This window comes from Acidimicrobiales bacterium (genome assembly GCA_035316325.1).
GTDB lineage: Bacteria > Actinomycetota > Acidimicrobiia > Acidimicrobiales > VFJN01 > DASXTK01.
This window is the reverse complement of the sequence record DATHJB010000011.1, coordinates 1-114515: the sequence shown is the minus strand read 5'-3', so window position 1 is coordinate 114515 and position 114515 is coordinate 1. Positions and strand designations below refer to the sequence as shown.

The following is a 114515-nucleotide window of genomic DNA, read 5'->3' as shown; positions in this document are numbered from 1 at the left end:
GAGCCCTCGTCCACGTCGTCCTCCGGCGCCGAGGGCTGACCACCAAGGCGGTCCCTCCCATCAGCCTCATCCTGGCCACACGGGCCGAGGACTACGTCGCCGGGCTCACGTCGTTCCGCTATCTCGGCTCACCCGACCAACCCGCCGCCGTCGACGGGGTGAACCACTGGATCTCCACCTTCGCGGCGGCGACCACCAGGGCCGCCGTCGACGCCGGCGATTTCGAGGAGCGCATCGACGCGCTCAAGGCGACCTGGCGCGACAGGCTCGGAGGCGTTCGGGCGGGGTCGGCCACGGCAGAGCTGGTCGAGCGACTTCCGGGCACGCCGATCGTCACCGTCCAGGGGGTCGCGGAGATGCTCGGCCGTTCGGTCACGTCCATCGGCGAGGCGATCGATCGGTTCGCCGAGGCCGGGATCCTGACGCAGATCACGACCGGGCGACGCAACCGTGCCTGGGAAGCCTCGGAGGTCGTCGACGCCTTCACCGACTTCGAACGAGCGCTGGCGTCGCCGACCGGTGGCACCTCCTCCGCCAAGCCCGCTCGTCCGGTTCCCGCTCGCCGCCAACGCAAGAAGCCGTGACCTACTGACCCACTGCACCCGTCGGGGCCGGGGCGGGGTGGGCGGTGCCGCGGAAGGTTTGGCGGTAGGCGCTGGGGGTGGTGTTGGTGACGCGGGTGAAGGCGCGGCGGAAGGAGGCGAGGGAGCCGAAACCCGTGGCGAAGGTGACCTCGGTGACCGTCAGGGTCGTCTCCTCGAGGAGGGCGCGGGCCCGGTCGACCCGGCGCTCGGTGAGCCAGTGGAGGGCGCCGTGGCCGGTCTCGGCCTCGAAGCGGCGCGACAGCGTCCGGGTGCTCAGGTGCGCCTTGGCCGCCAGCGCCGGCAGGGTCAGGTCCTCGTCGAGGTGCTCGACGGCCCAGTCCATGAGGGCGGCCAGCGTGCCGTCGCCCGACGTGGCCCGCCGGGTGCGGTACTGGGCCTGCCCGCCGGTGCGGTAGGGCGGGCTGACCAGCAGCCGGGCGACGTCGTTGGCGTACGACTGGCCGTGGTCCTGGCGCAGGATGTGCAGGCACAGGTCGGCCGCGGCGAGCATCCCTCCGGAGCTGAGGACCTGCCCGTCGTCGACGAAGAGCTCGTCGTCGCACAGCTCGACGTCGGGGAAGAGCCGACGGAACTCGTCGGCCAGCGCCCAGTGGGTGGTCGCCCGCCGCCCCGCCAGCACCCCGGCGTGCCCGAGCACGAACGTCCCCGCGCACAGCCCCACCAGCCGGGCGCCCCGCCCCGCCGCCACCCGGATCGCCTCCAGCGCCTCCGGATCCCGCCGGCGACCGGGCTCGTCGAGGCCCGGGACCACCACGGTGTCGGCCGCGGCGAGCCGGTCCCACGACTCGAGCGAGTCGGTCGCGAACCCGACCGTGCGGATCGTCGACTGCGGCCCGCCGCACAGCACGACCTCGTAGGGCGACTCGGCCTCGTCCCGGATGGCAGCGAACGCCGTCGGTCGGGGCCCGAAGGCCTGCGCGGCCACGGCGGTGTCGAGGGCCAGCGTCGTGTCGAGCACGACGACGGCGATCACATGCCGGCGACCGGGGCGACCGGGGCGACCGGGGCCGCCAACGTCACTCTTGCCTGGGCCGTCGGACCCCACCGTCCGTGCCACCGCCATGGCTCATTCTGGCGCAAGGCTGGCCCAGAGCGCGCCGACGGCCGCCTCGGCATGTCGGACACTGCACCCATGACCGACGACAACCCCTCCCCGGCCCCCGACACCATCGTCCTGATCCACGGCTTCTGGGTGACCCCTCGGAGCTGGGAGGAGTGGGCCGCCCGCTACGAGGCCCGCGGTTTCACCGTCCTCACCCCCGCTTACCCGGGATTCGAGGTCGAGGTCGAGGCCCTCAACGCCGACCCGTCTCCCGTCGAGGCCCTCACCGCGCCCGCGGTCATCGAGCACCTGGAGAGCGTCGTCGGCAGCCTGCCGTCGCCGCCGATCCTGATGGGCCACTCGGCGGGTGGCGCCTTCACCCAGGTCCTCCTCGACCACGGCTTCGGGGCAGCCGGGGTGGCGATCAACTCGGCTCCGACCGAGGGCGTCCGCGCCCTGCCGCTGGCGCAGGTCCGCTCGACGTTCCCGGTGCTGAAGAACCCCGCCAACCACCACCGTGCCGTCGGCTTCACCCACGATCAGTGGCACTACGCCTTCACCAACACCTTTACCGACGAGGAGTCCAAGCGGCTCTACGAGCGCTACCACGTCCCGGCGTCCGGGCGGATCCTGTTCAACAGCGTCCTGGCCAACTTCGAGCCCGGCCCGCAGGACATCTGGGTCGACTACAAGAACGACGACCGGGCCCCGCTCCTGTTCATCTCCGGCGGGGAGGACCACCTCATGCCGCCCAAGGTGCAGCAGTCCAACGCCAAGCACTACAAGTCGGCCACGATCACCGAGACCAGGGAGTACGAGGGCTACGCCCACCTGCTGCCCGCCCAGGACGGCTGGGAGGCGATCGCCGACTACGCGCTCGACTGGGCGCTGGCCAACGCCGGGCGGACGGCCGCGGACGGCGCGGTCGAGCCGGTGTGATCCGGCTCACCCACATCGGCCGGACCCTCGCACCACCGACAGCCTCACCAGCTGACCGACCAGCGTCGGTACGTGATCTAGTGGTCGAGGATCGCTTGGAGACGTTCGAGGCTCGTGGGGCCGGGGCCGCGTGAGGGGTGGCCGTCGAGTGCTCGCCGGGTGAAGTCCTCGGGCCGGTTGCCGCCGGTCAGGCGGCCGACGGCCTCGGCGTTCTCGGGAGCGACCGCCTGCAGGCGGTCGCCGAGGCTCGTGGAGAAGCGGGAGGCGAGGTCGACGCCGAGGCCCTCGGTGCCCACGAGCTCGCGGGTCACCACGAGCAGGCTGCCGGCGTCACGCGGGGTGACGAGCACGTCGATGTCCTGGAACGACGCCGGGCCCGACGCACGGTGGGACACGTGCTGCTTCCACGCCAGGCGGGCCGGGGGATCGATGGCGGTGACCTTGCAGGTGACCCGGAGCGGCGGGGAGAACATGCGCCGGAGGAGCCCAGGCGACCGCTCGCCGTAGGTCTTCACGTACTCGGCGCCGCTCTCGCCCGGTCGGCCGTGCGTGTGCCGGACCTCCTGCAGCTCGAGCTCCCACTCGCGGTGGCGCTCGAAGTCGACGAGATAGCGGAACACATCAGGTGCCGCCGCCCTGACCGTCACCGCCTGTTCCCACACCTGCGGTTTCAGCTGCCTGATCGCCACTGCCACGCCCGGATCCTAGGCCCGTCCGTCGATGCGGTAGGTGGCGTAGCCCCCTGAGCCGCCCGACGACAACACCCGCGAAATACCTGGCCTTTCCCGCGGACGACCTGGGTATGGGGTTGCTAGTGAAGTTGGGGAATGAATCGGTGTGTTCCGGCGTCATACCTCAACAGAGCGGCTCCTCCCCCTGAGCCGCTCGGTCACTGGTTGGTCGATCGGAAAGCGAGGAGCCCACCGTGTCCGAGATCGTGCTCATAAGTCTGGCAGTCATCTCCATCGCCATCCTCCTCGGTGCCTTCGTGCGCCGCCTCGGAGACCTCGACGACCTCACGGCCATGCGCGACATGGTCGAAGGGTCGTGATCCAGGACTCACCCGCACTTGGGCAGTCGTTCGAACTGCCCGACGATCACCCCGGAGTGTCCGACGTCGCCTACCGGACTCGGCGCGCCAAGATCGCCGAGACGGGGGCGGCGTACCGCAGTGGCGAGCCCATCCCCGACGTCGAGTACACCCCCGAAGAGGACGAGGTGTGGCGGGTGGTGTCGCAGGAGCTGGCCGCGAAGCACCGGCGCTACGCCTGCGGGGCCTACCTGTCGGGCGCCTCCCGCCTCCACCTGCCCAGCGAGCGGGTGCCGCAGCTGCGGGAGGTCGACGAACGGGTCCACGCCCTCACCGGCTTCCACATCGAGCCGGTCCCCGGCCTGGTGCCGACCATGGTGTTCTACGGAGCGCTGGCCCGGCGGACGTTCCTCTCGACCCAGTACATCCGCCACCACTCGGTGCCCTTCTACACCCCCGAGCCCGACGTGGTGCACGAGATCGTCGGGCACGCCAACATGCTGGCCAACCCCGTGCTGGCCGACCTGTACGAGGCCGCGGGCCACGCCTCGCTGCGGGCCTCGGCGGCCGGCGACGCGGCCCTGCAGGCGTTCTCGAAGGTCTTCTGGTTCACCCTCGAGTTCGGGGTGCTGCACGAGGACGGCGAGCTCAAGGCGTACGGCGCCGGCCTGCTGTCGTCGTACGGGGAGATCGACGTGTTCCGCGCCGCCGAGGTGCGGCCGTGGGACGTGGAGCAGATGTCGACGCTCGACTACGACATCACCCACTACCAACCGGTCCTCTTCGCGGCCGCCTCGTTCGACCAGATGGTGGACGACCTCACCGCCTACTTCACGTCGGTCGGTCACTGACCACGAAGGGTGGTTGACGTACTCTTCGGGGTAGTGAAGGGGCCGATGTGGAAGCAGATGCTCGGAGCTGTGGTGATGGTGACCGCGCTCGTCGGCCCGCTGGCCGTCGAGACGGGTAGCACCGGCACCGCCCAGCCCGGGCCGGAGCTCACCGCCACGCTCGCGCCCATGTACGTGAACCCGGGCGGCCAGGTGACGGTGACCGCCGTGCAGGGCTGCCCCCAGCCCATGCAGGTGTTCTGGAGCCTGGGGCCGGGTGCGCTGAGCGGCGCCGCGGCGACGGGCCCGGACGGCAGGTGGGTGGTGCGCTTCCCCGCCCCGGCCGGCCTCGGCGTGGTGCCGTTCTTCGCCCACTGCGCCTTCAGTCAGGGCGCCGCGGCCGCCGCCATGTACAAGCAGATCAACTTCACGGTCGTGGCGCCGGTGCGTCCCCGCTTCACCGGCTGAGACAGCGACGGCCCGACGGCGTGCGGTACCTGCGGTACGTGTGGTTCCTGCTGCTGCTGGGGGCGCTCGTCGGAGTGGGCACGGTGGTGCTGGCGATGCGGGAGGACGAGCCGGAACCGTGGTCGGGCAGCTGGGTGGCGACGGCGCGGGGCGTGGAGGTGGGCGTGTACCCCAGCCCGGGCGCGGTCGAGCCGTCGGTCCGCCTGAAGAGCCCCACGGCGAGCGGCGCGGCGCTGGTGTTCCTGGTGGAGGGGCGTTCGGTGAGCGGCGAGTGGCTGCCGGTCCACCTGCCGATCCGGCCCAACGGCAGCTCCGGGTGGGTGCGCAGGGCCGACGTCCGGCTGGCGGCGAACGACTACCGGATCACGGTCGACCTGCACGACCGGAAGCTGACGTTCTCGCAGTTCGGCGACGTGAGGTGGACCACCCCGATCGGGGTCGGCACCGAGGCCATGCCCACCCCGCCCGGGCGCTACTACGTGAAGGAGCTGCTCATGCCGGGGAAGGAGGACGCCCTGTACGGGCCGTTCGCGCTGGGCCTCTCCGGCTTCAGCGACAGCCCCGGCGCCGCCGACTTCAAGGGCGGCGAGGGCGTGCTGGCCATCCACGGCACCGACGACCCCGACTCCATCGGTGAGCAGGTCAGCCACGGCTGCATCCGGGTGCCCAACGACGTGATCTCCTACCTCGCCGCCACCGTCCCGATGGGAACCCCGGTGGAGATCGAGTGAACGAGGTTGTGATTCGGGCAACGAGCCGCCAGCTTCTGTGCCCATGGGAGCGATCGACGAGCTGTTGGCTCGCCACACGGCCGGACTCGCGGGTCCGACCTGTTGCGAGACCGGGTTGCCGACCAAGCCTCGCCTGCGGGCGACGGTGCTCACCTGCATGGACTCACGCATCGACCTGTTCCGGGTGCTGGGTCTGAAGCTGGGCGAGGCCCACGTGCTGCGCAACGCCGGCGGCCTGGCCACCGACGACGCGATCCGCTCGCTGGTGCTGTCGCAGCACAAGCTGGGCACGCAGGAGATCATGGTGATCCAGCACACGTCCTGCGGGCTCAAGGACCTGCACGACGCCGACCTGGCCGCGAGCCTCGAGGACCAGACCGGTGTGGCGCCCCCGTTCGACTTCGGCGGCTTCGACGACCTCGACGCGTCGGTCCGCGACGCGGTGCTGCGCCTGCGCGACTGCCCCTGGCTGGAACGCCGCGACGCGATCCGGGGCTTCGTCTACGACGTCGACAGCTTCAGGCTGCGCGAGGTCTACTGAGCCCGCAGGCGGCGGCGCGCCCGGACCGCGCCCACCGCCAGTGGGATCGCCAGCAGCAGCACGAGGACCACCAGCGGCCAGCGGCTCATCGCACTGGGCCCTCGGCGCTTGAAGGCCACCGGGTCGCTGTCCTGCCAGGAACCCGACCCGCCGCCGACGGCCTCCACCTCACCCGAGCGGGCGGCCGCCACCTCGTCGCCGCCCCCGTCCACGGTCGTGGTGGTGTCACCGCCACCAGCGCCGGACGGGTCGTCGCCACCGTCGTCGTCGCCGGTCGTGCCGGTGGTGTCGTCGCCGGCGGGTCGGGGGGCGTGGGTGGGCGGTAGTTCGGGTCGAAGCGCGGGTTCTTGCAGTTGTCCCAGTTGAGCTGCTTCGCCTGCGAGATCGGCCGGCCCCACATGCGCTGGACGGACTTGTACATCTCCTGCGACAGGATCGGCGGCAACGGCGAGTAGCCGATCTCGGCCATCTGGATCTGGCCGTCGCAGGCGATGTACTGCATCCAGGCGTCGAGCGTCTCGCTGATCCTCGTGTCGGCGTAGTTGCCCTTGCAGGTCGGCCGGTCGCCCGCCGGGGCGCACTGCGTCACGACGTAGCTGTACGCCGAGATCGGGTAGGCGCCGTTCTCGCGGCTGCGGTACACGCCCGACAGCTCCTGGCTCAGGTCCGGCCGCAGCTGGGCCGACTCCAGGGCCGCCGAGATGTTGCCGGCGTAGGGCTGCACCCACTGGCCCGACTCGTTCTGGATCCAGGCGGTGTTGACGTTGTAGCGCTTGGCGTAGGCGAACTCGTCGTAGGTGATCGTCCACGGTGTGCGGGCCGTGTGCTGCGCCATCAGGTCGGAGCCGGCCAGGCCCAGGCCACGGGGCACGAAGTTGGGCGACACGCCCGGGTCGATGATGCGCACGCCCTGCGGGTAGCGGTTCCTCGCCACCCAGGCGTCGAACTCGGCGGGCGCCATGTTCTGCACGAAGTCGTAGAAGAGGGCCGTGGTGCCGGACGGGCCCGAGCGGTAGACGACGGTGATCGGCTCGTCGGGCAGGACGACGCCGCCGCCGAGATCGTTGGTGATCCGGGCGTCGGACCAGTTGCTGATCTCGCCGAGGAAGATCAGCGCCACCGTCCGGCGCGACAGGCGCAGGTAGTCGACCTTGCGCCCGGCCCGGTCCGTGACGTTGTACATGACCGCCACGGCGCCGGCGACGTCGGGCACGTACTGGAAGCCGCGGCGCACCTGGTTGTCGTTGCCGAGGCCGAGCAGCGACGAGAACTCCGCCTCGGTGCCGGCGAAGTTGACCGTCGACTGCTGGAACTGCCCCAGCCCGTCGGGCGAGCTCGTGGGCAGGTAGTTGACGTTGAGGCCGCGGGTGTAGGCGTCGGCGGTCCATTGGGTCATCGCCGGGCCGACGTAGCTGGAGCCCCGGCCGGCGATGTTGGTGGGCGCCAGCGGTGCTGCGGGAGCGGCGGGTGCGGCGGCGACGTCGGCAGGCTCGACCCGGGCGCCCGCCGGCACCGTCACCGTCACCGTGCCGCCGAGGCAGGCCCCCGCGACCAGGGCCAGCAGCAGCCGCCGTCGGAGTCGACCGGGATGCCGCATGTCAGCCGAACCGACCCTCGACGTAGGCGAGCGTGCGCTCGTCGGCCGGGTCGGAGAAGATCGTCTCGGTCGTGTCGTGCTCGACGACCTGGCCCGGCTGGTTCTCGGTGGCCAGGAAGAAGGCGCAGTGGTCGGACACCCGCTGGGCCTGCTGCATGTTGTGCGTGACGATCACCACGGTGATGTGCTGGCGCAGCTCGGCGATGGTGTCCTCGATGCGGCGGGTCGACGTGGGGTCGAGCGCCGAGCAGGGTTCGTCCATCAGCAGCACGTTGGGCTGCACGGCCAGGGCGCGGGCGATGCACAGCCGCTGCTGCTGACCGCCGGAGAGGGCTCCGCCGGCGTCGCCGAGCCGGTCGCGCACCTCGCGCCACAGGCCCGCCCGCAGCAGCGCCTGCTCCACCAGCTCCTGCTTGTTCGAGCAGCGGATGCGGGCCAGCTTGAGCCCGGCGAGCACGTTGTCGCGGATGCTCATGGCGGGGAACGGGTTCGGCTTCTGGAACACCATGCCGATCCGCAGGCGCACCTCCTGGGCGCGGATGCCGGCCCGGTAGATGTCCTGGCCGTCGAGCAGCACCTCGCCCGCCAGCTGGGCGCCGGGCACCAGCTCGTGCATGCGGTTGAGCAGGCGCAGGAACGTCGACTTGCCGCAGCCCGACGGCCCGATCAGCGCCGTCACCTGGTTGGCCGGCATGTGCAGGTCGACGTTCTCCAGCACGAGGTGGTCGCCGAACCAGGCGCAGGCGCCGCGGGCGGTGAGGGTGGCGGCGCCGGGCGGCGGGCCGCCGACCAGGCGTATCGGCGGCCGGCCGGCGAGCGGATCGTCGATCGACCGCATCGGGCCGGCCGTCAGGTCGACCGCTTGCTCCGTCGCCTGCTCCGTTGGGATGCTCACCTTCGTCTCCCTCCCTTGCGTTCGCCGCCCACCATCCGGGTGATGGCGAAGAGCGTCAGCACGATCAGCATCAGCACGAGCGCGCCGGTGAAGCCGCGGTCGATCTGCGTGGGCAGCGGCGTGTTGCGGATGTTCCTGAACACGAAGAGCGGCAGGCTCTCCTGCGGCCCGTTGAACGGGTTCGAGTTGAAGAGGCTGGCGCCCACCGACGTGAACAGCAGTGGGGCGGTCTCGCCGACGGCCCGGGCGATGCCCAGCACGACGGCGGTGGTGATGCCGCTGCGGGCGGTCGGCAGCACCACCGACCAGACCGTGCGCGCCCGCGACGCGCCCAGGGCCAGGCTGGCCTCGCGCAGGCCGTCGGGCACCAGGCGCAGCACCACCTCCACCGTGCGGGTGATGGTGGGCACCATGATCATGCCCAGGGCGAGGCTGGCCATGAGGCCGTTGTTGCCGAACACGTCGGAGTCCTCGGCGTAGGGCAGGATGAGGACGGCGAAGATGAAGAGGCCGGCCACGATCGACGGCAGCCCGCTCATGGCGTCGACGAAGATCCGCACCGGCCGGCGGAGTCGCGAGCGGGTCTCGTTGAGGAACACCGCCGTCGCCAGGGCCAACGGCAGCGACAACGACAACGACAGCGCCACCTGCTGGAGGCTGCCGGCGATGGCGTGCGACCCGCCGCCCGCGTCGGCCGGCATCGACGGGGTGATGCCGCCCTGGTCCTCGCGGAAGAAGTCGGTGCTCAACGACGGCAGGCCCTTGAGCACCACGTAGCCGACCAGCCACACCAGCGGCGCCGCCAGCAGCACCGCGCCGGAGGTGATCGCCACGGTCGCCAGGCGGTCGACGGCGAGGAGCCGGCCCAGCCGGTCGGCCGAGACGAGGCCGTACAGCGCCAGGAAGCACAGGTAGACGACGAGCACGAAGCCGAACCAGCCGACGCCCTCGGTGAGCCGGGTGAACACCACCCAGCTGAGCGCCAGCGCGCTGACCGCGCAGCCGGCCATGGTGGCGTAGTCGATGCCCTCGAACTCCGACGGGCGCCGCCGGGGGCGGGGGACGGCGGTGGACGCGCTCGTCGCGGACGCCGCGGCCACGTCGGCGCGGCGGGGCGGGAGGCGCACGGGCGCCACCATCAGACGGTCTCCACGCCGACGCCCGAGCGGCTGCGGGACACGATCACCGACGCCGCCATGTTGGTGGCCAGGGTGCCCGCGAACAGGACGAGCCCGGCCGCCATCAGGCCCGAGGTGGTGAAGTCGTCGGCACCGGCCCGGGTGGCGATGAAGCCCGACACCGTGGCGCCGCCGCTCTCGAGCACCTGCCACGTGAGCAGCGGGAGCTGGGGGAGCAGCAGCGTCACCGCGATCGTCTCGCCCAGGGCCCGGCCGAGCCCGAGCATCGAGCCGCCGATGATGCCGGCGCGCCCGTAGGGCAGCACGACCATGCGGATCATGCCCCAGCGGGTGCCACCGAGCGCGAGGGCGGCCTCCTTCTCGCCCGGCGGGGTCTGCGCGAACACCTCGCGGGTGACCGAGGCGACGATCGGCAGCACCATGAGCGACACCACCACACCGGCGATGAACATCGACTGCACGAGCTCCGGGTCGTCGCCGGTGGCGAAGAAGGGGATCCAGCTGAGGTGCCGGGCCAGGAAGGCCGACAGTGGCGCCAGCTGCTCGCTGAGGAGCAGCCAGCCCCAGATGCCGTAGAGCAGGCTGGGGATGGCGGCGAGGAGGTCGATGAGCCCCGTGAGCACGCCGCGCCAGCGGGCCGACGCGTAGTCGGTGATGAACAGCGCGGCGCAGACGGCGAGCGGTATGGCGATCAGCACGGCGATGACGGCCACCTGGACGGTGCCGGCGACCAGGCCGAGCACGCCGATCTCGGGCGGGTCGACATCGGTGCGCCACTCGACGCGGGTGAAGAACGACCACCCGGCCACGTCGAAGGCGTCACGGCTCCGCAGCAGCAGGAACAGCCCGACGAGCGCCAAGAGGACCAGTACGACGAGCCCGGACGTGGTGGTGGTTCCACCGAAAATACGGTCCGATTTGGTCGGCTGATCTTCGACAATGCGCGGGGTGGTTGTCCCGATATGCAGCGTGTCGTCAGCCCGCTGATCGGTCAAGTCGATGCCCCCGTCCGCCTGTCCATCCGAGGCATCAAACCAGGAGATTCGGGGATCGGCAAGCACCCCCGGGCGAACTCGACTTGAACGTTAGCGGCCTCAGGATGAACGGCTGGTGTCCGGTTGATGTCCCGGCATTGAGTCGGCCGGATGACAAACACATTTCACCATTCGTTCGTTCCGATTGCCTTGTCCTGTTGGGATCCCTTTTGTCAGAACTGACCCATCCACAGCGCCCCAAGGCGGGGCACAGGGAGGGGAGAAGGATGAGCTTCCGCTCAGTCAAGCGGTACGCGCGCGCCACCGTAGGTGGGGCCGCCGTGCTGTCGGTCGTCGCCCTCGCGGCGTGCGACTACGGCCCCGACGGCGACCAGGACGTGATCACTCTGGCCGGCTCGGACACCACCCAGGACGTCTCGGCGGACATCGTTGCCGACTACAACCTGGACACCACCTACAACAACAACCCCGACACCCCGGCCGACGACCGCGACATCCTGCGGAACGTCCTGTCGGTCCAGACCGCGCCGATCGCCGTTCCGGCGGACGAGCACTGCGGTGCGATCAGCTACCGCACGCCTCCGGGCAGCGGTGAGATCGTCGCTCCCAACGGCTCCGGCGCCGGGCGCAACGCGCTGCGTGCCTCGGTGCTCGCGGACGACGGCTGCATCGACATCGCCCGCTCGTCGGCCGGCCCGCGGGCGATCAACCCGTCGACCGGTGACCTGGCGACGTTCGAGTACTACGCCTTCGCGCTCGACGCGGTCGGCTGGTCCTCGGCGTCGACGCTGGCTCCGGCGAACCTGACGCTGGCCCAGCTGCGGGGCATCTACAACTGCACCTTCACCAACTGGAACCAGGTCGGCGGTTCGGCCGGCGCCATCCAGCGCTACTGGCCGCAGTCCGCGTCCGGCACGATGCAGTTCTTCCGGGACGCGGTGCTCGGCTTCGACCCGGTGCCGATCAGCACCGGTTCCTGCCCGGCGCCGGTCATCACCCAGGAGAACACGGGTGAGCTGATCGACACCAACAACCACGAGCAGACGGCTCTGGTGCCCTACTCGGGCGCCAACTGGGTCGCCCAGGCTCGGGGCGCAGCTCCCGACCAGCGCCATGGTCAGCTCATCAAGAACCTCGACGGCCAGAACATCGTGCGCAGCGACGACGGGCAGTTCGAGCTGAACGCCGAGGACACCGAGTTCCCGGCGGCCCCGGTCCGTGAGTCGAACGTGGCGATGGTCGACCCGACCCCCGACTACCAGGGTGTCCGGTTCGTGTTCAACGTCATCGACAGCACGCACGTCTCCTACGACAGCGCCAAGCGCTACGTGGGCTTCGACAACGTCGACGCCGGTCCGACGAGCCCGCTGTGCAGCGGGACCCTCGGCACCACCGACAGCATCGCCAGCCTCGGCTTCGGCCGGCTGACCGGAGCGATCGGCCCCAACAACCTGGGCGGCTCGCTCTGCCGCCTGTACGTGCCCGTGTGACGGCACGCCCTGGCGTGTAGCTGGCAACCGTCTTGCAGCCCCCGGCATCGTCGCCGGGGGCTGCGGACTGTTCACCCTTCGTTGGCCCCGAGGGCCGGAGTTCGTTCACGTCCGTGTGCGATAACGGCCCTCATCGAGTCGAGCGGGCCTCGTCCGTCTGCTCGCGTCCCCAGACTGGAGAAGGCACAACATGTCCCGCCATCGAGAGGCACGCAGGTCTCGATCGCTGGTCGCGGTCGTTACGGCCGCCCTGCTCTTCGTCGTCGCCAACTTCTTGGCGGGGCCGGGGCCGACCAGCTCCGCCCAGACGCCGGAGCCGTTCACGGTCACGGTGTCGCGGACCGACGGCCTCGCCGACGCGCAGTTCGTCGACGTCGACGTCACCATGCGATCCGACCTCAGGGCCAGCGCCGTCAACGCGTACATCTGCCGCCCGGGCCAGGCGTACACGACGGTCTCCCACGTCGGGAAGAACGGTGGGAACTGTCCCGGCGACGTCCCCATGTCGGCCTCCGGCGCATCGTCGTTCTGGACCCTCCACAGGTTCACCGGCGACGCACGGGCGCGCGGGCGCATCGTCGCGGGCGTCGGCACCGCCGAGTGGGACAGCACGATCACGGGCGACCGCTTCGCCCTGACCTGCGGCCCGGACGACCCCTGCGTGCTCGTGGTGCGCGTGGGCGCCCGGCCGACCGCCGGTGGCGCCACGACGCAGTACTTCGACTCCTCGACCGTCCTGACCTACGTCGACGACGACCCCACCGCCAGCTGCGGTGGCGCCGCCCCGGGTGCGCTGCGCTCGGCCGGGTCCGACCGGATCGTCGGTGCCTGGCGGGAGTGGACCCGGGCGCAGTGCGGCCTGCCCGGCGGCACGGGCAGCGCGACGCTGGCGCCCATCCCGGACGAGGGTGCGGCCGTCACCGACTTCGCCGAGGGCGAGCGCGACATCGCCTACACGGCCGTCGGTGCCGGCGAGCTCGGGTTCACGCCGGAAGCCACCCGCGACACCGTGGCCACCCCGGTGGCCCTCAACGCGGTGGTGCTCGCCGCCGCCGGGGGGCACTTCACCGCCACCGACCCCAACGTCCCCCCGACCGAACCTCTGCCGTACGGCGAGCTGCGCCTCACGGCGGGAGAGGTCGCGACGATGTTGGGCCAGGGCCAGATCTTCCTGAACGGTCCCGAGGTGCTGGCCCGCAACCCGGTGCTCGGCGCCGTCTACTCCCAGGTCGAACCCCGGTCACCGATGGCGCTCGCGAGCAGCAGTGCGGTGACTCTCCACATGACCCACTACCTCGACGAGCTGGGTGGTGCGGCCTGGAACGCCGGCCCTGCGCAGGCCTCCGCCGACCGCGGCGTGACCGCCAACCTGGGTGTGCCCGACGATCCGGACGAGCCGACGTTCACGACGTCCCTCAGCATCGTCTCGGACCAGTCGGCGATCGACCGGGCCGTCTTCACGCGCCTGGTGAACGTGTCCCCGTCGCAGCTGGGCCCGCAGTGGGTGTGGACCGACCTGGCGACGGCGACGCGGCTCGGCATGACCCCGGTCAGCCTCCCGAACGCGGCCGGTGAGTGGGTGGCACCGACGCCGGCCTCGCTGGCCGCCGCCGTGCCCACCATGGCCCGCCAGGACAACGGCCTGCTGGCGCCCAACGTCGCCGCCACCGCCCCCGGCGCCTATCCGCTGACGATGGTGGAGTACGCGCTGGCGCCGGCGGAGCCGCTCTTCGACGTGGCCGGCGACGTGTGCGCCCCCCGCACCGACAGCCAGGAGTTGCTGGGCGACTGGCTCGGGTACATCACCGGCGACGGGCAGGCGGTGCTGCCGAACGGGCTCGTGCCGCTCACGCCGGGTCTGCGGACCGAGGCGACGGCGGCGATCCCACAGGTGGGCGCCACGCCGTCGACCACGTGTGTCCCGGGTCCGCCCACCACCCCGACGACCCAGCCGCCCGGGACCCGGCCCCCAGGGACGCAACCCCCACCGGGGTCCGTGCCGGGCGGTTTCGTCCCGGTGCCCGACGACGATTCCGACTTCGGTTCCGGGGGCCCGTCGTCGGACGACGACAGCAGCCCGCACGGGGGCACGCCTCCCCGGGAGTCCACCGCGGAGGACCGGGAGGAGGCCGCGGACGAGGTCGACGACGCCGAGATCGACATGCCGCCGTTCCTGGGCGTCCGGGGCCTCAACGAGGTGATGTCACCTCTGTCGCTCCTCCTGATCGTGGTGCTCACCTCCGGCGCTGCCTTCCTGACCTCCGGCCGTGAGCTGCCCGAGGGCGCCAGGGCCACCGGCCGAGCCGTCGCCCGGTCGGCCCGTTTCACCCGCCGCCGGCTGGCGGCGGTCCGCCTCCCCGTCCTCTCGGGCCGAGGTGCGCCATGACGTCTCCCGGCTCGCCGGTGCTCGTCGAGAAGGATCACGAGCTCGCCGTCCCGGCCCCGCTGCCGGCTGAGAAGCCGGGTGAGGGGGTCGAGGCGCGGCCGTGGTGGCAGAGCGAGCTGGCGCCGATCACGCCGCGGCGAGTCGCGGTGGCCGTGACCGCCTGGCTGCTGGTGACCGTGCTGGGCGTGGTGCTGGTGGTCTACGGGGTCGGGCCGATGCTGCAGCGGCGGTCGCAGCGCAACCTGCTCGCCGACATCCGGACCGAGATCCGCCAGGCCGCCGACGAGGAGCTCAGCTTCGACCCGAACGCCGAGGCCGGCCCCGACCTCGAGGCTCCGGACCCCGGGGCCCCGGTGGCGGTGCTCGAGATCGGCGACCTGGAGCTGCTCCAGGTGGTGGTCGAGGGTGTCGGCCCGCAGCAGACCCGCAGGGGCCCCGGCCACGTGCCGGGCACCGCCGGACTGGGCCAGCCGGGCAACAGCGGCGTCGTGGCCCGACGTACGGCCTTCGGGGCGCCCTTCGGCGACCTGGCGTCGCTGCGGCGGGGTGACGAGATCGTGGTGTCGACCCCGCAGGGCCAGTCGCTCTACGAGGTGCGGACCGTGTCGTCGGGCGAGGGCATGCCCGACGACGTCTACGGCCCCACCGAGGACGAGGACCGGCTCACGCTCGTGTCGTCCGACTCGAGCCTCCCGTGGGCGAAGGGCGACGCCGTGGTGGTGGTGGCCGAGATGGAGGGCCAGCCGTACGAGCCGACGTCCCAGGCCGGGCGCCGCTCCGAGGCCGACGGCCGGGAAGGTGACAGCAGCGGCGTCGCCCCGCTGGTGCTGGCGGGCTTGGCGTACCTGCTGACGGTCACCGTGGCCCTGGCGCTCTACCGCACGAGCCGCCCCCGCTCCGCCTACCTGCTCACCGCCCCACCGATGCTGGCCACCGTCGTCCTCCTCGCCGAGGCCGTCGCCCGCCTCCTCCCCGCCTGGTCCTGACGCATCGCCGGGGCTGACGTCAGTCGTCGCGGAACACGTCGGCGACATCGAGGTCGAAGCCGTCGAGCAACCGGCTGGCGAGCCGGTCACCGACCTTGAACTCGGTGTCGCCGAACCCGGCGTCGGCATCCTGGCGCTGGCACGCCACGATGCCGTAGCGATCGACGTCCTGCTCGACGAACCAGACCTCGCCGATGCCGATCGCCTCGTAGTCGCGTCGCTTGCGGACGAGGTCGTAGGCCCGTGTCGACGGCGACAGCACCTCGACCACCAACCCGGGGAGCCCGGAGAACTTCCTCTTCTCGCCCTTGGGGGCGCACAGCTCCTGCGGGTACCAGGCGAAGTCGGGCTGGTAGCCGCGGCGATCGTTGATCTTCACGGCTTGCTGGGTGGACACCTGGCCCCGGTCGGGCGCCGCCCGCGTCCAATCAGCGAAGACGAGGATGAGGTTGCGCACGATCCACTCGTGCTGGGCATTGGGCCGGTTCACGACAACTTCTCCGTCGACGAGCGATGCGTTGCGGAGCTCGTAGGGAAGTGCCAGGAACTCGTCCCAGGTCAGGTCCTTGGGGAAGCCGCCTGATGGATATTCGTAACCTGTGGGGTACTCAGCCACTGTGCTCACCTCACCGACTGTAGTTCTAGCACCACCGGCAAATCGCGAAATATCGGCCTATTTCGCGGACTTTCGCGGACTTCAGTGGCTTGCTGAGGTGACGACTCGGTAGGTGGGGTTCAGGAGGGCGAGGCGGCTGCGGTGGATGCCGATGGTGCCGACGAGCTCGACCTGGGTGCCCACGTTGACGGCCGCCAGCTCGCGGCGGCCGAGGAAGACGGCGATGACCGTGCCGGTGCCGTCGTCGACGACGCACTCGAAGACCGGTACGTCATGGCGCGGCGCCACCCGCACCGAGCGGACCTTCCCCTGCACGCGCACCCGGTCGCGCCAGCGGGCGTCGCCGATCGGGGTGACCCGCTCCGCGCTGGCCCGGGGCCCGCGCTCGGCTTTGGGGCCCTTCCCGACGCCGCCCGGCTTCACGGTGGCGGCCACCGCAGCCGGCTCGATCGGCAGCAGGGTGTCTTCGGCGGTGATGTTGTCGAACTGGAACGGCACCGTGGTGACGTTGGCGTGGGGCAGCCGCGACACCTCGGCGAGGATCTCGCCGGCCGTGCGGTCGTGGAGGATGCGGTGCCAGATGCCCTTGTACTTGCGGTCGGGCAGCAGCACCGACACCTCGGTGTCGCCGTCGGACAGCTCGTGGGCCACGGTCTCGACGGCGGCCCGGGTGATGCGCCGGTCGGAGCAGGCGACCAGCTCCAGCGGCACCCGCGACATGCCCAGGCGCCGCCACTCGTCGGCGAGCCGCGCCGCGGCGTCGTCGTCGACCGCGAAGTGGACCGCCCGCAGCTCGTCGGGCGTCAGCGTGCGGGCGTACTGGATGGCCCGGGCGGCGGCCAGGTCGAGCCGGTCGACGAACACCAGCACGACGTGCCGCCGCAGGATCGGCGCCGTCGCCGCCGCGGGCACGTCGTACTCCAGGGTCGCCCGCTCGTGCTCGTACTGCCGGTTGAGGCGCAGGAGCACCAGTACGAACAGCGGCATGATCGGCAGGATGATCCAGGCGTCGTCCCAGCGCGTCCAGATGACCGCCGTGACGATCGTGCCCGAGATGATCGCTCCGACGCCGTTGGCGGCGACGCCCCGCACCCAGCCCCGCTCCTTCTTGCGGATGTGGTGCATGGTCATGCCGGACTGCGACAGCGTGAAGCCGGTGAACACCGAGATGGCGTAGAGCGGGATCAGCCGGGTGACCTCAGCGCCGGTGATGACCACCAGGATCGCGGCCGAGCCCGCCAGGGCGAAGACGCCGTTGGAGAACACCAGGCGGTGGCCCCGCTGGGTGAGCTGGCGGGGCAGGAAGCTGTCGCCCGCCTGCAGGCTGGCCAACCGGGGGAAGTCGGCGAAGCCGGTGTTCGCGGCCAACACCAGGATGAGCATGGTGGCGACGTTGAGGACGGTCGACATCACGTGGCCGATGCCGCCCGCACCGAAGACCTGTTCACCGATCTGTGCCAGCACGGTGGGCGTGCCGTCCTCGAAGGGTGCGATCTTCGTCCTGGCGGCGAGGAGCGAGATCCCCAGGAACATCACGGCGAGGCCGCTGCCCATGACGACGAGGGTGGTGCGGGCGTTCTGCCAGGCCGGTTCTCGGAACGCCGGTACGCCGTTGGAGATCGCCTCGACGCCGGTGACCGCCGCGCCACCGGAGGCGAACGCCTTCACCAGGAAGAACAACGAGATGCCGTACAGCGCCCCGTCGGCCTGGTTGCCGAAGTGGACCGTGCCTTCCCCGTAGCTGTCGACCGCGTTCAGGTCGCCCTTCAGGAAGCTGACCAGGCCCCACCCCAGCAGCACCATCATCACGGCCATGAAGAAGAACGTGGGTGCGGCGAAGAGCTTCCCCGACTCGCGCACCCCACGCAGGTTGCCGTAGCCGATCAGCGCGATGAAGCCGAGCGACATAGGCACCCGGTAGGGCGCCAGCGCCTCGATCGAGGAGCTGATCGCCGCGCTGCCCGCGGCCACCGACACGGCGACGGTGAGGATGTAGCCGATCAGCAGCGCCGCCCCCGCGACCTGTGCCGGCACGATGCCGAAGTTGTCTCGGGTGACCAGGTAGGCGCCGCCCGCCGACGGATATTCCTTGATCGTCTCCCGGTAGGAGATGATCAGCAGCCCCAACACGACCAGCATCGCGATCGTCATGGGCACGACCAGCGAGAACGCCGCCAGGCCGATGGCCGCGACCAGGACGTGGAGGATCTCCTCGGTGGCGTAGGCCGACGACGAGAGGTTGTCGGAGGCGAACACGGCCAGCGCCGTGGGCTTCCCGAGCCGCTCGTGCTCGAGCTCCTCGGTGTGCATGGGCTTGCCCAGCAGCTTGCGCTTCAGCCGGTAGCCCAGGCGGTCGGGTGGCAGGGGGATCTTGGGCGCCGACGGGGTGGGCTCGGGAGCCTCGTAGTTCGCCGTCGGGACGGAGGTTGAAGTTGCGGCGTCGACCTCGGTGACCATCGAGAAGGAACTCTAAGCATTGAGTGAGACAGTCAAGGCATCGGGATCGAGGCCCGAGTCGTCACATCGCTAGCGTGGCCAGCGATGCTGTTGCAGACGGACCCGGCCGACGTCGCTGCCGCCTGTGGCGACGACGCCTCGTGGGTGTGCAAGCGCGTCCTCGACGTCACCGACAGCGAGAGCCTCGCCGAGGCGTCCGACCTGCTTTTCGGCACGATCGGCAAGATCGTCCTGGTCCTCCTGCTGGCCTGGATCGTCAGTCGCCTGCTGAGCCGGGCCATCGATCGCTTCACGGTGCGCGTCACCAACCCCTCGGCCGCCTCCGAGGCGCTGGGCAAGATCCGCCGGCGGGCGGGCTCGATGGTCGTCGACGCCACCGCCTTCTCCACCCGGGCCGCCGCCCGCGCCAAGACCCTGGCCCAGGTGCTGCGGTCGGTGACCACCGGGGTCATCTGGGCGATCGCCGCCATGACCATCCTCGGCGAGCTCGGCATCGACCTCGGCCCGCTCATCGCCAGCGCCGGCATCGCCGGTGTCGCCCTCGGCTTCGGCGCTCAGAGCCTGGTGAAGGACTTCCTCTCCGGCTTCTTCATGCTGGTCGAGGACCAGTACGGCGTGGGCGACATCGTCGACCTGGGCGAGGCCTCGGGCACCGTCGAGGAGGTCAGCCTGCGGGTCACCCGCCTGCGCGACGTCAACGGCACCGTGTGGCACGTGCCGAACGGTGCCATCACCCGGGTCGGCAACAAGTCGCAGCAGTGGGCCCGGGCGCTGCTCGACGTCAACGTGGCCTACGGCACCGATATCGACCTGGCCCAGCGGCTCATCAAGCAGACCGCCGACGAGCTGTGGCACGACCCCGAGTGGTCCGAGATGGTCCTCGAGGAGCCCGAGGTCTGGGGCGTGGAGCAGCTGGCGCTCGACGCCATCCACATCCGGCTGGTGGTGAAGACCAAGCCGGCGCAGCAGTTCACCATCACCCGCGAGCTGCGGCGACGCATCCTCCGCGTGTTCGAGGAGAACGACATCGAGGTGCCCAACGGCCAGCGGCTGATGATCCGCGAGGACCGGGAGGACCCGGATGACGCGGTCGCGCCGAACCCGGCCGCCGACCCGAAGCCCTAGCGCGCCGCCTCGGGGGCCAGCTCGGCGGTGACCGAGAGGGCGTCGCCCTCGGTGGTCGACAGATCCGAGACGACGCCGGCGGACCGCACGTCGTCGACGACCTGGGCGAGCAGCGCCAGCCGGTCGGCCGTGTCGCTGACGGTGGCCGACGTGACCTCGGTCTTCATCGACCGCCTGGCCTCGCTCTTGACCTTGCGCAGCTCACCGAGCACGTCGGCGGCGACGGCCAGGACCACCGGCGAGGCGTCGTCACCCGCGGCGGCCCGCAGGTTCGCAGCGGACGGCCACGGCGACCGGTGGATCGACCCCTCCTGCCACCACGACCACACCTCTTCGGTGACGAAGGGCAGGATCGGGGCGAACAGCTTGAGCAGGGTCTCCAGCGCCAGGCCCAGCGCGGCCTTCGCCGACGACTGCCCGGCCTCGTCGGAGGCGTCGTACGCCCGGTTCTTCACCAGCTCCAGGTAGTCGTCGCAGAACGACCAGAAGAACGTTTCGGTGCGCTCCACCGCCCGGGCGTAGTCGAAGCGGTCGAAGGCGCCCGTGGCCTCGTCGACCAGGGCCGCCAGCGACGCCAGCATCGCCTTGTCGAGCGGCTCCGTCACCGTGCCGTCGGCGGTCGACCCGAAGCCGAGCGTCAGCCGGGCGGCGTTGAGGAGCTTCATCGACAGCCGCCGCCCGATCTTCATCTGGCCCTCGTCGAAGGCGATGTCCATGCCCGGACGGCCGTTCGCGGCCCAGTAGCGGACGCCGTCGGAGCCGAACCGGCTGATCAGCAGGTTCGGGTCGTCGGGGGCGTTGCCGGCCGACTTCGACAGCTTCTTGCGGTCCGGGTCGAACACGAACCCCGAGATGGCGGCGTTGTAGAAGGGCAGCGAGTCGTGCTCGTAGTGCGCCCGGACCACCGTGTAGAAGAGCCAGGTGCGGATGATCTCGTGGGCCTGGGGGCGCAGGTCCATCGGGAAGGTGCGGGCGAACAGGTCGGGGTCGTCGCCCCAGCCCGAGGCGATCTGCGGCGACAGCGACGACGTGGCCCACGTGTCCATCACGTCGGGGTCGGCGGCGAAGCCCCCCGGCTGGTTGCGCTGGTCGGGGTTGTAGCCGGGGGGGACGTCGGTGGAGGGGTCGACCGGGAGCGACTCCTCGCTGGCCAGGATCGGCGACAGGTAGTCGATCGCCCCGTCGGCGTCGATCGGGTACCAGACGGGGAACGGGACGCCGAAGAACCGCTGGCGGGTGATGTTCCAGTCGCCCTGGAGGCCGTTGACCCAGTTCTCGTAGCGGACCCGCATGAAGTCGGGCCACCAGTTGAGCTCCTTGCCCCGGGCCAGCATCGACTCCTTGTCGGGGTAGCGGATGAACCACTGGTGGCTGGTGACGATCTCGAGCGGCCGGGTGCCGTTCTCCCAGAACTTGACCGGGTGGGTGATGGGCCGGGGCTCGCCCTCCAGCTCGCCCGACTCCGTCAGCAGCTCGGCGATGCGCTTCTGGGCCTGCTTGGCGTTCTTGCCGGCCAGCTCGTCGTAGGCGGCCTGGGCGGCGGCGACGTCGTGCGACTCCCAGCCCGGCTCGCCCCACGTGACCGGGCGGAGGCGACCGTCGCGCTGGACGACGGCCCGCAGGTCGAGGTCGAGCTCGCGCCACCAGGTGACGTCGGTGGTGTCGCCGAAGGTGCAGATCATGGCGGCGCCGGTGCCCTTCTCGGGGTCGGCCAGCTCGTGGGCGACGATCGGCACCTCGACGCCGAACAGCGGCGTGGTCGCGGTCCGCCCGAACAGGGGCTTGAACCGCTCGTCGTCGGGGTGGGCGACGACCGCGACACAGGCCGGCAGCAGCTCGGGCCGGGTGGTGTCGATCAGCAGGGGCTCGCCGTCGGGCCCGGTGAAGCGCAGCTTGAAGTAGGCGCCGGGCGTCTCGCGGTCGGCCAGCTCGGCCTGGGCGACCGCGGTGCGGAAGTCGACGTCCCACAGCGTGGGCGACTCGGAGCGGTAGGCCAGGTCACGGCCCAGCAGCCGCAGGAAGCCCCGCTGGCTGGTGCGGATGGCCTTGGGGCCGATGGTGCGGTAGGTCTGCGACCAGTCGACCGACAGGCCGATGTCGGACCACAGGTCGAAGTAGGTCTGCTCCAGCTGCTCCACGACCTCGCCACACAGCTCGGTGAAGTTGGGCCGGCTGATGTGGACGGGCTTCTTGGGCGGCTTCTCGGGGCGCTGGAACTCCGGGTCGTAGGGCAGCGACGGGTCGCACAGCGTGCCGGTGAGCAGCTGGACGCGCCGCTCGACGTTGAGCCCGTTGTCGTCCCACCCCATCGGGTAGAAGACCTCTTTGCCCCGCATGCGCTGGTAGCGGGCGACGGTGTCGGTGTGCGTGTAGGAGCACACGTGGCCCGGATGCAGCGTGCCCGACACGGTGGGCGGCGGCGTGTCGATCGAGAAGATCTCGGGCCGCGTCTTCGTGCGGTCGAAGCGGTAGGTGCCGTCGGCTTCCCACCGCTCACGCCACTTGGCTTCGAGCCCCTCCAGGCTCGGCTTCTCCGGGATGTTGGTCACCGACCCAGCGTAGTTGCGCGGTTCCGACCGGCCCGAACGGGATCGGGCGCCTAATGTCCCGGTCGTGACGACCACCGCACGGCGGACGGTGGCCTGATGGGCTCGATCGTCGATCTCCTGGGCAACGAGAGCTTCCACGTGGGGCTCGTGTGCGGCGCGCTCGCGGCGGCGATCGCGGGGTGGCTCCGGCGCGGGGTGGGGTTGGCGTTCACGGCGGCGGTGGTGCTCGCGCTCCAGAACCGGGACCTGCTCGACGGGCTGCCCGACGGCGGCCGGGCGTGGGTCCCGCCGGCGCTGGCCGTCGTGGTCGTCGGCGGGGGGAGGCTGGTCGCCGACTTCGGCCGGCGCGCCCGGGGTCAGGCGCTGGCGCTGCTGGCGGTGACGATGTTCGGGGTGTGGGTCACGGTGCCGGAGACGCAGCACGTGGTGGTGCCGATGGGAGCGGTGCTGCCGATCGGCGCTCTGGGCCTGCTGCGGCCGACGACGCGCCTGGGCGTTCCCGGGGCCCTGCTGGCGACGGCGGTGGTGGCCTGGGGCGTGGCGGTCGACGGCCAGGCCCGACCCGGTGCCGTGGTCGGCGGCTTCGCCTGCCTCGGCGTGATGGCCGTCGAGCCGCTGGTACGGCGGCGGACCAAGGTCGCGGCCGGCCCGACGACGGTGGCGGTGATCCACGTGGTCCTGGTCGCCTGGTGCTCCCGGGTCGCCGGCATGAGCGACTCGGCGTTCCTGGCCCTGATGCTGTGCGCGGTGGGCTACCTGGCGGCGAGCTTCGCTCTCACCCGAATACGCACCTGAGCGACACACCGCCAGGCGTAACCTGGCTAGCCATGTTGCAGCTCTTCGACACCGCTCGCGGTCAGGTCGTGCCGCTCGCGACCCGTGAAGACGGCAAGGTGTCGATCTACGTGTGCGGGCCCACGGTCTACGGGCCGCCGCACCTCGGGCACGGGCGCAGCACCCTGACCTACGACGTGCTGCGCCGCTACCTGACCTGGTCGGGCTACGAGGTGCGCCACGTCTCCAACGTCACCGACATCGACGACAAGATCATCGACCGCGCCGCCCGTGAGCAGCGCGACCCGGCCGACATCGCCCGCCGCTGCGAGCACGTGTGGTGGGACGCCATGGACGCGCTCGGCGTCGAGCGGCCGACCGACACGCCGCACGCCACCGAGTACGTCGAGGACATGGTCGACACCGTGGCCGAGCTCCTGCGCCGCGGCCTCGCCTACCAGACCAGCGACGGCGTCTACCTCGACACCGCCCAGGTCGACGGCTACGGCCTGCTCGCCCTGCAGTCGCTCGACTCGCTGCGGGCCGGAGCCCGGGTGGAGGCCAACGACGAGAAGCGCTCGCCGGTCGACTTCGCCCTGTGGAAGCTGGCCAAGCCCGGCGAGCCGTCCTGGCCGGCGCCGTTCGGCGAGGGGCGGCCCGGCTGGCACACCGAGTGCGTGGTCATGTCGCTCGACCTGCTGGGCGAGGGCTTCGACCTGCACACCGGGGGCCAGGACCTGCGCTTCCCGCACCATGAGAACGAGCGGGCCCAGGCGGTGGCGCTGGGCAAGCGCTTCGCCAACCACTGGATGCACCACGCCTTCGTCGAGAACGACGGCGAGAAGATGTCGAAGTCGCTGGGCAACGTCACCAACCTGGTCGACCTGGTCCAGCAGCACGATCCGCGGGCGTTCCGGCTGCTGATCCTGCGGTCGCACTACCGGTCGCCGATGGACGTGACGGCGGTGGCGCTGGCCGACGCCGAGACGGCCCTCGACCGGCTCGACACCTTCGCCCGCCGGGCCGCCGAGCACACCGAGGGCGGCACGCCGGACCCGGAGGCGCTGACCCGGTTCCGGGAGGCGATGGACGACGACCTCGACACCCCCCGGGCCACGGCGCTGCTGTTCGACCTCGTGCGCGGGGCCAACACGGCGCTCGACGCCCACGACCTGGCCACGGCGACGCCCCTGGCCGCGGCGGTGCGGGAGATCAGCGGCGCGCTGGGGCTGGTGCTGGAGGCGGGTGCCGCCGCGGTGCCGGACGAGATCCTGGCGCTGGCCCACGACCGCGACGCTGCCCGCTCGGCGAAGGACTGGGGTCGGGCCGATGCCCTGCGCGACCAGATCCAGGCGGCCGGCTACGTCGTCGAGGACTCGTCGACGGGCACCCAGGTCCGCCCGTCGTAGGCCGGCGTCAGGCGGCGGCGTCGTCGGAGTCGACGTGGAGCGTGCGGTGGGCGAGCCAGCCCACCACCGCGCCGACCATCGGGAAGACGACGAAGGCCCACAGCTGCTCGAGAGCGTCGCTCCCGGCGAACACCGCGACACCGAGGCTGCGGACCGGGTTCACCGAGGTCTTGTCGACCGGGATGCTCACGAGGTGGATGAGCGTGAGGGCGAGGCCCACGTGCACGCCGACCACGGTCGCCGAGTAGCCGCGCTGGGTCGTCGACAGCACCACGAACACCAGCAGGGCCGTCATCAGCACCTCCACGATCACCATGGCGCCGAAGCCGAACCCGCCGGGTGACAGCTCGTCCCAGCCGTTGGCGGCGAAGTTGTTCGCGCTGGGCTCGAAGCCGTCGATCGTGCCGGTGACGACCCAGAGCACCAGGCCGCCGGCGAGCGCGCCGACGACCTGGCCCAGCACGTAGACGGGCGCCAGCGCCGTGCTCACCTTGCCGCTCAGCCACATGCCGAAGGTGACCGCCGGGTTGATGTGACAGCCCGACACCGGCCCGACGGCGTAGGCCGCCACCAGCAGCGCCAGGCCGAAGGCCAGGGCGACGCCGAGGACGCCGATGGATCCGTCGGGGAAGAACTCACCGGTGGCGATGATGGCGCTGCCGGGCCCGCAGACGACGAGGATCAGGGTCCCTATCGCTTCGGCGATCGCGATGCGCATGGTCGGCATCGCCAAAGTCAACGGCGCGGGGTCGCCGGGGTCAACGACCCGTCCCGATTCCCGCTCGGAACGCGTGGGTAGCGTCGCGTTTGCCCTGGTGGGCACGTGTCCGTTGGTGCGGCCGATTACCGGAGGGTAACTTTTTGTGATCGACCGACTCGCCCCCGCACAGGAGCCAGCCAGATGAGCGAGTTCTCCCTCGAGCTCAACGAGGACCAGCAGCAGATCCAGAAGTGGGTCCACGACTTCGCCGAAACCGTCATCCGTCCAGCCGCCGAGGAGTGGGACGAGCGCGAGGAGTTCCCCTGGCCGATCGTGGAGGAGGCCGCCAAGATCGGCCTCTACGGCTTCGACTTCTTCGCCCAGGCGGCCACCGGCGACCCCAGCGGCCTGACCCTCCCGGTCGCCCTGGAGGAGATGTTCTGGGGCGACGCCGGCATCGGCCTGTCGATCTTCGGGTCCGGCCTCGCCGCCGCAGGGATCGCCGGCCAGGGCACCCCCGAGCAGCTGCTCGAGTGGGTGCCGCAGTGCTTCGGCACCCCCGACAAGGTGCAGCTCGGCGCCTTCTGCGTGTCCGAGCCCGACGCCGGGTCCGACGTGTCGAGCCTCAAGACCCGGGCCGTCTACGACGAGGCCGCCGACGAGTGGGTGCTCAACGGCACCAAGGCGTGGATCACCAACGGCGGCATCGCCGACGTGCACGTGGTGGTTGCCACCGTCGACCACACCCTGGGCAGTCGGGGCCAGGCGACGTTCATCATCCCGCCGGGCACCAAGGGCATCTCCCAGGGCCAGAAGTACAAGAAGCACGGCATCAAGGCGTCGCACACCGCCGAGGTGGTGCTCGACGACTGCCGGGTCCCCGGTCGCCTGCTGCTCGGCGGCAAGGAGAAGCTCGACGGGAAGCTGGCCCGGGCCCGCGAGGGCGCCAAGACGGGCGCCAGCCAGCCGGCGATGGCGACCTTCGAGGCCACCCGCCCGGCCGTCGGCGCCATGGCGATCGGCATCGCCCGGGGCGCCTACGAGTACTCGCTCGGCTATGCCAAGGAGCGGGTCGCCTTCGGCAAGGCGATCATCCAGAACCAGGCGATCGCCTTCATGCTGGCCGACATGGCCATGGAGATCGACGCCGCCCGCCTCCTCGTCCACCGGGCCGCCTGGCTGAGCCGCAACGGCGGCTACACCAACGCCGAGGGCTCGATGTCGAAGCTGAAGGCCGGCCGGGTGGCCGTGTGGGTCACCGAGCGGGCCATCCAGATCCTGGGTGGCTACGGCTACACCCGGGAGTACCCCGTGGAGCGGATGCACCGCGACGCCAAGATCTTCGACATCTTCGAGGGCACCGAGCAGATCCAGCAGCTGGTGATCGCCCGGGCCATCTCCGGGCTGCGGATCGAATAGGGCAACCCCGCGAGTCTGGGGCTCCGCATCGGCAGCGGCATGCAGAGCGGAAGCCCCAAGGAATCGGGTGGCTGGAGGCCGCTGGGGGGCCACCAGCCACCCGATTTCATCTGTCCGTCACCAGTCGATGGCGATGAACTGGGTGTTGGCACCGATCTCGACCAGTTCCCCGCCGGCCCGCCGCAGCAGGCTGTTGGGACCGGGGCTGTCCGGGGGCGGGCGGAGGAACAGCTGCTCCGTGCCCTCGGGGCCGGCCTCGGCGTCGAGCATCCGGCCCGGCAGGGCTACCCGGTCGAGCTCGGCGCCGCTGGCGGGGTCGACCACCAGGTACGACGCGCCGCCCTCGTGCGAGTTGGCGTCGAGATCGCAGCAGGTCTCGACCACGCCCAGCAGCCCGTCGGCGACCCGGAGCTCCGGGGACGACCAGCCGGTGCCGGGGGGAGCTGTGGACGGCGGGCCCAGCGCCTCGGCCTCGGACAGCTGGTCGCCGCTGCCGAGCAGCGACAGCGCCGCCACTCGCGGAGGCGCCTCCGGATCGGCGCTGGCGAACACGACGGTGTCGTCGTCGGCGAAGCCGGTGGCATAGATCCCGTGTTCCACCGAGGGGGCGACGAAGCGGCGCTCGCCGCCACCGTCGAGGTCGTGGACCACCAGGGCGCCGGGCGTGTCGCCCTCGTAGGGCGTCGTGTAGGCGAGCTTGGTGCCGTCGGGGCTGAGCGACGGGTTCGATCCGGCCACCATCTGGTCCGGCGTCGTGTCGTCGACGGCGACCCGCCAGATGGTGTCGGGCAGCATGCCCGACCCGTAGTCGCCGGCCGGCACCACGTAGTAGACGGCCTGCTCCTGGGGCGACCAGGCGACACAGCAGCTCATCGGCCGGTTGAGCAGGGGGAACTCGGCCAGCACCCGGTCGACCTCGCCGGTGGTGGCGCTGGCCAGCACCACCTGGGCGGTGTCGGCCGAGGGGTGCTTGATCACGGCGGCGAACGTGTCGCCGCCCTCCCCGGTGTCCGGGGGCGTCGGGGTCGAGTTGCCCGGCTGGCCCGCCGTGGTGGTGGTGGTCGTGGTCGACTCGGGGGTGGTCGACGTGCTGGGGGCCTCCGACGTCGTGGTGGTGGTGTCCGGCCCGACGGGGCCGATCGTGTCGACGTCGGAGCCGTCCTGGCCCGGGAGCCGGCCGGCGGCGGCGATGCCGGCGACCGCGAGGGTCGCGGCGGCCACGATCGCTCCGCCGGCGACGATGCGACGGCGGCGCAGGCGGTGTGCGCCCTCGGCGGCGATGCGGTCCACCAGCAGGGCGGACGGCTGGGGCGGGTTGGGATCGTCGAGGTGGTCGAACATCACAGGCCTCCTGTCGCCGGGTCGGTGGTGGCCTCGGACTCCATCGCCACCCGCAGGGCGGCGGCGGCCCGGGACGCGTGGCGCTTCACCGAGCCGATCGAGCACCCGAGCAGGTCGGCGACCTCGCGCACGGGGCGGTCCTCCAGGTAGCGCAGCACCGCGACCTGGCGCTGGCGACGGGGGAGCGCCGCCAGCAGCCGCTGCAGGTCGAGTCGCTGCGTCTGGTCGTCGTCGTGGGTGGCGTCGGCGGCGGCCGTGGCCAGCCGTGACGACCGGAACGCCTGCCAGCGCCGGTCCCTCCGGAACCCGTCGAGCACGACGTTGACCGCGGTCGTCACGACCCAGCCCTCCCGCCGCTCGTCCAACCTCGACCAGTGCACGTAGGTCCGGGTGAGCGCTTCCTGCGCCACGTCCTCGGCCGCCGCCCGGTCGCCCAGCAGGCGGAAGGCCGCCTGGTAGGCCCGAGCGTGCAGGCGGGGAAACGCCTCCCGGAACTCGGCGTCCCTTCGTGAACTGTCCATCAACGACTCATACGGGTGGGGACGGGGCGAGGTTGACCGGCTCGACGAGACGTCAGCTGCGGGCCGCTCGTGCGTCCAGTCTTACCGGGAAGGTCGCTGCTTCCCAGGTGCCGCTGCGGCCGGGCTCGCCGCTCTCGTCGACCGTGTACAGCTTGACGATGCCGTACTGCTCGGCGGAGGTCGGCAGGGTGCAGTCGATCTGGCCGTCGAAGGGGGCTGCCGGGCCGCCGCCCCCGGTCACGATGCCGCTGCCGACCGTCACCCGGTCGCCGTCGGGCTGGTAGGCGTCGATCTGGACCTGCACGGTGCCCTCGAAGGCGAGCGCGGTCCCTTGGAAGACCTGCGGGCACGAGAGCAGCCCACCGGTGGTGGGCGCCGTCACGGTGATGTTCGCCGTGTTCGACCCGATCACGTACCAGTTGCCGTCGCTGAGCTGGCGCACCAGCACGGTGGTCTCGGGGCCGTCGGCGAGGGGCTGCACCGGGACCTCGCCCGAGCGGTTGTCGCCCTGGCGGAAGGCGCCGATCACCGGGTTCGGGAAGCCGGCGTAGAAGCGGGCCCAGCTGCTGGCGGCGGCGACGGGGTCGTCGAAGCGGACGTCGCTCGAGGGCCGCGGCCACACCGCCCTCTCGACGACCTCGGCCGGGGGACCGGAGGGTGCCGGCGGCTCCGTCGTGGTGACGGTGGTGGAGGTGTCGGTGGTGGTGGTCGTGGTCGTGGACGGCGCCGAGGTGCTGGTCGTGGTGTCCTCGACCTCGGTGGTCGTGGTGCCGTCGGACTCGTCGGCGGTGTTGGTGGGGCCGTCGTCGTCGCCGGTGGCCAGCACGACGCCGCCGGCGATCATGGCCACCACCACGGCGGCCGCTGCCACCAGGTACCAGCGGTTGTTGGTCGGGAACTGCACGTCGCCTCCAGGGTCGCGGAGCCTCTCGTCGATCCGTCGGAGGCCGTCGTCGGACGGGTCGACCGAACGGGTGCGAGCAGCGATGGCCCGGCGGAGGCGGTCCTCGATGGTCATCGCTCGACTCCCTCGAAGCGGAGCGCCAGGGCGGCGAGGCCCCGGTGCGCGTGGGTCTTGACCGAACCGGTGCTGATGCCCAGCGTCGCGGCGATCTCGGCCTCGGAGAGGTCGAGGTAGTACCGCAGCGCCAGCACCTCGCGCTGACGTTCGGGCAAGGACCGGAGTGCGGTGAGGATCTCGGTCGACTCGGCGTCGAGCAGAGCGGCGCTGTCGGCGCCACGCAGGTCGACGGGCGGGTCGACGGATCGCAGCCAGCGCCGCCGAACCTGCTGCTTGCGGAGATGTGACCGCGCCCCGTTGAGCACGGCGGACCGCAGGTAGGCCGGTGCCTTGCCGGCCTCCGCCCAGCCGCCCGCCCGACGCAGCACGGCCACGAAGGCGTCCTGGACGAGCTCCTCACAGGTGGCGACGTCGTCGACCAGGATCGCTGCCAGCCGCACCAGCGAGCGGTAGTGCTCCCGGTACAGCCGGTCGAGGTCGTAGCCGTCCTCCACGGTGGTCATCATCGCCCCGACAGACGCCCACCTGCCCGAACGCGTTGACAGGAACGCCACGAACCCGCGGCAGTGGGTCCCGGCGCGAGGCGCGGGACCCACCGGCGGGGGTTGGGAACAGGGGCTACTCGGCGTCGATGGCGTCGAGCACCTTGAGCCGGCTGGCCCGCCACGCGGGCAGCAGCGCCGCCCCCATGCCGAGCACACCGGCCAGTACCCCGATCACGACCAGCGTCACGACCGGCACCTGGAACACCTCGAAGCCCTCGTCCTCGAAGGCCTTGACCATGCCCCAGCCGCCCAGCACGCCCACGGCCAGGCCGAGGGTGGTGCCGAACAGGGCGATGATCACCGACTCCCAGCGGATCGTCGCCCGCAGCTGACGCCGCGACATGCCGACGGCCCGCAGGAGGCCCAGCTCCCGCGTGCGCTCCAGCACCGACAGGGCGACGGTGTTGGCGATGCCCAGGAGGGCGATCACGATCGCCAGCACCACCATGCCGAGCAGCAGGTTGAGCACCACGTCGAGCTGGCTGCCGAGGGTCTCCTTGTAGTCGTCGACGCTCTGCACCTCGGCGGTGACGTACGGGTCGGTGATGGCTTCCAGCTTCGGCCGGGCCTCGGCAACGCTGACGCCGTCGGTCAGCCCGACCATCACCTGGACGTCGGTGTCGTCGGCGACGTGGCGGGCCAGCTCGTCGAGCCCGAGGACGCGGTCGCCCATCGCCGCCGCCGGCGGGCCGTCGTAGATGCCGGCCACGGTGAGCGTGGCGGGGCCCGTCTCGAGGAAGTCGAACGTGAGCGTGTCGCCCACGCCGAGGCCCTCGTCGTCGGCGTGCTCCTTCAGCAGCACGACCTCGCCGGGGCCGAGGGCGTCGGAGCCCTCCACCACGTCGAGCCCCATCAGCTCGAACGCCGCCGGCGACGTGCCCACCAGGTCGACGGTGTCGCCGTCGACGTCGGCCAGGCCGAACCGCATCGGTGCCACCGTCTCGACCTCGGGCAGCTCGCCGATCTGCTGCGCCACCACGTGGGGCAGCCCGATCATCCCGAACGAGCCGGAGTCGACGATGAAGTCGCCGGCGAAGTTGTCGTCGAGGATCTTGTCGAACGACGCCCGGATCGAGGTGTTGATCACCAGGAAGAAGGCGACGATGCCGACCCCGATCATCAGGGCCTGGGCGGTGGAGGCACTGCGCCGGGGGTTGCGGCCGGCGTTCTCCCGGGCGAGCGTGCCCGTGATGCCCCGCACCCGGCCCAGCGGCCAGCCGACCAGCGCGCTCACCGGGCGGGCCAGGCCCGGTCCGGCGAACAGCAGGCCCAGGAACGCCGCGGCGACGCCGAGGCCGACGGTGCCGACCGCGTGCCCGGCGGCCCCGGCGATCACGGCGACCACACCGAGGGCGCACAGGGTGAGTCCGGCGACGAAGCGGGGCACGGATCGACCCGAGGTGTCGACCGCGACGTGGCGCATCGCCGCCACCGGCGGCACCTTCGCGGCGCGACGAGCCGGGATCAGCGCCGAGGCCAGCGTCACGAGCAGCCCGCAGCCCATGGCGGTGACGACCGCGGTGGGCAGCACGGCGAGGCCCGAGTCGATGTCCATCAGCCCCTTCAGGGCCGTCGCCACCCCGAGGCCCAGCACGAACCCGGCGGCCGAGCCCAGCAGCCCGACCACCACCGCCTCGGCCAGGATCGCCCGGCGCACCTGCGCCCGGCTGGCTCCGATCGCCCGCAGCAGCGCCATCTCCCGGGTGCGCTGGGCCACGATGATCGAGAACGAGTTGTAGATCACGAACGAGCCGACCACCACCGCCAGCACGGCGAACGCCAGGAAGAAGGACGTGACGAACGACAGCTGGCTGCGCAGGTCGGACTGGGTCTCCTCCGTGACGGCGGTGCCGGTGAGCACCTCGACGTCGCCACCCGCTCCCTCGCCGGAGCCGCTCGAGTCGAGCGCGGCCTGCACGTCGTCGGCCAGCTGCTGCTCGCCGACGCCTTCGTCGGCCACCATCGAGATGCTGTCGAAGCGCCCGACCTCGCCCAGCAGCTCCTGGGCCTCGGCCTCGCCGAAGAACACGTAGCTGGCGCCACCGGGGCTGTCGGAGGTGCCGAACTTGGACACGCCGACCAGCTCGAAGTCCTGCGCGCCCTCCTGGGTGAGCACCGGCACCCGGTCGCCCAGCTCGTAGCCGGTGCTGCCGGCGCTGGCGGCGTCGATCACGATCTCGCCGGCGGCGTCCGGGGCGCGGCCGTCGCTGAGGTGGAAGGGGTTGAGGTCCTCGACCTCGGGCCAGTTGCCGCCCAACGTGGGCGCCCCGAAGTCGGGGTTGCCCACCGGCTCGCCGTCCTGGTCGACGATGCGGGCGTAGCCCTCCACCCCGCCCTCGGCGGCGGCGACCCCGTCGACGGACCGCACCTGGTCGACCAGAGCGGCGTCGACCCGGGCGCGGGTCTCGCCGAAGTCGCCCTCGATGGTGCGGTCCGAGCGGACGACGGCGTCGGTGCCCTCGTACACGTCGGCGAAGAGGTCGTCGAACGACCGGTTCATGGTGTCGGTCAGCGTGAGGACGCCGCCGATGAAGGCGACGCCCAGGGCGACCGCCAGGAACGTCGCGGCGAGGCGCCCCTTGTGCGCCATCAGCCCGCGGAGTGCGACCTGTCGCATGCCCTCAGGTCCCGAGCTGCTTGATGCGGTCGAGCACCCGTTCGGGCGTCGGGTCGTCCATCAGGTCGACGATCCGCCCGTCGGCCAGGAACAGCACGGCGTCGGCGTAGGACGCGGCCACCGGGTCGTGGGTGACCATGACCACGGTCTGGCCCATCTCCCGGACGGCCCGGCGCATGAAGTCGAGGATCTCGGCGCCGGTGCGGGAGTCGAGGTTGCCGGTGGGTTCGTCGGCGAAGATGATGGCCGGCCGACTGGCCAGCGCCCGGGCGACGGCGACGCGCTGCTGCTGGCCGCCCGACAGCTCGCTGGGGCGGTGACGTACGCGGTCGGCCAGGCCGGTGGCGGCGATCACCTCGTCGAGCCACCCCTTGTCGGGCGACCGGCCGGCGAGCGACATCGGCAGCGTGATGTTCTCGATGGCCGTGAGGGTCGGGATCAGGTTGAACGCCTGGAACACGAAGCCGATGCGGTCGCGCCGCAGCCGGGTGAGCTCCCGCTCCGAGAGCCGGTTGAGCTCCACGTCGCCGACGAACACCTGGCCGTGGGTGAGGTCGTCGAGGCCGGCGAGGCAATGCATCAGGGTGGACTTGCCGGAGCCCGAGGGGCCCATGACCGCGGTGAACCGGCCGGCGGGGAGGTCGACGGTCACGTCGTCGAGAGCGGTCACGGCCGTGGACCCGTGGCCGTAGACCTTGCTGGCCTGCACTGCCCGGGCGGCGACATCCGCCCGGGCCGTGCTGGCGGTGACAGGGGGACTTGTCATCGCTTGCATGGCGACGAACGTACGGACCAGGTGCCGCGGGCCGAGTCGTCCTCGGGGAGGATCGGGCCTACGTCCCGGGGGTGACGAGGCCGGACTCGTAGGCCAACACGACCGCCTGCACCCGGTCGCGCACGCCCAGCTTGGTGAGCACCCGGCCGACGTGGGTCTTCACCGTGGTCTCGCCGAGGATCAGCTGGGCGGCGATCTCGCCGTTCGACAGGCCCCCGGCCATCAGCTTGAGGACCTCGCGCTCGCGGTCGGTCAGCAGCGCCAGCTCGGCGGGCGGTTGCCGGGGGCCCGGGACCTGCGCCAGCTCGTCGATCAGCCGCCGGGTCACCGAGGGCGCCAGCAGCGCCTCGCCCGCGGCCACCAGCCGCAGGCCCCGCACCAGGTCCTCGGGCGGCGTGTCCTTCAGCAGGAAGCCACTGGCCCCGTTGCGCAGCGCCGCGTACACGTAGTCGTCCAGGTCGAACGTGGTGAGGATCAGCACCCGCAGCGGGTGGACGACGTCGGGGCCGGCCAGGCGGCGGGTGGCCTCGATGCCGTCCATGCGGGGCATGCGCACGTCCATCAGCACCACGTCGGGGGCGAGGCGGCGGCACACCTCGACCGCCTCCACGCCGTCGGACGCCTCGCCCACCACGTCGATGCCGTCCTCGGTGTCGAGGATCATGCGGAACCCGGTGCGGACGAGGTGCTGGTCGTCGGCCACGACCACTCGCAGCGGCGGAGGGACGCTCATGCTGCCCCGTTCGCGGCGAGCGGCAGCGCGGCGGACACCCGGAAGCCGCCTCCGGCCTGCGGTCCGACGCTGATCTTCCCGCCGTAGAGGGTCACCCGCTCGCGCATGCCGGCCAGCCCGTGGCCGGGCTCGGCGGGAGGCGACGTGGCGGCGCCCCGGCCGTCGTCGTGCACGCTGAGGCGCAGCTCGTCGGCGGCGTACTCGAGGCACACCTGCGCCTGGGCGGGGCCCGCGTGGCGGATCGTGTTGGTCAGCGCCTCCTGGGCGATGCGGTAGACCACCAGGCCGAGGCCCGACGGCAGCGGCCGCGGCTCGCCCTCCACCCGGAGCGACACGTCGAGGCCGGCTTCGCGGCAGTTGCGCAGCAGCTCCTGGAGGTCGCCGATGCCGGGCTGCGGGAGGCGCGGCACGGTGTCGCCGTCGCCCGGCGCCCGCAGCACGCCCACCAGGCGCCGCATCTCGTCCAGCGCGCTCCGTCCGGTCGACTCGATGTTCCGCAGCGCCTCGGTGGCCTGCTCGGCGTCGTCCTTGGCCAGGATCCGCCGGGCGGCCCCGGCCTGCACGACCATCACGCTCATCCCGTGGGCCACCACGTCGTGCAGCTCGCGGGCGATCCGGGTGCGCTCCTCCAGCACGGCCTGCTGGGCCTCGGCGTCGCGCTCGCGCTCCAGTCGCTCGGCCCGCTCCTCGATCGTCGTCACGTAGGCCCGGCGGATGCGCATGTTGTCGCCCAGCACCCACGAGGCCACCAGCAGCGCCCAGATGCCGATGACGTCGCCGACGCCGGTGTCGAGGCTGGGGACCAGCGTGAACGAGGCGGTGCTGGTCAGAGCGACGATCAGGGCGACGACGGCGCTGCGGCGGGTCCGGGCGTGGGCGGCGACCGCGTACAGGGAGAACAGGACGCCGAAGACGGGGGCGGCCTCCGGGTAGCGGAGGTAGCTGTGGACCATCGTCGTGGCCCAGCACACGGCGAACACCGGGAGCGGCCAGCGCCGGCGAGCCACGAGGGGCACGGCCCCCACCACCGACAGGGCGAGGCTGAGGGCGTTCGGGTCGTGGACGTTGGGGTCCTCCGGCGCCGTGTAGCCGGCGATGATCCCGAGCACCAGCACCGCGGCGGCGATGAGCACGTCGACCACCATCGGGTGGTCGCGGCCCCACATGTAGGGGTGGCGGATCCCTCGGACGCGCACGGCACGACCGTACCGGTGCGCCCGGGTCGAGCTGGTCCTCCTGGAGGACGACCGGCATCGTCCCCGAGGACGACCCGGTGGCCCCGCTCGCCTTCTAGCCGTCGGGGCGGACGCCTCGCAGGCCACGCCAGGCCAGGTCGGCCAGCTGGCGGGCAAGCTCCTGGGGGTCGGTCTCGGCGTCCGACGTCATCCAGCGGGTGCTGGCGCCCTCGATCATCCCGACGATGCCGTGGCCCAGGAGCCGCCGCTGCTCGGCGGTCAGGCCCTCGATCTCGATGAGGCCGGCGACCTGCTCGGCGATCGTGTTCTCCACCTCGCGGGTGATGGCGGAGAACTCCTCGTCACGTGACGAGCCGCGGGTGTAGAAGAGCCGGAAGGAGTCGCGGTGGTCGTCGACGAACGTGAAGTAGGCGGCGAAGCCCCGCTCCACCTGCTCCCGGGGCGAGCTGGCCGACGCCACGGCCTTGGTGATCGCCTCCTGGATCTGGCTGCCCACCTCGGCGAGGAGCTGGCCGTACAGCTGCCGCTTCGACACGAAGTGCTGGTAGAGCACCGGTTTCGTCACGCCGGCGGCCTCGGCGATGTCGCTCATCGACGTCACGTAGAAGCCCTGCTTCGCGAAGACGTGCAACGCGACCTCGAGCAGTTGGCGACGCCGCCGTGCGGCCGGTAGCCGTGTGGACACGATGCTCCATTCCTCGCTGGCTACTTGACGGTAACTCGCGGCGGAGCGACGCGACGCCAATTACGGCTTGAGGCCCCGTTCACGGTCCTCGCGGTCGGCGGCCTTCACGCCGTAGCCCACCACGATCGCGGGGGCCAGCACCACCGATCCCAGGATCAACGCCACCACGATCACGTTGACCACGCCCTTCGGCAGGTCGAGGGCCATGGCCAGGAAGAACAGCCCCAGCGACAGCGCGTAGAGGCCGTAGCCGAGCCGCTGGCCCACCTCGGCGAAGCGGGCCCACTGGCGACGCCGGACCAGCACGGGGTCCACGGGCGCGTCCGGTTCGTCGGGCGGGGGAGCGGACGGCATACCGTCGGTGATCATGGCAGAACCAACCCTTCTCCACGAGGTGAGCGACGGCGTCGCCCGGCTGACCCTGAACCGCCCCGAGCGCCGCAACGCCCTGTCGTGGGACCTGGTGCGGTCGCTGCGGGCGGCGTTCGCTCAGGCGAAAGCCGACCCCGAGGTGCGGGTGTGCGTGCTCACCGGCGCCGGCGACACGGCGTTCTGCGCCGGTGCCGACCTCGGTGGGATGGCGTCGGACGACACGCTGGCGGTCCACGAGGCCCGCGGCGAGATGGCCGAGCTGTTCCGCGACCTGTACCGGTTGGGCAAGCCGACGATCGCCCGGGTGCGGGGGTACGCCCTGGCCGGCGGGTTCGGGCTGGCGCTGGCGTGCGACCTGGTGGTGGCGGCCGACGACGCCGTCTTCGGCACCCCCGAGGTCGACGTGGGCCTGTGGCCCCACATGATCACCGTGCCGCTGATCCGCTCGATGCCGCCGAAGGCCGCCCTGGAGCTGATGCTCACCGGCCGCCGGGTCGCGGCCGACGAGGCGTTGCGGCTGGGGTTCGTCAACCGGGTGGTCCCGGTCGAGGGGCTCGACGCCGCCGTCGACGAGCTGGCGGCGACCCTGGCGGCGAAGTCGCCCGCCGCCGTGAAGCTGGGCCGCGACGGCTTCTACGCCGTGTGGGACCAGGACGTCGACGCGTCGCTGCGGCTGCTCCACCCGCTGCTGGCCGTCACCGCCGCCACCGAGGACGCCGCCGAGGGCATCGCCGCCTTCACCGAGAAGCGGCCCCCGAACTGGACCGGCCGCTGAACCATCCGAAATTGCGTGGCAGGCGGCCCCATAGCGGCCACGAGCCACGCAGTTTCGGTTCAGGAGTCGAGCTCGAAAGCGGTGTGGAGGGCGCCGACGGCCTGCTCGACCTGGTCTTCCCGCACCACGCAGGAGATGCGGATGGCCGAGGTGGAGATCATCTCGATGTTGATGCCGTCGTCGGCCAGGGTGGCGAACATCCGGGCGGCGACGCCGGGGTTCGACTTCATTCCCGCACCGATGATGCTCACCCGGGCGATGTCCTTGTCGGACGTCACCCCCGTGGCCCCGATCTCGCCCGCCAGCGACTCGCACACCCCCACGGCCGCCGCCAGGTCGGCACGGGGCGCGGTGAACGAGATGTCGGTCACGCCGTGGTCGGACACGTTCTGCACGATCATGTCGACGTTCACGTCGCCGTCCGCCAGCGTGCGGAACAGCTTCGCGGCGATGCCGGGATGGTCGGGCACGCCCGACACGGTGACCTTGGCCTCGCTCACGTCGTGGGTGACCGCGGAGACGATCGCCTGTTCCATGGAGGGGCCCTCCTCTACGACCCAGGTGCCCGGCTCCCAGGTGAAGGCCGAGCGGACATGCAACTTCACGCCCCAACGCCGGGCGTACTCCACCGACCGCATCGCCGGCTTGGGGCAGCCGGTGGCGGTCATCTCCAGCAGCTCCTCGAACGACACGACCGGCATGCGCCGCGCCGTCGGCACCAGGCGGGGGTCGGCGTTGAAGACCCCCGAGACGTCGGTGTAGAGCTCGCAGGCGGCGGCGTCGAGGGCGTGCGCCAGGGCGACGGCCGTGGTGTCGGAGCCGCCCCGCCCCAGGAAGGTGACGTCGCGGTCGGTCGACACGCCCTGCGACCCGCCCACCACCGGCACGCGGCCCTCGTCGAGCGCCTTGCGCACCCGGTCCGGCCGCAGCTCCACGATCTTGGCCCTGGTGTGGTCGGTGTCGGTGATGAACCCGGCCTGGCTGCCGGTGAAGCTGTCGGCCTGCACACCCAGCGAGTGCAGCGCCATGCACAGCAGCGCCATCGCCTTGCGCTCCCCGGCGGTGATCAGCATGTCCATCTCGCGCCCGGGACGGACACCGGACACGTCGTGGGCCAGGCGGATCAGGTCGTCGGTCTCCTTGCCCATCGCGCTCACCACGACAACGACGCTGTTGCCGTGGCGGATCGTGCGCGCGACGTGGTCGGCGACCTCGCGGATGCGATCCGGGTCGGCGACCGAGGTCCCGCCGAACTTCTGGATGACCAGGGGCACGACGTCAGACGCTAACGGCCGACGTCACCCGAGTCAGAGCCAATTCGGGGGTTTGCTTCGTTTGCCTACCCATCCAACCACCCCGCCGCCGCCCCAAGGGGTCTCGGCCGGCAAGCCGGCGAGGCTGTTACTCAAAGGCAGCGGGTGAATCGACCAGTGCGCCCCAGGCCTCGAGCTGGGCGATCGCCGCGGGGGTGTCGACCTGGAGGAGGGCGCAGATGGCCCGTAGGTCGTCGCGGCGGATCGACAGCACGCGGCCGTTGAAGTCGCCGCGCTCGAGAACGATCGAGCGGGCGAAGCGCTGGATGGCCGCGGCCTCGGGCACGTTGCCGAGCGCCTCGAGGTCGAGCACCAGCTTGCGCGGCTTGTCGGGTATGGCCTCCTGCTGGCCCAGGAGCACGGAGACGGGGACGTCGTAGAACGCCGCCAGCTCGTGCAGCCTTGGCAGGCTGAGGGTGCGGAAGCCACGTTCGTAGGCCCCGATGGCGGAGGCACTCCAACGGCCTTCGGAGGATCGCTCGACGTCGTCGAGCGACATTCCCTTGGCCTTGCGCAGGGCGCGGAGACGTCTACCTACTTCGAGGGTTACGTTCGTGGGCGGATCGTCGTGATCTTCGTGATCGTCGTGGTTGTCGCTCATCACTTCTCGTCGTCCTGGGGACATGCCCATTCGAACCGCCTCACCACATTCGACTCCACTCACCACGATTCTCGCACGAACCGCCTCGGTGAGTGCAGTCGGGGCATCCTAAAGTGACGGAGCGTGAGTTCCACCAGTCGCCGAGGTCAGGTGGTGGTCAGGTCGGGTGACTGGGGGCGACCCCCCTGAGCTGGCTAGCCTCACCGATTCGTGGGAACGGACAAGCGAGAACGCCAAAAAGCCGGCAGGTACGCCCGAATCATCGAGGAAACGGCCGCCGCCAAACGCCAACGGACCGTCCGGACGGTGCGCAACGTGGGCATCGCGGCGGTGGTGGTCCTCGGCGGCGCGTTCGGGTACTCGGCCCTCTTCGGCGACGACGACTCGTCGGGCAGCGACGAGACCTCCGGCGAGGAGGACACCACCACGACCGTCCCCGAGTCGACCGAGCCGCCCACCACCGCGCCGGTCGACACGAGCGCCTTCTCCAACCCCGAGGCGGCGGCGGCCGTCATCGAGCGCGGCGCCCCGGAGCCCGAGCCGCCACCGGCCGAGACCCCCGCCGACGCCCTCGAGGTGTCGACGTTGATCGAAGGCGAGGGTGACCCGGGCACGGCCGACGACGGCTACGTCGTCATGTACTACGGCCTGCAGCCCGACGGCACGGTGCTCGACGAATCGTGGAGCGCGGCGCCGTTCCCGATCGAGCCCCCGCTCGCCCAGGCGTCGCTCATCGAGGGTTGGAAGCAAGGCCTGGTCGGCGCCAAGGTCGGCGAGCGCCGGCGGCTGGTGCTGGGCGAGAACAACGCCTACCCGGGCGAGGGCCCGCTGGCCTTCGAGATCGACATCCTCGACATCACGCGCGCCGGGTAGCCGCAAGACGCGAGACTGTAGGGATGGCGGAGGGCAGCACCGGCAGCAAAGGCCGCTCTGACAAGAGGTCGAGCCGGGCGGGGTGTGCGCGCAACGCGCTGCTCAGCCTGGCGGCGATCCTGATCGTCGTCTACGTGTTCATCCGGGCCGGCGACGGCAACGGCGACAGCGACCGCCAGGCCCGGCGCGACAACACCGTCACCACCGAGCCCCGGCCCACCACCACGCTGGCGCCACGGCCGAGCGTGGCCGTCGACCCGGAGTGCCCCGAGGAGGACGGCTCCTCGGAGCGCACGCTGCAGTTCACCGAGGCCCCGCCGATGTGCATCGACCCCGCGGCGACGTACGTGGCCACGGTCGAGACCAACCGGGGCGACTTCGAGATCACGCTCGACCCGTTGTCCGCGCCGCAGGGCGTCAACAGCTTCGTGTTCCTGGCCCGCTACCACTTCTACGACGGCGTGGCCTTCCACCGGGTGCTCGACGACTTCCTGGCCCAGACCGGCGACCCGTTCGACCCCGACGTGGGCGACGCCGACGCCGGCTACCTGCTCCCCGAGGAGCCCCCGACCGTGGAGCCCTTCTACCCCAAGGGCGCGGTGGCCCTGTCGAACCTGGTCGAGCCGAACACCACCGGCAGCGAGTTCTTCGTGGTGACCGGGGAGGGCGCGGCCGCCGTCCAGCCCACCTACTCCCGGATCGGCGAGGTCACCGGCGGCATCGACGTGGTCGACGCCATCAACGCCACCGCCATCCCCAACGACGACATCGGCGTGCCCACCGAGCTCACGGTCGTCGAGACGATCACCGTCGAGGAGAGCTGAGACCCGAAATTTCGACAGAACTGGTCCTATAGCCACCACTTCTGTCGAGATTTCGGATGGGGTCAGGGGAGGGCGTCGAGGTCGCGCTCCGTGGCGTCGACCCAGACGTGCACCTTGCCCGCGCCCTCGGCGGACCAGGTGCCCGACGGCGAGCGCACCAGCGCGGTCCGCTCGTCGATGCCGACCACCGGCAGGGCCTTGGGTGCCAGCTGCAGGGTGCGGTGGCGCTTGTCCTCCGACCACGTGTCGGCGTGGGGGATCACCGCCATCTTGGGCACCAGGCCCATTCCCAGCGTGAACGCCCCGCCCCGCAGGTCGACCGCCGGGTCGCACAGCACCATCGCCCCCGCGGAGGTGCCCGCCAGCGTCGCGCCCTCGTTCCAGGCCGCCACCAGGGCGTCCCACAGCGGACTGTGCACCAGCACCGAGCGCAGGTGCATCGGGTTGCTGCCGGCCAGGTAGACGAACCGGGCGGCCTGGGCGGCGGCGACGTGGTCGGGGTCGCTGGCCGACACCCGGTCGAGCGCCATCAGCGGGCGCACCCGGGCACCGAGCCCGGCGAACCACGCGGTGGCGGCGTCGACCAGGCGCTGCGGGTGCTCGTAGGCGGCCCCGGTCGGCAGCACGAGAACCTCGTCGGCGCCGCTCGCACTGAGCAGATCGCGGTCGAAGCTGCAGCCCTCACGCCATTCCGCACCACCGACGAGGGCCAGGGAGCCAGTCACCCGCCCGAAGCTACTGTCCGTCGACCTGTCGCCGTGCCAGGTGTTGGACCCCGCCGGTTACCCGTCAGTAGCCTGCGGCGATGGTTATCGAACGACTGGGCATCGTCGGCTCCGGGATCATGGGGTCGGGGATCGCCGAGGTGGCCGCCAAGGCCGGTGTCGCTGTCGTCCTCCGGTCCCGCAAGCAGGAGACCGCCGACGCCATGCTCGCCGGGCTGGGCAAGTCCCTCGACAAGCAGGTCGCCAAGGGTCGCCTCGCCGAAGACGAGGCCGCCGCCATCAACGGGCGGGTCAGCGCCACCGCCGATCTCGACGCCCTGGCCGACTGCGACCTGGTGGTCGAGTCGATCGTCGAGGACCTGGCGGTCAAGAAGCAGCTCTTCGCCGAGCTCGACCGGATCGTGAAGGCCGGAGCGATCCTGGCGTCGAACACGTCGACCCTGCCGGTGATCGAGATGGCCATCGAGACCGGCCGTCCCGAGCGCGTGTGCGGCGTCCACTTCTTCAACCCGGCGCCGATGATGAGCCTGGTCGAGATCGTCCGCACCCTGCTGAGCAGCGACGAGACCATCGCCGAGGCCCACGCCTTCGTCGCGGCGGCCGGCAAGACGTCGGTCGAGGTGAAGGACGAGGCCGGCTTCATCGTCAACGCCCTCCTGTTCCCCTACCTCAACAACGCCGTGCGCATGCTGGAGAACGGCACCGCCAACCGCGACGACATCGACGCCGCGATGAAGGGCGGTTGCAACTTCCCGATGGGCCCCCTGGCCCTGCTCGACCTGGTCGGGCTCGACACCTCGCTGTCGATCCTCGACGCCTTGTACGAGGAGTTCAAGGACCCGAACTACGCTGCGGTGCCACGCTTACGGCGTATGGTGGCCGCCGGGTTGCTGGGGCGAAAGAGCGGCCAGGGTTTCTACGACTATCGGAGCTAGCTGCAGACACTGCAGGGGGAACCACTTTGCGTTGGACACGGCGAGCCTTCCTGGCGCGCACCGGGGCGACGGCAGCGGGCGTGCTCGCCCTGGGAGTCGCGGCGTGCTCGGACGACGACGATGCCGAAGAGGGCGACGGCGACGGGAACGGTGACGAGGGCGGCGCGCCCCCGACCGACCCCACGCCCGGCGACGGCGTGAACGACGCCCTCGTGCCCGCGACCGCGGCGATCTTCGCCAACATCGAAGAGGTCTTCGGCCATGGCATCCGCCGGCCCGGCTGGGAGGCCGACATCTGGGCCGAGGAGTGGATCGCCGACAAGTTCCGCGACCTGGGGCTGGAGAACGTGCGGCTGGAGCCGGTGCCGGTGCGCCGCTTCGAGGCGGTGAGCTGGACCTTCGAGGTGATCCCCGCGTCGGGCGAGGCCCGCGAGCTGGAGTGCTTCCCGGTGCCGTTCACCGTCCCCGTCGAGGGCCTGGAGGTGGAGCTGGCCGCGTTCACCGAGGCGAACCCCGCCGCGGTCGCCGGGAAGGCGTCGCTCTACGACGTCGCGTTCCTGAACGTGCCCGCCGACATCTTCGTCCCCGCCACCGACCGTGACCAGCGGATGCACGACCCCGACGGCGACCTGGGCGAGACCCACCACCTGCCGTTCGGGTCGAAGCTGGGCGAGGACGTCGAGCCGTCGATCGAGGCCGGTGCCGCCGCCTTCGTCGGGGTGCTCAAGGGCTACCCGACCGACACCTGCGACTACTACGTGCCCTACCACGGGCGCACCCTCGACATCCCGGGCGTGTGGCTCAAGGAGAGCGACGGCGCCTGGGTCCACGACCAGCTCGCCGCCGGCCCGGTGCGCATCCGGCTCACGGTCGAGTCGACCAACGAGGAGTTCGAGTCGCACAACGTGGTCGGCGAGCTCCCCGGGGCCGACGACGACATGGTGATCATCGGCTCGCACCACGACGGCCCCTGGGCCTCCGCGGTGGAGGACGGCAGCGGCATCTCGCTGGTGCTGGCCCAGGCCGAGTACTGGTCGAAGGTCCCCGAGGCCGAGCGGCCCCACAAGCTGGTGTTCCTCCTGCACGGTGGGCACATGTCGGGTGGTGCCGGCCTGCACAAGTACATCGAGGACCACAAGGCCGAGCTCGAGAACGTCGTGCTGGAGTTCCACCTCGAGCACGCCTGCCTGGAGTTCGTGAAGGAGGGCGACGCGGTGGCGTCCAACGGGCGGCCGGTGCCCCGCTGGTTCTTCGCCAGCGAGATCCCCCGGCTCAAGTCGGCGCTGCTCGACGCACTCGTGGCCGAGGACCTGCGGCGCTCGATGATCCTGCCGCCCGACGCCATCGGCACGCAGCCCCCCACCGACGGTGGCTACTACTCGAACGAGGGCGTCCCGATCGTCAACTTCCTGGCCGCGCCGTGGTACCTGTTCGACAAGCAGGACACGCTCGACAAGATCGACCAGGACAGCCTCGTGCCCCTCACCCGGGCCACGATCCGCGTGGTCGAGTCGACCAAGGGCGTGTCGGCCGCCGACATGCGGGCGGTCTAGCGCGGACTCCACCCGGCAAGATGGACGCCGGATGTTGGAGGACGCGTCCTACCGGGAGCAACTGACGACGCTGGTGCGGTCCGCCCGGACCGCCGGGCGTCGCGCCATCGCCAGCGGGCGCTGGCTGGCCGACACCGTGGTCGACATGGCGCCCCACGTCCCGGTGCGCGACGCCGACACCCTGTCCTCGCACCACGGTGGGCTCGTCGGGGCCGACCTGGCGCGGTCGATGGTGCGATCGTCGGGCCACGTCAGCGCCGCCATCGGGGGTGCCGCCGGCGGGGTGATGGCGGTGCAGGAGCTGTCGATCGCCGGGGCCGTCGCCATCCCGTTCGAGCTGGCGGCGGAGACGGCGCTGGTGGTGCTGGTGGAGCTGAAGCTGGTGGCCGAGCTGCACAACGTCGCCGGGCGCCCGCTGGAGGGCGGGCCCCGGGAGCGGACGGCGGGTGCGGTGCGGTCGTGGATGTCGGGGCGGGGCATCTCGCCGGCGGGTGTCGTGATGTCGCGGGGGCGGCCCGACCTGCTGTCCCGAGCGACCCGGGCTCGCCTGGGTCGGGTGCTGCGGCGCCGCTACTTCCGCAACGTGACCACCGTGCTCCCGTTCCTCACCGGCGCCGCTGTCGCCGCCTGGCTGAACCGCCGGGCCACCCTCGCCATCGGCCGCGCCTTGGCCAAGGACCTGGGGCTGGGTAGATGAGGGACGTGAAGCGAGAGCTGGTGGGCATGCCGGTGGAGCCGCCGCCGTCGGTGTGGGCGTTCCCGGCGCCCGACCGGGCCGACGAGAGCGGTGTCGTGGCGGTCGGGGGCGACCTGGAGCCGGGGACGCTGCTGGCCGCCTACCGCAACGGCCTGTTCCCCATGCCGGTCGGGCGGCGGGGGCAGCTGGGCTGGTGGTCGCCCGAGCCCCGGGGGATCATCCCGCTCGACGGCCTGGTGGTCAGCCGGTCGCTGCGGCGCAGCTGCCGCCGCTACGAGGTGCGCATCGACACCGCCTTCGAGGCCGTGATCACCGCCTGCGCCGACCCCACCCGCCCCGACGGCTGGATCACCCCGGAGGTGCTGGCCGCCTACGTGCGGTTGCACGAGCTGGGCTGGGCCCACTCCGTCGAGACGTGGGACCCGGAGTCCGACGAGCTGGTCGGCGGCCTCTACGGCGTCGCCATCGGCGGGCTGTTCGCCGGCGAGTCGATGTTCCACTGGCGCACCGACGCCTCCAAGGTCGCCCTGGTGCGGCTGGTGGAGATCATGGGCGGCGGCGAGGCGCTGAGCCGGCACCGGATGCTCGACGTCCAGTGGGTGACGCCGCACCTCGACACGCTGGGGGCCCGGGGCGTCTCCCGCGCCGCGTACCTGAAGTCGCTGCGCCGGGCCGTGCACCTGCCGCAGCCCCGCATCTTCTGCTCCTGACCCTCCGCTGGCGGGTGCGTTGGCCGCCCTACGGCCGGTAACGGCAGACTTGACCCATGACCGGAGCGACCCTGCCGCAGCCCGATCGCCCGTGGATGATGCGGACCTACTCGGGGCACTCGACGGCCAAGGCGTCGAACGAGCTCTACCGCACCAACCTGGCCAAGGGGCAGACCGGTCTCTCCGTCGCCTTCGACCTCCCCACGCAGACCGGCTACGACCCGGACCACCCCCTGGCCAAGGGCGAGGTCGGCAAGGTCGGCGTGCCCGTCGCCCACCTCGGCCACATGGGCGAGCTGCTCGACGGCATCCCGCAGGGCGAGATGAACACGTCGATGACGATCAACGCCACGGCGGCGTGGCTGCTGGGGCTCTACGTGGCCAACGCCGAGCGGCAGGGCGTCGGGTCGAAGGAGCTGCGGGGCACCACCCAGAACGACATCGTGAAGGAGTACCTGTCCCGGGGGACGTACATCTTCCCGCCGGTGCCGTCACGGCGGCTGATCGTCGACATGATCGCCTTCTGCAGCGAGTGGGTGCCGCTGTGGAACCCGATGAACGTGTGCTCGTACCACCTGCAGGAGGCGGGGGCGACGCCGACGCAGGAGCTCGCCTACTCGCTGGCGACCGCGATCGGGGTGCTCGACGCCGTGCGGGAGTCGGGCCAGGTGCCCGAGGACCGGTTCCCCCAGGTGTTCGCGTCGATCAGCTTCTTCGTGAACTCCGGCATCCGGTTCGTGGAGGAGACCTGCAAGATGCGGGCCTTCGTGGAGCTGTGGGACCGCATCGGGCAGGAGCGCTACGGCGTGACCGACCCCAAGGCCCGGCGCTTCCGCTACGGCGTGCAGGTCAACAGCCTGGGGCTCACCGAGGCCCAGCCGGAGAACAACGTGCAGCGCATCGTGCTGGAGATGCTGGGTGTCACGCTGAGCCGGTCCGCGCGGGCGCGGTCGCTGCAGCTGCCGGCGTGGAACGAGGCGCTGGGCCTGCCCCGGCCGTGGGACCAGCAGTGGGCGCTGCGCATGCAGCAGGTGCTCGCCTACGAGACCGACCTGCTGGAGTACCCGGACCTGTTCGAGGGCTCGGTGGTGGTGGAGGCGAAGACGGCCGAGCTGGTCGACTCCGCGACGGCCGAGCTGGACGACGTGCTGGCGCTGGGCGGCGCCTTCGAGGCCATCGACGAGCTGAAGGGCCGGCTGGTGCGCAGCAACGCCGAGCGCGTGCGGCACATCGAGGACGGGTCGCTCGAGGTGGTCGGCGTCAACGTCTACCGGGAGACGGCGCCGTCGCCGCTGGCCGACGGGGAGGAGGCGATCCTCCGGGTCGACCCGGCCCTGGAGGCGCAGACCGTCGCCGACCTGCAGACCTGGCGCTCCGATCGTGACAACGACGCCGTGAAGCGGTCGCTCGACCAGCTGCGGCGGGTGGCGTCGTCGGGTGAGAACGTGATGCCGGCCACCATCGACCTGGCCCACGCCGGCGGCACCACCGGCGAGTGGGCGGGCGTGCTGCGGGAGGTGTTCGGGGAGTACCGGGCGCCGACGGGTGTCGCCGCGGCCGTGGGCGCGGGCGGCGGTTCGTCGTCGCTGCGGGCGGTGGCCGAGCGGGTGCGGGCGCTGGAGGGTGGGCCGCCGCGGCTGCTGGTGGCCAAGCCGGGGCTCGACGGGCACTCCAACGGTGCCGAGCAGATCGCCGTCGCCGCCCGGGACGCCGGCATGGAGGTCATCTACCAGGGCATTCGGTTGACCCCCGAGCAGATCGCCGCCGTGGCCGTCGAGGAGGACCCCGACGTGATCGGCCTCTCGATCCTCTCCGGCTCCCACCTGGAGCTGGTGCCCGACGTGGTCCGCCGGGTGCGCGAGGGCGGCGTCACGGCCCCGGTGATCGCCGGCGGCATCCTCCCGGAGGAGGACCGCCCCGCGTTGCTCGCCGCCGGCGTCGCCGCGGTCTACACCCCGAAGGACTTCGAGCTGTCCAAGATCATGTCCGAGATCCTCGCCCTCGCCACCGCCCACCGCGCCGAGGGCTGAAATTGCGTGGCTGAGGGCTGCAGAGCGGCCCTCAGCCACGCAATTTCGAGGGGTTACGGGAGCCAGGCGGGAGGGTCGTCGGCGCCGAGGGCGCGGCCGGCCCAGCGGAGGGAACCCGGGGTCTTCGAGAAGCGGGCGACCAGCGACTGCATGGGGACGCCGGTGGAGTCGTCGATCGCGCCGCGGGCCTTGAGGTGCTGGTCGTCGAACACGTCGGCCATGTCGTAGACGGGAGCGGCGGCGGCCTGGGCGGCGTCGAAGGCCACCAGCACCTCGTCGAGGGTGCGGGCGCCGCAGTACACGGCCAGCGCGGCGTCGATCTCCTCCCGGGCGGCGATGCGGCCGCCGAACGATCGCAGGTCCTCCCGGTCGCCCAGCCCCAGCAGGTCCATCACCCGGCGCGCCACCGGCTCCGCCGACGCCGAGATCGCCACCCACGCCCCGTCCGAGCAGCGCCACGTGCCCCGGGGCACCGAGTAGGGCAGGCCCGACCCCATGCGGGGCTGCTGGAACCCGGTCAGCCCGTAGGCGGCCGGCAGCGGCCCCATGCACTGGAGCAGCGACTCCAGCAGGCTCACGTCGACCACCTGCCCGACGCCGGACCACAGCGCCACCATCACGGCGAAGGCGCCCACCATGGCGGTGAGCTCGTCGGTGAGGGCGATCGGCGGCAGCAGCGGCGGCCCGTCGGCCTCGCCGTTGATCGCCGCGAAGCCCGACATCGCCTCGGCGATCGTGGCGAACCCCGTCCGCCCGGCGTACGGCCCGTCCTGCCCGAACCCCGTCACCCGCAGGATCACCAGCTTCGGGTTCCGCGCCAGCAGCACGTCCGGCCCGATCCCCAGCCGCTCCAGCGTGCCCGGCCGGAAGTTCTCCACCAGCACGTTCGCCTCGTCGACCAGGCGGAGGAACGTGTCGTGGCCCTCGGGCGACTTGAGGTCGAGCGTGGCGCAGCGTTTGTTGCGCGCGACGACCTTCCAGTACAGCGCCACGCCGTCGCGGGGGTCGGTGAGGCCCATGGTGCGGGTGGAGTCGCCGGCACCCGGTCGCTCGATCTTGAGGACGTCGGCGCCGTAGTCGGCCAGGTAGCGGGCGGCGCCCGGTCCGGCGACCACGGTCGCGATGTCCAGGACGCGCAGCCCGGCGAGGGGGCCTACGTGTGGCGCCGTATCCGCTCCCATGGACATCTGACGGTACGACGTGTGGTCCTACCAGCGCACTTCGAGGTCCTGTCGGCGGCCGTGCCTCAACCGCAGGGGCCGACGGTGAGCCCGAACGACGGGTCGACGCCGGTGACGACGTCTTCGGTAGCTACGAGCCGGCCGTCCTCCACCCGGCTCCGGCGGATCGCCCGGTCCGGGTCGCTGTTGTCGGGCTTCTCGAAGTAGTAGACACTGCCGCCGTCGGGCGACCACACGGCCTCCTCGATCCGGTCGGAGAGCAGCTCGGCGGTGCCGGTGCGGACGTCGACCACCTCGGCGCCGTCACCGGTGTCGACCAGCAACGACGTGCCGTCGGGATGCCAGTCGATCTCCTCGACGTAGGGCAGCGTGACCAGAGGTGCGGCGCCGCTGCCGTCGGTCGCCATCGTCCACACGGAGGTCTCCTCGTGGATGCCACCCGTGTAGACGCTGCGGGTGAACGCCAGGCGGGTGCCGTCGGGCGACCAGGTCGGCTCCTCCAGCCGGTCGGGCGACCAGATCGGCTCATCCAGCACCTCGCTGGGCTCACCGCCCTCGGCGGGAACGGTCATGATCCGCCAGCTGAAGGTGCCCGCCTCGAGCTCGATGCGGTTGAACACGATCGTGGTGCCGTCGGGCGACCAGTCGGGGTCCTCGTCGCTCACGTCACCGCCGGTCAGCTCCCGGGGATCGGTGGTGTCGATGCCGTCGGTGCCGATCACCCACAGGGCGGTCGACCGGGGCCCCGACGACTCGTAGTCGCCGTCGGCCTTCACGACGACGAGCTGCCCGCCATCGGGAGCGAAGTCGGCCTGGCTGACCACCCAGTCGCCGGTGATCATCTCGCGGCCGCCATCGGCGATGACCACGCTCACCTCGGGCACCCCGCCGCCGATGCCACGGTTCGGGTCGGTGGTCTCATGGTCGAACGCGAGGATCGGCGACTCGCCGGTGCATTCGCCGTCTGTCTGGCGGGCGTCGCCGTCCCCCTCGGAGCAGGCCATCAGCACGGCAAGTGCAACGGCGGAGGCGATGCGGCTGCCGCGCATCTCTCGCATCCCGTCAGGCTCCCACGGCGACCGGGGAGCCGGGTGTCGGGGCTCCCCGGGCCTACGAACGGGGCTCCATGGGGAAGCAGCGGTCGCCCAGGGCGCCCAGCGCGTAGCCCTCGTAGAGGCCGCCGTACATGTCGCGGGTCTTCTCGCTCCACGCCAGCGCCTCGGGCACCGACACCCGGCGGAACACCTGCAGGATCCCGCCCTCGAACACCCGGTACTCGGCCCAGCCGCCCGGGAAGTCCTTCACCGCCGCCACCTCCACCCACGGCAGCGACCCGGTGGCGGTGAAGCGCCGCACCCGGTTCCGATGGGTGTGGCCGGCGAAGTAGCCGAGGATGCCCGGGCGGCGGGCGACCAGCTCCACCAGGCGCTCGGAGTCGTCCGGGTTGATGCCGAAGTAGCCCTCGGGACGGTCGGCGGAGTCGGGGCTCCAGGCGTGGTGGTGGCCGAACACCAGCACCGGGCGGTCGGCCTCGGCAGCCAGCTGGTCGAGCCACTCCAGCGACTCGGCGCTCACCCGTCCCGATTCGCGGCGGGGGATGGCGGTGTCGATCACCGCCAGGGTGACGCCCGGGAGCTCCACCGCGTAGGGCGCGGTGTCGGCGAACGTCTCGCCGTAGTAGGCGTCGTGGTTGCCGCGGACGTGGTGCAGGCGGTCGCCGAAGGCCGGCTCGTACACGGCGAGGAACTGCTCGTACTCGTCGAGCGTGCCGAAGGCGGTCAGGTCGCCCTTGACCACCACCGCGGCCGGGTCGACCTCGGTCATCTCGGCGACGGCGCAGCGGTTCATCAGCGTGGGGTAGGGCTCGGCGTCGGGCTCCGACATGTAGATCGGGCCCTCGTCGAAGCCGTCGAGGTGGCCGCACTCCAGCTCGCCGAAGTGCACGTCGTTGGCGGTGCAGAACGAGGTCAGGAGCTCGCCGCCGGGCCGGGGCAGCGTCCGCACCTGTCGCCCTTCGAGCTCGTAGGCGGTGTCGGGCTCCAGTCCCGGGTAGCGCCGCACCTCGAGCCCGTCGTGGAAGACCACCTCGTCGTCGGCGACCGTCGTCAGGTCCATGGAGCCTCCGCCGCCCTACTCAGGTTCGTGTTGGCAGAAGTGTGCCATCCGATCCGGCGGGGTGAGCAACGCGGTGAGGAGCAGTCGCATCGCGGCGCTGGCCTGGTCGGCGTCGACGCCCTGGCGGTGCAGGTCGTCCCAACCGCTCCACGATGTGGCGTGGTGCAATGCGGCTGTCAGCGGGGCGCGGTCGTGGGAGCAGCGGGCCGACAGCTCGGGCATGAACACCATCTCGACGGCGCTGCGGGCCCACTGGCGGGCCTGGTCGAAGGTCTCCTGCACCTGCGGCGAGAACGGTTCGTACAGGGCACCGGCCTGACGCAGGGGCCGCAGCGCCTCCGACAGCACCGCCCAGTGGTCGGTGAACCACTCGATCCGCTCGGCCAGCGAGGTGTCGGTGTCGGGCGTCTGCCAGGTGCTGCACACCTCGGTCGCCCGTCGCGCCGCGGCGGTGGCGAACAGGGCCTCCAGGCTGTCGAAGTGCAGGTAGACGGCCCGACGGGAGACGCCGGCCCGGTCGGCCACCTGGACGACGGTGGGGCGCAGGTCGCCGTCCTGCTCCAGCAGGTCGAGGAGGGCGTCGATGATGTGGTCGATCGTCCGCAGCGAGCGGGCGACCCGGCCGTCGATCCCCTTGCGCTCACTGCGCTTGGCCCGTGACGCCGGGCGTCCGACCGCTTGGGGACGGGCGGGGCGAGGGGTGTGCGCGGCTGCTGCCGCTAACTCTTGTGCCCGTAAGTCGCCCACCGACCTCAATTCTGCCAGTGGTGACAAGGCTACGTGCAGTGCCTCGCTTGGGGAACCCCTGTGGTGGTGCGATTACCAGGGGCGCGAGCGGCGCAACGGCACCGGCTTCGACCACCACCGACCGGAGAACCGCCACCGCGGCGGAGCGGTGGGTGGCGCGGCGGCCGCGGCCCGTGGCCAGGCCACCTCGATGGCGGCGACGATGGCCGCCAGCTCCTCGTCGCTCGGATCGCCGCCCTTGTCGACGGTGACGTCGTCGTCGTCCGGCACGTCGATCAGAGGGGGACGTTGCCGTGCTTGCGTTGCGGGAGCTCCTCGCGCTTGGAGCGCAGCAGCTCCAGGCTGGCGATCAGCTTGGTGCGGGTCTCCGCGGGGTCGATCACGTCGTCGATGTAGCCCCGCTCGGCGGCCTGGTAGGGGTTGGCGAAGCGCTCGGTGTACTCCTCCACCAGCTCGGCCTTGCGGGCCACCGGGTCGGTCGACGCCGTGATCTCCTTGCGGTAGGCGATCTCGACGGCGGCCTGGGGGCCCATCACCGCCAGCTCGGCCGAGGGCCAGGCGAAGGCGAGGTCGGCGCCGATCGACTTGGCGTTCATCACCACGTAGGCGCCCCCGTAGGCCTTGCGGGTGACGACCTGGATGCGGGGCACGGACGACTCGCAGTAGGCGTAGAGCAGCTTGGCGCCGTGGCGGATGATGCCGCCGTGCTCCTGGTCGACGCCGGGGAGGAACCCGGGCACGTCGACGAACGTGACCAGCGGGATGTTGAAGGCGTCGCACGTGCGGACGAAGCGGGCCGCCTTCTCGGACGACTCGATGTCGAGCACGCCGGCCAGGTGCATGGGCTGGTTGCCGATGATGCCGACGGGCTGGCCGTCGAGGCGGGCGTAGCCGCAGAGGATGTTGGGCGCCCAGCGGGCCGCGTACTCGAAGAACTCGCCCTCGTCGACCACCGCGTCGATCACCCGGTGCATGTCGTAGGGCTGGTTCGACGTGGGCGGGATGAGGTCGCGCAGCTCGGGGCAGAGGCGCTCGGGGTCGTCGGCCGGGGTGACCTGCGGGGGCTCCTCCAGGTTGTTGGAGGGCAGGAAGCTCAGCAGGTAGCGGACGTCGTCGATGCAGGCCTTGTCGTCCGGGCTGGTGAAGTGGCACACGCCGGAGCGGGAGGCGTGGGCGAGGGCGCCGCCCAGCTCCTGCTGGGTGACCTCCTCGCCGGTCACGGTCTTCACCACGTCGGGGCCGGTGATGAACATGTACGAGGTGTCCTCGACCATGAACACGAAGTCGGTCATGGCGGGGGAGTAGACCGCTCCGCCGGCGCACGGGCCCATGATCACGCTGATCTGGGGGACGACGCCCGACGACTGCACGTTGCGGTAGAAGATGCCGCCGTAGCTGTCGAGGCTGACCACGCCCTCCTGGATGCGGGCGCCGGCGCCGTCGTTCAGGCCGACGACCGGGGCGCCCACCTTGAGCGCCAGGTCCATCAGCTTGTGGATCTTGTCGGCGAACACCTCGCCGAGGGCGCCGCCGAAGACCGTGAAGTCCTGGGCGAACACGAAGATCTTGCGACCCTCGACCGTGCCCCAGCCGGTGATCACGCCGTCCGTGTAGGGCCGGTCGTCGAAGCCCGATTCGCTGGGCCGGCGGGCCAGCACGTCGAGCTCGTGGAAGCTGCCGGGGTCGAGCAGCAGCTCGATGCGCTCGCGGGCCAGCATCTTCCCCCGGTCGTGCTGGCGTTGGCGTGCCGCTTCGGAGCCGGGCGCGAACGCCTCTTCCTTGCGCCGCGCCAGATCGGCGAGCCGCTCGCTCATCGCGTGTTCGGCCATGTCGCCACGGTACTTGTGCGGCGTCGCCTGCTCCGAACCGTGGGCGACGAATCGTTCAGTCGGTGTGCGAACATTCGGCCATGGCGAGCGCTGCGGCCGTCGACCAGCACGGCAACCCCGTCGTCGCCGACGCGGCGGCGGTGGCCCTCTACGACCGGGCCGTCGACCGGCTCCTGCGCTTCGACCCCGAGGTTCTCGCGTGCGCGTCGACCCTGGCCGAGCGGCACGCGGATGTGGCGATGAGCCACGCGCTGGTCGCCTACCTCCACCTGTCGTCCACGCAGCGCCCCGACGCTTCGGTCGCTCGGGCGTCCTGGCAGGCGATGGCCGCCACGCCCATGGGCGAGCGGGAGCGGGCGCACCACGACGCCGTCGGCGCCTGGGCCTCCGGGAGTTGGGGCGGGGCCGCCGAGGTGCTCGACGACCTGCTCGTGCGCTGGCCCGCCGACCTCCTGGCCCTGATGCTGGGCCACCAGCTCGACTTCTTCCGGGGCGACGCCGCCAACCTGCGCGACCGTCCGGGCCGCAGCCTGTCGGCCCTCGACCCCGCGCACCCGCACACCGCGCTCGTGCGGGGGATGCTGGCGTTCGGGCTGGAGGAGTCCGGTCACTACGAGGCGGCGGAGGAGGCCGGGCAGGCGGCCCTGGCGGTGAACCGCGACGACCTCTGGGCCCTCCACGCCGTCACCCACACCTACGAGATGCGGGGTCTGGTCGACACGGGCATCGAGTTCCTCACGTCCCGGGAGGCCGACTGGGGCAGCGGCAACCTCTTCGCCGTCCACAACTGGTGGCACCTGGCCCTGTTCCGGCTGGAGGTGGGCGACCTCGCCGCGGTGCTGGCCGTCTACGACCGGCAGATCCACAACGCGGCGTCGGAGGGTGTGGCGCTGGAGATGGTGGACGCCAGCGCCCTGCTGTGGCGCCTCCACCTCGACGGCCTCGACACCGGCGGCCGCTTCGGTCCGCTGGCGGAGGCCTGGGCGTCGGCGGCAGCGTCGGCGGAGCCGTGGTACGCCTTCAACGACCTGCACGCGGTGCTGGCGTTCGTCGGTGCCGGCCGGATCACCGACGCCGAGCGGGTGGTCGAGGCGCTGACCCGCTACGTCGCCGAGGGCTCGGCGGCCGGCGGGCCCGACGCGGGCACGAACCTGGCGATGACCGCCGAGATCGGGCTGCCCGCATGCCGGGCCGTGGTCGCCTTCGGCCAGGAGCGCTGGGACGACGTGGTCGCCGAGCTGTCACCGATCCGCCGGCGCCTGCACCGGTTCGGCGGCTCCCACGCCCAGCGCGACGTCCTGCACCGCACCCTCCTCGAGGCCGCCGTCCGCTCCGGCCAGACCTCCCTGGCCCGCGCCCTCGTCTCCGAACGCCTCGCCCTCCGCCCCACCAGCACCTACGCCAGCGCCCAGCAGTCCCGCCTGCCCTGACCCTCAGGCGAGGTAGCGGACCTCGACGCCGACGGCTTCGTAGGTGCGCTGCGCCCGCCGGTCGAAGGTGAGGAGCGGGAGCCCCGCTTCGGCGGCCGTCGCACCGATGAGGGCGTCGTAGGTCGCCCCGCCACGGATGTCTCCGGCCGCGATGGCCTTCAGCGCGCGGTTCGTCGCGGCGCTCGACAGCACCGCTCGGTGCTTGAACCTTCTGTCGATCAGTGCCAGCGCGCTCGACGGTGAGACACGCAGCTCCGGGTGGCGGGTCAGGATGGCGTACGTCTCGAAGAGGCTGTGCGCCGCGATGCCGGCCTGATGCTCGATGACTGCCGCGAGGGCCAGTTCGTGATTGTCGTGCTGCTGCCTGAGGGTGGGAAAGGCGATGCTCGTGTCGACGAGCGCTGTCGGCCCGTTACCCGAGCCGCGATTCACGTAGCTCATCCAGCAGATCGAGAGTCTCGTCCATTGTCTCGCGGCGCCCTGCCTGTTCGGCTATGACAAGGCCTCCCTCCTTCTCGATGAGCACCGCTTCCGGGCGGTCGTCGGGGAGGATCAGCTCGATGTGGTCGCCGAAATCGAGGATCTCGACCTCGGTTCCCGGTACGAGCCGGTTGCGTTCACGGATGGACTTCGGGATGACGACTCGACCTGCCTTGTCGACCGTTGCCTTCATGCCCACGACGCTACCGCGCATGTGGGTGGAGAGTGGGTCGATTGTGGGACGAGGGTGCCGGTCGTAGTCTCGGGCGCGATGGAGCTTCCCGTGATGCCGCCGGTGCGGCCGATGTTGGCGAAGGCGGTGTACGAGGTGCCCCGGGTGGAGGGGCTGGTGTACGAGCCGAAGTGGGACGGGTTCCGCTGCGTCGTGTTCCGCGACGGCGACGAGATCGAGCTGGGCAGCCGCAACGACCGGCCGCTCACCCGCTACTTCCCCGAGATGGTGGTGGCGCTCAAGGCCGCCCTCCCCAACCGGTGCGTGATCGACGGCGAGGTGGTGGTCCTGGCCGAGAGCGGTGACGGCAGCCTCGACTTCGAGGCCCTGCAGCAGCGCATCCACCCGGCGGCCTCCCGCGTCGACATGCTGGCCGAGACGACGCCCGCCAGCTTCGTCGCCTTCGACCTGCTGGCCCTGGGCGACAAGGACCTCCGCGAGCAGCCCTTCACCGAGCGCCGCCGCCTGCTGGAGGGAGTCCTCGGGGGCGCGGCTCGCCAGCGGGTCTACCTCACGCCCGTCACCGACGACCCCGACACCGCCGAGGACTGGTTCCGCCGCTTCGAGGGCGCCGGGTTCGACGGGGTGATGGCCAAGGCGGCCGACGGGGCCTACCTCGACGACCAGCGGGCCATGTTCAAGGTGAAGCACCAGCGCACCGCCGACTGCGTCGTCGCCGGGTTCCGCTGGCACAAGGACGGCAAGGGCGTCGGGTCGATGCTGCTGGGCCTCTACGACGACCGGGGCGAGCTGAACCACGTCGGCGTCGCCAGCAGCTTCACCATCGCCCGCCGGGCCGAGCTGGTCGACGAGCTGGCGCCGCTGCGGGACAACGCCCTGGAGGGCCACCCGTGGCGGTCGTGGGCCGAGGCCGGGGCGCACGACGGCACCCGCCTGATGCCGGGCACACCCAGCCGCTGGAACAACAAGAAGGACCTCAACTGGGAGCCCCTGCGCCCCGAGCGGGTGATCGAGGTGCGCTACGAGAACCTGCAGTCGGGCCGGTTCCGTCACGGCGGCCGCATGCTCCGCTGGCGCGACGACAAGCTCCCCACCGACTGCACCTACGAGCAGCTCGAGGTCGTCGCCCCCGCCGAGCTGGCGCAGATCTTCCGTCGGCCCTGAGGACCTCGAAACTGCCGTCGAAACGGAACTTGACCGGTGGGTCAAGAAGTGCTCCGCTGGGGGACATGACGGCATCCGCGCCCACCAACGTCACGACCGCCGACGACGGTGCCGACGAGCTCGTCGTCGAGCTCAAGGAGTGGCTCGGCGAGAACTGGGACCCCGAGCTCACCGTGGCCGAGTGGTGGGAACGCCTCGGCACCTCGGGCTGGGGTGTGCCGGCCTGGCCGGTCGAGTGGTTCGGGAAGGGCCTGAGCCGCAGCGAGGCCGTGCGGGTGCAGACGACCATCGCCGGCTTCGGCGCCCTGCCGGCCCCCGGCGGCCTCGGCCTGCTCCTGGCCGGCCCGACCATCACCGTGCACGGCAACGACGAGCAGAAGCAGCGCTACCTGCGCGACATCGTCACCGGGAAGATGGCGTGGTGCCAGCTGTTCAGCGAGCCGGGCGCCGGGTCCGACCTGGCGGGCCTGCAGGCCCGGGCGGTCAAGGACGGCGAGGAGTGGATCGTCAACGGCCAGAAGGTGTGGACCTCCGGCGGCCAGGCCGCGGACGTGGGCATGCTCATCGCCCGCACCGACCCGGACCAGCCCAAGCACGCCGGCATCACCTACTTCGTGATCGAGATGAACCAGCCCGGCGTCGACGTGCGGCCGCTCAAGGAGATGACCGGGCGGGCGATGTTCAACGAGGTGTTCCTGACCGACGCCCGCGTCGCCGACGACACGATCATCGGCGGGCTGGGCAACGGTTGGCGGGTCGCCAACACCACGCTCATGTTCGAGCGGTCCGGCCTGGGCGCCGGCGGCGGCTCGGGTGCCGTGTCGCTGGCCATGCCGGGCACGGTCATGGGCGACCTCGACAAGCGGGCCGGCGACTTCGTCCGCACCGGCGGCCGCTCCGGCGCGAACGCCGCGACGATGTTCGGCGCGGGCGCCAGGGGTCTCATCGAGATGGCACGGGTCGCCGGCAAGTCGGACGACCCGGCGCTGCGCCAGCGGCTGGTGTACCTGCACACGCTGGGCGAGGTGGCCCGCTTCAACAACCTGCGGCTGAAGGCGGCGATGGCGGCCGGCAAGGACATCCCGGGCCTGCCCAACATCTCGAAGCTGTCGATGAGCGAGATCGTGCGCACGTCCCGCGACCTCGGCCTCGAGATCGCCGGCCCCTACGGCACCCTGCACGCCTACGACGCGGAGTCCCGCAAGGCGCTCGACGCCGCCACCGGCATGCCGCAGCTGGCGCAGGTCACCGAGTCGGCCCTGTTCGCGCAGGGTCCGTCGATCTACGGCGGCACCGACCAGGTGCAGCGCAACATCATCGGCGAGCGGATCCTGGGTCTCCCCAAGGAGCCCGGCTTCGACAAGGGCACCCCCTTCAAGGACCTCCCCAAGAACGGCTGAGCGCCCTTCGGGGCGCTGACGTGACGCGCGGGGCCGGGGACGGGGCGTGCGGATCTGTGCTGTAGTGGGCGTGTGGACGGGGACGGCGGGATGTCGCCGGCAGCGCCGACCGGAGACGGTCGCCGGCCCGGCGGCTGGACGTTGGTGGCTGGCATCGCCGCGAGCCTCGTGGCCTTCGTCGTCGTCGCCATGGTGTTCTCCGACCAGATGGCCGGCGAGGGCGACGCCGCCGACGAGCCCGGGGGCCGCGGCGACGAGACGGTCACCACGCCCTCCACCACCGACCCGACCGCCGGCACCGGGCCGATGCTGTCGGTCGTCATCGACGGCGCCGACCCGAACGTCCTCCTGCGGAGCGAGCCGGCCGGCATCGACTGCGGCCCGGAGCCCCGCTCGGGCGAGTGGCTGCACAAGCACTGCGAGGCCCGCTTCGAGCCGGGCGTCGAGATCACGCTCAACGCCACCATCCCCCCGGTGGTGATGGAGCTGCTGGGCCAGGCCGGCTGGGTGGGCTGCGACGAGCCGCCGTTCGGGAGCTTCTCGCCGCCCCCGCCCTGCACGATGACGCTCGACGCCGACCGCACCGTCTGCCTGTTCACCGGCTTCGACGACTGCCCCGCCGAGATCCCGAGGCAGCAGCAGTAGCTGTCACAACCCGTACCGACCACCCCGCCGCCGCCCCAAGCGGTGAAGGGCTTCGCCTTCGCTGTCACATCCTGGCCGGGTCTCTCGTCATCCTGGTATGGACGCACGAAACGACGAGACGACGGTCGACGTGGCAGTCATCGGCGCCGGGTTGGCCGGGCTGGCCGCGGCGGCGACGGCGGCCGACGCCGGACGGTCGGTCCTGCTCATCGACGGTCAGCCGGGCGGTGGACGGGCCGCCACCGACGAGGTCGGGCGCTACCGCTTCAACCGCGGCGCCCACGCCCTCTACACCACCGGGCCCGGGCGCACGGTCCTGAACGACCTCGGTGTCCAGGTGAAGGGCTCCCCGCCGGTGCTGCGGGGCGCCATGGTGCGCGTCGGGCACCGGGTGGGCCTCGCCCCGGGCAACGCGGTGAGCCTGGCCCGCACACCGATGCTGTCGAGCCGCGAGAAGCTGGTGCTCGGCCGGCTCCTGGCCGGCGTGCGCCGCTGGCAGCCCGACGAGTGGGCCGACCGCTCGGCGGCGCAGTTCTTCGACCACCTCGGCCTGGAGGGCCGGCCCCGCCAGATGGTGATGATGCTGACCCGGACCGCCACCTACGGAGCCGATCCCGAGGTGCTGAGCGCCGACGTCGTCATCTCCCAGGTGCAGATGGCGCTGGCCGGGGTCGAGTACCTCCACGGCGGGTGGCGCAGCCTCGTCGACGGCCTGGCCGCCGCGGGCTGTGACCGGGGCGTGCGCCCTGCCCCCGGGGTGCACGCCCGCCGGGTCGAGCCGGACGGCGACGGCACGCGGGTCCGGGTCGAGCTCGACGACGGCACGGTCCACGCCCGGCGGGTGGTCCTCGCCGCCGGTTCCCCGGGCGCGGCCGAGCGCCTGCTGCCCGACGGCGCCGCCGGTTGGGGACCGCAGGGCCCGGCGGCCCGGATCGCCTGCCTGGACCTGGGCCTGTGGGCGCCACCGTCGATCCAGGTCCTGTTCGGCGTCGACGTGCCCCTGTACCTGAGCTGCCACGCCCCGGCCGCCGCCGGCCTGGCGCCGCCGGGCGCGGCGACGGCGCAGCTCATGTGGTACCTGCGGCCCGACGAGGACCCGACGCCGGACGAGGCCCGCGGCGTGCTCGCCGACCACGCCCGCCTGGCCGGCATCGACGCCGGTGATGCCGTGGAGTCCCGGTACCTTCACCGCATGGTGGCCGTGAGCGCACAGCCCGCTCCCGAGGCCGGCGGGCTGCGGGGCCGGCCCCGGGTGACCGACTCGGGCGTGGAGGGCGTGTTCCTGGCCGGCGACTGGGTGGGGCCGACCGGCTACCTCGCCGACGCCTCCCTGGTCAGCGGAGCGGAGGCCGCCAAGGCCGCGGTCGCCTCGCTGGACCGCCCGTCCCGCTCGGTCGGCGAGCCCGCCGCATGACGTCGTGGGAGGCGGTGTTCCGGCCCGAACGGTCGCGGCTGGTCGGGCTGGCGTACCGGATCACGGGCTGCCGCCTCGACGCCGAGGACATCGTGCAGGAGGCCTGGCTGCGGGCGCAGCGCGCCGACGTGGCGACGGTCGAGCGGCCGGCGGCCTGGCTCACCACGGTGGTCTCGCGGCTGGCGCTCGACGAGCTGCGATCGGCCCGGCGCCGCCGCGAGGACTACGTCGGTCCCTGGCTCCCCGACCCGATCCGGACCGACGCCGACACCGACCCGGCCGTGGCCGTCGAGCTGGCCGAGTCGCTCACGTTCGGGTTCCTGCTCCTCCTGGAGGCCCTCGACCCCGTCGAGCGGGTGGTGTTCCTGCTGGCCGACGTGTTCGACACGCCCTACGACGAGATCGCCGCCGCCGTCGACCGCAGCCCGGGGGCGTGCCGGCAGGTGGCCAGCCGGGCCCGGCGGCGGGTGCGGGAGGGCCGGGTGCGGCGCGATCCGCCGGCCGACGCCGAGCGGGTGGCGCACGACCTGCTCATGGCGATGGCGGCCGGCGACGTCGACACGGTGGTGTCGCTGCTGTCCGACGACGTGGAGCTGATCAGCGACGGCGGCGCGAGCGTGCGGGCGGCGCGGCGCCCGGTGGTCGGCCCCACCCGGGTGGCCCGCTTCCTGGTCAACATCACCCGCCGCTACGCGCTGCTGTCGGTGGAGGCGACGACCATCAACGGGGAGCCCGGCGTGGTGGTGCGCCTGGCCGGGGGCCTCGACCTGGTGATGGCGGTCGAGGTGGTGGCGGGCCGGGTGCACGCCGTCCACTCCATCCGCAACCCGGAGAAGATCGCGGCCCTCGACGTCGACACGCCCATCGCCTAGTCCCGTTACTCTCCCCCGCATGGCCGACAGCACGGTGCGTGACCACCTGGCCAACGAGCGGACGTTCCTGGCCTGGTTGCGCACGAGCGCCGGCGTGATGGCGCTGGGCGTCGGCATCGCCCGCTTCGTCACCGACGACGGGAGCCGCTACCCGGTGGCGGCCGGTCTGGTCCTCGTGGTGGTGGGCGTGGTCGGCCTGGCGTACGGCACCGCCCGCTACTACCGGGTGGCGACGCAGATCGACACCGGTGAGGTGGAGGTCGCCGACCACCGCGGTCCGCTCGCCGCCGCCGTCGTGCTGGCGGTGGCGATCCTCGCCGCGTTCATCCTGCTCGCCTAGGACACGCCTACGGCGCCAGGCGCTCCGCCCGGGCCGCCAGGGTCGGCGACACCGCGGCGAGGGCGGCGGGGTCGGTGGGGCCGGTCCACAGCAGCTCGTCGACCGAGTCGCTCACCGGGGCGTCCACCTCGACGGTGGCGATCCGGCGGAACAGCAGCGCCAGGTCGAACTGCTCCCGCAGGGTGGCGTTCAGCTTCGACGCCGCCCGCACCCCGGCGTCCCACGTCAGCGGGTCGGCGGGGATGTCCTCCAGGTGGCCCCAGCGGCGCAGCACCGCGGCGGCCGACTTGGCGCCCCAGCCGGGCAGGCCCGGGAAGCCGTCGGCCGTGTCGCCCACCAGGCCCAGCAGGTCGGGGATCGATGCCGGCGGCACGCCCAGGCGTTCCTCCACCCCGGCGGCGTCGAACACCACGCCCTTGCGCCGGTCGAGCTGCACCACCTTGCCGCCCACGCACTGGCCCAGGTCCTTGTCGGGGGTGCAGATGATCACCTGCTCGACTCGGGGGTCGGCGGCGGCCATCACCGCGCCGGCGGCCATGCCGTCGTCGGCCTCGAACGTCACCTGCGGCCACACCGTGAAGCCCGCCGCCGCCATCAGCTCCTCGACCGGCGTGAACTGCGACAGCAGCTCCCGGGGCATGCCCGCCGAGCTCTTGTAGCCGGGCCACATGTCGTTGCGGAACGACTCGATCACGTGGTCGGTGGCCACGGCGACGTGGGTGGCTCCGTCGGCGACGAGCTGCAGCAGCGTGCCGACCACCCCGATCGTCGCCCCCTGCTTCAGGTCCTTGTTGTTGGGGGCGAAGTGGTACCGGAACAGCTCGTAGGTGCCGTCGACGAGGTGGACGTCCATCGGGGCGGAGGCTAGGCGGTCACGACGTCAGGCGAGGTCGACGAGGCCGAGGAGGTTGTCGGACCAGTGGTCGACCTCGCCCTCGGGCATCAGGAGCGCCCGGTCGGGGGCGAGGTCGCGGACGAAGCCGATGTCGTGGCTCACGATCACCATCGTGCCGGCCCACGACGCCAGCGCCGCGGCGACGGCTTCCCGCGACGGCGGGTCGAGGTTGTTGGTGGGCTCGTCGAGCAGCAGCAGGTTGTGCTTGCCCGCCACCAGCAGGGACAGGGCCAGCTTGGTCTTCTCGCCGCCCGACAGCGACGACGCGTCCTGGTGCACCTTGTCGCCCGACAGGCCGAACGTGCCGAGCAGCCGCCGCCGCACCTGCTCGTGGGTGCCCGGAGCGGCCTCGTTCATGTGGTCGAGCAGCGAGCGACCGGCCTCGATGCCCTCGTGCTCCTGGGCGTAGTAGCCGACCGAGACCTGGTGGCCGAACTCCACGGCCCCCGTGTCGGCCTCGGAGGTGCCGGCCAGGATCCGCAGCAGCGACGTCTTCCCGGCGCCGTTGAGCCCCAGCACCAGCAGCCGCTCGCCCCGCCCGACGTCGAACGTCAGCTCGTCGAACACCGCCGGACCACCGCCGTACGACTTCCGCAGCCCCGACACCGTGAGCGACGTGCGCCCCGACGGCGGCGGGTCGGGCAGCTTCAACCGCATGCCCCGCCGGGCCACGGGAGCGTCGACGGCGGACGCCCGGATCCGCTCGATGCGGGTCTCCAGGGCGTTGGCGAACGACGCCTTCGACTGCTTGGCGCCCCAGCGGTCGACCAGCGTCTGCAGCCGGGCGATCTCGGACTGCTGGCGGGCGGCGACCTTGGCGCGCCGCTCCTCGTCCCGCGCCCGCGACACCCGGTACTGCGAATACGTGCCCTTGTACTCGGTGAGCTCGCCGACGTCGGACTCGCCGGGCCGGTCGAGGTGCAGCACCCGGGTGATCGACTCGTCGAGCAGCTCGAGGTCGTGGCTGACCACGATCAGCGCGCCCCGGTAGGAGCGCAGGAACCCCAGGATCCAGTCGCGGGCGTCGTTGTCGAGGTGGTTGGTGGGCTCGTCGAGCAGCAGCGACTCGCTGCCGGCGAACAGGATGCGGGCCAGCTCGACCCGCCGCCGCTCGCCGCCGGACAGCACGGTGATGGGCCGCTCGGTGCGGTCCTGGCGCAGGCCGAGGCCCGACAGCAGCGACTTGGCCTCGGCCTCGGCGGCGTACCCCCCGGCGTGCTCGTAGCGGTCGTGGGCCTTGCTCCAGCGGTCGACCAGGCGCTGGTCGCCGGGCAGCTCCTCCATGCGGACCCGCAGCTTCTCCATGCGGGTGACCAGCACGTCGAGGCCCCGCCCGCCGATGACGTGCTGCACGGCGGTGACGCTGGGGTCGGCCAGGTCGAGCCGTGGGTCCTGCGGCAGGTAGCCGAACGCCTCGGGCCGCTGGATCACGCCCGCCTTCGGTTCGGCCATGCCGCCGAGCACCTTGAGCAGCGACGTCTTGCCGGCACCGTTGCGCCCGACGAGCCCGACCCGGTCGCCGGCGCGCACGGAGAAGGCGGCCCCCTCGACCACGAGGGTGGCGCCCACCTCCACTGTCAGGCCGCGCACGGAAAGCATGGCCGGACAGTCTGGCAGCGCCCGGGGTGAACGCCGCGATCAATTCCGGTGTACCGCCGCGTTCTCGCGCTCTGCGACGAACATCCCTCGGACATCCGCCACGTCGCCGCGCTCCCGCTCGCCCTCCTCGCCCTGGTGCCCGTCGTCGCCTGTGGCGGCGCCGAGGACGAGGGTCATGACGAGCTGACCCAGGCCGCCGCGCCCCTCGCCGACATCGACCTGGAGCTCACCAGCATCGGGCAGTTCGACCAGCCCATCTCGATCGTCGGCCGCCCGGACGACACCGCGCTGTTCGTCGCCGGCTTCAAGGGCACGGTCACCCGCGTCGACGTCGCCGGCGAGGGCCGGAGTCGCACCTACACGGTGGGCGAGCAGCCGCTCCTCGACATCGACGACCAGGTGATCACCGAGGACGAGCGGGGCCTCCTCGACATCGCCTTCTCGCCCGACGGCGACCGCCTCTACGTCAGCTACACGGCCGAGCCCGACGGCACCCACACCGTCGTGTCGTACGCCTACAACGGCTCGACGCTCGACACGGCGTCGCGGAAGGTCGTCTTCGAGCTGGCCGACACCGAGCCGAACCACAACGGCGGCGACCTCGAGTTCGGCCCCGACGGCTACCTCTACTACGCCATGGGCGACGGCGGCGGGGGCGGCGACCCGGACGGCAACGCCCAGAACCCCCTGAGCCTGTTCGGCAAGATCATGCGCCTCGACCCCGAGGGCGCCACCGGCGACGAGGGGTACGCCATCCCCGCCGACAACCCCTTCGCCGACGGGCAGGGCGGCAAGGCCGAGGTCTGGGCGTACGGCCTGCGCAACCCGTGGCGCTTCAGCTTCGACGCCGAGACCGGCGACCTGTGGATCGGCGACGTCGGCCAGGGCGGCTGGGAGGAGGTCGACCTGCTGCCGGCAGCGGGCGGCGACGGCTCGGCGGGGAAAGGCGCCAACCTGGGCTGGAACGAGGTGGAGGGCACCCACGGCTACGAGGGTGGCACCAACCCCGACGGGGCGGTCCTGCCGGTCTACGAGTACGCCCTTCACGAGGAGGGGACCTGCGCCGTGACGGGCGGCGTCGTCTACCGGGGGCCGTACGAGGCCCTCGACGGCGCCTACCTCTACGGCGACTCCTGCCAGTCGAAGGTGCGGGCGCTGCGGGTGGAGGACGGCAAGGTGACCGAGAGCCTGGTGTTCGACGACGCCGGCGCCGACCAGCTGGTGTCGTTCGGCACGGACAACGGCGGCGACGTGTACGTGGTCGGCATGGGGGCGGGGGAGATCTACCGCATCGACGACCCGACGCCGTCGTCGGAGCCCCCGCCGTCGCCGGACCCCACGGCGTCGACGACCACCACGACCGACGGCACGTCGCCCTCGTCCACGACGGAGCCGCCGGCGACCACGGAGCCGCCGTCGACCGAGCCGCCGTCGCCGTCCACCACCACGACGGGCCCGGCCGGGACCCTGCCGGGCGACCCCGGCGGCCTGCGGGCCGAGTACTTCGACAACGTCGACCTCACCGGCACGTCGCACTCGCGGGTGGAGCCCCGGGTGTACCTCGACTACGAGCACGAGCCGTTCGAGGACTTCGAGGCCGACACCTTCAGCGTCCGCTGGACCGGCGAGCTGCGCGTCGACACCGCCGGCGAGTACACGCTGACCACCACCAGCGACGACGGCGCCCGGCTGTGGGTCGACGACCAGCTGCTGGTCGACGCCTGGAGCAGCCACGCGGTGCGTGACGACGCCCGCAAGGTCACCCTCGCCGCCGGCCGCCACCGCATCCGCATGGAGTACTACGAGGACACGGGCGTGGCCGTCGCCCGCCTCTCGTGGGCCGGCCCGGGCATCCCCCGGGAGGTCATCCCCGGCCCCAACCTCCATCCGGCCGGGGCGAGCGCTTAAGGGCTACTTGCCTCGGCGGCTCGCCGCCCGAGACCGCTTGGGGCGGCGGCGGGGTGGTTGGTATGGGCTACTCCTGCACCAGCTCGATGAGGGTGCCGAAGGCGGCCTTGGGGTGGACGAACGCCACCGTGGTGCCTCGGCTGCCGGGGCGGGGGGCCTCGTCGATCACGCGGCCGCCCGAGGCTTTCACGGCGTCGAGGGCGACGGCGCAGTCGTCCACCCGGTAGCCGACGTGGTGCAGGCCCTCGCCCTTCCGCTCCAGGTACCTGGCCACCGGCGAGTCGTCGCGGGTCGGGGTGAGCAGCTGGATGTAGCTCTCGGCCACCTTGAGCAGCGCTTCCTCGACGCCGTCGGACTCGACCACCTCGCGGTGGGTGACCTCCGCACCGAAGGTCGACTCGTAGTACGCGATGGCCGCGTCCAGGTCGTTGACGGCGATGGCGACGTGATCGATCTCGGTCAACAGCACACAGTGAACCTACCGCTGGGTAGTTCTGAGGAAGGATTCCGACATGCCCCGTGTGGATTCGACCGTCACCGTCGCCCTCGACCCCGAGCGCACCTTCCGGCTCTCGCAGACCTACGGCGAGCTGCGCTACCGCTGGGACCCGTTCGTGACCGAGCAGCGGCTGCTCGACGGCGCCACCGAGGCCGGCAAGGGCGTCCGCACCTGGACCCGCTCCCGCCACCGGCTGGTGATGGTGTCGGAGTACGTGACCTACCGGCCGCCCGAGCACGTCGGGATGCGGATGGTCACCGGGCCGTGGTTCTTCAAGTCGTTCTCAGGTGGCTGGCACTTCACGCCCCGCGACGACGGCGGCACCGACGCCACCTGGCGCTACAACTTCACCTGCCGCCCCGGCTGGCTGGCCCCGCTGGCCGACCGCATCGGCGTGTGGCTGCTGGGCCGCGACATCCGGCGCCGCCTCGACGCCTTCGGCCGGGCCTGCGCCGACGACGAGATCGTCGCGGCTCTCGGCCCGCCTAGTACTTCATGACGCAGGCGACCATGTCGGGCGCGTAGAAGCCGTACCAGTGGTTCCACTCGTAGTCGTCGGTGCAGTAGTCGCCGGTGTCGACCCCGGGGACGATGTCGATCACGTGGACCGAGCCCGGCGCCTCACAGGCGTCGGCGGCGGTGATCCAGCCGTCGACCCCGCCCGAGGCGCCCTCGGGGAACACGTAGCAGTGGTTCAGCACCAGGTTGACCTCGAGGCACAGGAGGTAGCCGCCGGAGGGCGTGAACGACGCCTCGGGGTCGGAGCAGGTGCCGGTGCCCTCGACCACCTCGGCGACCAGGTAGGGCGTGCCGCCGTCCGAGCAGGAGCCGGCGCCGGTCATGTAGCCGGCGGTGTCGACGGCGATGCAGTCGTGGACGGCGGCCTGGGCCTCCTCGACGGGCGGCGGCGTCGGCTCGGGCTGGGTCTCCGGCGGCACGTCGGGCTCGTCGGGCACGTCGGGTACATCCGGGAGGTCGACCTCGTCACCGGAGGGGACGTCGCCGTCGTCGGACGGCAGGCCCACCTCGGTCTCGGGCGTCTCACCGGCGGCGACGCCCCCGGTGCCCTCCTCGTCGTCGCCGTCCTGGCTGACGGCGAAGGCGATGCCGCCGATCGCCAGGATCACCAGGAGAGCCACCACCAGGAGCGTCGTGCTCGACTTCCGTCCCGGCGGCGGTCCGGGGAACGGCGCCGGCCCGTACGGTCCCGACGGTGGCGGCCCGTAGGGACCGGGAGGCCCGGGCGGGGGCGGCGGTCCCGTCGGCCCGAACCCGGGCATGGCCTCGGTCGGTGGCGGGAACCCCGGCATCGCCTGGGTGGGCGGCGGGGCGTAGTCGGGCATCGCCTGGGTGGGCGGCGGCTCGGTCGGCCAGCCCGGCGGCGGCGGGGGCTCCGTCGGCCAAGACGAGGGCGGGGGTCCCGGAGGGTTCTCCGGGGGCGGGAAGTGCGGTGTATCGGTGATGACCCAGCTCCGTTGCGTGATCCCAGCTGGCGGCACCCAGCGCCGCCGGACGGGCCAGTATCGCGCCTGACGCCCTACAGCTCGCCGCGGGCGTGGCGCTGGAACAAGGTGATCTTGTCCTCGCCGATGCGGGCCCGCTTCTCCGGGTCGGTGATGCCGTCGCCGGCCGACGGGGCCAGGCACAGCACGGCCAGCTTGCCCTCGGCCTCGTTGCGGTGGACCGCCACGGCCGCGGCGCCCACCTCGGTCAGCGGGAACACCTGCGACATCACCGGCTGGATCGCACCCTTGTCGATCAACCGGTTCATGTCCCACGCCTCCTGGTAGTTGGCGAAGTGCGACGAGACGATGCGCTTCAGCTTCATCCACAGGTGCCGGTTGTCGTACTCGATCATGTAGCCGCTGGTGGCGGCACAGGTGACGATCGTGCCGCCCCGCTTGGTGATGAACACCGAGGCGCCCATCGTCTGCCGTCCGGGGTGCTCGAACACGATGTCGGGGTCGTCGCCGACCAGCGAGCGCACCTTCTTGCCGAGCCGGCGCCACTCGCCCTCGTCCTGCGTGTTCTCGTCGGACCAGAAGCGGTACGCCTCCTCCCGCCGGTCGATCACGGCCTCGCAGCCCATGGCGTTGAGGAGCTTGGCCCGGTCGCCCGACGACACCACGCCCACCGGGGTGCCCCCGCCGTTGAGCACCAGCTGGGTGGCGTAGGCACCGATGCCTCCGGTCGCGCCCCAGATGAACACGTTGTCGCCCTGCTTCATGCGGGCGGCGTGACGACCGACGAGCATCCGGTAGCTGGTGGAGGCGCACAGCCCGCTGACCGCCGACTCCTCCCACGTCAGGTGCGACGGTTTGGGCATGATCTGGTTGGCCTTCACCACGGCCAGGTCGGCGAGCCCGCCGAAGTTCGACTCGAAGCCCCAGATGCGCTGGTTGGCGGCGAGCATGGAGTCGTCGTGGGCCGAGGGGTCCTGGTCGTCGAGGAAGTTGCAGTGCACGACCACCCGGTCGCCCGGCTTCCAGTTGCGCACGGCGGAACCCACCCGCACCACCACGCCGGCGGCGTCGGAGCCGACCACGTGGTAGTCCTGCTTGTGGCGGGCGCCCCACACCGACTCCTTGGCGAGCCGGTCGAGGAACAGGAAGGTGGGGAGCGGCTCGAAGATCGACGTCCACACCGTGTTGAAGTTGATGGAGCTGGCCATCACCGCCAGGTAGACCTCGTCGGGCGCCAGCTCCGGCGTCGGCACGTCGGACACGTGCAGCGACCGGCGGGGGTCCTTGTCCTCCGACGCCACGCCCTCCCACATCTCCTGCTCGGCGCGTAGGACGTGGGCGGCGCGGTACGACTCGGGGACGGGCAGCGCGGCGATCTCGTCGCCGCTCGCTCCGCTCTGGATGGCTTGGAGGATCTGCTCCATGGGGCCGAAAGCTACCGCTGGGTTACCTCCGAGCGCAGACTCGCTGAACGTGGCCCCAGGTGGCGACAGAGAGCGTGCAAGCGGCGGTGGGGCTGTCGTAGCCTGAGCCTTCGCTGGAAACGCTTGGGGGAGGGGACGTCCCTGGCTGGGTCAACGTCGGGCCGTCGGCCCGCTGAGCAGGTCGCAGAGCTCGACCGCAACAACGGCAACGCCGCCACCGCGACCCTCGTCGCGCCCCCGCTGCCCTTGCCCGACGCCGCGCCGGAGGCGAAGCGGCCCGCCCACCTCGCCTACAACCCCGCGCTCGACGGCATCCGGGGCCTGGCGCTCAGCTCGGTGCTGCTCTACCACGGCTACGCCGGCGACTGGTTCAAGGGCAGCTTCCTCGCGGTCTCCACGTTCTTCACGCTGAGCGGCTTCCTCATCACGTCGCTGCTGCTCTCCGAGCACGCCCGCTCCGGGGGCATCGGCCTCAGCAGCTTCTACGCCCGCCGGCTGCGGCGCCTGCTGCCGGCCTCGGCGGCGACGCTCGCCGCGGTGTCGGTCTCGGCGATCTTCACCAACCAGCAGTGGGAGCGACAGCTGGGCGGCGACGTGTTCGCCGCCGGCCTCCACGTGGCCAACTGGCGCTTCATCTTCGAGGACCGCGCCTACGCCGATCTGTTCCAGGACAACCAGTCGCTGGTGCTCCACTTCTGGAGCCTCGCCATCGAGGAGCAGTTCTACTGGCTGTTCCCGCTGATCACGGCGGGTGCGCTGGTGTACTTCAAGGGGTCGCTGAAGGCCTACACCGGCGTGCTGCTGGCCCTCATCGGCGGCGCCGGGCTGCTCACGCTGGCCTACGGCAACAACCCGACCGTCGTCTACTACGCCACGCCGATCCGGGGCGGCGAGATCCTGATGGGCGGCCTGCTGGCGTCGCTGGTGGCCCGGGGCTGGTTCGTCGGCAACAAGCGGCTGGTCCCGGTGTTGGCGGCGCTGGGTGTGGTGTGTCTGGTGGTGCAGGTGTGGCTGTGGTGGTTCGCCGAGCAGACGCACCCGTCGCTGCGCTGGGGCGGGCTGCTGGGCTACTCGGTGATCTCGGCGGCGCTGGTGCTGTCGGCCAACGTCGACGGCCCGGTGCGGCGGGTGATGTCGTTCGAGCCGCTGCGGCTGCTGGGCGTCGTGTCGTACGGCGTCTACCTGTTCCACTGGCCGCTGTTCAAGATCCTCGACGAGAACACCGTCGACTCGCTCCTGGAGCCCTTCCCGGGCAGCCTGCAGCCCCGCACCTGGAAGCTGCTGGTCATCCGGCTGGTGGTGGTGCTGGCGCTGGCGGCGGTGTCGTACCGCTGGTTCGAGCAGCCGATCCGCCGTGGCCAGCGGCCGAAGTGGCTCAACGCCCAGGTGCTGGCGCTCGGCGGGGTGGTGGGCGTGCTGGCGTTGGCCGTGGTGGTGCCCCGGGTGTCGGAGCCGCCGGCCGACCCGTTCGAGTCGTTCGTCAACGCGGCCGAGGGCCCCGACCCGTCGACGCTCGAGCCCGAGTCGCGGGTCGGCGTCGTCGTGGGCGACTCGACGATGGTGACCACCGCCAACGGCCTCAGCGAGTGGGGCAAGAGCGCGGAGCCGGTGCAGGTGCTGTGGGGCGGGTCGGCCGAGAACGGCTGCAGCATCGGCGACGAGGGCGAGGTCGACTACCGCGGCAACCAGGCCGGGTTGCGGGGCGGCGCCTGCGACGAGTGGCGCGAGAGCCTGCACCGGGACATCGCCCGCAACCGGGATCGTTACGGCCGGATGGACTACGCCGTGGTGCAGACCGGGCCGTGGGACGTCGCCAACCGGCAGATCCCGGGCAGCGACGGCGAGTGGGTGCACATCGGCCAGCCGATCTACGACGACTACCTTCGCTCCGAGATGACTGACGTGGTCGACCTGCTGCTCGACGAGGGTGTCACCGTGGTGTGGCTCACCGCCCCGGCCATCGACTGGACGCAGATCGACCCGCGGCCCGACGAGCAGCCGCCCGAGTTCGACCCGGCCCGGATGGGGCTCTACAACGACATGATCCGCGAGCTGGCGGGGGAACGTGAGGGCGTGGTGTCTGTCGACCTTGCCGCGCACGCCGCCGAACTGCCGCCCGACGAGCTGGCTCGGATCCGGCCCGACGGCGTCCACTGGACGTTCGACGGGTCGGTCCAGATCGGCCAGTGGCTCGGACCGGAGATCGTCGCGGCGGCCAACTCGGAGCCTGCCCAGGCGCCGTGACGGCGACCCTGCCCGACGAGGCCTCGGGCGCCCTCGAAGATCCCGCGCCCGAGGACGGCGCGCGCTCGTCGCAGAAGGTGGGGCTCGACTACAACCCGGCGCTCGACGGCATCCGCGGCCTCGCCGTGGGTGCGGTGCTGCTGTTCCACAGCGGCTTCCCCTGGGCCCAGGGCGGCTACCTGGGCGTCTCCACGTTCTTCACGCTCAGCGGGTTCCTCATCACCTCGCTGCTGCTGGGCGAGCAGGCCCGGACGGGTCGCATCGGGCTGACCGCGTTCTGGTCGCGGCGGATGCGGCGCCTGCTGCCGGCCTCGGCGGTGACGCTGGGGGCGCTGCTGGTGTCGCTGGTGCTGGTCGACGACCTGTGGGGACCGGAGCTGCCGGGCGACGTGGTGGCGTCGGCCCTCCAGGTGGCCAACTGGCACTTCCTGTGGGAGGACCGCTCCTACGGCGAGCTGTTCGCGGCGCCGTCGCCGGCCCTGCACATCTGGAGCCTGGCGATCGAGGAGCAGTTCTACTGGCTGTTCCCGCTGCTCACGGCCGGTGTCCTCGGGCTGGCGAAGGGGTCACGGCGGGTGTACTCCGGGGTGCTGGTCGCCCTGCTCGCTGGTTCGGCGGCGCTGACGTTCGTGTGGCGGGACGCGCCCGACACCGTCTACTACGCCACCCCTGTCCGCATGGGCGAGATCCTGGTCGGCGCCCTCCTTGCCGTCCTCGTCGTTTCTTTGAAGGAAAACGACCGCATCGCGTCCGTTTTCCTTCAAAGAACGATCGGCGGCCTCGGGCTTGCAGCCCTGGCCGCATCTGCGTGGGCGTGGTGGACCGTCGAGCAGAGCTCGACGTCGCTGTCGCACGGCTTCCTGCTGCTCTACGCGCTCGGATCGGGCGCCCTGGTGCTGGCGGTCTGCGTGCCCGGTCCCGTCCGGTCGGCGCTGGCGTTCGAGCCGCTGCGGCTGCTGGGCCTGGTGTCGTACGCCGTCTACCTGTTCCACTGGCCGCTGTTCCTGGTGCTGACCCCGCAGCGGATCGACGACCTGGTCGGCTGGGCGCCCGGGGGCTGGGCGCTGTTCGCGGTGCGCCTGGTGCCGACGCTGGCGCTGGCAGCGGGGTCCTACCTGGTGCTGGAGCAGCCGATCCGAAAGGGGAGCTGGCCGCGGGTGCGTTGGGCGCCGGTGCTGGCGTTCGGGAGCGTCGCCGCCGTGGTGGCCGCCGCGCTGCTGGTCCCCGACAGCGTGGCCTCGCCCCGGCAGGACCAGTTCGAGGCCGCCGCGGACCAGCTCGCCGGCAACGACGCGGGAGCCGACGCCGACGACCCCGCCGACGCCGAGGGCGGCTTCGATCCCGAGGCGGTGGCCGCGGCCGAGGCGGAGATCGAGGAGCGGCGGGAGGCGGTGCCGCAGGAGGCGGTCGACGTGATGTTCTTCGGCGACTCCGCCGCCCTCACCGTGGCGGCCGGGGTGGGCGAGTGGGGCCTGCAGACCAAGCGGCTGATGCTGGTCGGTGACGGCTACACCACCCAGGTGGGCTGCGGCATCGGCCGGGGCGGGGAGCGGCGCCAGCTCGGGACGCCGCAGCCGGTGCCTGCCGGCTGCCCCCAGTGGGACCGCGACTGGGGCCGGGAGATCGACGAGCGGCCCGACCTGGAGGTGGGGGTGCTGCTCACCGGGTCGTGGGACGTGATGGACCGCAAGATCCCCGGCGACGACCAGTGGCGGGGCCCGGGCGACCCCGTCTACGACCGCTACCTGCAGGCCGAGATCGAGGGGGCGACGTCGGCGCTGCTGGCGAAGGGCCTGAAGGTCGTGTGGCTCACCACGCCGCCGCTTGACTTCTCCCGGGCCCTGGTGCCGCGGCCCGAGCACCCGGACCCGCCCGACGCCCTGGAGCGCATCGACCGGCTCAACGAGCTGATCACCGGCGTCGTCGCCGACCACCCGTCGGCCACGGTGGTCGACTTCGGCGCCCACTTCGCGGCCCTGTCGCCGGCCGAGGACGCGCGCCTGCGGCCCGACGGCGTGCACGTCGACCTGGCCAACTCCCTCGAGGTGGCCCGCTGGCTGGCCCCCGAGATCCTGGCTTCGGTAGCCGAGCTGGACGCTCTGGAGCCAGTTTCCGGGAATTGAGTAACGGCCAGTAGCCTCGTCCAGGTACGCCCGCACGGCGCGTCCACCGTCCTCAGGGGGGTCCCAAAGATGGCTGGTTCAGTGATTCTCGCCGGTGCTCGCACCCCGATCGGGAAGCTGTCGGGAGGCCTCGGCAGCTTCAAGGCGACCGACCTCGGCGGGTTCGCCGTCAAGGCGGCGCTCGGCCGGGCCGGCGTCCAGCCCGACCAGGTCGACTACGTGTTCATGGGCCAGGTGCTGCAGGCCGGCTCCGGCCAGATCGCCGCCCGCCAGGCCGCGGTCAACGCGGGCATCCCGATGACCGTGCCCGCCACCACGATCAACAAGGTGTGCCTGTCGGGCCTCAACGCCATCTTCCTGGCCGACCTGCTCATCAACTCGGGCGCCGCCGAGATCGTGGTCGCCGGCGGCATGGAGTCGATGACCCAGGCCCCCTACCTGCTGCCCGGCGCCCGTGAGGGCTACCGCCTGGGCGACAAGTCGGTGGTCGACTCGATGATGTACGACGGCCTCTTCTGCGCCTTCGACCAGGTGGCGATGGGTGCCGGCACCGAGAAGTACGCCGCGTCGGCCGGCCTGGCGCGCGAGCCCCAGGACGAGCTGGCCGCCAAGTCGCACGAGCGGGCCGCGGCTGCCATCAAGGAGGGCCGCTTCGCCGACGAGATCGTGCCGGTGGAGGTGCCCCAGCGCAGGGGCGACCCGATCGTGGTCGACACCGACGAGGGCGTGCGGCCGGGCACCACCGCCGAGTCGCTGGGCGCGCTGCGGCCGGCGTTCGACAAGGCCGGCAACATCACCGCCGGCAACGCCTCGCAGATCTCCGACGGCGCCGCCGCCGTGATCGTCGCCTCGAAGGCGGCGGCCGAGCGTCTGGGCGGCACGCCGCTGGGCGAGGTCGTGGGCTACGGCCAGGTGGCGGGCCCCGACCCGTCGCTGCTGACCCAGCCGTCGCGGGCGATCCTGGCGGCGCTCGAGTCGACGGGTGGCTCGGTGAGCGACGTCGACCTGTTCGAGCTCAACGAGGCGTTCGCCGCTGTCGGCGTGGCCTCGATGGCCGACCTGGGCATCACCGACGAGGTGGTCAACGTCAACGGCGGGGCCATCGCCCTGGGCCACCCGGTCGGCATGTCGGGCACCCGGGTCGCTCTCACGTTGCTGCTGGAGCTGGGCCGTCGTGGCGGTGGCCTCGGCGCTGCCGCCCTTTGCGGTGGTGGCGGCCAGGGCGACGCCATACTCCTCAAGGTCTGAGCTCACTCACCGTCACCTCCTGGAACCTGCAGGGCAGCAAGGGCGTCGACGCTTCGTTCGTCGCGCACGAGGTGCGGGAGCGGGGAACCGACGTGCTCCTGCTGCAGGAGGTGCAGCGCGGCCAGGCCCGGCGCATCTGCCAGGCGCTCGGGACCACCCGGTCGCGCCACTGGGGCCTCAAGCACTGGCCGGTGCGGACCTGGTCGGAGGGCATGGCGGTGCTCGGGCTGACCGCGCCGCTGCGGGTGCGGACCTACCCGGTCACCCGGCGCTGGGCGTTCTGGAGCTGGCGCCGCCGGCTGATCCAGATCGGCCGCACCCCCGAGGGCGTGACCGTGGTGAACCTGCACCTCACGCCCCACGGGCCGACGTCGGACCTCGACCGCGCCGCCGAGATCGGCTGGCTGCTGCGACGCCTTCCCTCACCCGATCAGCCGGTGGTGATCGGCGGCGACTTCAACGCCGGCCCCGACGACCCCCTGTTCGACCGCCTGCGCGCCGCGGGCCTGCGTGACGCCTGGGTCACGGCCCATCCCTACGATCTCGAGGGCGGCCTCACCAACTGGTCCGGCCGCCGCGACCGCCCGCCGAAGCGCCGCATCGACCACCTCTGGGTCTCGGCTCCCGTCCAGGTCACCTCGGTCACCGTCCCGTCGACCACCGACGACGACCTCACCCCCTACGCCGCCCTCTCCGACCACCTCCCCCTCACCGCCACGCTGAAGACCTGACCCGAAATTGCGTTCGTGGAGGTCAGCCCAGGTTGACGAGCAGGCCCTCGCAGGTGCGGATCAGCACCCGGGCGGCGTCGGCGACCTCGCGGGACGACATGGGCGACTCGGCCCGGCGTTGCCACCGGCCGATCGCGTTCTGCAGGGCCCGGCGCAGCTCGGAGACGTCGGCCTCGGGCGACAGGTCCATCCGGGTGTGCAGCGCACCGCCCTCGGCGCCCAGCACCCGCTCCATCTCGGCGGCCTCCTGGGCCTTCACCTTCACCCCGCCCGCCCGCAGGGCGTTCAGCAGGCGGATCTCGGCGAACTCGTGCGCCCCCGAGGTGATCCGCTCGAGCTCCGACGCCAGCAGGTCCGAGCCCATCAGCGGATGCTCGTGCAGCACGCCCTCCAGCGCCAGCAGCGCCGAGCGGGCCTTCAGCACGTCACGTCGCTCGGCGAACTGCGACAGCAGCACGTCGCGCAGCTCCACCAGCCCCGAGCGCCGCACCAGCTCGCTCGACAGCGTGGTGGCGTTGGGCGCCGCCCCCTGGCGGATCAGCGCCACCGCCAGCCGCACGCCGAACATCCCCAGGCGGTCGAGCAGGTGCTCCCGCTCCATCGACGTGAGCGGGATCGCCGTCTCAGCCTTCACGAACCGGTCAGCGGAGAGGAACAGGGGATCGGAGTCGGTCCGGGAGGCCCCGGCGATGGAGTCGATGGCCTTGTACTCGGCCTCCCGCAGCGTCGCCCCCGACTGGGCCAGCAGGCCTGCGACCGGGACCACGGTCTGCGCCAGCCGCCGCACCTTGGGGTCGAGCCGGTAGCGCGAGGCGATCCGCTGGGCCGACGCCATCGAGTCGATCCGGCCCACGCCCACCTCGTCGGCCCGCGACAGCACGGCCACCGCGTTCACCGGGGTGGCCTGCGAGAACTCCTCGTCGTGGAAGGCCTCGAGGAAGTTGATGTCGGACGAGTGCAGGTGCCGCATCAGGTACAGCACGGCGTCGGCGGGGGTGACCTGGTCCTCGCCGGGGGTCAGGAAGGCGTGCGTGCGGGCCGACACGTCCTGCGACAGCGAGGCGATGCCGGGCGTGTCGATCAGCGTCATCTGCCGCAGCGACGACGACGGCCACTCGATCTGCAGCTTGTCGATGTCGTCGGCGTTGGCGCCGTTCAGGTCGACGTTGATCGCCCCGCCGTCGCGGGTGAAGGGCACCTGGCGGGCGTCGCCCGACTTGGGGATCAGCGTGGCCCGGTAGGTGATGCCGTCGCGGTACCAGGTGACGATCTTGGTGCACTCGCCGGCGTCGGTGGGGGCCAGCTCCTCGCCCACCAGGGCGTTCAGGAGGGTCGACTTGCCGGCCTTCACCTTGCCGGCGATCGCCACCCGCAGCGGTTCGTCGAGGCGGTCGAGCACGGCGGTGATGCGCCCGTCACCCGGCGTGCCCCGGTACGACTCGTGGGCGCGGGTCAGCAGCACCCGCACGCTCTCCAGCAGCGGGATGTGGCGCTCGCCGCTCTGCGTGACGCTCACTTGACACCCGCCTTGGCCAGGTCGGGGGAGAGCTCTATGGCCTTCTTGCGTAGCACGGCGATCCGCTCCAGCTCGGCGTTGACGTCCCGCAGCCGCTGCTGGCGGGTGGCCTGGTCGGACTTGACGGCCTTCTGGGCCGCCGCCAAGGCGTCCTGGGTCGACTTGTGCAGCTCCTCGGCGCGGGCCGCGAAGTAGTCGCGCAGCTGGCGCTGGATGCGTCGCAGCGTGTCGCGGGAGTCCTTCCCGACCACGAAGCCCACCTCGTCGGTGTACTTGCGGTGCGCCTGCTTGGCCTGGTTGCGGCGCATCTGGAGCTGGCGCTCCTTCTCGTCGCGCAGCGCCTTGCGCCCCATGAACAGGCCGATCACGATCGTCGCCGGGTTGGCCAGCGCCAGGCCGGCCATGTTGCCCAGCATGCCGAACATCAACATGCCGCCGTAGCTGCCGCGCATGGCGGCCAGGCCCTGGGCGCCCATGCCCATCTTCTGGGCCTGGATGTCGGTGTTGGCGTCGATGGCGGCGACGATGTCGGTGGGATTGATCAGGTCGAGCTGCACGGCCAGGTCGCCGCTGTCCTCGCCGAAGTGCTCCGCCACCCGGAACGCCAGCTCGTCGGACCGCCCGTGCAGGAACGTGTACGTGTGGACGATGTCCTCGGCGACCCGGCGGTAGAGCCAGGCCTGGAAGTCGTCCCAGGTCTCGGCGGGGTCGCTGGCGTCGATGGCGTCGTCGGCCTGCTTGGTGACCTGGCGGAGCCGGGAGCGCAGGTCGTGGTCGAGGTCGGTCTGCAGGTCGACGATCCCGTCGGACAGGCCCGTCTGCCACTTGGAGGCGCCGCCCCGCAGGCGGTTGAGCCGGTCCTGGAGCTCGGTGAGGTTGCCGACCACCTGCTGGGCGTTCTCCGGGTTGGCCAGCGCCTGCTGCTCGTTCTTGAACTGCGTGGTGAGCAGGGTGGTCACCGAGAGGACGTCGCTGGCCGCGGCCTTGATGGTGATCTTCTCGGCGTTGGCGGCGATCTCGTTCTGGAGGTAGCCCACCAGCTGGGGGAACCCGGACTCCTGGTTGAGGTCGCGGTCGTTGGTGCGCAGGGCGTGGATGCGCAGGGCCGACGACACGCACATCAGCGGCACGTTGATCTTCCGCGAGGCCAGGTGCTCGGTGTCGAGGTCGCGGATCTTGCGCCACGCCGGGTAGAAGTCGACCTTCGTGAGCACGCAGATCACGTTGGGGCACATGCGCCGGGCGGTCTGCAGGAACTCCAGCTCGGGGGCGGTGAACTCCTGGCTGGCGTCCGATATGAACAGCACCGCGTCGGCCATGGGCAGGGCGCCGATGGTGGCCGCGCTGTGGGCCGAGCCGAGCCCGCCGACGCCCGGGGTGTCGACGATGACCAGCCCGTCGGCCAGCAGCTTGCGGGGGATCGACACCTCGACGGCCTGCACGCGGCGCTCGTTGGAGGGGTTGGCGGCCTCGGTGACGTACTGGGCCACCTGCTCGATGGGGATCTGCTCGCGGATGGGCTCGTTGCGCTCGTCGATGTCGATGCTGGACGGGTCGTCGTCCTCCGGCGGCTTGAGCAGCACCGCCGCCGAGGCCTCGTCGCCGTAGCGCACGGCGGTGGGCGCCGAGGTGGCGATGTCGTCGTCGACAGGGCACACGGGGGCGTTGAGCAGGGCGTTCACCAGCGACGACTTGCCCTGCTTGAACTCGCCGACGACGAACACGTGGAACGAGGGGTCGACGAGGCGCTTGGCGGTGGTGGACAGCCGGGATGCCAGATCGGGTCGCTTGTACGCGGACGCGGCCTGGCCACCGAGGTTGACCACGGATAGGGCCTTCTGTACCGCTGCGGATCGCGCGGCAGCGTTGGGGTCTCCCGCCATGCCTCCCTGCTCCCTTCGACACGGATTCTGCCTGCTGTGCGGACGGCCCGGAGACGTGGCGGAATCTGCGTCGACCGTTCCCATCCAAGGTAACGCGGATCGCCGCAGGCATGAACTTGCGGCCTTCCGCGGCGAGGCCCGGTCCTGGGGGGAAGGACCGGGCCTCGACTGGGGGATCAGGTGTCTCAGAGGTCGATCAGGTCGTCGTCCTCGACCGTGGTGGTCGTGTCGTTGTCCTGGTTGCCGCTGTTGACGGTGTCGAAGCTGTCGACGGTGTCGAAGCTGTCCTCGACGTCGAAGCTGTCGTTGATCGACTGGTCGAGGTTGCCGCTGCCCTCGATGTCGAAGCTGTCGTTGATCGAGTTGTCGGTGTTGCCCAGCTGCTCGGCGCCGTCGTCGGCGATCTGGGTGGTGCCGCCCTCGTTGTACGACTCGACCGAGCTGCCCTCGGCCGAGGAGCCCTCGCCGTAGGCGACAGCGGCGCCGTCGTCGGCGTCGATGGCCACGTCGTTCGACTGGACCGTGTTGCCCTCGCCGACCGCGGACTCGCTGACGATCGAGTCGCTCACCACCGTCTGGGTACCGTCGCCGACGTTGGCGTTGACGGTGCCGCCCTCGGGCTCGTAGCCGGGGTCGACGATCGCCGTCCGCAGGATCGGGCCGTCGGGGCCCTCGGGGCCGTCGACGATCGTGCTGCCGCCCTGGGCCACGTTCTCGGCGTTGATGGCGTCGCCCTCGCCGAAGGCCGCCGCGCCCACGTTGCTGCCCACGATGGCCTCGTTGTCGTCGCCGACCACCGAGTCGTACACGTCGCCGGTGACCGAGCCCCCGACGTCGCCGGTGGCGATGGTCGAGTCGTACACGTCGCCGCCCACCTGGACGGCCTCGTCACCCGAGTTGACCTGGGAGTCGTCGCCGCCGAGGGCGTTCTCGTCGCCGGTCACCACGTCGTTGTCGAAGTCCTGGTTCACGTCACCGAACGCCGTGATGTCCTGGTTCACGGAGTTGTCGATGTTGGTGTCCTGGTCGTTGATCGTGGTGGTGTCGTTGTCCTCGAAGTGCTGGTTGGTGACGTTGACGACCTCGGTGTAGTGGTTGACCTGCCGCACGAGGTAGTCGCCGTCGGACTCGCCCGGCTGCTGCGGCGGAGGGGGCGGCGGCAGCTGAGGAGCGTCGTAGGCGGGGCCGTCGTAGCCCTCGGGGGCATCCAGCCCGTAGGCCGTGCGCAGCACCGCCGCCTGCTCGGGCGGCAGGGCCCCACACACTTCCTGGACGCCCTCGAGGAACTCGGCGCTCGTCATGCCCTCGGGGAGGTGCTCTTCCGTGTAGCCGCCGGGGTCGTTGGCGTACTCCGTGAGCTCCTCGTCGTCGTCGAAGAGGTTGAAGAGGAAGTTGAACACGCTCATCGCAAAGGTCTCCTGTTCTGTGAGCTCCGCCCGCTCGGGAGCCCTCGTTGGTGGTCAACCTACGCCTTGCCCTGGTCACGGGCATCGGGGATCGCCCCTTTGCCACCGAGGTGCCCGTGGGGGATCGAGGGGGTCCGGGGGTTCCCGGGGAACGCGAGAGGGCCCCGGTGAGCACCGGGGCCTGATCTCTCGCCTGACTGGGTTGTGCTCTGCGACCGACTAGAGGTCGATCAGGTCGTCGTCGACCGTCTCGGTGGTCGTGTCGTTGTCCTGGTTGAAGCTGTCCACCGTGTCGAAGCTGTCGACCGTGTCGAAGCTGTCCTCGGTGTCGAAGCTGTCGTTCACCGAGGCGTCGGTGTTGAAGCTGTCGACTGTGTCGAAGCTGTCGTTCACCGAGTTGTCGGTGTTGCCGAGCTGGGTGGCGTCGTCGTCGGCGATCTGGGTGGTGCCGCCGATGTTGGTCGACTCGACCTCGCTGCCCTCGGCCGAGGACCCGTCACCGAAGGCGACAGCAGCGCCGTCGTCGGCCTCGATGGCCACGTCGTTCGACTGGACCGTGTTGCCCTCGCCGACCGCCGACTCGCTGATGAGCGAGTCGTCCACGACCGTCTGGGTGCCGTCGCCGACGTTGGCGTTCACGTCACCGAAGGTGTCGTCGATGATCGTGGAGCCGTCCTGGGCCACGTTCTCGGCGTTGATGGCGTCGCCCTCGCCGAAGCTGGCGGCGCCCACGTCGCTGCCCACGATGGCCTCGTTGCCGTCGCCAACGACCGAGCCGCTGACGTCGCCGGTGACCGAGCCCTCGACGTCGCCGGTGGCGATGGTCGAGTCGCTCACGCTGCCGCCCACCTGGACCGCACCGTCACCCGAGTTGACCTGCGAGCCGTCGCCGCCGAGGGCGTTCTCGTCGCCGGTCACCACGTCGTTGTCGAAGTCCTGGTTCACATCGCCGAAGGCGGTGATCTCCTGGTTGACCGAGTTGTCGACGTTGGTGTCCTGGTCGTTGATCGTGGTGGTGTCGTTGTCCTGGTAGTACTGGTCGGTCTCGTTGACGACGCTGGTGTAGTGGTTGATCGAATCGATCGCACCGGTGAGGCCGCCGCCGTCACCGGACGCCTCGTAGGCCTCGTAGGCCGGAGGCGGAGGGGGCAGGTTCACGACGCCGCTACCGGCGAAGTTGGCCGCGCCACCCTGCGAGGTGAACGACTGGTTGCCCTGGTTGGTCTCGGCCAGGCGGTTCATCGCCTGGGTCACGTCGACCGCCGTGGCGTCGCCGAAGCCGGCCTCGGCCAGCGCGCCCTCGGGGTTGTTGTTGAACTCGTTCAGCGTGTCGTTGTCCTCAGACCCGAACAGCCCGCCGAGCCATCCGCTGAATGCATCGATATTGACAGCCATCTTCCGCAGCTCCTGGTTCCTGTCACCCGCCCGTCGGATGACCTATGGGGCAAGCTACGACAGGTCCCGGAAGCCGCCATCGGGGATCGCCCCGTCACGTTTCAGTGGCCCCGTAGGGGAAGTGCACACCGCCTGGGGGACCCGCCTAGCCAGGGGGAACAGTAGTCCTTACGGCGTCAGTACGCGGTCGCGCGCGCGGCGGGCGCGCAACAGCCCGGGGCTGGGCCCCGGGCTGCGGTGCTCACCTGGCGGTGGGATCAGAACGAGCCGATGTCGTCGAGGAATTCGCCGGGGTCGTCGGGGAGGTCGCCGGGGTCGTCGGCGTCGAAGCCGTCCACGTCGTCGACGCCGTCGTCGTAGTCGCCCAGGTCGTCGGGGCCTTCGGATGCCTCGGGGGTGAACGTGGCGTTCCCGAAGTCGGCCTCCTCGAAGGAGGGGGAGCCGAAGCCGTCGGGCCCGTCGGGCGACTCGGGGGTGCCGAGGGACTCGGTCTCGAAGCCCTCGCCGAACGCGGCGTCGTCGTCGACGTCGAGCACCGACACCTCACCGGTGCCGAAGTCGCCGTCGTCGTCGAGGTCGGCGTCCAGGGCGTCGACCGGGTCGGCGACCGCGTCGAAGTCCTGGGTCACGTCGCCGAAGGCGCCGCCCTCGACGTCGTCGTCCAGGTCGTCGACCGGCGACGGGGGGACGCTCGAAGCCGGTGCCGTGGCGGCCACCGCCTGGGCGACGTCGGGAGGCATGGTGTCGGCCACCAGGCCGAACGCCTCCGACAGGTCGTCGGGCGCGACATCCCCGTAGCCGTACTGCTCCAGGTAGGACGAGGGGTCGTGCGTGAACGCGGCCTGTTCAGCCGGGTCCAACACCACATCTCGCAGCACATCGAGCAAGGGCTTGCCCACGTCGGCCTCCAACGACTCTCGTCGTCCCCCGCCGGGGACTGGCTTCAAGCTACGGCGACCCTGCCCCGGGCGGCATCGGGGAAGCCCCCACTCGACCCCCATTCCGACCCGGTCGGGGATCTCCTGGGAAACAAAACAAGCCTAGGTGTTTGACACCGGTCGGCAGATGCCCATCAACTGTTCCGCCGATGCCCACGTCGTTAGTGATCGTTGAGTCCCCGGCGAAGGCCCGCACCATCGGGCGCTTCCTCGGCGACGATTTCGTGGTCGAGGCGTCCATCGGCGCCATCCGCGACCTCGACCCCAAGGGCCTCGCCGTCGACATCGACGACGACTTCCGTCCCAGCTACGTCGTCCCTCCGGGCAAGAAGGACGTCGTCAAGAAGTTGCGAGCCGCGCTCAAGGACGCCGACGAGCTCTATCTCGCAACCGACGAGGACCGCGAAGGAGAGGCCATCGCGTGGCACCTCACCGAGGTGCTCAAGCCCCGGGTGCCGATGCGGCGCATGGTCTTCCACGAGATCACGCGCCAGGCCATCGAGCAGGCCGTCCAGGAGTCACGGGACATCGACCAGGGATTGGTCGAGGCCCAGGAAGCCCGGCGGATCGTCGACCGGCTGTTCGGCTACCCGGTCTCCGAGGTGCTGTGGCGCAAGGTGTCGACGGGACTGTCCGCCGGCCGGGTGCAGAGCCCGGCGGTGCGCCTGGTGGTGGAGCGCGAGCGCGAGCGCATGGCGTTCGTCGCCGCCGGCTACTGGAGCGTGCAGGCGCAGTTCCCGACCGACCCGTCGTTCACCGCCAACCTGGTGCGACTCGGCCAGTCGCGGGTCGCCACCGGCAAGGACTTCGACTCCGGAGGCCGCCTCCAGCGCGCCGACGCCGTCGCCCTCGACGAGGGGTCGGCGCAGGCCCTGGTGGTCGCGGCCCGGCCGGCCACGTTCACGGTCGCCTCCGTCGACGAGAAGCCCTACCGCTCGTCGCCCAAGCCGCCGTTCATCACCTCCACGCTGCAGCAGGAGGGCGGGCGCAAGCTGTCGATGACCGCCCGCGAGGTGATGCGCACCGCCCAGGGGCTCTACGAGCGGGGCTACATCACCTACATGCGGACCGACTCGACCACGCTGTCGGACGAGGCGATCGTGGCGGCCCGGCGGCAGGTGGGCGAGCTGTACGGGGAGAGCTTCCTCCCCGACGCCCCGAGGACGTATCGCAAGAAGGTCAAGAACGCCCAGGAGGCGCACGAGGCCGTCCGCCCCGCCGGCGACCGCTGGCGGACCCCCGACCAGCTCAACGGCGAGCTGCGGGGCGCCGACCTGCGGCTCTACGAGCTGATCTGGAAGCGGACGCTGGCCTCCCAGATGGCCGACGCCCGGGGCATGTCGGTGTCGGTGCGCATCGAGGCGCCGGTGTCGGTCACGCCGCTGCAGGCCACCACGCTGGTCGAGACGCTCGCCAACAGCATCGACGGCGCCGGCACCCTCGTCACCGAGTGGGGCGCGTCGGGCCGGACCATCACGTTCCCGGGCTACCTGCGGGTCTACGTGGAGGGCTCCGACGACCCCGAGGCCGACCTCGACGACCGGGAGCGCGTGCTGCCGACCGTCGCCGTCGCCGACGTGCTGCCGGAGCCGGGTGTCGAGCCCAACGACCACACCACCCAGCCGCCTGCCCGCTACACCGAGGCCTCGCTGGTGCGACGCCTGGAGGAGCTGGGCATCGGCCGGCCGTCGACCTACGCCTCGATCATGCAGACGATCCAGGACCGCGGCTACGTGTGGCGCAAGGGCCAGGCGCTGGTGCCGTCGTGGACCGCGTTCGCGGTGATCAACCTGCTGGAAGGCCACTTCTCGGCCGAGGTCGCCTACTCGTTCACCGCCCAGATGGAGGACGAGCTCGACCAGATCGCGGTCGGGTCACGGGAGCGGTCGCCGTTCCTGCGGGCCTTCTGGTTCGGCGAGGAGCCGGCCTCGGTGGGCCTCACCAAGCTGATCGAGCTGGCCAAGGAGAACGCCGACCCGGCCCTGGTCAACGCCATCCCCCTGGGCAAGGACCCGGAGGGCAACGAGATCGTCGTCCGCAACGGGCGCTACGGGCCCTACGTCAAGCGGGGCGAGGACACGGCGTCGGTGCCCGAGGACCTGGCGCCCGACGAGCTCAACATCGACAAGGCGCTGGAGCTGCTGGCGGCCCCCAAGGGCGACACGCCCATCGGCCAGGCGCCCGATGGCCTGCCGGTGTACGTGAAGTCCGGGCGCTACGGCCCCTACGTGCAGCTCGGCGACGCCGACACCCTGCCCGAGGGCCAGAAGCCGAAGATGGCGTCGCTGTTCAAGACGATGACGCCCACGTCGGTCACGGTCGACGAGGCCCTGCAGCTGCTGACGCTGCCGCGGGCGGTGGGCAGCGACCCCGAGACCGGAGAGCCCATCGAGGCGCTCAACGGGCGGTTCGGGCCCTACCTGCGCAAGGGCAGCGACAGCCGGTCGCTGGGCTCCGAGGACGAGCTGTTCACGGTCTCGCTCGACGACGCCCTGCGGCTGTTCGCCGAGCCGAAGCGCCGGGGGCGGGCCGCGGCCGCGCCGCCGCTGCGGGAGCTGGGCAACGACCCGGTGAGCGACAAGCCGATGGTCATCAAGAGCGGCCGCTACGGCCCCTACGTGACCGACGGCGAGACCAACGCGTCGCTCCGCGAGCGTGACGGCGACAAGGTCGAGGAGCTGACCGACGAGCGGGCGGCCGAGCTGCTGCAGGCCCGCCGCGACGCCGGCCCGTCCACCGGTCGGCGCCGTCCCGCCAAGAAAGCCGCTGCGAAGAAGACCGCCGCCAAGAAGGCCGCGGGGACGAAGAAGGCCGCGAAGAAGACGGTGGCGAAGAAGTCGGCCGCCAAGAAGTCGGCGGCCAAGAAGTCGTCCGGCTGAACCCGAGTCTCCTGTGGTCGGTCCGGCGAGGACGAGTCGTCTGTGGTCGGAGACCGACCACAGACGACTCAGGTCTTGTCGGGCGACCACGGATGACTCGGGTCGTCATGGGGTAGGTGCAGGTCGGCGGGGATCACCGCGGGTGGTCGGGAAGCCTCTAGGTTCGTGAGCTGATGGAGAACCCGGACCCCACGGCGGAGCACGCCCAGGAGCACACGGTCGAAGACCCGTCTGCCCTGGTCGCGAAGCTGCGGGCGCTGCGGTCCAGCAGTCGGGCGCCCGGCGCGGCCCCGGTCGACGAGAAGGCCGACTTCCGCTCCCGCGTCTTCGGGTCGCCCGCCTTCTTCCGGCTGTGGGGCGCCCAGGTGGCGGCGTCGACCGGCGACTGGCTCGGGTTCTTCGCCATCCTCGCCCTCGCCAGCCGGCTGGGGCTGGCGTCGGGGCAGACGGGCACGTCGATCGGCCTGGTCATGGCGGCGCGCATCGTGCCGGGGCTGTTCTTCTCGGCGCCGGTGGGTGCGCTGATCGACCGGCTCGACCGCAAGCAGGTGATGGTCGTCACCATGCTGGTGCGGGCGGGTGTGGTGGCGACGCTGCCGTGGGTCGACTCGGTGCTCGGCCTGGTGTTCGCCTCCTTCGTGCTGGAGATGGCGGCGATGATGTTCCAGCCGGCCAAGGACGCCACGGTGCCCAACCTGGTGCCCGCCGACCGCCTGGCGTCGGCCAACTCGCTGGGCCTGGTGGCCGCCTACGGGACGTTCCCGGCCGCGTCGATCCTGTTCGCCCTGCTGGCGAAGGTGGCCGAGTGGCTGGGCGACGTCAGCTTCCTCGACTACCTCAAGACCTCCCAGGAAGCCGTCGCCTTCTACGTCCAGGTGGGGTTCTACCTGCTCGCGGCGCTGGTGATCGCCCGGATGGCGGTGCCGAAGGACCAGGTGCGGGTGCGTCCCCACGACGAGGCGACGATCGACCTGGGCGCGGTCTTCACCGACATCAAGGAGGGGTGGCACTACGCCTTCATCACTCCCGTGGTGCGGGCCGTGAACGTGGGCCTGGCGGTGGGGCTGATCGGCGGCGGGATGCTGGTGCCGCTGGGGCAGACGTTCGCCAAGGACGTGCTGAACGCCGGGCAGGGCGGCTACGGCGTCTTCGTGGCCGCGCTGGGTGTGGGAGTCGGGGCCGGGATCATCGGGGTGTCGGCCCGGCAGCGGAAGCTCCACCTCGAGCGCGCGTTCGTGATCTCCGTGTTCGGGGCGGGGATCGCCCTGCTGGTGGGCGTGTCGACGTGGACGCTGGGGCTCGCCGCGCTGTCGGTCGCGGTCATGGGCGTGTTCGCCGGGTCGTCCTACGTGGTGGGCTACACGCTGCTCCAGGAGAACGTCGACGACGAGCTGCGGGGCCGGGTCTTCGCCGGGACCTACATCATCGTGCGGCTGGCGGTGCTGCTGTCGATGGCGGTCGGGCCGTTCCTGGTCGACGTGTTCGACGGCGTGTCCGACCGCATCGCCGGCGACGACCAGCAGGTCCACCTGCTGGGCATCGACATCGGCGTCCCCGGTGTGCGGCTGACCCTGTGGTTCGCCGGGATCATCATGCTGGGCGCCGCCGTCCTGTCCGCCCGCTCCCTGTGGGAGGCCCGTGCGCTGCGCGGGGCCCTCGCCGGCACCGTCCCGCCTCCCACCTCGGCCGGGAGCTCGGGGGGCTCGGCTTCGGCTTCGGAGCCGCCGGCAGCGCCAGGGGCGTCGGAGGCGTCGGGGCCGACCGAGGGGACCGAGGCGACCGAGGCGACCGAGGCGACCGAGACCGAGTCCACGAGGGCGAGCAACCTGTGAGAGGGCGGTTCCTGGCGTTCGAGGGCGGGGAGGCGAGCGGGAAGTCGACGCAGTCGTCCCGGCTGGCGGCCCGGTTGGACGCCGTGCTCACCCGGGAGCCCGGTGGCACCGCGGTCGGCGCCCAGCTGCGGGGGGTGCTCCTCGACCCCGTCACCCAGCTGGACGACCGGGCCGAGGCCCTGCTCATGGCCGCCGACCGGGCCCAGCACGTCGCCGAGGTGGTGGATCCGGCCCTGGCGTCGGGACGCCACGTGGTGACCGACCGCTACGCCGGCTCGTCGCTCGCCTACCAGGGCTTCGGCCGGGGGCTGCCGCTCGACGAGGTGCGCCGGCTGTCCGAGTGGGCCACCGGCGGCCTCTGGCCCGACGTGACCGTGCTGCTCGACGTGCCCGTGGAGCTGGCGGCGTCGCGGCTCACCGGTCGCCCGGACCGGTTGGAGGCCGCCGGCGCCGACTTCCACTGCCGCGTCCACGACGGGTTCCGGCAACTGGCGCGGGAACACCCCGACTCGTGGGTGCTCGTGGATGGCACGCTGGGGCCCGACGATGTCGAGAAGCTCGTGTGGGCCGCGGTCGCGGAGCGCTGCCCCGATCTGAGGAGTTGACCGTGACGGTCGTAGAGGGCGTGCAAGGCCTGGACGTGTGGGGCGACGTGGTCGGCCAGGACGACGCGGTCCGCCAGCTGGAGGCCGCGGTCGAGCACCCGGTGCACGCCTACCTGCTGCTGGGCCCCTCGGGGTCGGGCAAGCGGGCGCTGGCCCGGGCCTTCGCCGCCCGGCTGCTCTCGGTCGGGTCGACGGGCGCCGACGCCGAGCGCCACGTCCGCCTCGCCCTGGCCGAGCACCACCCCGACCTGCGGGTCGTCGTCCCCGAGGGCATGACGTTCCGACGGATCGACGCCGAGAGCCTGGCCCACCACGCCACCCTGTCGCCGGTCGAGGGCAATCGGAAGGTGGTGGTCGGCGTCGGTTGTGAGTCGATGGAGGAGGAGGCGGCCGGCGGGCTGCTGAAGGTGGTCGAGGAGCCGTCGCCGTCCACGGTGTTCGTGCTGCTGGCCACGGAGGTCGAGCCGGAGCTGGTGACGATCGCCAGCCGTTGCGTCCGGATCGTGCTGCACCCGCTGGCGGCCGAAGTGATCGTGGCCAGGCTGGTGGCCGAGGGTGTCGACCCGGAGGTGGCGGCCTCGGCGGCGTCGGCGGCGGCCGGCGACCTGGAGCGGGCCCGCACGCTGGCCACCGACGACCGCCTGTCGCTGCGGCACAAGGCCTGGTGCGAGCTGCCGTCCCGCCTCGACGGCACCGGTCACCAGGCGTACACGGTGGTCGCCGAGCTGGCGACGATGATCGACGAGGCGCTGGGGCCGCTGCACGACCGGCAGGCGGTCGAGGTCGAGGCGCTGAACGAGGAGATCGAGCGCTACGGCCTGCGGGGTGGTGCCAAGAAGGACCTGGAGGCCCGGCACAAGCGGGAGGTGCGGCGCTTCCGGTCGGCCGAGCTGCGCTTCGGGCTGGCGACGCTGGCGGCCACCTACCGCGACGCTCTGGTGGTGGACGCCCCGGGGCGGGACCCGGAACGCATCGTCGCGGCTCTGTCCCGCATCGACGACGCCGCCCTGGCGCTGGCCCGCTACCCCAACGAAACCCTGCTCCTGCAGTCTCTGGTGGCGCAGCTGCCGTCGTTGCGCTAACGCTGGTTGCTGTGGGAGCGAGCGGGTACGCGACGCGGGTGAAACGCATACTCGTGGCAGTCGACGAGAGTGCCGCCTCGCGGCGCGCCGCCAGCTTCGTGGACGGCTTCTTCCGTGGTGACGACGTGTCGATCACCGCGGTCAACGTGGCCCGGTCCCCGGTTCCGTGGATGGCTCCCGTCCCCTTCGGAGCCGCCTTCACCTGGCCCTACGGCCCGGACGACGGCGACGCGATGGACGCCGCCATCGCCGAGGAAGAGGCGAACGCCACCGCGGTGGCGGCCGCGCAGGCGCCGCACGACGCCGACATCGAGGTGGTGTTCGGCGAGACGGTGGAGGCGATCGTCAAGGCTGCCGAAGACGAGAACGCCGACCTGGTGGTGGTCGGCTCCAACGACAAGGGCTTCCTGCAGCGGCTGCTCGACGGGTCGGTGTCGCAACGGCTGACCCGACAGTCGACCCGCCCGGTGCTGGTGGTGCCGTGAGGCGGGGGATGGTGGTGCGGTTGGCGGCGCCCGCGCTGCTGGCCCTGCTGGTGGGTGGTCCGTCGGCCTGTGGCGACGACGATGGCGACGACCCGGACGACAGCGCCGCGGAGATCCTCGACAGCGCCGCCGCCCGGTCGCTGACCGAGGTGCTGCGGGCGTTGCTGGTGGTCGACGAGCTGGGCGAGGGCGAGCACCGGCGTGACGTCGCGGTGATCCAGGAGACGATCGACGACCTACCGGAGCCCTTCGAGCCCGACGTCCAGGGCCTCACCGATGCCGACGGCGACGGTCAGGACGACGACGGCAAGGTCGAGGTCCGCGTCGACGACGAGATCGCCTGCCTCTCCATCGCCGAGGACGACTCCGTCGACGTCACCGGCGGCGCCTGCTAGCCCCCGAAAACGTAATGCGCCCCCAGATGACCGTATCTGGGGGCGCTGTCCTGCGTACCTGGCACCCTACTCCCCCCACCCCACCCCGTTCTCGCCACCCCAGTGGCCCATCTCGCCTGCGAGGGCCCGGCTACCCGCTGCTATTGTCGCCCTCCGCGCCCGAGTAGCTCAGACGGCAGAGCAGCTCACTCGTAATGAGCAGGTCAGGAGTTCGATTCTCCTCTCGGGCTCCACTCGCAGGACAGCCGCCGGAGCGCGGTACGAGGCATCGTGATATCGGCTGGACTTGGGTTAGCTCTCATCAGCGTTGTCGGCATTCTGTGTCATCGTGAGACGGCGAAGTCGTCCTCCTACTACGCCAGGATTTACCCTCCGATCCGACTGGCGTTAGCGATCCTGGGTTCCGTTGGCCTGCTCCTTCTCATTGGGGGACTTCTGGCGAAGCTCCTCTCGAACGTCGGTTAGGCGCAACCGACGACAGCACCCTGGAACAGCTTGATGCCGACCGTGAGCTCGTGGATATCGCCAAACGCCCGCAAGGGGGAGCCGAGCGGCATCGCCGGACGGGGCCTGTTCGCAGTGGCGCCGATCCGGGCCGGCGAGGTGGTGGCGGTCAAGGGCGGTCACCTCGTCGACAGCCACGCGCTGCTCGCGCTGCCCGAGAGGCTCCGGAACTCGGAGATCCAGATCGCCGAGGGCCTGCACCTCGTCGCCCTCACCGAGAACGAGTACGAGCCGGTGATGCTGTTCGTCAACCACTCCTGCGAGCCCAACGTCGGGTTCGCCGGCAACGTCGTGCTGGCCGCCATGCGCGACGTCGAGCCCGGCGAGGAGCTCACCACCGACTACGCCCTCTTCGACACTCCCGCGGCCGGCACCACCATGACCTGCTCGTGCGGCACGCCGAGCTGCCGCGGCACGGTCACCGGCGACGACTGGCGCGTCCCCGCCCTCCGCACCCGCTACGCCGGCTGGTTCTCCCGCTACCTCGAGGACCGCCAGAAGGCCCTCGACCCGCCGGTGCCCACGGTGAGCGAGCTGTCCGGGGAGCCGGACGTGGTGGCGCCGGACGGGGCGGACGTGCGGGTGCTGGGTGGCGTCGGGCGAGGCGGGATGGCGCACTTCGAGCTCGCCGCCGGGCAGGTGTCGGTGCCGGTACGGCATCGCACGGTGGGCGAGATCTGGTACTTCGTGGACGGGCGGGGCGAGATGGCGCTCCGCCACGGCGACGTCGAGGAGGTCGTCGCCGTCGGGCCCGGGATGTGCGTCACGATCCCCGTCGGGACCCGGTTCCAGTTCCGGGCGTCCGACGCCGGGCCCCTCGCCGCCGTCGGGGTGACGATGCCGCCGTGGCCGGGCGACGGCGAAGCCGTGCGGGCCGACGGCCCCTGGGCGCCGACAATGCCGCCCGGGCCCGGCCTGGCCGATCACTACGATCCCCCGCATGGTTGACACCGAGAGGTATGCGACGAGCTTCGCGATGCTCGACCGGGACGGCGACGGGCTCGTCTCCGCGGCGGAGTTCAAGGAGCTCATGGGGACCATCGGCGTGACGTTCACCGACGAGACCGCGGCCAAGGCCATCGAGATGATGGACGTGGACGGTGACGGGCTCGTGTCGCTGGAGGAGCTGGCGAGGTACATGAGCCTGCCGCACGTGAACCCCGACGCCGATGGCCCGACCAGCCCCGACGCCGCCCCCGCCGACGACGCGCAGAGCCCTTGAACCTGCGCCGGCTGTGCGTGTTCTGCGGGTCGTCGTCGGGCAACGACGACGGCACCGTCGACCTGGCCCGCACGCTGGGGCGGCTACTGGCCGAGCGCGGCGTCGGGCTCGTCTACGGCGGCGCCCAGGTCGGCCTCATGGGTGAGGTGGCCGACGCCTGCCTGGGCCACGACGGGCACGTCACCGGCGTCCTCCCCGCCGGCCTGTTCAGCCGGGAGGTCCCCCACCACGGCCTGTCCGAGCTGCACGAGGTCCCGTCCATGCACGAGCGCAAGCAGCTCATGTACGACCTGGCCGACGCCTTCGTCGCCCTGCCCGGCGGGCTCGGCACCCTGGAGGAGCTGGCCGAGGTCGCCACCTGGAGCCAGCTCGGCCTGCACAGCAAGCCCGTGGTCCTGCTCGACGTCGACGGCTTCTGGGATCCCCTGGTCGACCAGCTCGACCGCATGGTGACCCAGCACTACCTCGAGCCCGCCAACCGGGCGATCATCCAGCGCGCCCGGTCGCCCGAGGAGGCGCTCGACGTCATCGCCACCACCGAGCCCGTGTGGGCCGAGAAGTGGATCACCGACGGCGAACGCTGAGCGGCCCGACCCGGCCCGACCCGGCCCCGCCCAGCCCGACCCGGCTCAGGGCCAGGCGTGCCAGCCCGTGATGTCGACGGCGAGCACGGGGCCGGCCGGTGGGTTGCGGCGGTACTGCGGGTACTTGGCGGTCAGCATGGCGAGGGCGCGGCGCGGCTCGTCGCCGGCGCCGTCGTAGATGACGCGGCCGGTGCCGTCGAGGCGCACCCACCACAGCCGTGCCCAGTCGGCGGCGTAGTGGTCGACCAGGAGCGACGTGGCCGGGTGGGCCTCGACGTTGGCCAGCCGCCGCAGCCGGCGGGTCGACTTCGGCTTGCTGTCGACGGCGCTGTAGAGGACCTCCCGGTCGAGGTCGACGGCGAAGCAGCACGGCACGAGGTGCGGCCGCCCGTCGGCGGTGACCGTCCCCAGCCGCCCCACCGGCGCCGTCGCCACCCGGCGCCGCATCGTCGCCTCCTCCACGCAGGGAGGCTACCGACCGGACAGGAGGGCACACCGGACCCGCAGGACACGCCCTCGGGGTCAGGGGTTGGTGGCGCCGTGGAGGCCGGCCTCGTCCATCCACACGAAGACGCCGCCGGCGAGGGCACCGATGGCGTCGTCGGCCCGCAGCGGCGTCGGTTGCGCCTCACCGCCCACGCTGCAGGGCTCGGTGAGGTCCTCGCCGACCCGCTCGAAGCCCTGGTAGCCGTAGAAGTTGGCGGCGAAGCACCAGCCCACGTCGTCGCCGTCGACGGCCAGCGCCTCGCCGGTCTCGACGTCGACCCCGAGCAGGCTCCCGTCGTCCCTGGTCACCGCGAACGTGGTCCGGCCGAGGCGGACCAGGTGGCCGGCCGGGTCGAACATGGCCGAGGACCGACCGAGATCGACCGTCCAGGTCGCCGTGCCGCTCGCCGGGTCGAAGCCGCGCATCGCGCCGCTCTCGACGTCGTAGCTCTGGGGCACGTCGTCCTCGAAGTGGGCGCTGGCGTCCCACTCGCAGAGCAGCCACGGCGGGCCGTCGCCGACGACGAGCCGCAGGCTGACGAGCCGTCCGCAGGCCTGGTCGCCCGGCTGGAGCCAGCGGGTGGCCCCGGTGACGGCGTCGATGCCGGCCGTCTGCACGTTCACGAACTGCCGGTCGCCGTCCGGCGGGAAGTCGACCACGGGGCCGAGCGTCCCGACGATGAGGCCCTCACGGGTCGGGCGGAACAACCAGCCGTTGTCCGGGCTGACGTCGGCCCCACCGAACAGCTCGCTCGGCGGTCGCTGCCACACGACCTCGCCGTCGAGGACGAGGGCGATCTCGCCGCTCTCGGTCAGATCGAAGAGCCCGGCGCCGAGGTAGCGGCCGTCGATGGGTGCCTGCTCAGGGGCGGCGGGTACCCGCGCCAGCGTCTCGATCGGCGGTCCGGCGCGGGTGAGCCCCCCGGTGTCGGGGTCGAGCTGCCACTGGCCGGCGTGCTCGCCGGTGCCCTCGGCGGTGACGCAGATCCCGTCCCGGGCGTCGAAGCCGCAGGGCCGGGGCTGGTCGCTGAAGCCCTCCGACGCCGGTGGGCTGGTCCACTCCACCTCGCCGGTCACCGCGTCGACGGCCTCGACCACGTCGCCCCGGCCCTCGGGGTGCTGCGCCAGGTGGACGACGGTCCCGCCGTCGACGAGCGGCGTGAAGGCCACGCCCAGGGTGACGTACGACGCCGTCGACGGCCGGCGCCACAGCTCGTCGCCGCTGGCCGAGTCGTAGGCGGCGAGCGCCAGGCCGTCCCCGTCGACCGCCAGCGCCACCACCAGGTCACGGCCCAGCACGGCCTGCGGGCGGGTGGCGAAGTGCACGCCCTCGGTCGACCAGGCCAGGTCCATCGGGGCCCGGGCCTCGTTCACGAACTCGCGCTCCGGCGTCGACGCCTGCTCCGACAGCGCGTCGGTCGGCGTCGCACAGGCGCCCGCCACGAGCCCTCCCGCCGACGCGACCATCCACCGAACCGCCCTCGCCCGCCATAGCCCCACAGGGGACTTGTAGCACGGTGGTCCACGTCACGTCCGGTCGCGGCGGCGACGGCGATGAACCGGCAGTGCGGCCAAGTGTTCACCTCCGGGGCAGGTGGTGGTCACCGGTGGTTCAGAGCGACTGGCTTGACTGCCCCCCAGTTCGGGGCGGACGACGGACGGAGGGCAGGACGATGGCGAGGGCGACGAGGCACGGCCGGACGCGCACGGGGGTGGCGCTGCTGACCGCGACGGTGCTGGGCACGCTGGCGGTGTGGCTGCCCGGCGGGCCGGACGCCGGAGCGACGGCGACGGGGCCGACGCACGGCGGCGACGAGGAGTTCCGGCGCATCGCCACCTTCCCGGTCTTCAGCAACAACGCCGACCCGTCCGAGGAGACCGTCGCCGAGATCGTCGACGCCACGCCCGACGGCAAGACGCTGGTGTACACCGACGCCATCGTCGGGCAGGTCGGCCTGGTCGACATCGCCGACCCGGCCCGGCCCCGCGCCAAGGGCACCGTCCCGGTGGACGGCAGCCCCACGTCGGTGGCCGTCACCGGCCGCTACGCCCTGGTGCTGGTCGACACCAGCCCGTCGTTCACCGAGCCGAGCGGGCACGTCGCCGTGCTCGACCTGGCCAGCCGCACGATCGTCGCCACGCTGCCGCTGGCCGGCCAGCCCGACTCCATCAAGGTGAGCGGCGACGGGCGCTACGCCGCGATCGTCATCGAGAACCAGCGTGACGAGGACGTCACCGTCGACGGCGTGGAGGGCGGCCTGCCCCAGGCACCGGCCGGCCTGCTGCAGATCCTCGACCTGCGCCGGGGCGACCCGGGCGGCTGGGGCCTCCGCAGCGTGGACCTCACCGGTCTCGCCGCCTACGCCCCCGACGACCCCGAGCCCGAGCTCGTCGACATCGACGGCCAGAACCGGGCCGCCGTGACGCTCCAGGAGAACAACCACATCGCCATCGTCGACCTGCGCCGCGGCACGGTGACCGACGACTTCCCGGCCGGCACCGTCGACCTCGAGGGCATCGACACCGAGGACGACGGTGTCATCGACCTGTCGGGATCCCTGGACGACGTCGCCCGCGAGCCCGACGCCGTCGCCTGGCTCCCCGGCGGGAAGCTGGCCACCGCCAACGAGGGCGACCTGTTCGGCGGCAGCCGCGGCTTCAGCATCTTCGACTCCCGGGGCCGCGTGCAGTTCGACAGCGGCAACACCCTCGACGAGCTCGCCGTGCAGCACGGCCACTACCCCGACAGCCGCTCCGACGCCAAGGGCACCGAGCCCGAGGGCGTCGAGTACGGCCGCTTCGGCCGCGACGACCTGCTGTTCGTCGGCTCCGAGCGGGGCAACTTCGTGGCGGTCTACGAGCTGCCCGACGACGACGATCACGACGATCACGGGCGTGGCCGCGGTCGGCCCGCCGAGCCCCGCTTCTCCCAGCTGCTGCCCGCCGGGATCGGCCCGGAGGGGCTGCTGGCGATCCCGTCCCGCGACCTGTTCGTCGCCTCCAGCGAGACCGACGACCCGCCGAACGGCATCCGCACCTCCATCTCGATCTACCAGCGCACCCGGCACGGCGCCTCGTACCCGCAGGTGGTGTCGGCCGACGGTCCCGACGGCCGGCCGATCCCGTGGGGCGCCATGTCCGGCCTCGCCGCCGACCCCCGCCGGTCCGAGACCCTCTACGCCGTCTCCGACTCGGCCTACACCGACGGCCGCATCTTCACCCTCGACGTGGGCCGCACGCCCGCCACCGTCCGCGCGGCGACCTCGGTCACCGGCGGCACCGGCGGCTGGGACTTCGAGGGCATCGCCCTGGCCCCGGACGGCACCAGGTGGCTGGCCAGCGAGGGCAACGCCAGCGACAGCGTGCCCAACCGCCTGGTGCAGGTCGACGCCGCGGGCACGGTGCTCGCCGAGGTGGGCCTGCCCGCCGAGGTGCTCGCCTGCCGCCAGGCGTCCGCCAACCGCGGGTCCCTGGGCAGCGGCTTCGAGGGCCTGGCCGTCCAGCAGGACCGTCGCGGCGACGGCTACGTCCTGCAGGTCGCCCAGCAGCGGGGCTGGGACTACACGACGCCCGGCTGCGAGGCGCTCGACGACGACCCGACCGGCGCCGACGCCGGCGAGCCCCGCTCGACCCGGGTCTGGACCTACGCCCCGGCGACCGGAGCGTGGAGCCACGTGCCCTACGAGCTGGAGCCGGTGCCGGTCCGGGCCGCCTGGGTGGGCCTGTCGGAGATCGTGACGCTGCCCGACGGGTCGTTCGGCTTCATCGAGCGCGACAACCTCACCGGCGACTTCTCGCAGCTCAAGTGGCTCACCCGGGTCGACCTGTCGGCGCCGGTGACCCGCGCCGCCAAGTCGCGCTTCGACCTGCTGCCCCCGCTGCGGGACGGCAACGGCTGGATCGGCGACAAGCCCGAGGGCTTCACCGTCGCCCGCGACGGCCGGGCCTACGTGGTCACCGACAACGACGGCGTCGACGAGTCGAGCGGCGAGACGAACCTCCTCCGCCTGGGCGACTGGCGGTCGCTCTTCCGCCGCTGACATCCCCGCCGGAGGTGCAGCGGGAGCGGACCTGCTGCACCTCCGCACCAGGCGCCCGAGATCAGTCGGTGACGGGCGAGGCCAGCACGGCCAGCACTCCGAAGTGGTCGGTGGGCCACACGCCGTCGACCGGGGCGTCGGCCACGACCTGGCATTCGACGGGACGGCCGGCGCCGGAGCGGCCGTGGAAGCCGGAGAAGACGTAGTCGATGCGGCGGTCGGGCTCCTGGTCGAGGGCGGCGTGGGGGTTGCGGTTCGACCAGGTGAGCCCCGGACCGCCGTCGCCCGCCAGGCGCCAGGCGTCCTGCAGGTAGGTGCTGGCGCCGTCGAGCGTGGCGAGCCCGCAGAGGTAGCGGACGACGGTCGAGTCGGGCTCGGCGTTGAAGTCGCCGGCCACGACCGGGCCGAGGGCCGCCTCCGGGTCGGCCCGGGCCGACACGAACCGCATCAGCTCCTGCACCTGGCGCTCCCGCAGCGCGGCGTCGTGGAGCTGCCAGGCGAGGTGGGTGGAGAAGACGTCGACGCCGCCGGTGCGGGCGTGCACGACCACCCGCTGCACCTCCAGGTCGTCGGCCACGTAGGGCAGCTCGACACCGGCCGTGGCGTCGACCGGCCGACGGCTGAGCACGGCGTTGCCGGCCCGGAAGCCCTCGCCGACGGTCGCGCCGGCGTAGGCCACCGACCAGCCGCCCAGCTCGGCGGCCAGCCACTCGGCCTGGTTGCCCTGCTCGGTCTCGACCACCTCCTGCAGGCACACCACGTCGGCCTCCGCCTCCCGCAGCACGGCGACGATCGCCCCTCGCCGCGCCCGCCAGTCGGCACTGAGGTTCCAGATGTTGAGCGTGACGACCCTCAACATGCCAGTGACCTCAACAGCAGCTCGTAGTCGGACAGCCCGGGCACGGCGGCGCCGTCGACCTTGCCGGCGTCGTCCCAGCGGCGCAGCGCCACGGCGTCGCGCCACCCGGCGACCGCCTCGAACGCGGTCACCTCGTCGCCCGACATCGGGCCACCCTGCCGCCGCAGGCTCCGCACCGACCCCGCCGACAGCCCCGCCGCGTACGACGGCTCGACCGCGCACAGGTACCGCTTGGCGGCGACGTGCAACCCGATCGGCGCCGTCACCGCCTCCGGGAACAGCGCGGAGAGGAACGCCGGCCCCACCTCCTCGTGCGGCGAGGCCGCGTCGCCCCGCAGCTCCAGCAGGTGGCCCACGTCGTGCAGCAGGGCCGCCGCGACGACCGCGTGCGCAGCGCCCGCCGACACTGCCGACGCGGCCGTCTGCAGGGCGTGGTCGAGCTGGGCGACCGCCTCGTCGTAGCGCTCCCCGCCCCAGCGGTGGTAGAGCGACAGGACCTCGTCGACGGTGGTCACGGCTCCGCGCGCTCTCAATGGATCACCGACAGGTGCTCGTGGACCGACCGCACCGCCGTGGAGCCCTCGCCGACGGCCGCGGCCACCCTCTTGATCGACCCGGCGCGCACGTCGCCAGCGGCGAACACGCCCGGCACGTTGGTCTCGTAGGGGAGCGGGTCGCGGCCGAGGGCGTCCCAGCCGAGGCCGAGGTCGGCGGGCCCGAGGTCGCGGTCGGTGCGCACGAAGCCCTTGTCGTCGGTGGCCAGGCAGCCGTCGAGCCACGACGTGGCCGGCACCGCGCCGATGAAGCAGAACACGGCCGCCAGGTCGAGCCGCTCCCGCGACCCCGTGGCCGTGCGCTCGACCGTGACCGCGGCGAGCCGGCCGTCGCCGTGCAGCTCCCGCACCTGGGTGCGCGGTTCCACCGTGATCCGGGGGTCGCTGTCGATCCGATCGATCAGGTAGCGGCTCATCGACGACGCCAGCCCGTCGCCACGGATCAGCACGTGCACCTCGCAGCCCTTGCCGGCCAGGAACAGCGCCGCCTGCCCGGCCGAGTTGCCGCCGCCGATCACCCCGACCCGCGCCCCCGCCCACAGCCGGCCCTCCGTCTGCGTGGCGGCGTAGTGGATGCCGTTGTTCTCGCGCTCCGCCCAGCCCGGGACGTCGGGACGCCGGTACTGCGCCCCGGTGGCGACGATCACCGCCCGGGCGGGCACCTGGCTGCCGTCGGCCAGCTCGAGCACGTGCCAGCCGGCGTCGGTCCGCAGGGAGACCACCTCGCACGGGTTGGTGATGCGGGCGCCGAGCCGCTGGGCCTGGGTGGACGCCCGGTCGGCCAGATCGTTGCCCGACACCCCCTGGGGGAAGCCGAGGTAGTTCTCGATGCGGCTCGACGTGCCCGCCTGGCCGCCCACCGCCACGGCCTCCAGCGTGACCGTGCTGAGTCCCTCGGAGGCGCCGTACACGCTGGCTGCGAGCCCGGCCGGGCCGGCACCGACCACCACCAGGTCGAACGACGAGCCGGGCACCTCCCGGTAGGTGAGCCCCAGGTGCTGGGCCAGCTCGCCCGGCGTCGGCCGGTGCAGGATGGCGGTGGCGCTCACCACCACGGGTGCGTCGGTGAGCCGGCAGCCCCACCGGGCCAGGAGCTGCTCGGGATCGTCCTCCTCGTCGAGGTCGACCCAGGCGTGCGGGATGCCGCTGCGCACCAGGAACCCCCGCAGTACGAGCGTCTCGGGGGAGAACTGCGACCCCAGCACCCGCAGGCTGCCGACGCCCTCCCCTGCGCGGAGCATGTGGCGGCGGGCGATGAAGGCGCCCACGATCACGTCGGCCAGCTCGCCCTCGGTGGCCAGGAGCCGCCGCAGCTCCGGCCGGGGCACGGCGAGGATGCGGCCCGCCTCGCGCACCCGGGCCGTGAGGAACACCCGCTGCTCGGTGATCATGTTGAACTCGCCGATGAACCGGCGGGGCCCGTGCGACACGACCACCACGGGATCGTCGGACGACCCGCCGATCACGTCGACCCTCCCCGACAGCACGACGATGAAGTCGTAGGAGCTGTCACCCGGACGGAACAGCACGTCGCCGGCCGCCACATCGCGCTCGGAGCCGTGGCGCCGCAGCACGTCGAGCTGCTCGTCGTTCAGCTCGACACCCGGCACTCCGTCGTCTTCCGGCAAGGCCCAATCGCTCACACGGGCAGTCTCGCAGCACCCTGTGACAATCAAGCCAGGGCCGCCGCCGACGCCGCGACCGCGGGGCGTGGTGACGCACCGCCACGCAAGGTGTGCTGTGATAGCGCCGTGGCGGGGGACAGGCGAGCGAAGGATCCCGGGCTGCCGCTCGGCGACGGTGCCCTCGTGCGCGCCGCCGCACGGCGTGACGGCCAGGCCTTCGGGCAGCTGTTCGACCGCTACCTGTCGCTGGTCTTCGACACCGCCTGGCAGGTGCTCGCCGACCGCGAGGCCGCCGCCGAGATCACCCGCGACACCTTCGCCGACGCCTGGTTCGAGATGCACACCGTGCAGCCGGAGGGTTTCCGGGCCTGGCTGTTCGACCGCACCCGGGCCCGCGCCTTCGACTGGCTGGCCGTGCACGAGCCCCAGCGCCACGTCGCCGCCGGTGCCCCGACCGCGCCCGCCGAGCCGATCGGCCCCGTGCTCCGCTCCCGCATCGTCGCCGCCCTGGAGGCGCAGGGCGTGGCGATGAAGGCAGCGGCGTCGCCCGGCTGGTGGCGCTCCAACAAGGAATCGCCGTACTCGACCGTCGTGCCCGGAGCCGCCGGTGCCGGCGCGGCCCACGCCGCGCCCGCGCAGCCGCCCCTGACCCGCGCTCGCGAGGCGCTCGTCGGCCTGTTCGGCAGCACCCGTGGGCGGTTGGGCGCCGGGGCCGCCGCCCTGGTGCTGGTGCTGGTCGCGGTAGCCGGTGTCGTGATCTTCACCGGCGACGGCGGCGACCCGACCGAGGCCGCGTCCGCCACCGCCCCGCGCCCGGCGCCGACCACGTCGACCACGACCAGCACCACGACGTCGACCAGCACCACCAGCACGACCACGACGACGTCGACCACCACGACCACCACCGAGCCGCCGACCACCACGTCACCCCCGACCACCGCCCGGCCCGCACCGCCCCCGCCGGCGCCGACCACGACCACCAGCACGGATCCCGGGCCCGAGCCGGTGATCCTCTGGTTCGACGGCGACTACGGCGGAGATCGCAGGTGCCCGGACAGCCCCGACCCGCTCACGCTGCGGTGGAGCACCGTGAACGCGACCAGCGTCCGCATCCGGCCCGAGGGCGGCGACTGGCAAGGCGTGTCGCCCGGCGGCTTCGAGAGCGACGTCGTCTGCTCCAACCACGGCACCCGCTGGTTCATGGAGGCGTTCAACGACGCCGGTGTGGTCACCACGTCCGACTTCGTGCCCCGGGCCTAGTTTTCTTGAACGGATGAGCAAATAAACCGTCTTGGAATTGAAGCTTTCGCAGGGGCAACTGGGCGTAGGTGAGTTTGATGTCATGTCGGTGTGCGCTAGGTTCCCCCACCTATGACCGCCGCCACCAAGAGTGAAGCCGAGGGTGCAGTCCGGCTCTACCTCCTTTATCTCGAAGATCCCGCCAAGCTGCGCGACGAGACCGAGATCCAGAAGAAGACCAAGGCCGTGCTTGATGCCAAGGATCCGATCGACAAGTTGAAGGCGCTCGCCAAGCTGGAGCGGGCCGCCAACATCGACGAGAAGCCGCTGCGGGAGGGATTCGTCGCTCATGCCAAGGCGTGGGCCGACGATCAGGGCATCCCCCCCACCGCCTTCCGTGAGCTGAAGGTGCCCGACGACGTGCTGCGCGCCGCCGGGTTCGACGTTCCCGCCAGCCGTCAACGGGGACGTGCCTCGGCCGGAGAAGGTCGTCAACGCGCCAAAGCCGTTCCGGTGGACGACATCAAAGCGTTCATCCTCAACCAGAAGGGCACCTTCCTCCTGGTCGATGTGATCAACGGCGTTGGTGGCAGCCAGGCCACGGTGCGCAAGGCGATCGACGAGCTGATCGACGGGGGCCAGGTGCAGAAGCTCGGCCCCGTGCCCGACTACCAGGGCCGCGGCCGCGCCCCGTTGCACTACAAGCGCAGCTGACCAGGCAGAAAACCACGAACGGCGGCACCCCGAGAAGAGGGTGCCGCCGTTTGCCGTTGGTTCAGCCCACCAGCACCTTGTCGAGCTTGGTGAACGAGCTCTCCCAACCCTCACGGGCCATCTCCACCATCTCGGCGGTGTAAGGCCCCTGGCGCAGGGTGATCTTCGTCTTGCCGTCGACGTCCTCGAACTCGAGGCGCATGAACATCTCGAGGTCCTCGTAGCCCGGCATGTCCCACTTCTCGCTGCCGACGATGAGCTCGTTGGGGACGAGCTCCTTGAAGGTTGCCTTGGAGGGTGACGCCTGCTCCGGGTCCTCGTCGTTGACCATCGTGAAGTTGTATTTGCCGCCGGGCCGCGGGTCGATGTCGACGGTGTCGCGCGGGACCGACCAGCCGACGGGGCCGAACCACTGCGAGATCTGGTCCGGGTCGACGAAGGCCTGGTACACGAGCTCGCGGGGAGCATCGAAGGTGCGGGTGATGACCAGTTCCTCGGTGGGGGTGGCTGCGTTCATCGGTCTGTCCTCTCCTGTTTGTCGGTCTTGTCGGTCTTGTCGGTCTTGTCGGACTTCTTGTTGTCGTCTGAGGTCTGCTGTTGGATGCGCTTCAGGTGGGCGTCGAGCCGGTCGAAGTTGACGTCCCAGAACTGCCGGTAGCGCTCCATCCAGTCGGTCGCCTCCTTCAGCGGTGCGACCTCCAGGCTGCTGGTGCGCCACTGAGCGGAACGGCTCCGCGAGATGAGCCCAGCGTTGTGCAGCACCTTCAGGTGCCGTGAGATCGCCGGCAGGCTGATGTCGAACGGTTCGGCAAGCTCGGTGACCGTCGCGTCGCCCTCGGCGAGTCGGGCGAGGATCGCCCGTCGGGTGGGGTCGGCGAGGGCCGAGAAGATGACGCTCAGCCGGTCGTTGGCCATGGTGTTTCACCGCATCGTTTCGCTCCGGGGGTGCTTAACTGTGTTGTTAATTAACCGATGTGTGAAACATACAGGATCTCGGCGGCGTGTCAACCCCCTGCGCCCGGAGGCGGCGCGGAGAGGCAGGTAGGCCCTTCATGAGGGCTACGGTGCGACCCCATGCTGGTCGCCTTCTCGATCACGCCCATCGGTGCCGGAGAGGCGGTGGGTCAGCACGTCGCCGAGGCGGTGCGGGTGGTGCGTGCCAGCGGCCTCCCCAACCAGACCGACAGCATGTTCACCACCATCGAGGGTGAGTGGGACGAGGTGATGGCGGTCGTGAAGGCGGCGGTCGACGTGGTGGCCGCCCGGGTGCCGCGCGTGGGCCTCACGCTCAAGGCCGACATCCGTCCCGGTGTCAACGGCGCCTTGGCGTCCAAGGTCGAGACGGTCGACCGCTACCTCGCCGACACTCCTGACCCCAGCGACGTCGGCTCCTCCGGCCCGTAGTCTTCGGGGGATCCACTGCTGGGGGTGGCGAATGGTGGTGTTGTGCCAGAGGTGCGGGGTCGAGCTGCCCGACGGCGCCGCGTTCTGCCGTCAGTGCGGTCGTCGCACCGGTGCGTCGTGGGCGGTGGCGAGCGCTCCGTCGACCGCGTCCACCCACGAGCACGACGGTGGCCGCCGCGCTAGCCGTGACCGCGGTGGCAGCGGTGGCAGTCGTGGCAACGCCCTCAGCGCCCTGGCCGTGTTCTTCGGGGTGGTCGCCGTGGTGAACGTCTTCGCCGGCGTGGCGGCGCTGGTGCTGGCCGCCGGCGCCCGCTTCCGCGACGAGCCCAGCGGCCGCTTCGCGGTCGTCGTCGCCGGCTGCGGCGCCGCCCTCGGCCTCGCCCTCAGGCAGTTGGTCTTCGACGCGGGCTGAGCCACTTGCCGAGGATGCGGCGGTAGGCGGCGTCGTAGCGGTCGTAGTCCTTGCGGAGGGCGTCGCCGGGCCAGTCGGCGGAGAGGAGCTCGGCGGGGAGCAGGGGATCGAGCTGGAAGTGGCGCAGCACGGCGGCGCTGAGGACGAAGCCGTCGCGCAGCGACCCGTGGTCGCCGCCCTCCAGCGGTGCGACGAGCCCGGCCATCTGCCGGCGGAGGTCGTCGGCCTGGGCCGCCCAGGCGTCGAGGTCCCACAGCCGCCCGGCCAGCTCGACCGCGTCCTCGACCGGGAAGGTGCGGAACCACTGCACGTCGGCGTCCGAGTCGGCCACCTCGGGCGGCCCGCCCAGGTTGTCGGGCCGCAGCCAGACGCCCTCCCGCAGCTCTGCCAGGCGGGCCGCCGTGAGCGCCGACCGCAGCGCAGCCCGGTCGGCGGCCGGCCGGCGACGACCCTGCGCGCCGACCACGGCCTGGGCCCAGGCGCCGTCCCAGCGCGGTGCGGTGCGGGCGGCCCGGCTGGCGGTCTGGCGGGCCTGCCGGGCCAGCAGCCGGTCGGCGGCCAGGGCGTAGGACCCGTCGTCGGCCACGACCTCGCCGGCCGCGGTCATGCGCGAGAGGGCGGTGCGGGTGGTGCCCTCGGCGATGCCGAACAGCTCGGTGGTGCGGACCAGCACCTGCACCGGCAGCCGTGGCGGATCGGTGCCGAGGAGCACCGACAGCAGCACGGACCGGGCGGTCAGGGTATTACGCGGTAGCAACATGTGTGGCAGAACTGTATGGTGTGGGGCATGGCGACAGGCGCGGCGACGATCGACCAACCGGTGATCGAGGCTCCGGGGCTCACCATGGTGCCCTCCGCCGACCGGCTGCCCGACGTCCTGCCCACCGAGCGCCTCAACGCCAGGGGCATGCCGGTGCCGGAGCTGCGCGCCGAGCTGCGTCGCATCGACGACCGGCGCAACGTCGGCAGCGTCGTCCTCACCTGGGGCCAGGCCGTCGCCACCATCGCCGTGGCCGCCTGGATCGCCCACCCCGTCGCCTACCTCGTGGCGGTCGTGCTGATGGGCCCGGCCTTCGCCCGCTTCGCCATCATCAGCCACGAGGCCGCCCACAAGCTGCTCTTCACCGACAAGCGGGCCAACGACCTGGTCGGCCGGTGGCTGCTGTCGTACCCGGCGTTCGTGCCGTTCGACGCCTACCGCCGCAGTCACTTCGCCCACCACAAGGAGGAGTTCGGGCCCCACGAGCCCGACCTGAACCTCTACAACGGCTACCCGGTCACGCAGGCCAGCCTGCGCCGCAAGCTGCGCCGCGACGCCGTCGGCATCTCCGGCTGGAAGAACCTGAAGGGCCTGCTGCTCGCCCTGCGCTCGTCGCTCGCCCGACCGCTCGCCCTGCGCATCGTGGCCGCCCAGCTCGCGGTTCTGGCGCTGTTCGCGATCGCCGGCCGACCCGAGCTGTACCTCGTGCTGTGGCTGCTGCCCTGGATGACGTCGTGGCGGGTCATCAACCGGCTGCGGTCGATCGCCGAGCACGGCGGCATGGAGCGCAGCACTGACCGGCGCCGCACCACCCACCACGTCCGCCAGAGCCGGCTCGCCGGCTTCTGGATGGTGCCGCTCAACACCGGCTGGCACCTGGCCCACCACGTCGACATGGGCGTCCCCTGGCGCAACCTGCCCCGGCTCCACGCCGAGCTGGTCGACGCCGGCTGGGTCACCCCGAGCCTCGAGTACCCCGGCTACCGCGCGCTGTGGCGGGCGCTGGCATCCCGCCCCGAGCGCCCCGGGAGTTGACCCCGCCGGCCCGTTCTCAGGCCCAGGTCTTCTTCCAGCGGTGCTTGGGATCGCCGTTGGACTGCTCGCACATGTAGCCCGAGCGGTCGCACGCGTAGCAGCTCCCGCCTTCGCCGAAGCAGCGCCGGCAGCGCACGATGCGCCGTTGGGTCCGGCACGCCTCGCAGTAGGTGCTCACCTTGTCGCCCTTGTACTTCATGTCGTCGGTATGTCACCGCTCCCCGGCGAGGGCGCGGGCGATCGCAGCATCTCCACGAAGTTGCGCAGGGTGGTGGTGATCCCCGGTTGGGCCAGGCCGATGCCGCCGTCGACCACCAGGTCCTGGCCGGTGACGTAGCGGCTCTGGTCGCTCGCCAGGAACAGGATCACGTCGGCCACCTCGTCGGCCGTACCCGCCCGACCCAGCGGCGTCGCCTCCCACGCGGGGTCGAGCGCACCGTCGAGGGCGAACATCGGCTCCGACATCGGCGTGCGGATGATGCCCGGCGACACGCTGTTCACCCGGATCGTCGGCCCGTACTCCTGGGCCGCGCCCCGGGTCAGCGCCACGACGCCGGCCTTGGCCGACGAGTACGCCAGCTCGCCGTAGGTGGGACGGGTGGCGCTGCCCGACGCGTTGTTGACGATCACGCCGCCCCCCGGGTTCGCCATGATGTGGGGCAGCGCCGCCCGCATGGCGTGGAACGTGCCCAGGAGGTTCACCTGCACCAGGCGCTCGAACTGCCGGGGGTCGGTCTCGTGCACCAAGGACAGGCTGCTCAGCCCGGCGTTGGTGACCAGGATCGACAGCCCACCCAGCGCCTCGACGGCCGCGGCCGTGGCAGCGTCGACCGCGGCGGCGTCGCGCACGTCGACGGTGAAGGCTGCGCCGCCGATCGCCGCGGCCACCTCCTGCGCGCCGTCGGCGTTGCGGTCGAGGATCGCCACCCGCGCGCCCTCGGCCGCGAACCGCTCGCACACCGCCCGTCCGATGCCCGACGCGCCGCCGGTCACCACCGCACGCGCGCCCTCCAGGGTCCCCCTCGTCATGCCCGGACGTTAAACGCGAAGAAGTGGCCGGGGCCTTTCGGCTCCGACCACTCCTTCGTGATCTTCACGCTGGTCAGGAGAGTGACGTCTCGGCGAGGTCGTCGTTCCGCTCGAAAGACTGGCTCTGCGGACGCACTCCGTTGGACATGGGGGTGGCACCCAGAGTGGGGGAGTCCATGCTCCTCGACTTCTTGAGCCAAAGCCCGCCCACGACTGCCGCCGCGGCTCCGGATGCGAGTAGGGCAACCCTTCGGATACGCATAACACCGACCGTACCCACAAGGTCACCCGATGTAGTCATCGGGTACCACGCCGAGTGAACTACCTCTGTGGGTGGTCGGCGGTCACGCGGCGGGTGACCAGGGAATCCGAGGTAGAGGAAAATCACGGAACGTGTTATGACATAGGTTCTTATGGGGCATGGGGACTCTGGCGGTCCAGGCTTGGTGGCGACACTTCGCGGCTACTTGCCGCGCGGCAACCTCCTCGATGCCGAGACGTTCCACCGTCGGCACCTCCTGCTGTGCTGGATCCTCGGCCTCCACGTGCCGGCGCTGTTCGCCTTCGGCGTGGCGCAGGGCTACGGCGTCGGCCACTCCGCGCTCGAGGTCACGACCCCGGCGGCGTGCCTGGTGTTCGCCCGCCTGGCGCACAACCGGCGCTTCGCCGCCTTCTTCGCCACCGCGGGCCTGGTGTTCTGCTCGTCGGTGCTCGTGCACATGTCGGGCGGCACGATCGAGGCGCACTTCCACTTCTTCATCCTGATCGGGCTCATCGCCCTCTACCAGGACTGGGTGCCGTTCCTCTGGAACGTGATCTTCACCGTGCTGTCCCACGGCATCGGCAGCGTCATGGATTCGTCGGCGATGTACAACCACTACGCGGCCCAGAACCGGCCGTGGCTGTGGGCGATCATCCACGGCGTGGCGGTGCTGGCGGCGTGCGTCGGCGTGGTCATCTTCTGGAAGCACACCGAGATGGTGCAGCAGCGCAACAGCGGTCTGCTGGCCGACCTCGGCGCCAACGAGGTCGCCGCCGCCCAGGCCGAGGCGCTGCAGCGCCGCACGATGTCGGACCTGCTGGTCAACCTGGCCCGCCGCAACCAGTCGCTGCTCAACCGCCAGTTGGCGCTCATCGCCGAGCTGGAGCAGCGCGAGCGGGAGCCCGAGGCGCTCTCGGAGCTGTTCCAGCTCGACCACCTGGCCACCCGCATCCGCCGCAACGCCGAGTCGCTGCTGGTGCTGTCGGGCGACGACCCGCCCCGCCTGTGGGGCCGGCCCATGCCCCTCAGCGAGGTGGTGCGCGCCGCGGCCGCCGAGGTGGAGGACTACGGCCGGGTCGACGTGCTGGTCAACGACCACATCGAGGTGGCCGGGCGGGCGGTCGCCGACCTGGCGCACCTGCTCGCCGAGCTCATCGAGAACGCCACCACCTTCTCGCCGCCGGGCTCCGTCGTGCGGGTGCGGAGCCACCTGGCGCCGTCCGGCTGGTCGCAGTTCATGCTCAGCATCGAGGACACCGGCATCGGCATGTCGGACGCCGACCTGGCGGAGGCCAACGGGGTGCTGTCCGAGCCCCGCGAGGTCGACATGCGGCGCTCGACGCTCGGGTTCCACGTGGTCAGCCGGCTGGCCCGGCGCTACGACATCGACGTGCGGGTGGCGCCGACGCCCGGCGGCGGCCTGACCGCGCTGGTGACGTTGCCCCACCAGCTGGTGACCGAGCGGCCGGTCGAGACCGTGACGCCGTCGCCGTTCGGCGCACCGACCGAGGTCCCGGCGCCGCCGACCTTCGCGCCGGCCTTCGTCTCGGCGGGCGAGCTGGCGCCGGTCGCCGCGGTCGCCTCGCTCGGGGCTGCCCCCGTCGCTCCGGCCCCGGCTGCTCCGTCCCCGGCTGCTCCGTCCCCGGCCGCCCCTGCCCCGTCCCGGGCCCCGGTCGCCCCGTCCCCGTTCCCGGTGGCACCGGTCGCGCCCGTCTCGCCGGCGTGGGCGGCGCCGCCCGCGCCCGACGACGTGCGGTTCCCGGTCGCCGCCCCGCCCCCCGTGCTCGACCCGGTGGGGCTCGCCGAGCCGCCCGCTCCACGGGAGCTGCCGGCGCTGCCCGACCCACCTCCGCCTCCTCCGCCCCCGCCACCCCCGGAGCCCTACGCCGCCACGCCGCCCCTGCTCGCCCGAGGCCCCTTCGCCGAGCCGGCCCGGCCGACGTCGGTCGACGCCACGTCGCTGCTGGCCCGGGGACTGGTGGTGGAGCCCCCGCACCCACCCGCACCCGAGCCTGCCGCCCGGCTGACGCCCGAGGCCGCGGCCCCGGCTCCGGCAACGCTCGAGAACCCGCCGTCGCCCGAGCCGTCGACCGACGCCCCCGACCCGGAGCCGGCGACCCCGCTGGACGGGCTGGTGCGGCGCGTCCCCGGCGCCGGCCTCGCCGCGGCCCTGCGCCGCCACCCCGACCGACCCGACCCTCGCGACATCCGGGACGTCAACGCCGACAACCGACCGGCAGAGGCGCTCGACCGCGAGGCGGTCCGCTCGATGCTGTCGCAGTTCCAGGCCAGCCAACGTGCCGGACGTGCGATCGCCGATTCCCCGGTCGACCTCCGACCCCCCGAGGAGGACGAGTGACCGTCGAGAATCACGACGACCGAGACCTGAACTGGCTCGTCAACAGCTTCGCCAACCGCATACCGGGCGCCCAGAGCGCGGTGGTCGTGACCACCGACGGGTTGGTGCTGGCCCTGTCCGAGCGCATCGCCCGCGACACGGCCGACCAGCTCGCCGCGGTCACGTCCGGCCTGGCGAGCCTCACCGCGGGCGCGGCCAAGTGCTTCGGTGCCGGCGAGGTGAGCCAGGTGATCGTGGAGATGCAGGGCGGCTTCCTGTTCGTCACCAAGGTCGGCGAGGGCTCGGCGCTGGCGGTGATGTGCGAGCCGAACTGCGACATCGGACTGATCGGCTACGAGATGAGCCTGCTGGTGGCCCGCATCGGTCAGGTGCTGACCCCGGCGCTCAGGGCGGAGCTACAAGGAACGCCGCCCTGGTAGAGACGGTGGCGGCGGCGGAGACGGTGGGAATGGCGGATCTGGTGGTGAGTGCGGACGAACCCCTCGACCCTCGACTGGTACCTGTGTACGCCCTCACCCGGGGGCGCACCCGGTCGGTGGGCGAGAACCTGCCCTGGGAGACCCTGGTGACCAGCACGGACGCGGGACTGGGCGCGCTGCCCCGGCTGCGCTTCGAGCAGTCGCGCATCGTCGACTACTGCCGGCAGCCCGTGTCGCTGGCCGAGGTGGCCGTCCAGCTGAAGGTGCCGCTGGGCGTGGCCCGGGTGCTGGTGTCGGACCTGAACACGGGCGGGATGCTCGAGGTCCACCGGCCGCAGCTGACCGACGACGGCCGGCCCAGCGCCGAGGTGCTCGAGCGGCTGCTGGCGGGACTGAAGGCGCAGAAGTGACGGACCTCTCGATGACGACGACCGGCCCGAGCACCCCGATCCCCGTGAAGATCGTGGTCGCCGGCGGCTTCGGCGTGGGCAAGACCACGTTCGTCGGCGCCGTGTCGGAGATCGACCCGCTCACCACCGAGGCCGCCATCACCGACCTCTCCGCCGAGGTCGACGACATCACCCGCGTGCCCGACAAGACCACCACCACGGTCGCCATGGACTTCGGCCGGCGCAGCATCGACGACGTGCTGATCCTCTACCTGTTCGGCACCCCGGGCCAGGACCGCTTCTGGTTCATGTGGGACGACCTCGCCCGCGGCGCGGTGGGGGCGGTGGTGCTGCTCGACACCCGCCGGCTGGCCGACGGCTTCGGTGCCATCGACTTCTTCGAGGACCGCAAGGTGCCGTTCGTGGTGGCGGTGAACCTGTTCGACCGGTTGCCGCCGCCGCCCGCCAGTGTGCTCCGCGAGGCCCTGGCGCTGGCGCCGGACGTGCCGCTGGTGACGTGCGACGCCCGGCAGAGCGCCTCGGTTATCCCCGTGCTGGTGACGTTGGTGGAGCACGCCCTGGCCCGCGCGGTGTCCGGGGTCTGACCCGCGGCAGAGGCGCACGGGCACGGCTAACTTCGGCGTCGTGGCCTCCAGCGCGGACAGGGACCTGGCGCGGCGGCTCGTCGCCGGTGACGAGGATGCGCTCGCCGAGGCCTACGACCTCTACTCGTCGTTGGTGTTCGGGCTGGCGCACCGGGTGACCGGCAGCCGTTCGTCGGCCGAGGACATCGCCCAGGACGTGTTCGTGCGCCTGTGGACCGCGCCCGAGGGCTTCGACCCCGAGCGCGGTTCGCTGCGCACCTACCTGGGGATGCTGACCCACGGCCGGGCCGTCGACGTGGTGCGCAGCGACGCCCGCCGCCGCGCCCGCGAGGAGGCCGAGGGCGGCGATGCGATCCGCCTGGAGCCGGCGGCGTGGGAGCGGCCGGAGTCGGTGGAGGACGACGACCTGGCTGTCCGGGTGCGCCGGGCGGTGGGCCGCCTGCCGCCCCCGCAGCGGGAGGCGCTGCGGCTCGCCTACTTCGGCGGGCACAGCTACCGGTCGGTGGCGACGCTGCTGGGCATCCCCGAGGGGACGGCCAAGTCCCGCCTGCGCCAGGCGCTCGCCAAGCTCGGCGACCTGCTGGCGGCGGAGGGGGCGGTCGAGTGGCAGTAGCCGGCGACCCGCATGCCGACGGCGCCGGCGAGATGACCGGCTTCGTGACCGAGGCGCTGGTGTCGGTCGAGACCGAGCCCGCCCCGCCGCAGCTGCGGGGCCGGGTGCTGGAGGCGGCGCTGGCGTCGCGGCCCGCCGGGCGGCCGGCGCACACTGTGCCGCTGTCGCCGGTCGAGGCGTACCGCCGGACGATCGGCGAGCTGGACGAGCTGCTGGGCCGGCTCGACGCCACGGCGTGGGCCGCGGTGGTCGACCGCTACGGCTGGACGGTGCAGGGGCTGGTGGGGCACCTGCTGGCGGTGGAGCGGCTGCTGGCCGCCCGCCTGGGTCGGGGTGACGAGCCCGACCGGGCCGATGCCGACCACATCACGATGAGCCTCGAGGTCGTCGCCGCCCAGCAGGAGCGCGACCCGGCGGCGACGCTGCACGAGTGGCGGGCGACGACGCGGGTCGTGCTCGACACCCTGGCCGCGGCGCCGCCCGACCTCGGCGCCCCGGTGTCGTTCCACGGCGTCGACTTCCGCTGGGGCTCGCTGCTGGTGGCCCGCAGCCTGGAGGTGTGGACGCACGCCGACGACGTGCGCGCCGCCGCGGGGGAGCCGTTGCAGGCGCCCGACTCCGGGCGACTCGCGCTGATGACCGACCTCTGCGTGCGGACGCTGCCGCTGCGCCTGGCGACCCTGGGCCCGCACGCCGGCACGGCCCGCATCGTGCTGACCGGTTCCGGCGGCGGCGCCTGGTCCCAACCCCTGGCCCTGGCCGGCAGCCCGGGAGAGCCCGACGTCCGCCTGGTGGCCGACGCCGTCGCCTTCTGCCGCCTGTCGACCGGCCGCCTCGACGCCGCCGACCTCGACGTCACCGTCACCGGCGACCCCGCCCTCGCCGCCGACATCCTCGCGACCGCCGCCGCCTTCGCCGTCTGAACCCCGACCCACCGAAATCTCGACGGAGGTGGCGCTAGGGCAACCACTTCTGTCGAGAATTCACCGCGCGCATGGCGTCGCGGCGGGCGATGTCGTCGAGGTGGTAGGCATCGCCCGCGATCGGGAGGCCCAGGCGGGCGCACAGCTCGGCGCAGAGCCGGTCGAGCTTCGCCGCCCGCCGCCGACGGCTCAGGTGGTGCCGGTTCGCCGCGACCGCGAACTCGGCGAACGCCTCGGCCTCGGCGGGACCGACCCGGGCGTCGTCGCGGAACAGCGAGGCGAACGCCTGCAGCTCCACGCTGGGGGCGGGCGCGGTCTCGGCGAGGAACCGGAGGTAGCGGTTCCGGGCCAGCCGGACGGTCACCGACAGGGCCACGTCGAGGTACTCGACGTAGTGCCAGGCGGTGGCCGGGGTCAGCAGGGTCTCGCCCGGCTCCAGCACGCAGTCCCAGGCGTTCGCGTACTCCAGGAACGCGGCGAGGTCGTCGGGGCTGAAGTGCTCGAGGTAGAGGGCGCTGGCGTAGCAGACGTCGGGCGGCGATCCCGGCGCCAGCTTGCGGGTCTCCCGGGCGTCGACGATCACGAAGCGCTTGCGCCCGAACACCTGGTAGGTGAGCACGTTGCGCTTGTCGACGTCGAAGTGCAGGTGGGTGGCACTGCCAGGCCCCGAGAGGAACATGTGCGACACCCATCCGTCGTCGGGCTCGCCCAGCGAGACGTACGGTGGCGGCGGGATGTAGGCGGCGATCTCCTCCGGCGTGTCGTGCTCGATGCAGGACTCCCCGGCTGCCTCCCCGGTCGCGAGCTGGTCGTGGAAGTCGGCGAAGCGCAGCTCCCGCACCGGCGGCGTGCGCCCCTCCAGCAGCTCGACCACCGGGTTGGCGCGCACCGGCAGCCGCAGGTCGCCCAGCTCCCGCCGCGCCACCAGGGGATCCGCCAGCCGGGCGACGGGGGCGTCGTCGAACAGGCCGGTGAGGATGACCGGGGTGCCCGTCCGGACGTAGCGGCGGTCGAGCACATCGGTGGCCGGCGCCGGGATCCGTTCGACGTTGTCCCGGGGCGCGACCACGGCTGTCGATCATCTCGCCGGCCGGTGAACGTCAGCCGACCGTCAGACGACGACGCAGCGAACTCCCCGTGCTACCTGGGCGACTCACTACGATGCCGGGCCGAGAGGGGATGACAGCATGAAGCACGCAATGGCCCACTCGTTCGGCCGTCGCCTGGCCGGTCTCGGCCTGGTCCTGGCGGTCGGCGTGTCGCTCGCCGCCTGTGGTGGCGACGACGATGACGACGCGGCCGACGACGGCAACGGCAGCACCGAGACGACCGCCAGCGACGGTGGTGGTGGCGGCGGCGGTGGTGGCGGCGACGTGACCTACGAGATCAGCTCGATCTCGTACTCGGACGTCGCGGCACCGGCGGGCGGCGCGATCGAGCTCGAGAACTCGTCGGGCGCCCCGCACACGTTCACCGCCGACGACGGCGACTTCGACGTCGACATCGACGACGGTGGCACCGCCACGGTCGACGTGCCGGCCGAGCCGGGCGCGTACGCCTTCCACTGCAACATCCACGCGTCGATGGAGGCCACGCTCACCGCCGAGTAGCCAATTCTCCGACTAGGAACGTCAGGCGACGAGGTCGGAGGTGATCCGGTCGTGGAGGTCGGCCACGTCGCCGCGGGCGACGTGTGGCTCGGCCGCGCTCCCCAGGGCCACCAGGCCCGAGCGGACCCGGTGCGAGTTGACCCGCTCGGCCGCGTCGAGCGCGAGGTTGCCGGAGCGCACGGCGCGGTCGAGGTCGCCGACCCGGGTGTCGAGGTCGGACAGGGCGATCAGCGACAGCGCCTGCGACCGGGCCGCGTCGAGCCCGTGGCCGTCGGCGGCGGCCTGGTGGCGGCCACCGGCTTCCATCACGGCGCGGGTGTTGTCACCGCCGCTGGCGATCGCGATGTCGGCCCAGGCCATCCCCGTGTCGCCCCAGTGGTGGGCGTGGGAGTAGTGCGAGATCCAGGGCCGGTCGACCACGTCGTCGAGTTGCCGGGCGGCGAACCACTGGTCGGCCTTCGCGATGGCCTGCGCGGTGGCGGCGTCGTCGCCGGTCTTGGCGACGGCCCGCGCCCGCAGCGCCCACAGCATCGCCAGCTCGGTGGGCACCAGGTGGTTCCGCCCGACCTCCAGGGCGCGGTCGATCAGGTCGATGGCGTCGTCCGGGTGCGACAGCCAGGTGGCCTGCCGAGCCATCGAGCCCAGCACGCGGGCCTGGAGGCTCCAGTCCTCGGCCTCGTTGGCGCAGGCCGACGCGACCGTCCACAGCCGCGACGCGTCGCGGAAGCGCTCCAGGTCGAAGGCCATGAACCCGGTGTTGGCCGCCAGCCAGCCCACGGCGACGAACAGGTCGCGCCGCAGGTCCGCCGGGCAGCGGGCGTCGAGCAGGTCGCGGGCCCGCCGCGTCTCGACGAGGGCGGCATCGAAGCCGAAGCCTCCGCCCCACCGCATGTCGCCCCGCTTCACGGCGACAGCCGCGTCACGGACCTGGGCGATCTCGGTG

110 protein-coding genes and 1 tRNA gene (1 of these 111 running past the window's edge) are annotated in these 114515 nt (G+C 71.9%); 58 read left to right on the top strand and 53 right to left on the bottom strand.

Annotated features, from left to right (window positions below; translation table 11 throughout):
• Window positions 1–584, top strand: the end of a protein-coding gene (locus VK611_01475; GenBank protein ID HMG39961.1) for a Fic family protein. Its footprint begins 721 nt before the window's first position; 584 of the gene's 1305 nt are visible here — the last part of the coding sequence; its start codon lies off the left edge, out of view; its stop codon occupies window positions 582–584.
• Between the two features lies 1 nt (window position 585).
• Here the strand turns inward: VK611_01475 and VK611_01470 are convergent, their stop codons facing one another.
• The gene (locus VK611_01470; GenBank protein HMG39960.1) at window positions 586–1578 is read right to left on the bottom strand and encodes a helix-turn-helix domain-containing protein; all 993 of its coding nucleotides are present in this window, start codon (window positions 1576–1578) and stop codon (window positions 586–588) included.
• A gap of 159 nt (window positions 1579–1737) precedes the next feature.
• Here VK611_01470 and VK611_01465 point away from each other — a divergent pair, with 159 nt between their 5' ends.
• Entirely contained in the window at window positions 1738–2586 is an 849-nt protein-coding gene (locus VK611_01465; protein HMG39959.1) for an alpha/beta hydrolase, read from the top strand.
• A gap of 77 nt (window positions 2587–2663) precedes the next feature.
• Here VK611_01465 and VK611_01460 read toward each other — a convergent pair whose 3' ends face one another.
• On the bottom strand, window positions 2664–3281 hold the full coding sequence (locus VK611_01460; GenBank protein HMG39958.1) for an SRPBCC family protein: 618 nt from the start codon (window positions 3279–3281) through the stop codon (window positions 2664–2666).
• Window positions 3282–3511: 230 nt separating this feature from the next.
• On the opposite strand from VK611_01460, the gene VK611_01455 reads away from it, so the two are divergent.
• From VK611_01455 to VK611_01435, 5 genes are read left to right on the top strand one after another with little or no spacing between them, the layout of a single operon-like run.
• Window positions 3512–3637 (top strand): hypothetical protein, encoded by a 126-nt coding sequence (locus tag VK611_01455; GenBank protein HMG39957.1) that lies wholly within the window; start codon window positions 3512–3514, stop codon window positions 3635–3637.
• Window positions 3634–4467, top strand: a complete 834-nt coding sequence (locus VK611_01450; protein ID HMG39956.1) for a phenylalanine 4-monooxygenase — start codon at window positions 3634–3636, stop codon at window positions 4465–4467. The genes VK611_01455 and VK611_01450 overlap by 4 nt, the downstream gene beginning before the upstream one ends.
• A 33-nt stretch (window positions 4468–4500) precedes the next feature.
• Entirely contained in the window at window positions 4501–4914 is a 414-nt protein-coding gene (locus tag VK611_01445; GenBank protein ID HMG39955.1) for a hypothetical protein, read from the top strand.
• Between the two features lie 20 nt (window positions 4915–4934).
• Window positions 4935–5645, top strand: coding sequence for a L,D-transpeptidase (locus VK611_01440; GenBank protein ID HMG39954.1), 711 nt, complete (start codon window positions 4935–4937; stop codon window positions 5643–5645).
• Between the two features lie 43 nt (window positions 5646–5688).
• Window positions 5689–6186 (top strand): carbonic anhydrase, encoded by a 498-nt coding sequence (locus VK611_01435; GenBank protein ID HMG39953.1) that lies wholly within the window; start codon window positions 5689–5691, stop codon window positions 6184–6186.
• A gap of 85 nt (window positions 6187–6271) precedes the next feature.
• Here VK611_01435 and VK611_01430 read toward each other — a convergent pair whose 3' ends face one another.
• The 4 genes from VK611_01430 to pstC are packed head-to-tail and all read right to left on the bottom strand — an operon-like array spanning window position 6272 to window position 10878.
• The gene (locus tag VK611_01430) at window positions 6272–7783 is read right to left on the bottom strand and encodes a substrate-binding domain-containing protein (protein HMG39952.1); all 1512 of its coding nucleotides are present in this window, start codon (window positions 7781–7783) and stop codon (window positions 6272–6274) included.
• 1 nt (window position 7784) lies between these two features.
• Entirely contained in the window at window positions 7785–8678 is an 894-nt protein-coding gene (locus tag VK611_01425; protein ID HMG39951.1) for a phosphate ABC transporter ATP-binding protein, read from the bottom strand.
• Complete coding sequence (gene pstA / locus VK611_01420) at window positions 8675–9817, bottom strand: phosphate ABC transporter permease PstA (protein HMG39950.1); 1143 nt, start codon at window positions 9815–9817, stop codon at window positions 8675–8677. The genes VK611_01425 and pstA overlap by 4 nt, the downstream gene beginning before the upstream one ends.
• On the bottom strand, window positions 9817–10878 hold the full coding sequence (gene pstC / locus VK611_01415; protein HMG39949.1) for a phosphate ABC transporter permease subunit PstC: 1062 nt from the start codon (window positions 10876–10878) through the stop codon (window positions 9817–9819). Before pstC ends, pstA begins: the two co-directional genes overlap by 1 nt.
• Window positions 10879–11078: 200 nt before the next feature.
• On the opposite strand from pstC, the gene VK611_01410 reads away from it, so the two are divergent.
• The 3 genes from VK611_01410 to VK611_01400 all read left to right on the top strand — a co-directional run bounded on the left by VK611_01410 (window position 11079) and on the right by VK611_01400 (window position 15674).
• Complete coding sequence (locus tag VK611_01410) at window positions 11079–12302, top strand: substrate-binding domain-containing protein (protein ID HMG39948.1); 1224 nt, start codon at window positions 11079–11081, stop codon at window positions 12300–12302.
• Window positions 12303–12492: 190 nt separating this feature from the next.
• Complete coding sequence (locus VK611_01405; protein HMG39947.1) at window positions 12493–14688, top strand: hypothetical protein; 2196 nt, start codon at window positions 12493–12495, stop codon at window positions 14686–14688.
• Window positions 14685–15674: a class E sortase gene (locus tag VK611_01400; protein HMG39946.1), complete on the top strand. Its 990-nt coding sequence runs from the start codon at window positions 14685–14687 to the stop codon at window positions 15672–15674. Before VK611_01405 ends, VK611_01400 begins: the two co-directional genes overlap by 4 nt.
• A gap of 19 nt (window positions 15675–15693) precedes the next feature.
• Here VK611_01400 and VK611_01395 read toward each other — a convergent pair whose 3' ends face one another.
• A complete protein-coding gene (locus VK611_01395) occupies window positions 15694–16299 on the bottom strand; it encodes a Uma2 family endonuclease (protein HMG39945.1) in 606 nt (201 codons plus the stop codon).
• Between the two features lie 72 nt (window positions 16300–16371).
• Window positions 16372–18747, bottom strand: a complete 2376-nt coding sequence (locus VK611_01390) for an amino acid permease (protein ID HMG39944.1) — start codon at window positions 18745–18747, stop codon at window positions 16372–16374.
• A gap of 84 nt (window positions 18748–18831) precedes the next feature.
• On the opposite strand from VK611_01390, the gene VK611_01385 reads away from it, so the two are divergent.
• Window positions 18832–19872, top strand: a complete 1041-nt coding sequence (locus tag VK611_01385) for a mechanosensitive ion channel family protein (protein HMG39943.1) — start codon at window positions 18832–18834, stop codon at window positions 19870–19872.
• Here VK611_01385 and valS read toward each other — a convergent pair.
• Window positions 19869–22421, bottom strand: a complete 2553-nt coding sequence (valS, locus tag VK611_01380) for a valine--tRNA ligase (protein ID HMG39942.1) — start codon at window positions 22419–22421, stop codon at window positions 19869–19871. The two genes, VK611_01385 and valS, sit on opposite strands and share 4 nt — an antisense overlap.
• 96 nt (window positions 22422–22517) lie before the next feature.
• On the opposite strand from valS, the gene VK611_01375 reads away from it, so the two are divergent.
• Both VK611_01375 and cysS read left to right on the top strand, forming a co-directional pair.
• Window positions 22518–23216: a hypothetical protein gene (locus tag VK611_01375; GenBank protein HMG39941.1), complete on the top strand. Its 699-nt coding sequence runs from the start codon at window positions 22518–22520 to the stop codon at window positions 23214–23216.
• Between the two features lie 32 nt (window positions 23217–23248).
• Window positions 23249–24604 carry a cysteine--tRNA ligase gene (gene cysS, locus VK611_01370; GenBank protein HMG39940.1) on the top strand — a complete coding sequence of 452 codons (1356 nt, stop codon included), beginning with the start codon at window positions 23249–23251 and terminating at the stop codon, window positions 24602–24604.
• Between the two features lie 7 nt (window positions 24605–24611).
• Here cysS and VK611_01365 read toward each other — a convergent pair whose 3' ends face one another.
• Window positions 24612–25322, bottom strand: a complete 711-nt coding sequence (locus VK611_01365; GenBank protein HMG39939.1) for an aquaporin — start codon at window positions 25320–25322, stop codon at window positions 24612–24614.
• A 183-nt stretch (window positions 25323–25505) separates the two neighbouring features.
• Between VK611_01365 and VK611_01360 the strand changes: the two genes are divergently transcribed.
• Entirely contained in the window at window positions 25506–26723 is a 1218-nt protein-coding gene (locus VK611_01360; GenBank protein ID HMG39938.1) for an acyl-CoA dehydrogenase family protein, read from the top strand.
• 117 nt (window positions 26724–26840) lie between these two features.
• Here VK611_01360 and VK611_01355 read toward each other — a convergent pair whose 3' ends face one another.
• From VK611_01355 to VK611_01310, 10 genes are all read right to left on the bottom strand, one after another.
• Window positions 26841–28064: a hypothetical protein gene (locus VK611_01355; protein ID HMG39937.1), complete on the bottom strand. Its 1224-nt coding sequence runs from the start codon at window positions 28062–28064 to the stop codon at window positions 26841–26843.
• Window positions 28064–28585: a sigma-70 family RNA polymerase sigma factor gene (locus tag VK611_01350; protein HMG39936.1), complete on the bottom strand. Its 522-nt coding sequence runs from the start codon at window positions 28583–28585 to the stop codon at window positions 28064–28066. The genes VK611_01355 and VK611_01350 overlap by 1 nt, the downstream gene beginning before the upstream one ends.
• A 52-nt stretch (window positions 28586–28637) precedes the next feature.
• Complete coding sequence (locus tag VK611_01345; GenBank protein HMG39935.1) at window positions 28638–29603, bottom strand: Gmad2 immunoglobulin-like domain-containing protein; 966 nt, start codon at window positions 29601–29603, stop codon at window positions 28638–28640.
• Window positions 29600–30112 carry a SigE family RNA polymerase sigma factor gene (locus tag VK611_01340; GenBank protein HMG39934.1) on the bottom strand — a complete coding sequence of 171 codons (513 nt, stop codon included), beginning with the start codon at window positions 30110–30112 and terminating at the stop codon, window positions 29600–29602. Before VK611_01340 ends, VK611_01345 begins: the two co-directional genes overlap by 4 nt.
• A gap of 112 nt (window positions 30113–30224) precedes the next feature.
• On the bottom strand, window positions 30225–32768 hold the full coding sequence (locus tag VK611_01335) for an FtsX-like permease family protein (GenBank protein HMG39933.1): 2544 nt from the start codon (window positions 32766–32768) through the stop codon (window positions 30225–30227).
• Between the two features lie 4 nt (window positions 32769–32772).
• The gene (locus VK611_01330; GenBank protein HMG39932.1) at window positions 32773–33534 is read right to left on the bottom strand and encodes an ABC transporter ATP-binding protein; all 762 of its coding nucleotides are present in this window, start codon (window positions 33532–33534) and stop codon (window positions 32773–32775) included.
• Between the two features lie 67 nt (window positions 33535–33601).
• Window positions 33602–34276, bottom strand: coding sequence for a response regulator transcription factor (locus VK611_01325; protein HMG39931.1), 675 nt, complete (start codon window positions 34274–34276; stop codon window positions 33602–33604).
• On the bottom strand, window positions 34273–35472 hold the full coding sequence (locus VK611_01320; protein ID HMG39930.1) for a sensor histidine kinase: 1200 nt from the start codon (window positions 35470–35472) through the stop codon (window positions 34273–34275). The genes VK611_01325 and VK611_01320 overlap by 4 nt, the downstream gene beginning before the upstream one ends.
• Before the next feature lie 94 nt (window positions 35473–35566).
• Window positions 35567–36157, bottom strand: a complete 591-nt coding sequence (locus tag VK611_01315) for a TetR/AcrR family transcriptional regulator (GenBank protein ID HMG39929.1) — start codon at window positions 36155–36157, stop codon at window positions 35567–35569.
• 60 nt (window positions 36158–36217) lie between these two features.
• Window positions 36218–36526: a hypothetical protein gene (locus VK611_01310; protein HMG39928.1), complete on the bottom strand. Its 309-nt coding sequence runs from the start codon at window positions 36524–36526 to the stop codon at window positions 36218–36220.
• Here VK611_01310 and VK611_01305 point away from each other — a divergent pair.
• Window positions 36525–37304 carry an enoyl-CoA hydratase-related protein gene (locus VK611_01305; protein ID HMG39927.1) on the top strand — a complete coding sequence of 260 codons (780 nt, stop codon included), beginning with the start codon at window positions 36525–36527 and terminating at the stop codon, window positions 37302–37304. The two genes, VK611_01310 and VK611_01305, sit on opposite strands and share 2 nt — an antisense overlap.
• Window positions 37305–37363: 59 nt before the next feature.
• On the opposite strand, the gene VK611_01300 is transcribed toward VK611_01305, so the two are convergent.
• On the bottom strand, window positions 37364–38578 hold the full coding sequence (locus VK611_01300; GenBank protein HMG39926.1) for an aspartate kinase: 1215 nt from the start codon (window positions 38576–38578) through the stop codon (window positions 37364–37366).
• A 127-nt stretch (window positions 38579–38705) separates the two neighbouring features.
• Window positions 38706–39218, bottom strand: a complete 513-nt coding sequence (locus VK611_01295; GenBank protein ID HMG39925.1) for a transcriptional regulator — start codon at window positions 39216–39218, stop codon at window positions 38706–38708.
• 306 nt (window positions 39219–39524) lie between these two features.
• On the opposite strand from VK611_01295, the gene VK611_01290 reads away from it, so the two are divergent.
• Both VK611_01290 and VK611_01285 read left to right on the top strand, forming a co-directional pair.
• On the top strand, window positions 39525–40091 hold the full coding sequence (locus tag VK611_01290) for an FKBP-type peptidyl-prolyl cis-trans isomerase (GenBank protein ID HMG39924.1): 567 nt from the start codon (window positions 39525–39527) through the stop codon (window positions 40089–40091).
• 23 nt (window positions 40092–40114) lie between these two features.
• Window positions 40115–40915 (top strand): peptidylprolyl isomerase, encoded by an 801-nt coding sequence (locus VK611_01285; GenBank protein HMG39923.1) that lies wholly within the window; start codon window positions 40115–40117, stop codon window positions 40913–40915.
• Window positions 40916–40977: 62 nt separating this feature from the next.
• Here the strand turns inward: VK611_01285 and VK611_01280 are convergent, their stop codons facing one another.
• Window positions 40978–41640, bottom strand: coding sequence for a Type 1 glutamine amidotransferase-like domain-containing protein (locus VK611_01280; GenBank protein ID HMG39922.1), 663 nt, complete (start codon window positions 41638–41640; stop codon window positions 40978–40980).
• A gap of 80 nt (window positions 41641–41720) precedes the next feature.
• Between VK611_01280 and VK611_01275 the strand changes: the two genes are divergently transcribed.
• The 5 genes from VK611_01275 to VK611_01255 all read left to right on the top strand — a co-directional run bounded on the left by VK611_01275 (window position 41721) and on the right by VK611_01255 (window position 47565).
• Window positions 41721–42575: a 3-hydroxybutyryl-CoA dehydrogenase gene (locus VK611_01275; protein ID HMG39921.1), complete on the top strand. Its 855-nt coding sequence runs from the start codon at window positions 41721–41723 to the stop codon at window positions 42573–42575.
• 80 nt (window positions 42576–42655) lie between these two features.
• The gene (locus VK611_01270; GenBank protein ID HMG39920.1) at window positions 42656–44128 is read left to right on the top strand and encodes a M28 family peptidase; all 1473 of its coding nucleotides are present in this window, start codon (window positions 42656–42658) and stop codon (window positions 44126–44128) included.
• 31 nt (window positions 44129–44159) lie between these two features.
• Window positions 44160–44825 carry a hypothetical protein gene (locus tag VK611_01265; GenBank protein HMG39919.1) on the top strand — a complete coding sequence of 222 codons (666 nt, stop codon included), beginning with the start codon at window positions 44160–44162 and terminating at the stop codon, window positions 44823–44825.
• Window positions 44822–45535, top strand: coding sequence for a leucyl/phenylalanyl-tRNA--protein transferase (gene aat / locus VK611_01260; protein HMG39918.1), 714 nt, complete (start codon window positions 44822–44824; stop codon window positions 45533–45535). Before VK611_01265 ends, aat begins: the two co-directional genes overlap by 4 nt.
• A gap of 56 nt (window positions 45536–45591) precedes the next feature.
• Window positions 45592–47565: a protein meaA gene (locus VK611_01255; protein ID HMG39917.1), complete on the top strand. Its 1974-nt coding sequence runs from the start codon at window positions 45592–45594 to the stop codon at window positions 47563–47565.
• Between the two features lie 53 nt (window positions 47566–47618).
• Here the strand turns inward: VK611_01255 and VK611_01250 are convergent, their stop codons facing one another.
• The 6 genes from VK611_01250 to VK611_01225 all read right to left on the bottom strand — a co-directional run bounded on the left by VK611_01250 (window position 47619) and on the right by VK611_01225 (window position 53437).
• Window positions 47619–48746, bottom strand: coding sequence for a CoA transferase (locus VK611_01250; GenBank protein ID HMG39916.1), 1128 nt, complete (start codon window positions 48744–48746; stop codon window positions 47619–47621).
• A 65-nt stretch (window positions 48747–48811) separates the two neighbouring features.
• The gene (locus tag VK611_01245) at window positions 48812–49804 is read right to left on the bottom strand and encodes a hypothetical protein (GenBank protein ID HMG39915.1); all 993 of its coding nucleotides are present in this window, start codon (window positions 49802–49804) and stop codon (window positions 48812–48814) included.
• Between the two features lie 52 nt (window positions 49805–49856).
• A complete protein-coding gene (locus VK611_01240; GenBank protein HMG39914.1) occupies window positions 49857–50861 on the bottom strand; it encodes a metallophosphoesterase in 1005 nt (334 codons plus the stop codon).
• Between the two features lie 15 nt (window positions 50862–50876).
• On the bottom strand, window positions 50877–51608 hold the full coding sequence (locus tag VK611_01235) for a TetR/AcrR family transcriptional regulator (GenBank protein ID HMG39913.1): 732 nt from the start codon (window positions 51606–51608) through the stop codon (window positions 50877–50879).
• A gap of 72 nt (window positions 51609–51680) precedes the next feature.
• Entirely contained in the window at window positions 51681–51878 is a 198-nt protein-coding gene (locus VK611_01230; protein ID HMG39912.1) for an acyl-CoA carboxylase epsilon subunit, read from the bottom strand.
• A 5-nt stretch (window positions 51879–51883) separates the two neighbouring features.
• Window positions 51884–53437 carry an acyl-CoA carboxylase subunit beta gene (locus VK611_01225; protein HMG39911.1) on the bottom strand — a complete coding sequence of 518 codons (1554 nt, stop codon included), beginning with the start codon at window positions 53435–53437 and terminating at the stop codon, window positions 51884–51886.
• Window positions 53438–53517: 80 nt separating this feature from the next.
• On the opposite strand from VK611_01225, the gene VK611_01220 reads away from it, so the two are divergent.
• Complete coding sequence (locus tag VK611_01220; GenBank protein ID HMG39910.1) at window positions 53518–54867, top strand: tetratricopeptide repeat protein; 1350 nt, start codon at window positions 53518–53520, stop codon at window positions 54865–54867.
• Window positions 54868–54870: 3 nt separating this feature from the next.
• Here VK611_01220 and VK611_01215 read toward each other — a convergent pair whose 3' ends face one another.
• Together VK611_01215 and VK611_01210 are read right to left on the bottom strand one after the other, a co-directional pair.
• Complete coding sequence (locus VK611_01215) at window positions 54871–55308, bottom strand: PIN domain-containing protein (protein ID HMG39909.1); 438 nt, start codon at window positions 55306–55308, stop codon at window positions 54871–54873.
• Window positions 55280–55540: an AbrB/MazE/SpoVT family DNA-binding domain-containing protein gene (locus tag VK611_01210; GenBank protein ID HMG39908.1), complete on the bottom strand. Its 261-nt coding sequence runs from the start codon at window positions 55538–55540 to the stop codon at window positions 55280–55282. Before VK611_01210 ends, VK611_01215 begins: the two co-directional genes overlap by 29 nt.
• Before the next feature lie 78 nt (window positions 55541–55618).
• Here VK611_01210 and VK611_01205 point away from each other — a divergent pair, with 78 nt between their 5' ends.
• From VK611_01205 to VK611_01180, 6 genes are all read left to right on the top strand, one after another.
• Window positions 55619–56704, top strand: a complete 1086-nt coding sequence (locus VK611_01205; GenBank protein ID HMG39907.1) for an ATP-dependent DNA ligase — start codon at window positions 55619–55621, stop codon at window positions 56702–56704.
• A 65-nt stretch (window positions 56705–56769) separates the two neighbouring features.
• A complete protein-coding gene (locus VK611_01200; protein ID HMG39906.1) occupies window positions 56770–58104 on the top strand; it encodes an acyl-CoA dehydrogenase family protein in 1335 nt (444 codons plus the stop codon).
• A 144-nt stretch (window positions 58105–58248) separates the two neighbouring features.
• The gene (locus VK611_01195) at window positions 58249–58749 is read left to right on the top strand and encodes a hypothetical protein (GenBank protein HMG39905.1); all 501 of its coding nucleotides are present in this window, start codon (window positions 58249–58251) and stop codon (window positions 58747–58749) included.
• A gap of 97 nt (window positions 58750–58846) precedes the next feature.
• The gene (locus VK611_01190) at window positions 58847–60163 is read left to right on the top strand and encodes an FAD-dependent oxidoreductase (protein HMG39904.1); all 1317 of its coding nucleotides are present in this window, start codon (window positions 58847–58849) and stop codon (window positions 60161–60163) included.
• On the top strand, window positions 60160–61035 hold the full coding sequence (gene sigJ / locus VK611_01185; GenBank protein ID HMG39903.1) for an RNA polymerase sigma factor SigJ: 876 nt from the start codon (window positions 60160–60162) through the stop codon (window positions 61033–61035). The genes VK611_01190 and sigJ overlap by 4 nt, the downstream gene beginning before the upstream one ends.
• Window positions 61036–61054: 19 nt before the next feature.
• Complete coding sequence (locus tag VK611_01180; GenBank protein HMG39902.1) at window positions 61055–61375, top strand: DUF202 domain-containing protein; 321 nt, start codon at window positions 61055–61057, stop codon at window positions 61373–61375.
• 7 nt (window positions 61376–61382) lie between these two features.
• Here the strand turns inward: VK611_01180 and VK611_01175 are convergent, their stop codons facing one another.
• Both VK611_01175 and VK611_01170 read right to left on the bottom strand, forming a co-directional pair.
• Complete coding sequence (locus VK611_01175; protein ID HMG39901.1) at window positions 61383–62228, bottom strand: 5'-3' exonuclease H3TH domain-containing protein; 846 nt, start codon at window positions 62226–62228, stop codon at window positions 61383–61385.
• Window positions 62229–62255: 27 nt separating this feature from the next.
• On the bottom strand, window positions 62256–63860 hold the full coding sequence (locus VK611_01170; GenBank protein ID HMG39900.1) for an ABC-F family ATP-binding cassette domain-containing protein: 1605 nt from the start codon (window positions 63858–63860) through the stop codon (window positions 62256–62258).
• A gap of 57 nt (window positions 63861–63917) precedes the next feature.
• Between VK611_01170 and VK611_01165 the strand changes: the two genes are divergently transcribed.
• A complete protein-coding gene (locus VK611_01165; protein ID HMG39899.1) occupies window positions 63918–65777 on the top strand; it encodes a PQQ-dependent sugar dehydrogenase in 1860 nt (619 codons plus the stop codon).
• Window positions 65778–65844: 67 nt separating this feature from the next.
• Here the strand turns inward: VK611_01165 and mce are convergent, their stop codons facing one another.
• A complete protein-coding gene (mce, locus tag VK611_01160) occupies window positions 65845–66246 on the bottom strand; it encodes a methylmalonyl-CoA epimerase (GenBank protein ID HMG39898.1) in 402 nt (133 codons plus the stop codon).
• A gap of 43 nt (window positions 66247–66289) precedes the next feature.
• On the opposite strand from mce, the gene VK611_01155 reads away from it, so the two are divergent.
• Window positions 66290–66775: an SRPBCC family protein gene (locus VK611_01155; protein HMG39897.1), complete on the top strand. Its 486-nt coding sequence runs from the start codon at window positions 66290–66292 to the stop codon at window positions 66773–66775.
• Here VK611_01155 and VK611_01150 read toward each other — a convergent pair.
• Window positions 66762–67619: a hypothetical protein gene (locus tag VK611_01150; GenBank protein ID HMG39896.1), complete on the bottom strand. Its 858-nt coding sequence runs from the start codon at window positions 67617–67619 to the stop codon at window positions 66762–66764. The genes VK611_01155 and VK611_01150 overlap by 14 nt on opposite strands.
• 194 nt (window positions 67620–67813) lie before the next feature.
• Window positions 67814–69163, bottom strand: a complete 1350-nt coding sequence (ccrA, locus tag VK611_01145) for a crotonyl-CoA carboxylase/reductase (protein HMG39895.1) — start codon at window positions 69161–69163, stop codon at window positions 67814–67816.
• Window positions 69164–69286: 123 nt separating this feature from the next.
• Here ccrA and VK611_01140 point away from each other — a divergent pair, with 123 nt between their 5' ends.
• The 4 genes from VK611_01140 to VK611_01125 all read left to right on the top strand — a co-directional run bounded on the left by VK611_01140 (window position 69287) and on the right by VK611_01125 (window position 75509).
• Complete coding sequence (locus VK611_01140; GenBank protein HMG39894.1) at window positions 69287–71407, top strand: acyltransferase family protein; 2121 nt, start codon at window positions 69287–69289, stop codon at window positions 71405–71407.
• Window positions 71404–73530 carry an acyltransferase family protein gene (locus VK611_01135; protein ID HMG39893.1) on the top strand — a complete coding sequence of 709 codons (2127 nt, stop codon included), beginning with the start codon at window positions 71404–71406 and terminating at the stop codon, window positions 73528–73530. Before VK611_01140 ends, VK611_01135 begins: the two co-directional genes overlap by 4 nt.
• A 69-nt stretch (window positions 73531–73599) precedes the next feature.
• Window positions 73600–74778 (top strand): acetyl-CoA C-acetyltransferase, encoded by a 1179-nt coding sequence (locus VK611_01130; protein ID HMG39892.1) that lies wholly within the window; start codon window positions 73600–73602, stop codon window positions 74776–74778.
• Window positions 74733–75509: an endonuclease/exonuclease/phosphatase family protein gene (locus VK611_01125; protein ID HMG39891.1), complete on the top strand. Its 777-nt coding sequence runs from the start codon at window positions 74733–74735 to the stop codon at window positions 75507–75509. The genes VK611_01130 and VK611_01125 overlap by 46 nt, the downstream gene beginning before the upstream one ends.
• Window positions 75510–75531: 22 nt before the next feature.
• On the opposite strand, the gene VK611_01120 is transcribed toward VK611_01125, so the two are convergent.
• The 5 genes from VK611_01120 to VK611_01100 all read right to left on the bottom strand — a co-directional run bounded on the left by VK611_01120 (window position 75532) and on the right by VK611_01100 (window position 82608).
• Window positions 75532–77025 carry a dynamin family protein gene (locus tag VK611_01120; GenBank protein ID HMG39890.1) on the bottom strand — a complete coding sequence of 498 codons (1494 nt, stop codon included), beginning with the start codon at window positions 77023–77025 and terminating at the stop codon, window positions 75532–75534.
• Complete coding sequence (locus tag VK611_01115) at window positions 77022–78851, bottom strand: dynamin family protein (GenBank protein ID HMG39889.1); 1830 nt, start codon at window positions 78849–78851, stop codon at window positions 77022–77024. The genes VK611_01120 and VK611_01115 overlap by 4 nt, the downstream gene beginning before the upstream one ends.
• 242 nt (window positions 78852–79093) lie before the next feature.
• The gene (locus VK611_01110; protein HMG39888.1) at window positions 79094–80314 is read right to left on the bottom strand and encodes a hypothetical protein; all 1221 of its coding nucleotides are present in this window, start codon (window positions 80312–80314) and stop codon (window positions 79094–79096) included.
• A 219-nt stretch (window positions 80315–80533) separates the two neighbouring features.
• Window positions 80534–81709: a hypothetical protein gene (locus VK611_01105; GenBank protein HMG39887.1), complete on the bottom strand. Its 1176-nt coding sequence runs from the start codon at window positions 81707–81709 to the stop codon at window positions 80534–80536.
• 257 nt (window positions 81710–81966) lie between these two features.
• Window positions 81967–82608, bottom strand: coding sequence for a hypothetical protein (locus VK611_01100; GenBank protein HMG39886.1), 642 nt, complete (start codon window positions 82606–82608; stop codon window positions 81967–81969).
• Between the two features lie 188 nt (window positions 82609–82796).
• Here VK611_01100 and topA point away from each other — a divergent pair, with 188 nt between their 5' ends.
• From topA to VK611_01050, 10 genes are all read left to right on the top strand, one after another.
• Window positions 82797–85526: a type I DNA topoisomerase gene (gene topA, locus VK611_01095; GenBank protein HMG39885.1), complete on the top strand. Its 2730-nt coding sequence runs from the start codon at window positions 82797–82799 to the stop codon at window positions 85524–85526.
• A gap of 173 nt (window positions 85527–85699) precedes the next feature.
• Window positions 85700–87358 carry an MFS transporter gene (locus VK611_01090; GenBank protein HMG39884.1) on the top strand — a complete coding sequence of 553 codons (1659 nt, stop codon included), beginning with the start codon at window positions 85700–85702 and terminating at the stop codon, window positions 87356–87358.
• On the top strand, window positions 87355–87963 hold the full coding sequence (gene tmk / locus VK611_01085; GenBank protein ID HMG39883.1) for a dTMP kinase: 609 nt from the start codon (window positions 87355–87357) through the stop codon (window positions 87961–87963). The genes VK611_01090 and tmk overlap by 4 nt, the downstream gene beginning before the upstream one ends.
• A 2-nt stretch (window positions 87964–87965) precedes the next feature.
• Window positions 87966–89045: a hypothetical protein gene (locus VK611_01080; protein HMG39882.1), complete on the top strand. Its 1080-nt coding sequence runs from the start codon at window positions 87966–87968 to the stop codon at window positions 89043–89045.
• Window positions 89046–89083: 38 nt separating this feature from the next.
• Window positions 89084–89530 carry a universal stress protein gene (locus tag VK611_01075; protein HMG39881.1) on the top strand — a complete coding sequence of 149 codons (447 nt, stop codon included), beginning with the start codon at window positions 89084–89086 and terminating at the stop codon, window positions 89528–89530.
• Window positions 89527–89925, top strand: a complete 399-nt coding sequence (locus VK611_01070; GenBank protein ID HMG39880.1) for a hypothetical protein — start codon at window positions 89527–89529, stop codon at window positions 89923–89925. Before VK611_01075 ends, VK611_01070 begins: the two co-directional genes overlap by 4 nt.
• A gap of 157 nt (window positions 89926–90082) precedes the next feature.
• Window positions 90083–90158: transfer RNA gene (locus tag VK611_01065), tRNA-Thr, on the top strand.
• Window positions 90159–90432: 274 nt separating this feature from the next.
• On the top strand, window positions 90433–91377 hold the full coding sequence (locus tag VK611_01060; protein HMG39879.1) for an SET domain-containing protein-lysine N-methyltransferase: 945 nt from the start codon (window positions 90433–90435) through the stop codon (window positions 91375–91377).
• Entirely contained in the window at window positions 91370–91651 is a 282-nt protein-coding gene (locus VK611_01055) for an EF-hand domain-containing protein (GenBank protein ID HMG39878.1), read from the top strand. The genes VK611_01060 and VK611_01055 overlap by 8 nt, the downstream gene beginning before the upstream one ends.
• A complete protein-coding gene (locus tag VK611_01050) occupies window positions 91648–92235 on the top strand; it encodes a TIGR00730 family Rossman fold protein (protein ID HMG39877.1) in 588 nt (195 codons plus the stop codon). Before VK611_01055 ends, VK611_01050 begins: the two co-directional genes overlap by 4 nt.
• A 45-nt stretch (window positions 92236–92280) precedes the next feature.
• Here VK611_01050 and VK611_01045 read toward each other — a convergent pair whose 3' ends face one another.
• Both VK611_01045 and VK611_01040 read right to left on the bottom strand, forming a co-directional pair.
• Window positions 92281–92697, bottom strand: coding sequence for a TIGR03668 family PPOX class F420-dependent oxidoreductase (locus tag VK611_01045; protein ID HMG39876.1), 417 nt, complete (start codon window positions 92695–92697; stop codon window positions 92281–92283).
• A gap of 60 nt (window positions 92698–92757) precedes the next feature.
• Window positions 92758–94188 (bottom strand): PQQ-binding-like beta-propeller repeat protein, encoded by a 1431-nt coding sequence (locus VK611_01040; protein HMG39875.1) that lies wholly within the window; start codon window positions 94186–94188, stop codon window positions 92758–92760.
• A gap of 206 nt (window positions 94189–94394) precedes the next feature.
• Here VK611_01040 and VK611_01035 point away from each other — a divergent pair, with 206 nt between their 5' ends.
• The gene (locus VK611_01035; protein HMG39874.1) at window positions 94395–96761 is read left to right on the top strand and encodes an esterase-like activity of phytase family protein; all 2367 of its coding nucleotides are present in this window, start codon (window positions 94395–94397) and stop codon (window positions 96759–96761) included.
• 61 nt (window positions 96762–96822) lie between these two features.
• On the opposite strand, the gene VK611_01030 is transcribed toward VK611_01035, so the two are convergent.
• The 3 genes from VK611_01030 to VK611_01020 are packed head-to-tail and all read right to left on the bottom strand — an operon-like array spanning window position 96823 to window position 99817.
• Window positions 96823–97620, bottom strand: a complete 798-nt coding sequence (locus VK611_01030) for an endonuclease/exonuclease/phosphatase family protein (protein HMG39873.1) — start codon at window positions 97618–97620, stop codon at window positions 96823–96825.
• Window positions 97614–98135: a hypothetical protein gene (locus tag VK611_01025; GenBank protein ID HMG39872.1), complete on the bottom strand. Its 522-nt coding sequence runs from the start codon at window positions 98133–98135 to the stop codon at window positions 97614–97616. Before VK611_01025 ends, VK611_01030 begins: the two co-directional genes overlap by 7 nt.
• Window positions 98136–98149: 14 nt before the next feature.
• Complete coding sequence (locus VK611_01020; protein ID HMG39871.1) at window positions 98150–99817, bottom strand: FAD-dependent oxidoreductase; 1668 nt, start codon at window positions 99815–99817, stop codon at window positions 98150–98152.
• Window positions 99818–99925: 108 nt separating this feature from the next.
• On the opposite strand from VK611_01020, the gene VK611_01015 reads away from it, so the two are divergent.
• Window positions 99926–101059 (top strand): sigma-70 family RNA polymerase sigma factor, encoded by a 1134-nt coding sequence (locus tag VK611_01015; GenBank protein ID HMG39870.1) that lies wholly within the window; start codon window positions 99926–99928, stop codon window positions 101057–101059.
• A gap of 111 nt (window positions 101060–101170) precedes the next feature.
• The gene (locus VK611_01010; protein ID HMG39869.1) at window positions 101171–101752 is read left to right on the top strand and encodes a hypothetical protein; all 582 of its coding nucleotides are present in this window, start codon (window positions 101171–101173) and stop codon (window positions 101750–101752) included.
• 61 nt (window positions 101753–101813) lie between these two features.
• Here the strand turns inward: VK611_01010 and VK611_01005 are convergent, their stop codons facing one another.
• Together VK611_01005 and VK611_01000 are read right to left on the bottom strand one after the other, a co-directional pair.
• Entirely contained in the window at window positions 101814–102269 is a 456-nt protein-coding gene (locus VK611_01005) for an SRPBCC domain-containing protein (GenBank protein ID HMG39868.1), read from the bottom strand.
• On the bottom strand, window positions 102266–102667 hold the full coding sequence (locus VK611_01000; protein HMG39867.1) for a metalloregulator ArsR/SmtB family transcription factor: 402 nt from the start codon (window positions 102665–102667) through the stop codon (window positions 102266–102268). The genes VK611_01005 and VK611_01000 overlap by 4 nt, the downstream gene beginning before the upstream one ends.
• A 159-nt stretch (window positions 102668–102826) precedes the next feature.
• On the opposite strand from VK611_01000, the gene VK611_00995 reads away from it, so the two are divergent.
• Both VK611_00995 and VK611_00990 read left to right on the top strand, forming a co-directional pair.
• The gene (locus VK611_00995) at window positions 102827–103156 is read left to right on the top strand and encodes an MTH1187 family thiamine-binding protein (GenBank protein HMG39866.1); all 330 of its coding nucleotides are present in this window, start codon (window positions 102827–102829) and stop codon (window positions 103154–103156) included.
• A gap of 31 nt (window positions 103157–103187) precedes the next feature.
• The gene (locus VK611_00990; GenBank protein HMG39865.1) at window positions 103188–103568 is read left to right on the top strand and encodes a zinc ribbon domain-containing protein; all 381 of its coding nucleotides are present in this window, start codon (window positions 103188–103190) and stop codon (window positions 103566–103568) included.
• On the opposite strand, the gene VK611_00985 is transcribed toward VK611_00990, so the two are convergent.
• A complete protein-coding gene (locus tag VK611_00985) occupies window positions 103540–104328 on the bottom strand; it encodes a PaaX family transcriptional regulator C-terminal domain-containing protein (GenBank protein ID HMG39864.1) in 789 nt (262 codons plus the stop codon). The two genes, VK611_00990 and VK611_00985, sit on opposite strands and share 29 nt — an antisense overlap.
• 27 nt (window positions 104329–104355) lie before the next feature.
• Between VK611_00985 and VK611_00980 the strand changes: the two genes are divergently transcribed.
• Window positions 104356–105363, top strand: a complete 1008-nt coding sequence (locus VK611_00980) for a fatty acid desaturase family protein (GenBank protein ID HMG39863.1) — start codon at window positions 104356–104358, stop codon at window positions 105361–105363.
• Window positions 105364–105379: 16 nt separating this feature from the next.
• On the opposite strand, the gene VK611_00975 is transcribed toward VK611_00980, so the two are convergent.
• Window positions 105380–105562, bottom strand: coding sequence for a hypothetical protein (locus VK611_00975; protein HMG39862.1), 183 nt, complete (start codon window positions 105560–105562; stop codon window positions 105380–105382).
• Window positions 105559–106392 carry an SDR family NAD(P)-dependent oxidoreductase gene (locus VK611_00970; GenBank protein ID HMG39861.1) on the bottom strand — a complete coding sequence of 278 codons (834 nt, stop codon included), beginning with the start codon at window positions 106390–106392 and terminating at the stop codon, window positions 105559–105561. The genes VK611_00975 and VK611_00970 overlap by 4 nt, the downstream gene beginning before the upstream one ends.
• Window positions 106393–106859: 467 nt before the next feature.
• On the opposite strand from VK611_00970, the gene VK611_00965 reads away from it, so the two are divergent.
• Genes VK611_00965 through VK611_00940 form a run of 6 tightly spaced genes read left to right on the top strand, consistent with a single transcriptional unit; the run spans window position 106860 to window position 111962 of the window.
• On the top strand, window positions 106860–109013 hold the full coding sequence (locus VK611_00965) for an ATP-binding protein (GenBank protein HMG39860.1): 2154 nt from the start codon (window positions 106860–106862) through the stop codon (window positions 109011–109013).
• A complete protein-coding gene (locus VK611_00960) occupies window positions 109010–109432 on the top strand; it encodes a roadblock/LC7 domain-containing protein (protein ID HMG39859.1) in 423 nt (140 codons plus the stop codon). Before VK611_00965 ends, VK611_00960 begins: the two co-directional genes overlap by 4 nt.
• Before the next feature lie 44 nt (window positions 109433–109476).
• Window positions 109477–109842 carry a DUF742 domain-containing protein gene (locus VK611_00955; protein ID HMG39858.1) on the top strand — a complete coding sequence of 122 codons (366 nt, stop codon included), beginning with the start codon at window positions 109477–109479 and terminating at the stop codon, window positions 109840–109842.
• Complete coding sequence (locus VK611_00950; GenBank protein ID HMG39857.1) at window positions 109839–110426, top strand: ATP/GTP-binding protein; 588 nt, start codon at window positions 109839–109841, stop codon at window positions 110424–110426. The genes VK611_00955 and VK611_00950 overlap by 4 nt, the downstream gene beginning before the upstream one ends.
• A gap of 40 nt (window positions 110427–110466) precedes the next feature.
• Complete coding sequence (locus tag VK611_00945; protein HMG39856.1) at window positions 110467–111039, top strand: sigma-70 family RNA polymerase sigma factor; 573 nt, start codon at window positions 110467–110469, stop codon at window positions 111037–111039.
• Window positions 111030–111962: a maleylpyruvate isomerase family mycothiol-dependent enzyme gene (locus VK611_00940; GenBank protein ID HMG39855.1), complete on the top strand. Its 933-nt coding sequence runs from the start codon at window positions 111030–111032 to the stop codon at window positions 111960–111962. The genes VK611_00945 and VK611_00940 overlap by 10 nt, the downstream gene beginning before the upstream one ends.
• Before the next feature lie 34 nt (window positions 111963–111996).
• On the opposite strand, the gene VK611_00935 is transcribed toward VK611_00940, so the two are convergent.
• Window positions 111997–113031 carry a cupin-like domain-containing protein gene (locus VK611_00935; GenBank protein ID HMG39854.1) on the bottom strand — a complete coding sequence of 345 codons (1035 nt, stop codon included), beginning with the start codon at window positions 113029–113031 and terminating at the stop codon, window positions 111997–111999.
• A 118-nt stretch (window positions 113032–113149) separates the two neighbouring features.
• Here VK611_00935 and VK611_00930 point away from each other — a divergent pair, with 118 nt between their 5' ends.
• Entirely contained in the window at window positions 113150–113572 is a 423-nt protein-coding gene (locus VK611_00930) for a cupredoxin domain-containing protein (GenBank protein ID HMG39853.1), read from the top strand.
• Between the two features lie 21 nt (window positions 113573–113593).
• Here VK611_00930 and VK611_00925 read toward each other — a convergent pair.
• The coding region (locus VK611_00925) for a hypothetical protein (GenBank protein HMG39852.1) at window positions 113594–114515 on the bottom strand (922 nt) is incomplete at its 5' end.

Bases quoted from the DNA above. Each gene is read 5' to 3' on its own strand.
- VK611_01465 (HMG39959.1), top strand. From the start codon at position 1,738: ATGACCGACGACAACCCCTCCCCGGCCCCCGACACCATCGTCCTGATC.
- VK611_01435 (HMG39953.1), top strand. From the start codon at position 5,689: ATGGGAGCGATCGACGAGCTGTTGGCTCGCCACACGGCCGGACTCGCG.
- VK611_01430 (HMG39952.1), bottom strand. From the start codon at position 7,783: ATGCGGCATCCCGGTCGACTCCGACGGCGGCTGCTGCTGGCCCTGGTC.
- pstA (HMG39950.1), bottom strand. From the start codon at position 9,817: ATGGTGGCGCCCGTGCGCCTCCCGCCCCGCCGCGCCGACGTGGCCGCG.
- VK611_01410 (HMG39948.1), top strand. From the start codon at position 11,079: ATGAGCTTCCGCTCAGTCAAGCGGTACGCGCGCGCCACCGTAGGTGGG.
- VK611_01405 (HMG39947.1), top strand. From the start codon at position 12,493: ATGTCCCGCCATCGAGAGGCACGCAGGTCTCGATCGCTGGTCGCGGTC.
- VK611_01400 (HMG39946.1), top strand. From the start codon at position 14,685: ATGACGTCTCCCGGCTCGCCGGTGCTCGTCGAGAAGGATCACGAGCTC.
- VK611_01390 (HMG39944.1), bottom strand. From the start codon at position 18,747: ATGGTCACCGAGGTCGACGCCGCAACTTCAACCTCCGTCCCGACGGCG.
- VK611_01385 (HMG39943.1), top strand. From the start codon at position 18,832: ATGCTGTTGCAGACGGACCCGGCCGACGTCGCTGCCGCCTGTGGCGAC.
- VK611_01375 (HMG39941.1), top strand. From the start codon at position 22,518: ATGGGCTCGATCGTCGATCTCCTGGGCAACGAGAGCTTCCACGTGGGG.
- cysS (HMG39940.1), top strand. From the start codon at position 23,249: ATGTTGCAGCTCTTCGACACCGCTCGCGGTCAGGTCGTGCCGCTCGCG.
- VK611_01365 (HMG39939.1), bottom strand. From the start codon at position 25,322: ATGCGCATCGCGATCGCCGAAGCGATAGGGACCCTGATCCTCGTCGTC.
- VK611_01360 (HMG39938.1), top strand. From the start codon at position 25,506: ATGAGCGAGTTCTCCCTCGAGCTCAACGAGGACCAGCAGCAGATCCAG.
- VK611_01355 (HMG39937.1), bottom strand. From the start codon at position 28,064: ATGTTCGACCACCTCGACGATCCCAACCCGCCCCAGCCGTCCGCCCTG.
- VK611_01350 (HMG39936.1), bottom strand. From the start codon at position 28,585: ATGGACAGTTCACGAAGGGACGCCGAGTTCCGGGAGGCGTTTCCCCGC.
- VK611_01345 (HMG39935.1), bottom strand. From the start codon at position 29,603: ATGACCATCGAGGACCGCCTCCGCCGGGCCATCGCTGCTCGCACCCGT.
- VK611_01340 (HMG39934.1), bottom strand. From the start codon at position 30,112: ATGATGACCACCGTGGAGGACGGCTACGACCTCGACCGGCTGTACCGG.
- VK611_01335 (HMG39933.1), bottom strand. From the start codon at position 32,768: ATGCGACAGGTCGCACTCCGCGGGCTGATGGCGCACAAGGGGCGCCTC.
- VK611_01330 (HMG39932.1), bottom strand. From the start codon at position 33,534: ATGACAAGTCCCCCTGTCACCGCCAGCACGGCCCGGGCGGATGTCGCC.
- VK611_01325 (HMG39931.1), bottom strand. From the start codon at position 34,276: ATGAGCGTCCCTCCGCCGCTGCGAGTGGTCGTGGCCGACGACCAGCAC.
- VK611_01305 (HMG39927.1), top strand. From the start codon at position 36,525: ATGGCAGAACCAACCCTTCTCCACGAGGTGAGCGACGGCGTCGCCCGG.
- VK611_01310 (HMG39928.1), bottom strand. From the start codon at position 36,526: ATGATCACCGACGGTATGCCGTCCGCTCCCCCGCCCGACGAACCGGAC.
- VK611_01295 (HMG39925.1), bottom strand. From the start codon at position 39,218: ATGAGCGACAACCACGACGATCACGAAGATCACGACGATCCGCCCACG.
- VK611_01285 (HMG39923.1), top strand. From the start codon at position 40,115: ATGGCGGAGGGCAGCACCGGCAGCAAAGGCCGCTCTGACAAGAGGTCG.
- VK611_01275 (HMG39921.1), top strand. From the start codon at position 41,721: ATGGTTATCGAACGACTGGGCATCGTCGGCTCCGGGATCATGGGGTCG.
- VK611_01265 (HMG39919.1), top strand. From the start codon at position 44,160: ATGTTGGAGGACGCGTCCTACCGGGAGCAACTGACGACGCTGGTGCGG.
- aat (HMG39918.1), top strand. From the start codon at position 44,822: ATGAGGGACGTGAAGCGAGAGCTGGTGGGCATGCCGGTGGAGCCGCCG.
- VK611_01255 (HMG39917.1), top strand. From the start codon at position 45,592: ATGACCGGAGCGACCCTGCCGCAGCCCGATCGCCCGTGGATGATGCGG.
- VK611_01250 (HMG39916.1), bottom strand. From the start codon at position 48,746: ATGGGAGCGGATACGGCGCCACACGTAGGCCCCCTCGCCGGGCTGCGC.
- VK611_01245 (HMG39915.1), bottom strand. From the start codon at position 49,804: ATGCGAGAGATGCGCGGCAGCCGCATCGCCTCCGCCGTTGCACTTGCC.
- VK611_01240 (HMG39914.1), bottom strand. From the start codon at position 50,861: ATGGACCTGACGACGGTCGCCGACGACGAGGTGGTCTTCCACGACGGG.
- VK611_01225 (HMG39911.1), bottom strand. From the start codon at position 53,437: ATGGCCGAACACGCGATGAGCGAGCGGCTCGCCGATCTGGCGCGGCGC.
- VK611_01220 (HMG39910.1), top strand. From the start codon at position 53,518: ATGGCGAGCGCTGCGGCCGTCGACCAGCACGGCAACCCCGTCGTCGCC.
- VK611_01215 (HMG39909.1), bottom strand. From the start codon at position 55,308: ATGAGCTACGTGAATCGCGGCTCGGGTAACGGGCCGACAGCGCTCGTC.
- VK611_01210 (HMG39908.1), bottom strand. From the start codon at position 55,540: ATGAAGGCAACGGTCGACAAGGCAGGTCGAGTCGTCATCCCGAAGTCC.
- VK611_01205 (HMG39907.1), top strand. From the start codon at position 55,619: ATGGAGCTTCCCGTGATGCCGCCGGTGCGGCCGATGTTGGCGAAGGCG.
- VK611_01200 (HMG39906.1), top strand. From the start codon at position 56,770: ATGACGGCATCCGCGCCCACCAACGTCACGACCGCCGACGACGGTGCC.
- VK611_01190 (HMG39904.1), top strand. From the start codon at position 58,847: ATGGACGCACGAAACGACGAGACGACGGTCGACGTGGCAGTCATCGGC.
- sigJ (HMG39903.1), top strand. From the start codon at position 60,160: ATGACGTCGTGGGAGGCGGTGTTCCGGCCCGAACGGTCGCGGCTGGTC.
- VK611_01180 (HMG39902.1), top strand. From the start codon at position 61,055: ATGGCCGACAGCACGGTGCGTGACCACCTGGCCAACGAGCGGACGTTC.
- VK611_01175 (HMG39901.1), bottom strand. From the start codon at position 62,228: ATGGACGTCCACCTCGTCGACGGCACCTACGAGCTGTTCCGGTACCAC.
- VK611_01155 (HMG39897.1), top strand. From the start codon at position 66,290: ATGCCCCGTGTGGATTCGACCGTCACCGTCGCCCTCGACCCCGAGCGC.
- VK611_01150 (HMG39896.1), bottom strand. From the start codon at position 67,619: ATGCCCGACTACGCCCCGCCGCCCACCCAGGCGATGCCGGGGTTCCCG.
- ccrA (HMG39895.1), bottom strand. From the start codon at position 69,163: ATGGAGCAGATCCTCCAAGCCATCCAGAGCGGAGCGAGCGGCGACGAG.
- VK611_01130 (HMG39892.1), top strand. From the start codon at position 73,600: ATGGCTGGTTCAGTGATTCTCGCCGGTGCTCGCACCCCGATCGGGAAG.
- VK611_01110 (HMG39888.1), bottom strand. From the start codon at position 80,314: ATGAGCGTGTTCAACTTCCTCTTCAACCTCTTCGACGACGACGAGGAG.
- VK611_01105 (HMG39887.1), bottom strand. From the start codon at position 81,709: ATGGCTGTCAATATCGATGCATTCAGCGGATGGCTCGGCGGGCTGTTC.
- topA (HMG39885.1), top strand. From the start codon at position 82,797: ATGCCCACGTCGTTAGTGATCGTTGAGTCCCCGGCGAAGGCCCGCACC.
- VK611_01090 (HMG39884.1), top strand. From the start codon at position 85,700: ATGGAGAACCCGGACCCCACGGCGGAGCACGCCCAGGAGCACACGGTC.
- VK611_01055 (HMG39878.1), top strand. From the start codon at position 91,370: ATGGTTGACACCGAGAGGTATGCGACGAGCTTCGCGATGCTCGACCGG.
- VK611_01040 (HMG39875.1), bottom strand. From the start codon at position 94,188: ATGGTCGCGTCGGCGGGAGGGCTCGTGGCGGGCGCCTGTGCGACGCCG.
- VK611_01035 (HMG39874.1), top strand. From the start codon at position 94,395: ATGGCGAGGGCGACGAGGCACGGCCGGACGCGCACGGGGGTGGCGCTG.
- VK611_01030 (HMG39873.1), bottom strand. From the start codon at position 97,620: ATGTTGAGGGTCGTCACGCTCAACATCTGGAACCTCAGTGCCGACTGG.
- VK611_01010 (HMG39869.1), top strand. From the start codon at position 101,171: ATGACCGCCGCCACCAAGAGTGAAGCCGAGGGTGCAGTCCGGCTCTAC.
- VK611_01005 (HMG39868.1), bottom strand. From the start codon at position 102,269: ATGAACGCAGCCACCCCCACCGAGGAACTGGTCATCACCCGCACCTTC.
- VK611_01000 (HMG39867.1), bottom strand. From the start codon at position 102,667: ATGGCCAACGACCGGCTGAGCGTCATCTTCTCGGCCCTCGCCGACCCC.
- VK611_00995 (HMG39866.1), top strand. From the start codon at position 102,827: ATGCTGGTCGCCTTCTCGATCACGCCCATCGGTGCCGGAGAGGCGGTG.
- VK611_00990 (HMG39865.1), top strand. From the start codon at position 103,188: ATGGTGGTGTTGTGCCAGAGGTGCGGGGTCGAGCTGCCCGACGGCGCC.
- VK611_00985 (HMG39864.1), bottom strand. From the start codon at position 104,328: ATGTTGCTACCGCGTAATACCCTGACCGCCCGGTCCGTGCTGCTGTCG.
- VK611_00980 (HMG39863.1), top strand. From the start codon at position 104,356: ATGGCGACAGGCGCGGCGACGATCGACCAACCGGTGATCGAGGCTCCG.
- VK611_00975 (HMG39862.1), bottom strand. From the start codon at position 105,562: ATGAAGTACAAGGGCGACAAGGTGAGCACCTACTGCGAGGCGTGCCGG.
- VK611_00970 (HMG39861.1), bottom strand. From the start codon at position 106,392: ATGACGAGGGGGACCCTGGAGGGCGCGCGTGCGGTGGTGACCGGCGGC.
- VK611_00930 (HMG39853.1), top strand. From the start codon at position 113,150: ATGAAGCACGCAATGGCCCACTCGTTCGGCCGTCGCCTGGCCGGTCTC.